We start from the raw sequence: 81,309 nt of genomic DNA, 5'->3' as shown, positions 1-81,309 counted from the left end.
GGCGCTTTCGAAACGGTTGCCGCGACCGCGCTGCGCAAGGGCGATGTGGTCAAGGTGATCGCGGGTGAACTGATCCCGGGTGATGGTGAGGTAATCGAACCGTCCTGGTGGGAGCGGGTTTACCCGCGAAGAGGCCGGCACAGTCAGCACTAAACGAAAAAGGCGACCCGAAGGTCGCCTTTTCCAGAACCGCTACAGCCGAATCAGAACTCGTGATCCGCAGTGTCCGGGTTCAGGTTGGCAATGCCCAGCTTGCCTGCAGCCTGTTCGATCGCGCCGGTCTGCTTGACCAGCGAGGCGATGGCGTCACGCACGACTTGGTTGCCAGCGGCGTTGTCGGCAGCGATCAGTTGGTCGTAGTGCTCGCCTTTCAGGGCGTGGTCGACGATCACCTGGATCTTCGCTTCGGTGGCTTCCAGGTCGGCCTTCAGGGTGGCGTCGGTAGCCGGGTCGACCTTGGCCACCAGCGACGACAGGCTCGGGCCGGTCAGCTTGGTGCCATCCGGGCGGGTGTACTCGCCCAGGTAGACGTTGCGGATACCCTTGGCGTCGTAGAAGTGCGAGTAGTGGGTGTTGTCGCTGAAGCAGTCTTGCTCGTCTTCAGGCGAGTTGGCTTCCAGCGAGACCTTCATGCGCTCGCCCGCCAGTTCGCCCAGCGACAGGCTGCCCATGCCGAACAGCATCTTGCGCAGGCCGTCGTTGACCGGTTCGGCTTCCAGGGTGGCGCGGTAGTTGTCGGCAACGTTCGGTGCCCAGTTGCCAACCATCTCTTCGAGGTCCTTGACCAGCAGGTCGGTGGCCGCCTTCAGGTAGGCACGACGGCGGTCGTTGTGGCCGCCAGTAGCACCGTTGCCTTCCAGGTAGTCGGAAGCAGGGCGGTTGCCAGCGCCTGGGCCGGTGCCGTTCAGGTCCTGGCCCCAGAGCAGGAATTCGATGGCGTGGTAGCCGGTGGCGACGTTGGCTTCGGAGCCGCCCAGCTCGTTCAGGCTGGCCAGCTTCTCTGGGGTGATGTCCTTGACGTCGACCTTCTCTTCGCCGACCTGGATCTCGGTGTTGGCGATGATGTTGGCGCTGGCCGCCGGGTTGCCCAGGGCGTGCTCGTAGCTCTTGTCGACGTAGTCGATCAGGCCTTCGTCCAGGGGCCAGGCGTTAACTTGACCTTCCCAGTCGTCGATGATGGTGTTGCCAAAGCGGAAGGCTTCGCTCTGCAGGTAAGGTACGCGCGAGGCGGCCCAGGCGTCCTTGGCGGCTTTCAGGGTTTCGTCGTTGGGCTTGGCCAGGAACGCGTCGACTGCCGTCTGCAGGGCCTTGGCGGTGCTCAGCGAGTCGCTGTAAACGGCGTAGACCATGTCGGCGTAATGCTGGACCACGGCCTTGCCGGCCGCTTCATCGACAGCCCCAGGCGCGGCGGCGGTGGTGCTGGCGGCAGCAGGCGCTTGCGCTTGCGGAGCAGCGGCCTTGTCATCCTTTTCGCCACATCCGGCGAGCGCGATGGCGATGGCCAGCAGACTGGCGGAGGCCAGAGGCATTCGAATCATTGTTGGTTTCCCTGCGTCGTGTGGTTGGACCGTGCGCCATGGCACGCGAAACCGCAACATCATGCGAAAGATTTGCATTTGCTGTAAAGAGGCGAGCGCGCAATTCATGTAAATGCCCGTCACGGCCTGTAACCGGGGCCGTCAGGGCTACAGCATGGACACCTGATTGCGCTGTGCCTGCTTGAGGTAACTGGTCAGCTCGCGGGCTGACAGTGGCTTGCTGTAGTGGTAGCCCTGACCCTCATGGCAACCCTGGGCGATGATGTAGGTCTCCTGCTCGGCGGTTTCCACGCCTTCAGCGATAACCTGCATGCCCAGGCTTTTGCCCAGCTGGATGATGGCGCGCACGATGGTGGCGTCGTCATCGTCGTCGAGCAGGTCCTGGACGAAGCTCTTGTCGATCTTGATCTTGTCCAGCGGCAACGACTTCAGGTAGCTGAGCGACGAGTAGCCGGTACCGAAGTCATCAATGGCGATCAGTGCCCCGGAGCGGCGCAGGCTGAGCAGGTGCTGGGCGGCGGTGCTGATGTCTTCCATCAGGCCGGTCTCGGTCACTTCCAGCTCCAGGCTGCGCGGCGGCAGGCGGTAGGCCTGCAGCAGGTTGTTGACCACGCGTGGCAGTTCGCTGTGGTGCAACTGCACGGTCGACAGGTTGACCGCCATGCGCAGGTCGCTGAAGCCCAGGTCGTGCCATTCGCGCAGCTGCCGGCAGGCCTGGTCGAGTACCCATTCGCCGATGGTGATGATGTTGCCGTTCTGCTCGGCCAGCGGGATGAACTGATCGGGCGGGACCATGCCCAGCTCCGGGTGTTGCCAGCGCAGCAGGGCCTCGACGCCAACCACGCGGTGGTCGCGGTAGCTGATCTGCGGCTGATACACCAGGTAGAGCTGATTGCGCGGCAGGGCTTCGCGCAGGTCTTTTTCCAGCTCGCGGCGGCGGCGCATCTCACTGTCGACGCTGGCGATGTAGAACTGGTAACGGTTGCGTGAGCGGGCCTTGGCCAGGGTCATGGTCTGTTCGGCTTTTTGCAGCAGCTTCTCGGTGCTGTCGCCGTCTTCGGGGAACAGGGTGATGCCGATGGTGGCACGCAGGCGGATCTGCTGATGGTCGAGGTCGAAGGGCACCTCCAGGTCATCGAGGATGCTCTGGGCCAGCTCGGCAGCCTCATAGGGCTGCTCGATGTTGGCCTGAACCAGGGCGAACTGGTCGCCACCCAAGCGCGCCAGCGCCCCCAGGCGGCCACTGTGGGCGCGCAGGCGGTCGGCCAGGGCCAGCAGCAACTGGTCACCGACCTGGTAGCTGAACTGCTCGTTGATGCCTTTGAAATCGTCCAGGCCCACGCACAGCACTGCGACGCGATGCTGCAGGCGGCCGCCGTCGACAAGGATCTTGTCCAGCTGTTGCTGCAGTTGCTGGCGGTTGGGCAGGCCGGTGAGGAAGTCGTACTGGGCCATGCGTTGCAGGCTGTTCTCGGCCTCGTGGCGCAGGTGCGTATTGCGCTCGATGGAGGCGAGCAGCTGGTTGGCCGTGTTCACCCACAGCCCCAGTTCGTTTTTTTCGTGGCCCTTGAGCAGCGGGATCTGGTGCTGGCTGGGGCGATCGGGGTTGATCTGGGTAAGGTGCTCGATGATTTTCGACAGTGGCTTGGTCAGCAGCCAGTGGTAGACCAAGTACAACACCAGGCCCATGGCCAGGGCGCGTAGCACGCCGGAGATGAAGATGATCACCGCGTTGATCAAAAAATCTTCGCCGTACGACGAGGTGTCGAGGGTGATGCTCAGGTCGCCGTAGTATTCGCTGTAGGGGCCGCGGCCGACCAGTTGGGTGGTGTAGGTGCGTTCCTGGCCGAGGATCAGGTCGGTCAGCCAGCGCATGGACATGTCCTGCAGCGGGCGGGACTTTTCGGCCAGCATGGTTTCATTGGGGTGGCCGATGGACGCCATGCGCACTGATTCGTCCTGGAACAGGCCTTCCATCACCTGCATGCCCATCTCCCGGTCAAGGCTGTACACCGCCTGGGTAGAGGGGTCACGGAACATGTCGAGGATGCGCTGGGCATCGTTGTCGACAGCCTGGCGGGTCTTGTAGGTGTCGTAGACGATTTGCGCACAACTGAGCACGACGCCCACTGCGAGCGCCGACAGCAGCACGACCCTGAGCAACTTGACCGACAAGCTGTTCCGCAATTCCAGCTTCAATGGGGTTTCCTTAATCCATGCGCATGGCATCATTTTGCCATCAATGAAACCAATACACTATCGGCCGGTGTGCCACGGACACAGCGCGAGAAGCGGGGTTGTCCTGGGCAGTATATCGGTCGCCTGGCCCTGCAACTTGAGTGCGCTGTATCAAGTTTCCAGAGGTTTGATGTTAGCGTGCAATCCGTGCTGAGCAAGAGGCTGTTACAGGCCCATAAAAAAACCCGGCACCAAGGCCGGGTTCTTCGTTCAAGGCTGGATATGCATCAGGCCTTGAAGGTCTTGCCTTCGAACTGTTCGGCAACGAAGGCCCAGTTGACCAGGTTCCAGAACGCCTCGACATACTTCGGACGCACGTTGCGGTAGTCGATGTAGTAGGCGTGTTCCCAGACGTCGCAGGTCAGCAGCGGGGTGTCGCCATTGGTCAGCGGGTTGCCGGCGCCGATGGTGCTGGCCAGGGCCAGGGAACCGTCAGCTTTCTTCACCAGCCAGCCCCAGCCGGAGCCGAAGGTGCCGACGGAAGTTTTGGTGAACTCTTCCTTGAACTTGTCGAAGGAACCGAAAGCGGCGTTGATGGCTTCGGCCAGGGCACCGGTCGGTTGACCACCGGCGTTAGGCGCCAGGCAGTTCCAGTAGAAGGTGTGGTTCCAGACTTGAGCGGCGTTGTTGAAGATACCGCCCGAAGAGGTCTTGACGATCTCTTCCAGGGTCTTGCCTTCGAATTCGGTGCCTGGGACCAGGTTGTTCAGGTTCACGACATAGGTGTTGTGGTGCTTGTCGTGGTGATACTCCAGGGTTTCCTTGGAGATGTGCGGCTGCAGGGCATCGTGGGCGTACGGCAGCGGCGGCAATTCAAAAGCCATGGTGGATCTCCTGATTCAGGTCTATTTGCGGTTTGCGCAAGGCCGATCACGGGCGGCCCGATCAACGTCGGCGAGTTTGTACTCTTTGCGACGCGAGGGCTGGATCATAGCACCGGGCCCGGCGCATAACCACGCAACAAAGATAGGGAATAGAGGTTCCAGAGCGGTTGGCCGGTGCCGACCAGTGGTGTTTGCCGCGGCGTTTGTATCGCCTGTGAGATCGAGCGCCGCCCGCGCGGCGCTTCGCAGCACAAGGCTGCTCCCACATTTGTTTCGGTCCAGTGAGGCCTGTGGCATTTGCGCGCGTTAGCCCCAGCAATAATTGGCCCGAAAAAATGTAGGAGCAGCCTTGTGCTGCGAAGCGCCGCGCGGGCGGCGCTCGATCTCCCAGGCGCTGAAACTGCCGTGCCAAGCACTTGCGCATTCAGCTAAAAATCAGCTGCGCCGCCACCGCGAACATCATCACCGCCACCATCAGGTCGAGCATCCGCCAGGTCGCTGGCCGCGCCAGCCACGGTGCCAGCCAGGCCGCACCGATCGCCAAGGTCGAGAACCACAGCAGCGAAGCACTGGCCGCCCCCGCCACATAGGCCCCGGGCACTGTCTGCTGGGCACCGAGCGAGCCGATCAGCAGCACGGTGTCGAGGTACACATGGGGGTTGAGCAGGGTCACCGCCAGCGCACTGAGCAACACCGCGCGGCGCGAACGCATGCCCTGGCCTTGCTGGTGCTGCAGGCTCTGCTTGGAGCAGGCGCTGCGCAGCGCCTTGGCGCCGTACCAGAGCAGGAACACCGCGCCGCCCCAACGGGCGATGGCCAGCAGGGTCGGGTTGTGCGCCAGTACCGTGGCCAGGCCGAACACCCCGGCAGCGACCAGCAGGGCGTCGCAGACGATGCACAGGGCCGCCACCGGCAGGTGGTGCTCGCGGCGCAGGCTTTGCGCGAGGACGAAGGCGTTCTGCGCGCCGATGGCCATGATCAGGCCGAAGGCCACCAGCATGCCGTTCAGATAGCTTTGCCACATGGCGGTGTACTCCAGAAAATGAGCCATAAACGATGCTGGCTATTGTGGTGATTGGCGCTGTATAAGAAAAACAAATAAAGCTGATCAGGCATTAGGAATATCGATGTTCGACTACAAGCTGCTGGCCGCCCTTGCGGCGGTGATCGAGCAAGGCGGCTTCGAGCGTGCGGCGCAGGTGCTGGGGCTGTCGCAATCGGCCATTTCCCAGCGCATCAAGCTGCTCGAAGCACGGGTTGGCCAGCCGGTGTTGGTGCGGGCCACGCCACCGAGCCCCACCGAGGTCGGGCGCCAGCTGCTCAACCATGTGCAGCAGGTGCGTCTGCTAGAGCGCGACCTGCAACGCCAGGTGCCTGCGCTGGACGAGGAGGGCATGCCGGAGCGTTTGCGGATTGCCCTTAACGCCGACAGCCTGGCCACTTGGTGGGCGGGCGCGGTCGGCCGGTTCTGTGCCGAACAGAACGTGCTCACCGACCTGGTGGTGGAGGACCAGGAAGTTGGCCTTAAACGCATGCGTGCCGGTGAAGTGGCGGCCTGCCTGTGTGGCAGCGAGCGGCCAGTGGCTGGCGCGCGCAGCCTGCCGCTGGGCGCGATGCGCTACCGAGCACTGGCCAGCCCGGTGTTCATGGCGCGGCATTTCCCCCGTGGGTTCGAGGTCAAGCGCTTGGCACGCACGCCCGCGATCGTGTACGGCCCGGACGACTTCCTGCAACACCGCTACCTGGCATCGCTGGGCATCGAGGACGGTTTCCTGCACCACTTGTGCCCTTCGTCCGAAGGGTTCCTGCGCATGACCGAGGCGGGGTTGGGCTGGGGGCTGGTGCCTGAATTGCAGGCGCGCGAGCAGCTGTCCAGCGGGCAATTGGTGGAAATATGCGCCGATACTCCCATCGATGTGCCGTTGTACTGGCATCATTGGCGCAATGGCGGGCAACTGCTCGCGCAACTGACCGATCACCTGCGGCACACGGCACGGCAATGGCTGGTGCCCTTGTAGCCACGGCCGGCGTCAGTTGCATCTGAAATCTGGCAAGGCGGAGTCTTACATGCGAATTCTGGTCACCGGCGCGAGCGGCTTCATCGGCGGGCGCTTTGCGCGCGTTGCCCTGGAGCAGGGCCTGGACGTGCGGGTCAGCGGCCGACGTGCCGAAGGTGTCGAGCACCTGGTCAAGCGCGGCGCGCAGTTCATCCCCGGCGACCTGGGCGATGCCGAGCTGGCCCGGCGCCTGTGCCAGGGCGTTGAAGCGGTGGTGCACTGCGCAGGCGCGGTGGGCAACTGGGGGCGCTACCAGGATTTTCACCAGGGCAACGTGGTGGTCACCGAAAACGTGGTCGAGGGTTGCCTGAAGGAGCATGTGCGACGCCTGGTGCATCTGTCGTCGCCGTCGATCTACTTCAATGGTCGTTCGCGCCTGGACATCCGTGAGGACCAGGTGCCGCGCCGCTTTCACGATCACTATGCGCTGACCAAGCACCTGGCCGAGCAGAAGGTGTTCGGTGCCCAGGAGTTCGGCCTGGAAGTGCTGGCGCTGCGCCCGCGCTTCGTCACTGGGGCTGGCGATGCCAGTATTTTCCCGCGGCTGATGCAGATGCAACGCAAGGGCCGCGTGGCGATCATCGGCAACGGCCTGAACAAGGTCGACTTCACCAGCGTGCACAACCTCAACGAGGCGTTGCTCAGTGCCCTGTTCGCCGACGACCGCGCCCTGGGCCAAGCCTACAACATCAGCAATGGCCACCCGTTGCCACTGTGGGATGTGGTCAACTACGTGATGCGCCAGATGCAATTGCCGCAAGTGACCCGGTACCGCTCCTACGGCCTGGCCTACAGCCTGGCGGCGCTCAACGAAGCGGCGTGCATGCTCTGGCCGGGGCGGCCGCAGCCCACCTTGTCGCGCATGGGCATGCAGGTGATGAGCCGCGATTTCACCCTGGACATCAGCCGCGCACGGCAGTACCTGGACTACCAGCCCAAGGTCAGCCTGTGGACGGCCCTGGATGAATTCTGCGGTTGGTGGAAGCATCAGCCACTTGGCCAGTGAACCTGGCGCAGGGATGATGGTCATCAGTGCGCCGCACGAGCGGCTTATACTCATGTCTCTTTGCTACTACCGCGGTTGAATTAATCCATGCGCAACGATGCCCACGACGATTTCGATGATGTGCCAGCCCTGCGTGCCGGTACCCCTGATGATGACGAGCTGTTGCCAGCGCACGTTTCGCGCAGCCGCCAGAAGGCCGCAAGGCCGGCCAGCACAGGCCCGCTGTGGGCGCTGCTGGTGGCCTCGTTCATTGCCTTGGCCGGCCTTGGCTGGTGGAGCTTTCAGCAGATCTCGCTGATGGAGCAGCAACTGGTGGCCACCCAGGAAAGCTTTGCGCGCATCAGCGAAGAAGCGGCGGGGCGCCTGCAGGCCATCAGCGGCAAGGTCGATGCCAGCGAGTCGACGACCAGCACGGGCAGTGAGGCGCTGAAGCTGCAGATCCGCCAACTGCAGGCCAGCCTGGCCGAGCAGGGCAAGCAGCAGCAGGGTGTAGCGGGGCAGGCCGGTGACCTGGGCAAGCGCCTGGAGCAGGTGCTGGCCGATACCCGCGAACAGCAGAAAGCCGTGACCGAACTGCAGACCCAGTTGCAGGCGCAATTGAAGGCCGTGAATGGCGAGCTGGCGGCGCTGAAGTCAGCCCAGGTCGATGGCGGCAAGCTCGACGGGCAGCTCAAGAACCTGAGCGACGAAGTGGCAGCGCTGAAAAAGCAGGGTAACCCGAGCGCGGCGATCCAGAGCCTGGAGCAGGACATGCTGGTGTTGAAGAGCCAGGTCGACAATCGCCCGGCGGCGGCGCCGGGCGGTGCCTCGGTGCAGGAGTTCGATGCGTTCCGCGGGCAGACCACCCGCAGCATCAACACGCTGCAGAGCCAGATCCAGAACCTGCAGCAGCAGATCAAAGCGCGCCCCTGAAGACCCCGCGTGCCCTGTAGGCGCAGCCTTGTGCTGCGAAGAGGCCAGTGTAGGCATGACCGTTACGTGCAAGCCTGCACCGGCCTCTTTAAGCACAAGGCCGCGCCTACCCGATCACATCCGTGGGTAGTCGATATACCCCACCGGCCCCTTGCTATAGAAGGTTTCCGGGTGCGCCTGGTTCAAGGGCGCATCCGCCGCCAGGCGCGCTGGCAGGTCCGGGTTGGCAATGAACGGCACACCGAACGCCACGGCATCCGCCTTGCCAGTGGCCAGCGCGGCATTGGCAGTGGCCTTGGTGAAGCGCTCGTTGACGATGTACGGGCCACCGAAGGCCTCTTTGATCAGCGTGCCGATGCTGTCGTCGGCTTCCTTCTCCCGCGAGCAGATGAAGGCGATGCCGCGCTTGCCCAGTTCGCGTGCCACGTAGGTGAAGGTTTCGGCACGGTCAGCGTCGCCCATGTCGTGTGAATCGGCACGCGGCGCCAGGTGCACGCCTACGCGGTTGGCCCCCCACACTTCAATGGCGGCGTCAGTGACTTCCAGCAGCAAGCGTGCGCGGTTTTCCAGCGAGCCACCGTAACGGTCGGTGCGCTGGTTGGTGCTGCTTTGCAGGAACTGGTCGAGCAGGTAGCCATTGGCACCGTGGATTTCCACACCATCGAAACCTGCGGCCTTGGCGTTTTCCGCGCCGCTGCGGTAGGCCTCGACGATGTCGACGATCTCTTCGGTTTCCAGCGCCCGCGGGGTCGGGTAGTCGCTGAGCGGGCGCACCAGGCTGACGTGGCCCTTGGGCTGGATCGCGCTGGGGGCCACCGGCAGTTCGCCGTTCAGGTAGCTGGGGTGGGAAATGCGGCCCACATGCCACAGTTGCAGGAAGATGCGCCCGCCGGCGCCATGCACGGCCTTGGTGACATTGTTCCAGCCACGCACCTGTTCGTCGTTCCAGATGCCTGGGGTGTCTGGGTAGCCGACCCCCATCGCCGTGACCGACGTCGCCTCGCTGAGGATCAGCCCGGCGCTGGCGCGTTGCACGTAGTACTCGGCCATCAGTGCGTTGGGCACCCGGCCTTCATCGGCGCGGCAGCGGGTCAGCGGGGCCATGATGATGCGGTTGGGCAGTTGCAGGTCGCCCAGCGTGATCGGGTCGAAGAGCGTAGTCATGCGGTTTCCTTTTCAGAGCGCTTGGCTCAACTGTTCGAGGAAGGCCTGAATGGTCTCCTCATTGCGTTTGAAGAAGTGCCATTGGCCGATCTTCTGGCTGCTGATCAGGCCGGCGCGCTGCAAGATGGCCAGGTGAGCAGAAACGGTCGACTGCGACAGGCCGCAGCGTTGGTCGATCTGCCCGGCACAGACACCGTGTTCGGTGCTGTGGTGCTGGTCAGGAAACTGCGTTGCCGGGTCCTTCAGCCAGTCGAGGATTTCTCGCCGGACCGGGTGGGCCAGGGCTTTTATTATGTCGTCTAGATCGAGGGGCATGGGGTGTGGCTCATGGTGAAGCGGTCGATTGCGATAGGGGACTGTAAATCGGTATTTCGCGATATACAAATATGAAGAGGTTCTGAGTTGAGCACCAATCGCTATATCGCGTTATGACGATATAGGCGTTGGCGGTGCTAGACTGACGCCATGAACTACCTCGCACACTTGCACCTCGGCGGCCCCGCGCCGCAGCAACTGCTCGGCAGCCTGTATGGCGATTTCGTCAAGGGCTCGCTGGAAGGGCGCTTTCCTCCGGCGCTGGAAGCCGCTATCCGGCTGCACCGGCATATCGACAGCTACACCGACCGTCATCCGCTGGTGCTGGCCGCGCTGGCGCGGTTCCCTGTGCAGCGGCGGCGGTTTGCCGGCATTGTCCTGGATGTGTTTTTCGATCATTGCCTGGCGCGGCATTGGGCTGACTATGCCCAGCAGCCGTTGGCGCAGTTCACCGGTGATTTCTATCGGGTGCTGCTGGCGGAGCCTGAGTTGCCCGGGCGCCTGGCGCGCATTGCACCGTTCATGGCGGCCGATGACTGGCTGGGGGCGTATGGCGATTTTGCGACGCTGGAGCAGGTGTTCAACGGCATTGCGCGGCGGTTGTCGCGGCCGGAGGGGATGGCTGGCGTGATGCCTGAGTTGGAGCGGTTGTATGAGCCGTTGATGGCGGACTTTCGCGAGTTTTATCCGCAGTTGCAGGCGTTTGCGGCGGCGGGGCGGGTGTCTGGTTAATCTTCTGCTGCCTGCTCTGGCCTCTTCGCGGTCCGACTTGCCCGCGAAGAGGCCAGAGCAGGCAGAATCAAAGTTCAGGCAGCGCGAGCCTGCCGCCGTGGCACCACAGTTGCCTCTTCAACCCCAAACAGCGCCCCATGAATGGCCTGTTGCGCCTGCAATGCCAGCACCGCACGCTCCTTGCCAACACTGGCAATCGGCTGCAACAGATGAATGCGCACCTCGCCACGCGGCTGGGCAAACAGCCGCATCAGGTGCGACACCAAATCATCATCGCCAATGAATGGCGCAATCGGGTCAGCCTCGCCATTGCGCAGATATTGGATGGCCACCGGCTGCACCGGCACCGCCTGGTCGATGGCACCTGCCAGCAAACGACCGTGGAACGTGCGCACGTGGCGCCCATCGGTGGTGGTGCCTTCGGGGAAGATCAACAGCGGCCGGGCGTCGCTCAGTTGCGCGCTGATCTGCTCCCGCAGCCGTTGGCTGTCGCCACCGCCGCGCCGGATGAACAGCGTGCCGGCCTTTTCTGCCAGCCACCCGGCCACAGGCCAGTGGCGCACCTCGGCTTTGGACAGGAACGACAGCGGAAGCAGCATGCCGAGCAGCGGGATGTCGGCCCAGGAGACGTGGTTGCTGACCCACAGCATCGGCTGTTTGGGCAGTTCGCCTAACACCCTGACCTCAAAGGGCAAGGCTGCGACCAGGCGTTTCATGAACCAGCAGCTCCAGCGTTGCCGGCGCTCGATCGAAGCCGTCAAGCCTACGCGTTCGCCAAGGGCGATCACGCTGGCCATCAGCAGACCGAGCAGCAGCACCAGCATCAGCCGTGTCAGGCGGGCGAGTACCCGCAGCTTCGGCATCAGACCGCCGCCTTGAAGTGGCGGGCGTAGCGTGGGCAGAGGTCGTCGCGCTTGAGCAGGATGAACACGTCGGCGACCTGGAAGTCCTCATCCCAGCAGGGTTCGCCGCAAATCTTCGCACCCAGGCGCATGTAGGCCTTGAGCAGCGGTGGCATTTCGGCGATGACATTGTTTGGCAGGGCCAGCTTCGGCAGCGGGTTTTTAGGCTCGGCGCGCAGGTGCTCGTTGCACAGGTAGCGTTCGCGCAGGCGCTGCATGACCGCATGGGCCTGCACGCCACCATCCTGCATGGGGATGCTGGCGCACCCCATCAGGTAGCTGTAGCGCCCTTCGTTGAGCACTTCGGCCAACTCGCCCCAGAGCACGGCGATGGTGCCGCCGTTGCGGTATTCGGCGGCCACGCAGGTGCGGCCCAGTTCAAGAATCGGCCCTTGCAATTGCAACAGGCCGTGCAGGCTGAACTCTTCTTCGCTGTAGAAACGGCCAAGGCTGCTGGCAGCCTGGTGGTCGAGCAGCCGGGTGGTGGCGACCAGTTCGCCGGTGCTCAGGTCGCGCACGCCGATGTGGCGGCAGTGCGGGTCATAGTCATCCATGTCCAGACCGTGTTCGGCACCCTTGAGCTTGGCCTTGAATTCTGCGCTGAACACTTTGTAGCGCAAGGCCTGGGCTTCCTGCAGGGCCGTGGCGCCGACCAGGCGTTCGGCTTGCAGACGGCGTTCAGTGCTGTTGTCGCCGGTGTGAGCGATCCGAGTCATTACGAGTCTCCATAAGCCAGCCATGAAGGGTTGCGGCCGGTCGGCTTTGTTGTGCAAAGTCAGCCTAGGTAGACGGGGTGTCACCCCTGTGAATCTTTGGTGATGCTTGCGTGACACCCGCCCTCAACCCCCGCAAGGAGCTGCGTCCGATGGCCTGGCTACAACGACTCAACGACCCGCTGCGCCAACCTTTGGCCGGCACCCTGGGCGAAACCTACGCCGCGCTGCTTGAGCGCCTTGGCCAGGTTGCCCCGTTCGAACTGGCGGTGCTCGGCGGGCGCGCGATGGCCACGCCGGGCCTGGCCTTTCTCGTCGGTTACCAGGCCGCCTTGCGCGTGCTCTGGCCCAGCGCGCCGGCCAGCCTCGGCGCCCTGTGCGCCACCGAGCGGCGCAGCGTGCGACCGGCGGACATGCGTACGCGTGTCGACGGGTTGCGCCTGACCGGCAGCAAGGATTTCGTCACCGCCGGGCTTGAGGCGGAATGGTTGCTGGTGGCGGCGCGCAGTGAAGCGGCAGGCGAGGCACCACGCTTGAACCTGGCGGTGGTGTACCCGGGCGAACCGGGGGTGACGTTGGAGGCGTTGCCGACCTTGCCGCTGATGCCCGAAGTCGGCCATGGCCGGTTGCACCTGGAGCAGGCGGCGTGCGAATTGCTGGCCGGAGATGGTTGGGATGCCTACGTCAAACCGTTTCGTTCGCTCGAAGACTTGTACGTACTTACTGGTTTGACGGCCTGGCTGTATGGCGTCGGCCAGGAGTGTGCGTGGCCGCAGGCGTTGCGCTTGCGCCTGCTCAGTGTGTTGGCCGGGTGTGCGGAAGGCAGCCGTCAGTGTGCGGACAGTGTGGGTTGCCATTTGTTGCTGGCGGGGTTGTTTGCGCAGTTTCAGGCGCTGCGCGCTGATATTGATGAGGCGTTGCTGGCTGGGCCCAAGCAGTGGGCGCAATTGTGGCAGCGTGATCAAGGGGTGATGGCGCTGGCTGCAGCAGCGCGGGAGAAGCGCCTGGCCAAGGCCTGGGCGGCTGCAGGATTGTCATAAAGGGCCGGCAGACTTGGGTGAACATTTGAATGTTGGGGCCGCTTTGCGGCCCATCGCCGGCAAGCCAGCTCCTACAGGCGGCGCATGCCCGGTAGGCGTTGGCTTGCCGGCGATGGGCTGCAACGCAGCCCCATATTATGTGAGCTCAAGATGGAAAAGGTTCTGCTGGCCCTGCTGTGGCTTGTCATGTCCTCGGCCCGCGCCGAACACTGGCCAGCCCCCGACTGGCAAACCGACCCTGCCCCCCGCGACTGGCAAGCCGTCGACGCCTACGCCTTCCCCGCTGACCGCAGCATCCACACCAACGCCCTGCTGATCATCCGCGACGGCCGCATTCTCTATGAACGCTACACCCACCCCACAACCGCCCATACCGTGCACCTCACCTGGTCCGTGAGCAAGAGCGTGCTGGCCACGGTGCTGGGTGTTGCCCAAGGCGAAGGCCGCTTCCAACTGCAGGACCCGGTCGCCCGCTTCTATCCACCCATGCAAACACACCCGGACGTGCGCCTGGCCGACCTGCTGCACTGGGCCAGCGGCCTGGGCTGGCAGGAAGACTACGAGTACGCCCCGTTAAACTCCTCCGTGGTGGCCATGCTCTACACCCGCGGCCGTGGGGACATGGCGGCCTACACAGCGGCGCGGCCAGCGGCCCGCACACCAGGGCAGCATTTTTTGTATTCCAGCGGTGACAGCAACCTGCTGGCCGCAGCGTTACGCGGCATGCTCGATGCCGGGCAGTACCCCGACTACCCCTGGCAGGCGCTGTTTACGCCGCTGGGCATTCACAGCGCGGTGTGGGAGCGCGATGCTGCCGGTACCTATGTCGGTTCTTCGTACCTCTACCTGACTGCCCGGGACCTGGCGCGCATTGGCCTGCTGATGCAGCGCGAGGGGCGCTGGGGTGATCGGCAGCTGCTGCCTGCAACCTGGGTAGCCTTCAATCGCACACCCTTTGCACCGGCCGAGCCAGTGCCGGGCGAAGCCAACCCGGGTGGGCACTGGTGGCTCAACGATGCGCGGGCGTGGCCGGATGCCCCCGCGGACACCTACGCCGCGCTGGGCCATTGGGGCCAGGCGCTGTACGTGTTGCCTGGGCAAAAACTGGTGATTGTCCGCTATGCCGATGACCGCGACGGCACCTACCAGCATGACCAACTGCTCAAGCGTGTGTTGGCGGCGCTGGCCGGGGAGGGCGCATGAGGCGGGCGCTGCGGGTGCTTGTGGCGCTGCTTGCCGTGTCGCTGGGCTGGAGCGCGTGGCAGGCGCGCCAGGCGCTGGCGGATTTCCCGAGCATTCTCTCGGCCTATTCGGCCAAGGAGTATTGCTCGTGCCGCTTCGTCATGGGGTTCGACCCGGCCTACTGCAACGCCTACGTGAAACAGTGGCTGCCGCTGAGCCTGCTTGAAGAAAGCAGCGAGCAACGGCGCGTTACCGCCGAAGGCCTGGGCCGGCGTAACCAGGCTGCCTGGCAGGGCGTGCGCGAGGGCTGCCGCTTGCTGCCATGATGGCGGGCGGGTAAGGTTGCGGTCTTGTTTCACGAGATCTGTCATGTTCAAGTTGCCCCGTCTCCTGCCCGCATTATTGCTGGCCCTATGCCTTCCTGCCCACGCCAACTGGCACCTCGATGGCGAGTCATCACGCCTGTCGTTCATTACCGGCAAAAACGGTGATACGGCCGAAGTTCATCGCTTTCTGGTGCTGCATGGCACGGTGGACCGCAAGGGTGCGGCTGGCCTGCGTATCGAAATGGATTCGGTCAGCAGTGGCATCCCGCTGCGCGACGAGCGCATGCGTGACGGCCTGTTCGAGGTCGAGCAGTTCGCCGAGGCCACGGTGAAGGCACAGCTGGACCTGCGGCCGATCAACGACCTGGCCAACGGTGCGCAGATCGAACTGCGCCTGCCACTGACGGTGACGCTGCATGGCCAGTCCCACAGCTACAATGCCTTGCTGCTGGCCACACGGCTGGACGAGCGGCGCTTCCAGGTGGTGACCCTGGAGCCCTTGGTACTGCGCGCCGAGGATTTTGGCCTGGTGCCGGGGCTGGAGAGCTTGCGCAAGTTCGCTGGGCTCAAGTCCATCAACCCATCGGTACCGGTTAATGCGGTGCTGATCTTTACCGCCCGCTGACATGCCGGGGCCGGTCTTCCCCTGGCGGGATGGCAACCAGTTCGAACTGCTGATCGACGGCCCCGAGTTCTTTCCACGCATGCTCCAGGCGATCACGCGTGCCGAGTTCCAGGTCGACCTCGAACTGTATCTGGTCGAAGCGGGCGCGTGCGCCGATGCGGTGGTCGACGCGCTGGCACACGCTGCCCGGCGTGGTGTGCGGGTGCGCTGCCTGTTCGATGACTATGGTTCGCTGGCCTTCAACAGCGCCTTGCGCCAGCGGCTGCTTGAGGCCGGCGTGTACCTGCGCTGGTACAACCGCCTGCGCTGGAAGCGTGGCCTGCGTAACCTCTACCGCGATCACCGCAAGCTGCTGCTGGTGGACGAGCGGTGGGCGGCGGTGGGCGGCACGGGTGTCACCGATGAATTCTGGACGCCGGGCACCGCTACCAGCGAATGGCATGAGGTGATGGTGCAAATAGAAGGCCCTGTGGTCACCGACTGGCAACTGCTGTTCGACCGCCAATGGCACGCCAACAACCGCCGCACCGCCTGGCGGCCGGCTGAAGGCTTTGGCCTGCCACGCCTGCCCAAGGTGCCGGCACAAGGGCAGGGTATGGGCCGGGTAGCCTATGCCGACGCCCGTCAGCATCAGGACATCCTGCATGCGTTGGTGCGTGCGCTGAACAGCGGCAAGCAGCGGGTATGGCTGGCCACGCCGTATTTTCTGCCGACCTGGAGCGTGCGCCGCTCGTTGCGCCGTGCAGCCAGCAAGGGCCTTGACGTGCGCTTGTTGCTGACCGGGCCGCGTACCGACCACCCGTCGGTGCGCTATGCCGGGCATCGCTATTACCCACGTCTGTTGCGCGCCGGGGTGAAGATATTCGAGTACCAGCCGTGTTTCCTGCACCTGAAAATGGCCGTGGTGGACGACTGGGTCAGCGTCGGCTCGTGCAACTTTGACCACTGGAACCTGCGCTTCAACCTTGAGGCCAACATCGAGGCCCTTGACCCGCCGCTGACCGCTGCCGTGGTGGCCAGTTTCGAGCGTGATTTCGCCTTGAGCGAAGAAGTCGACCTCGCTCACTGGCATGCCCGGCCACTGTGGCGACGGGTGAAACAGCGGGTGTGGGGGTGGCTCGACCGGCTGGTGGTCAACGTACTCGACCGCCGTGACTAAGAGCGACTATCGTGCAGTGACTGTTCACAGGCAATGGAAGGAGTGGATGTGATGACGGCGAAGAAGATTCTTATGCTGGTGGGTGATTACGTCGAAGATTACGAGGCGATGGTGCCGTTCCAGGCCCTGAGCATGGTGGGCCATACGGTGCATGCCGTGTGCCCCGAGAAGCTCGCGGGCCAGACCGTGCGCACTGCCATCCATGACTTCGAGGGTGAACAGACTTACAGCGAGAAGCCGGGGCATAATTTTGCCCTGAACTACGACTTTGTGCGCGTGCGTGCCGAAAGTTATGACGCCCTGCTGATCCCCGGTGGCCGTGCCCCCGAATACCTGCGCCTGGATGACAAAGTGCTGGACCTGGTCAGGGCGTTCAACGATGCGGGCAAGCCGATTGCCGCAGTGTGCCACGGGGCTCAGTTGCTGGCAGCGGCTGGCGTGTTGGAAGGGCGCGAGTGCAGTGCCTACCCGGCGTGTGCACCGGAGGTGCGCTTGGCGGGCGGCACGTTCATCGATATCGCGGTGGACCAGGCGCACGTGGATGGCAACCTGGTGACTGCGCCGGCGTGGCCTGCGCACCCGGCCTGGCTGGCGGCATTTTTGAAGGTGCTGGGGACTCGCATTTCCTGAACCGGCCCATTCGCGGGCAAGCCCGCTCCCGCAGGGTAGCTGCTGCCCTTCAGTTCAGTAGAGCACCTGTGGGAGCGGGCTTGCCCGCGAAAGGGCCAGTACAGGCAGCACAGCTGGAACAGCCTTAACCAACCTGCTCAACCCAGTCATTGAGGTTGTAGTAGTTGGTCACCCGGGCAATCTTGCCGCAGTGAATATAAAAGAACGCCCCCGCCGACAGCACATACGTCTGCCCATTGGCCGCAGGTAGCCCTTCGTCATTGGCGAGGTATTCGCCATGCACCGTGAACTCCGCCGCTGCCCGGCTGCCGTCGGCATTCTGCATCACCACGATATCGGCCAGGCGCTCGCGGTAGCAGCGGTTCATCTTGTCCATGAACGCGGCAAACCTGGCCTTGCCCATCTGCCGCTCGCCCTGGTTGATGTCGTGGATCACGTCTTCGCTGAGCAGGGCGAGAAAGCCTGGCATGTCACCGGCATTGAAGGCTGCGTAGTATGCATTTACCAGTTCGGTAGCGGTCATGGAACAATACCTGTCGTGTAGGGAAAAGGCGGAGCGTGGGTTCGGATGATAGGGTTTCCCCTCAAGCCCGGCTTAGCCGAGCGCGTCATCCACATCGACAAAACGACCGCCAAGCATGGAAATACGCCTGTTGCACGGCGCCGCTATCGCGCCTTACATCGATGACCTCGCTCGCCTGCGCCTGACCGTGTTCCGCGAGTTTCCCTACCTTTACGACGGCACGCCGGAGTATGAGGCCGACTACCTGTCTACTTACGCCCGCTCCGGGCGCAGCCTGGTGGTGCTGGCGCTGGACGCCGGCCGGGTGGTGGGTGCCGCCACCGGCCTGCCGCTGGTGGACGTTGCCGCCGAGTTCCAGCAACCGTTCCTGGCCCAAGGGCGTGACCCTGCCAGCGTGTACTACTTCGGTGAATCGGTCGTGTTGCCGGAGTACCGGGGCCAAGGCCTGGGCGTGCGCTTCTTTATCGAACGCGAGTCCTATGCCCACAAGCTCGCCGAGTTCGACTATTGCGCCTTCTGTGCCGTCGAGCGCCCAGGCGTGCACCCCCGGCGGCCGGCTGATTACAAGCCCTTGCAAGGGTTTTGGCGCAATCGAGGCTTTCTGCACGACCCCTCTTTGCGCACCACCTATGGCTGGCGCGACCTGGATGAGCAGGAAACGTCCGAAAAGATCATGTCGTTCTGGCTCAAGGAACTGCCGATATGATCCGTCTGGCGGCCTGCCAGTACGCCATCGAGCTGCACAAGACCTGGGATGCTTACGTCGACCACCTGCAGCGCTTGTGCGCCGAAGCCGTGCAAGACGGCGCCCAGTTGCTGCTGTTGCCGGAGTACGCGGGCCTGGTGCTCAGCGGGCTGCTACGCGAGGAGCAGCGGGGTGACCTGAAGGGTTCCATCGCCGGTATCCAGCCGTTGATCGAACCCTGGAAGGCCTTGTGTGAGCGTATCGCCCGGCGCTGGGGTATCTATCTGCAACCTGGCAGCCTGCCGGTGCAGGACGGCGATGGCCGCTATCGCAACCGCGCGTGGCTGTTTGGCCCCGACGGTGTGCTGGGTTATCAGGACAAACTGATCATGACCCGCTTCGAGCGCGAACAATGGGACATCGCGCCGGGCGAGGGGCTGAAGGTATTCGAGACCAAGCTTGGCAAGCTGGGCATTCTGATCTGCTACGACAACGAGTTTCCGATGCTGGCCCGGCACTTGGCTGAAGCGGGCGTCGACCTGATTCTGGCCCCCAGTTGCACCGACACTGAGGCCGGTTACAACCGGGTGCGTATCGGCGCCCAGGCAAGGGCGCTGGAAAACCAGATTGCCGTGCTGCAGAGTCCGACGGTAGGGCTGGCGCCGTGGTCGCCAGCGCTGGATGAGAACATTGGGCGTGCGGGGTTGTTCGTACCGCCGGACCATGGGATGCCCGCGGATGGCGTGGTGGCGCTGAGTGATCAGCTCAACCCGGCCGGCAGCCAGTGGCTGATGTGTGAGGTAGACCTTGAGGCCGTACGGCGGGTGAGGCAGGAGGGGCAGGTATTTACCCGGCGCGACTGGCCAGAGCAGTTCGGGCGGATGCTGTAAATGAAAACGCCCGGCGGATGCCGTAATGCTGTTCACTTAAGAATGCCGGGGCCGCTCTGCGGCCCTAAGTGAACAGCATTACGGCGGATGCCGGGCGTTTTCGATCAGGCCAGAGGTGAATTACTTCACTTCAACAGCCAGGCTTTCGGCAATCTTGCTCTGCCACAGCGCAGGGCCGGTGATGTGCACCGACTCACCGTTGCTGTCCACCGCGACGGTGACTGGCATGTCTTTCACGTCGAACTCGTAGATCGCTTCCATACCCAGCTCGGCGAAGGCCAGGACCTTCGACTTGCGGATCGCCTGGGCTACCAGGTAAGCGGCGCCGCCAACGGCCATCAGGTACACGGCCTTGTTGTCCTTGATCGCTTCGATGGCGGTCGGGCCACGCTCGGACTTGCCGATCATGCCCAGCAGGCCCGTTTGCTCGAGGATCTGGCGGGTGAACTTGTCCATGCGGGTAGCGGTGGTCGGGCCGGCTGGGCCAACCACTTCGTCACCGACCGGGTCGACTGGGCCGACGTAGTAGATGAAGCGGCCTTTGAGGTCCACTGGCAATTCTTCGCCACGGTTGAGCATCTCGACCATGCGCTTGTGCGCGGCGTCACGGCCGGTGAGCATCTTGCCGTTGAGCAGGATGGTCTCGCCTGGCTTCCAGCTGGCGACTTCTTCCGGAGTGATGTCGTCGAGGTTGACGCGGCGGGCGCTTGGGCCGGCTTCCCAGACGATTTCTGGGTAGGCGTCCAGCGACGGCGCTTCCAGCTCGGCTGGGCCGGAGCCATCGAGCACGAAGTGCGCGTGACGGGTGGCAGCGCAGTTCGGGATCATGCACACCGGCAGCGAGGCTGCGTGGGTCGGGTAGTCCATGATCTTGACGTCGAGCACAGTGGTCAGGCCGCCCAGGCCTTGGGCACCGATGCCCAGCTGGTTGACCTTCTCGAACAGCTCCAGGCGGATCTCTTCGATGCGGTTTTGCGGGCCGCGGGCTTTCAGCTCATGGATGTCGATGGACTCCATCAACACTTCCTTGGCCATGACCGCAGCTTTCTCGGCGGTACCGCCGATGCCGATGCCGAGCATGCCAGGTGGGCACCAGCCAGCGCCCATGGTCGGAACGGTCTTCAGCACCCAGTCGACGATCGAGTCGGACGGGTTGAGCATGGCCATCTTCGACTTGTTTTCCGAGCCGCCGCCTTTGGCTGCGACATCGACTTCGACCTTGTCGCCAGGGACGATCGAGTAGTGGATGACGGCCGGGGTGTTGTCCTTGGTGTTCTTGCGGGCACCGGCCGGGTCGGCCAGGATCGAGGCGCGCAGGACGTTCTCAGGCAGGTTGTAGGCGCGACGCACACCTTCGTTGATCATGTCGTCGACGCTCAGGGTGGCGCCGTCCCAGCGCACGTCCATACCGACGCGCACGAACACGGTAACGATACCGGTGTCCTGGCAGATCGGACGGTGGCCGGTGGCGCACATGCGCGAGTTGATCAGGATCTGGGCGATGGAGTCGCGCGCGGCAGGCGACTCTTCACGCAGGTAGGCCTCGTGCATCGCCTGGATGAAATCGACGGGGTGGTAGTACGAGATGAATTGCAGGGCGTCGGCAACGCTCTGAATCAGGTCGTCTTGCTTGATCACGGTCATGCAGCGCGCTCCTCTTAAAGACGGGAACATTCGTAAAGGCCCTTCGACACTGCACACCTGTGTGTCGAAACGCCTGGCAAGGCGTCGGCAGGTCAGGCCGACGTAAAAAGGCGCGGCAGTATAGCGCGCCTCACCGTGCGAAACACCTGCGTGTGGTCTGGACCATGGTCGGCAGGGTGGCGGGCATCCTTTTTGCTGCCAATAGCGGCTTGCCTTAGAGTGACGATGTGTACCCGGAGAATGATGACCATGCCTGAACTCTGTGTGGGCGAGCGCCGCTGGACGGTGCCCACCGGCAGCAACCTGCTCGATGCCTTGAACGCGGCGGGCTTGAATGTGCCCTACAGCTGCCGCGCAGGCAGTTGCCACGCCTGCCTGGTGCATTGCCTGGACGGGCAACCGGCGGATGCCTTGCCCGAGGCCTTGGCGCTGGACAAGCACGCACAGGGCTGGCGCCTGGCGTGCCAGTGCCGGGTGGTGGATGACCTGCGCGTGGCGGTGTTCGACCCGCTGCTCGAAGGCATGCCCGCGACGGTATGTGCACTGGACTGGTTTGGCGATGTGTTGCGCTTGCGCCTGCGGCCCGAGCGGGCGCTGCGCTACCAGGCCGGCCAGCATCTGGTGCTGTGGAACGGTGCGGTCGCGCGGCCATATTCGTTGGCAAGCCTGCCGGGTGAGGATGATTTTCTCGAGTTTCATATCGACTGCCGGCGGCCAGGGGCGTTTTGTGACAGCGCTCGGAGCTTGCGGGTTGGTGATGAGCTGCGCCTGGGCGAGCTCAGGGGCGGGGCGTTGCACTACGACCCGGACTGGCAGGAGCGGCCGCTGTGGATGTTGGCGGCGGGTACCGGGCTTGCGCCATTGTGGGGCATCTTGCGTGAGGCTATGCGGCAGGGGCATCGCGGCGAGATTCGGGTGCTGCATGTGGCGCGGGACAGTACCGGGCATTACCTGGCTGAAGCGTTGCAGGGCAGGGTAGGTGTCACCGTCGAGCTGGTGCTGGCGGAGCAGATGGAGGAAGCGCTGGCGGGGTTGCGGATGGTGTCCCGACAGACGGTGGCCCTCGTATGCGGGGCGCCCGCGAGTGTCGAGCGTTTCGCCCGGCGCCTGTTCATTGCTGGGGTGCCGAGAGGCCAGGTGTATGCGGATGCCTTTGTTGAACACGTTTGAACCCTTGGACGATGCACCTTGGTCAATCGCGGGCAGTTCGCGATTGACCAGTTGCCATGTGCCGGTGCTGATTGTCAGGGCGCTGTGAGGCAACGTAGCAGGAAACCTTTGCGGGTCCAGCCTTGCTCCTCTTCCTCTTCCTCATCGTCCTCGCCGGTAACCAATGTGCTGCCGTCTGGCTGCAGTTCGCTGCTTGAGACCCTATCCATGCTCTTGCCTAGAGAAAACGACAGCCAGCCATTCTCCTGAAAACCACTGTCCGGTAGGCCGTCGGGCGAGAACCTGCCGACCAAAAGATCAGCTTGACTCCCGCTGGTGTCGCCTACGGTGATGATGGCCTGGTCGTGGAAGACGGCGACCGTTTTCCAGTAACCACGGGTACCCAGTGAGGTAGTGATGAAGCCCGCCAACGGTTGGCCCTGATGATCGAAAGCGGCGATCACACTTTTTTGAGGTACTTCGCCGCCGGCACAGACAATGGCGTTAGACGCGAGTTTGGCAATCGAGAAAAAGTTGGCATGAGAAGTCAGCTCGGCGAAGGCAAAGCCTTCGTGACCGAATGTCGAGTCATAGTCACCGCTACTGTGCAGGCGGATGACACAGGCTAAGTCGCGATCAGCAGTCATGACTGACCCGCCCAGCAGAATGAATTCACCGTCCAGAAGCATCGCGGTCGTGTAAGTAAGGTATCCCCTGGGCGGTGTAAGCTGCTTGTAACCGGTGCCGTTGAAGCTCGTATCCAAAGCGCCGTCGGCGTTGAACCGCATGATCGTGGAGTGGCTATTGTTGAACTGAAATGTGAGGTAAACCTTGTCGTTCGCCGCGAGTGTCTGCACCTGCGGTGGTCCCTCAGCGACTTCAATAACGCGGGGTGTGGATGACACGTTTTTTTGCTCGTGCACCTCAAGGTCTGTGGGCGTTTTGATCAAAACATGGCCATCCTTGCCGAATGACGTGTCTAGCAAGCCGCTGCTGCTGAATCGAGCCAGAGCGGGTTGTAGCCCATTATGCATTCCGATCATGAGGATTTTGCCGTCTGAGAGCAGGTGAACGCTGCTGCCAACGGCGGATAACGGAGGGGCGAACTTGCCTTCGGTCAGCCCGTTGTTCTGACCAAATTGTTGATCGAGTTTGCCTGTGTTATCCACACGGAAAATGACGTAATTGCCGCCCACACCCGTGCCAACGCAAATTCTGCCGTCCCCGTCTGGGATTGAAGACGCGATTCGCTGAATCGACCGGTGTGGGCGAGCGACGCCGTAGGTGCCGTAGTCAGGGTCCAGCACGTTCTGTTTGCGGGTTGTGCTCATCGCTTTTCACCTTTCGTGTTGAACAGTGTGAAGCCGTTGCGTCACTCAACGATCGCAGGCTGGGCGCCAAGACGAAACTGGCAAAAATGCTAGGTAGCGGACATGAAAAAGCCCCGTGAGTAGGGCTCACGGGGCTTCTTGACTACGGGCGTGTAAGGCAATCAGACCAGCGGATCACCGACATGCAGGATCTTCATGCCGTTGGTGCCACCGATGGTGTGGTAGCTGTCGCCCTTGGTCAGGATCACCCAGTCACCTTGTTGCACCAAACCACGCTTGAGCAGTTCGTCGACCGCCGCCTGGCTCACCTTGTCGGCCGGCAGCGAAGCCGGGTCGAAGGCGATCGGGTAGACACCGCGGAACATCGAGACGCGAGCCTGGGTAGCGCGGTGCGGCGACAGGGCGAAGATCGGCACGTGCGAACGCAGGCGCGACATGATCAGCGGGGTGTAGCCACTCTCGGTGAGGGCGATGATCGCCTTGACACCCGGGAAGTGGTTGGCGGTGTACATGGCCGCCAGGGCGATGCTTTCGTCGCAACGCTCGAAGGTGGTGTGCAGGCGGTGGCTGGACTTCTGGTTGGTCGGGTGCTTCTCGGCACCCTGGCAGATGCGCGCCATGGCCTGGACGGCTTCGATCGGGTAAGCGCCGGCGGCACTTTCGGCCGACAGCATCACCGCATCGGTGTTGTCCAGCACGGCGTTGGCCACGTCGGACACTTCGGCGCGGGTCGGCATCGGGTTCTGGATCATCGACTCCATCATCTGGGTCGCCACGATCACCGCTTTGTTGTTGCGGCGGGCGTGCTGGATGATCTTCTTCTGGATGCCGATCAGCTCGGCGTCGCCGATTTCCACGCCCAGGTCGCCACGGGCAACCATGACGGCGTCGGAGGCGGCGATCAGCTTGTCGAGGGTTTCGTCGTCGGCAACGGCTTCGGCACGCTCGATCTTGGCCACCAGCCAGGCGCTGCCGCCGGCCTCGTCACGCAGCTTGCGGGCGTATTCCATGTCGCTGGCGTCACGTGGGAACGATACGGCCAGGTAGTCCAGGTCCATTTCCGCGGCCAGCTTGATGTCGGCCTTGTCTTTTTCGGTCAGGGCCGGTGCGGTCAGGCCGCCACCTTTGCGGTTGATGCCTTTGTGGTCCGACAGCGGGCCACCGATGATCACTACGCAGTGCAGTGCATCAGCAGTGGCGGTCTCGACGCGCATGACCACACGGCCGTCGTCGAGCAGCAGTTCGTCACCGACGCCGCAGTCCTTGACCAGGTCGGGATAGTCGATACCGACGATGTCCTGGTTGCCTTCGGTCAGCGGGTGGGCGGTGGAGAAGGTGAACTTGTCACCGATCTTCAGTTCGATGCGCTTGTTGCTGAACTTGGCGATGCGGATCTTCGGACCTTGCAGGTCGCCCAGCAATGCGACGTGGCGGCCGTTCTTGGCCGCGATTTCACGGATCAGGCGAGCGCGCGCCTTGTGCTCGTCCGGCGTGCCGTGGGAGAAGTTCAGACGTGCCACGTCCAGGCCGGCAAGGATCAGTTGTTCGATCACTTCCGGCGAGTTGCTGGCGGGGCCAAGGGTGGCGACGATTTTGGTACGGCGGATGGTCATGCACAGACTCCTATAGTGAAGCGCAGCGAAAGGCTACTCCTGAATCTCGCTGTAGTCATTGTTCCGTTGCACTACCTGCGACCAAGGCAGGGTAGCGTTTGAACGGTCAGGGCATCCTTGCAAAAGGGTGTGAAGATTTATGGGCAAAGGCCGATACACTGGCATCAAAGGAGACCCCTCATGCGAGCCCTGATCGTTTTAGCCTTGGCGGCCAGCGCCGTCGGCTGCACCCGCTGGTCCATGGACCACCACTTGAACAATGCCTACCGTGCCTACGACCGCGGTGATTGCCAGCGGGTGATGCTGGAGCTTTCGCAGGTCGACCGCACCAGCCGCGCGCGACCGTTCGTCCACCCCGAGGTGTCGCTGCTGCGTGGCCAGTGCCTGGAACGCCAGAAACTGTTCGTGGACGCTGCACAGACCTACGAGTACATGATCCATGCCTACCCGGGCAACGAATACGCGTACCGCGCCCAGGCCCGGCTGCAGACCCTCGAGAAGCTTGGCCATTACCGTGGCGCCGAGGCTGCCGTGGCCAACCCGGTGCAGACCACCCCTTGGCGTTAACACCAAGGTGTGATTTATTTCACGGGATTAACCGCGCGCGCTGCGCTAATCTGTAACTCAGTTGTTACAACAACCGCCAGTACCGCGCATTCCTGGCACCGGGTACGGACTGCACTTGTGATCATCTTCAACAAGCGGCATATCGAACGCCATCAGTTGCCCTGCGTTCTCAAGGTCTTCAACCGTTTTACCGATCAGCCGATCGGCCAGCTGGGTAATGCCTCAGAAGACGGGTTGATGCTCATCAGCCAACTGCCGGTGCTGGTCGGGCCGGATTACGAGCTGCAACTGCGTTTGCCGCTGGCCGGTGGCGGGTATCAGTTCATCAACCTCACCGCCAGTTGCCTGTGGTGCCGCGAAGACCAGACGCCCGGCCATTACGACTCTGGCTTCATGTTGCTGCAGGCGCCCCGCGAGTACGACGAGTTCGTTCGCTCTCTGCACGACTATTTCAGTTTCCGCCCCGCCAACGCTTCCGCTAGAGCCGAGTAGGCTAGAATCGGGTCGACCTCGATACAGGACGACCCCGTGAGCTCCAGCATTTTCTGGCACGACTACGAAACCACTGGCATCAACCCGCGCTGCGACCGGCCGCTGCAGGTGGCCGGTGTGCGCACCGACTTCGACCTCAACGAAATCGAAGAACCGATCAGCCTCTATTGCCGCCCCTCGGACGATATCCTGCCGCACCCGGCTGCTTGCCTGGTCACCGGCATCACCCCGCAACAGTTGGAAACCCAAGGGCTGTGCGAAGCCGAATTCATGACCCGGGTGCACGCGCAACTGGCGCGCCCAGGCACCTGTGGCGCCGGCTACAACACCCTGCGCTTTGACGATGAAGTGACGCGCTACAGCCTTTACCGCAACTTTTTCGACCCTTATGCCCGTGAGTGGCAGGGCGGCAACAGCCGCTGGGACCTGATCGACATCGTGCGCACGGCCTACGCCTTGCGCCCTGAAGGCATCGAGTGGCCGCAGCAGGATGGCCGTACCAGCCTGCGTCTGGAGCTGCTTAGCAAAGCCAATGGCATCGACCATGGCCACGCCCACGAGGCACTTTCCGACGTGCGGGCCACGATTGCCCTGGCGCGCTTGATCCGGCAGAAACAGCCGAAATTGTATGAGTGGCTGTTTCAGCTACGCAGTAAACAAAAAGTGATGGAACAGGTCCGTTTGTTGCAGCCGCTGGTACATATTTCGGGGCGTTTTTCGGCGGCCCGTAATTACCTGGGTGTGGTCCTGCCGCTGGCGTGGCACCCGCGCAATCGCAATGCCCTGATTGTCTGCGACCTGCATCAGGAAACCCTACCGTTATTGCGGGAAAGTCCTGAAGTTCTTCGTCAGCGCTTGTATACCCGCCACGAAGAATTGGCCGAGGGCGAATTACCCGTTCCGCTTAAATTGGTGCAGATCAATCGTTGCCCAGTGCTGGCGCCACTCTCGGTATTGCGCCCGGCCGATCAACAACGGTTGGGCATCGACTTGACGTTGTTACAATCGCGTGGCGAACAGCTGGCCAATCAACAAGCACACTGGCAAGACAAGCTGGAACACATCTACGGCAAGGATGATTTCACGCCAAGTGAAGATCCTGAACAACAGTTGTATGACGGTTTTCTGGGCGACCGTGATCGGCGTTTGTGTGAGCAAGTTCGCACGCTGGAACCCGCGCAATTGGGCCAGGGGCACTGGATGTTCGATGACCCGCGCATGCCTGAACTGTTGTTCCGTTATCGGGCTCGCAACTTCCCTGAGACCTTGAACAGTGAAGAGCGTCAGCGTTGGTATGGCTTCTGCCAGCAACGCCTGAGCGACCCGCAGTGGGGCGCGCCGAATACCCTGGGTGATTTCGAGCAGGCGCGGCAGCGTGCCTGGGAAGGCGCCGACGAGGCGGGCCGGCGGGTTCTGGATGCGTGGCAGGAACACGCGCGAAAACTGCAGGCACAATTTGCAATTGCGCAGTGAATGGAAAAACAAAAACGCCGGCATTGAGCCGGCGTTTTTTTGTTGCGCTAAGCAACGTTGAGCGTGCGGACAATCAGTCCAGCAGGGTCGCCCAGCTTTCAACCACGTCACCACCCCACTTGGCTTTCCATTCTTTCAGGGTTTTGTGGTTGCCGCCTTTGGTTTCGATCACTTCACCATTGTGCGGGTTCTTGTATTGCTTGACCTTGCGCGCACGCTTAGTGGCGGTAGGCTTGACCGCGCCGCGAGGCGCTTTGCTCAGTTTCGACTCTGGGTCGAGCAGGGCAATCACATCACGCAGCGACTTGGAGTACTCGCCCATCAGCGTGCGCAGTTTGCCTTCGAACTCCAGCTCTTGCTTCAGCTTGTCGTCTTGCGACAGGTTGGCCAGGCGGGCTTGAAGTTCCTTGATGGCTTCTTCGGTGGCGCGGTACTCGTTAATCAGGGACATGGAGAGTTCCTTTAATGCGTGTTCAGAAATGTGTGGGCCAATAATAGACAGGCGATACTCGCAAGTAAACATACAAATGGGCCATTAACTGTTAATTAAGCTGTGACAACATTTCTCTGCGTGAACAAAAATTTACATTAGCCCTGCGTTTTGTCATGCCGCTGAACAGGGCCACGTCTTGTGTGCCTGGCGGTGTGCACAACGCACGCGGTGCGATCCATACTGCGTTTTTCCTGGCGGGCCGCTAGAATGAGCGCCTTTGCGAAGTTCTGGAGTCTCATTCATGCGCACCTATCGTCTGGTGATCGCCTGCCCCGACCGTGTTGGCATCGTGGCGAAAGTCAGTAATTTCCTGGCCTTGTACAATGGCTGGATCAACGAAGCCAGCCACCACTCCGATGAACAGAGTGGTTGGTTCTTCATGCGTCATGAAATCCGTGCCGAATCCCTGCCATTCGGTATCGAGGCATTCCGCGAGGCGTTCGCGCCCATCGCCGAAGAGTTCTCCATGACCTGGCGTGTGACCGACTCGGCGCAAAAGAAGCGCGTGGTGTTGATGGCCAGCCGCGAATCCCACTGCCTGGCCGACCTGCTGCACCGCTGGCACACCGATGAGCTGGATTGCGATATCCCCTGCGTTATCTCCAACCACAACGACCTGCGCAGCATGGTCGAGTGGCACGGCATTCCGTTCTTCCATGTACCGGTCGACCCCAAGGACAAAGCGCCAGCCTTCGCCGAAGTGTCGCGCCTGGTCCAGGAGCACGCGGCCGACGTGGTAGTGCTGGCTCGCTACATGCAAATCCTGCCGCCGCAGCTGTGCCAGGACTACGCTGAAAAAGTGATCAACATCCACCACAGCTTCCTGCCGTCGTTCGTCGGCGCCAAGCCTTACCATCAAGCGGCCCTGCGCGGCGTGAAGCTGATCGGTGCGACGTGCCACTACGTGACCGAAGAGCTGGATGCCGGCCCGATCATCGAGCAGGACGTGGTACGTGTCAGCCATGCCGACAGTATCGAAGACATGGTCCGCTTCGGCCGTGATGTCGAGAAGATGGTGCTGGCCCGCGGCCTGCGTTATCACCTCGAGGACCGCGTGCTGGTGCACGGCAACAAGACTGTAGTGTTCGACTGATACAGACACGGGGCTGCGATGCAGCCCCCAGACTGGGGATGTTGTATGGCAAACTCGCGCAATAAACCCACCGCCTCACTACCGCCAACCCTCGGCGAGGGCTGCCTGGCCCGCTATGACCCCGAGGCCCTGAGCGACGCCGACGGCACCGACTTCCCCGGTGCAGCCGAACTCTGGCAGCAACTCAACCCGCCTGACGCCGCCAACGCTCCAGCAGCGGGCGTGCCAGCAAACAAGCGAACACCGGCCCACCTGCCAGCAGATAAAAGTAGTAAGTGACCGCGCGCCAGATAACGATCGCTGCCGCCGCTGTCGAACTGCCTACCAAGGGTGTGAGCAGGCTTGCCGAGGTCAATTCGGCGGCACCTGCGCCCCCCGGCAACAGGCTGAACTGGCCGGCGCTGAGCGAGAGCATCTGCACCAGGAAGCTGGGGATCCACGACAGCTCCACGCCCAACCCCTTCAGCACCAGGTACAGCACGCTGTAGCGCAGGCCCCAATGCGCGCAGGTCAGGGTGAACACCAGTGCCAGCGTGCGCTTGGGCAGGCGCCAGGTTTGTGCCAGGGCGTCGATGAAGTGCAGCAGCTTGCGCGCCCAGCGGCGTTTACGCCCCGCAGATACCCCCAGGCGCTGTAATAGGCGACCGTTCAAGCGCATCAGCCCACGCCGGTAGCGCAGCAACCCCAGCACTACGACCAATGCCGCACACAGCAACAGTGCGCTGCCCAGCAACATGCTTTGCTGGCTGTGCCCCAGGCGGTGGAACAACGCATAGCCGGCGATCGCCAGCATCGCGCAGAAGAAAAACAGCAAGTCGTTCAACTGGTCCATGGCGAATACCGCGCCGCTGCGCGCCGGGCCAATGCGGTCGCGCGCCAGCAGGGCCATGAGGGTCAGCGGGCCGCCGCTGCCGCCAGGGGTGGTACAGATGGCGAACTCGGTGGCCATGACCACGCCGAGGCTGCGCAGGTAACGCAGTTGTGCGCCTTGCTGGCCGAGCAGCAGGCGCAGGCGAATGGCGTTGATCACCCAGCACAGCACGATCATGCCCAGTAGCATCAGTAACAGGCCGGGGTCGAAGCGTTGCAGCCTGGGCAGCAGTTCGCTGCCGCCCAGCAGCGTTGGTACCAACACCGCGCCCAGCAGGGCCAGGCCTAGCCAGCCCAGGCGATTCATGCGCTGGCCTGGCGGTCCAGCCAGGCGGACTTGGTCAACGGCTCGCGGCCCTCTGCCAGCAGCGCCTGCAGGGTGTGTAGCCAGTAGTCGCGTGATACGCGGTGGCGCATGTCCACCGGGTGCAGGCCGAGGCGCAGGGTCTGCGCGCCACGCCAGCGTTGGCATTGCCAGTCGCAAAGCACCTTCGACACCCTTCGGCGCCAGGCGCTGCGTGCGCTCCACACCAGGCCGGGGGCCTCGATGGCGGTAAACTCAGGCAGGCGGTACAGGTGCTGCGGTGTGCTGGTGTAGCGCAGCGGCAATTGGCGCAGGGCTTGGCGCGTGCCTTCGCTCATCAGCCAGGCGGGGGCGACGAAGCCGGCAACCGGCCAGGCTTGCCGCTCGAACACCGCCAGGCCTTGTTCCAGGCGAGCTAGCGCCTGACGTTGATCCAGCCCATAGAATTCGCCTTCATGGGTATAGATGCGGCGCATGAAGAATGCGCCGGGGCTGCGCGGTGGCGCGCCGTCGTCAGCATGGTAGTAGCCATGCAGCGCCAGCTCATCACCCAGTGCCAGGCGCCGGTCGAGCAGGCGGCAGAACGTGGGCGAGCGGTGCAGGGGGTTGCGGTGGTGAAAGTCTGGCACCACCAGCCAGGTCATGGGTACACCGCCAAGCTTGTCGACGGCTTCGACGAAGGGTTGGTAGTCGGGCCAGGTCTCGGGCGCGATGTCGTGCAGCACCAGCATCAGGCTGCGTGCTGCGCTGCCGGTTTCAGCCATGGGCCCGCGCCCGCGGTTGGTGGCCGAGCACGGCCTGGTAATGCTGCAGCAGGCCGGCGACCACGTTGTCCCATGAGTAGTGTTGCTCGACATGGCGGCGGGCTTGGGTGCCGAGGGTACGCACACCCTCTTCGAACACCTGGCGCACCGCCTGCGCCATCGCCGCCCCGTCATTGGCCTGGCACAGCCGCCCGCACTGTTCGTTGACGATCTCGCCAAAGGCACCGGCACGCACCGCCACCACTGGCGTCGCGCTGGCCATGGCTTCGAGAATGACCAGGCCGAAGGTTTCCTGGTCCCCGGCATGCACCAGCAGGTCGGCACTGGCCATCAGCCTGGCGACCTCCTGCGGCGGGCAGAAGTGGTCGATTACGCTGACGTTCTGCGGCACATTCACAGGCATGTTTGAGCCCACCAGCAACAGGTGGTAGGGCCGCCCCAGGCGCTGCATGCAGTCGAGCAGAACCGGCAGGTTCTTTTCCCGTGAGCCACGGCCGGCGTAGATCAGCAGGCGGCTGGTGTCGGCAATCCCAAGTTCCGCGCGCAGGTGCGGGTCGCGGTGGTCGGGGTTGAAGGTGGCCAGGTCTACACCCAGGCGCTGCACATGCACATCGCGTATGCCCAGCCGGCGCAGTTTGTCGGCCATCACCTGGCTGGGGGCCAGCACCCGGTCGAAGTTGCCGTACAGCTTGCTGACGTAGGCTTCGACATTGGGCGTGAACCAATTGCCCATGCGGTTGCTGACCAGCAGCGGCAGGTCGGAATGGTAGAAGCCAATCACCGGCACATCGAGCTGGCGGCGTGCCTCCAGGGCAGCCCAAGCGGTCAGGTACGGGTCGCCGACTTCGATCAGGTCGGGTTTGAGGCTGCGCAGTACATTGCACCAAGGCGCCAGGCGCACCGGGAAGCGGTAGCCATTGCCAAAGGGCAGGGGAGGGGCCGGCACCTGGTAGATGCCATCGGTGTGTTGCGCGCTGGCGCCGGGGATCAACAAGCTGTGGCGCACGCCTTGGATGGCATCGAGGCGGCGGTGTTTGGCATCAAGATAGGTACGTACGCCACCACTGGCGGGGGCGTAGAACATGGTGATGTCGGCAATGTGCACGATCAGCATCCCTCCGGGATCGTCTTCGGGTCTGTCATCCGGCCGTAATGGGCCGGCGATGACGCGCCTAAAGGTTGACCTACCAGAAGGATAGTTTGTTCGATCGAGGTTGGGCTGGTTGCTGCGGGCTTGTAGGCGCAGCCTTTTGCTGCGAAGAGGTCGGCACGGACGCTACAGCTTTGTGGGCTGAGCTGGCCTCTTCGCAGCGCAAGTCTGCGCCTACAGGGGGCTATTGAACCGTCATTAGATGCGGAAGCTGCCCACCAGGTGTTTCAGGCGCGAAGCCTGTTGCTCCAGGTCCGAACACGCGCGCAGGGTGGCCTGCAGGTTTTCGACACCTTCCTGGTTGAGCATGTTGATCTCGTTGATGTCCATGTTGATCGCCTCGACCACGGCTGTCTGCTCTTCGGTGGCGGTGGCCACCGACTGGTTCATGCCGTCGATCTCGCCGATACGCACCGTCACGCTGTCCAGCCGCTCGCCGGCCTGGTTGGCGATCTGCACGCTGTCCTGGCTGTGGCGCTGGCTCTGGCCCATGGTGTCGACCGACTCGCGGGCACCGACCTGCAGTTCTTCGATCATGGTCTGCACCTGTTGTGCCGACTCTTGGGTGCGGTGTGCCAGGTTGCGCACCTCGTCGGCGACCACGGCAAAGCCACGCCCGGCTTCACCGGCGCGGGCGGCTTCGATCGCCGCGTTCAAGGCCAGCAGGTTGGTCTGCTGGGAGATGCTGGTGATGACTTCGAGAATCTGGCCGATGTTGACGGTCTTGCTGTTGAGCGTCTCGATGTGCGCACTGGAGGTGACGATCAGGTCGGACAGGCGGTTCATCGCGGCGATGTTGCGCTCGACCACCTGCTGGCCTTCTTCGGCCAGCAGCCGTGCGGAGCTGGCGTGTTGCGAAGCCTGGGCAGCATTGCCGGCGATTTCCTGTGCGGCGGCGCCCAGTTCGTTGATGGCGGCGGCGACGCTGTTGGTGCGGTTGGATTGCTCGTCCGAGTTGGTCATCGACGAGTTCGAGGCGCTGATCACGCGCAGGGCCACTTCATTGACCTGCTCGGTGGCCGAAGACACTTCGCGGATGGAGCCGTGGATACGCTCGACGAAGCGGTTGAAGGCGCTGCCGAGCAGGCCGAATTCGTCGTGGTTGTGAATGCGCAGACGCTTGGTCAGGTCGCCTTCGCCTTCGGCGATGTCTTCCATGGCGCGGGTCATGGTCAGCAACGGTTGCATCAGTACGCGAATCAGCAGGCCGAGCAGGCCGATGATGATGACCACCGCGACCAGCGTAGCGATCACCGCCGAGGTGCGGAAGGTGCTGAGCATGGAGAAGGCTTTGTCCTTGTCCACCGACAGGCCGATGTACCAGTTGGCTGAAGGCAGGCCTTTGATCGGGGTGAAGGTGAGCAGGCGGGTCTCGCCCTGGGCCTGGACTTCTGTCAGCTCACCGGACAGTTTCGGCGTGTGCTGAGGGAACAGGTCTGACAGCGATTTCATCACCAGGCTCTGGTCCGGGTGTACTAGGATTTTACCTTGGTCGTTGACCAGGAAGGCGTAGCCCATGCCGCCGAAGTTCAGCGAGTTGATGATCTGCACCAAGCCGTCGAGGGCCAGGTCGCCGCCGACCACGCCCACGCTGTTGGAGACCTTGCTGAGGATGCCGATGACCATCTTGTTGGTGGTCATGTCGATGTACGGCTCGGTCAACGTTGCGCCAGAGGCGTTCATGCCGTCCTTGTACCAGGGGCGGGTACGCGGGTCATAACCCTCAGGCATCTTGGCGTCCGGGCGCACGCTGAAACCGCCATCGACCTTGCCCAGGTACACCGTGAGGAAGCTTGTGATCAGCGCATTCTGCCCCATCAGGGTTTCAGCGTCGTTGGGGGCCTGGGCAATGTTCTGTGCCAGGTTCTCCACCAGCTTTATACGGCCTTCGAACAGGTTGCGGATATTGGTCGAAGTCGACTCGCCCATTTCAGTCAGATAATTCTCCAGATCCTCTCTGATGGCATTACGCTGGAGATAATCGTTATAGAGGGTGAACAGGCTGAAGGCGAGTATCACGATCAGTGAGGCCGCCAAGAGAATCTTGTGGCTGAAACGAAGGCTTTTGCTCATGGAGTAATCGGTTCCGCTAAGGTTTTATCGGGCGTTCGCACGAATACATCTGCAAGACAGTGCAACATCCCGGGAAGTCCTAGTTGGGTTGTTACTGTGTTCTAGGCGAATATCACCCCGAGGTATCGGCCGATACGCGGCAAAGCTTGAGAAGAGGATGAAAGAAGATGTCGGATTCTTCGCAAATAGTTGTAGGGGCCGGCCTTGATGGTCAGCCTGTCAATCAAGCCATGCGCCTCGCCAACCGTCACGGCCTGGTGGCCGGCGCCACGGGCACCGGCAAGACGGTCACCTTGCAGCACCTGGCCGAGGTGTTCAGTGATGCGGGCGTGGCAGTGTTCGCGGCCGATGTAAAAGGCGACCTGTGCGGCCTGGGTGCGGCGGGCGCACCGCAGGGCAAGGTGGCCGAACGCATTGCCGGCATGCCGTGGTTGGGGCATACGCCGCAGGCTTATCCGGTAAGCCTGTGGGATATCGCCGGGCAGTCCGGCCACCCCTTGCGCACGACCCTCAGCGAAATGGGGCCGCTGCTGCTGGGTAACCTGCTGGAACTGACCGACAGCCAGCAGGCAGCCTTGTATGCGGCATTCAAGGTGGCCGACCGTGAAGGCCTGCTGTTGCTCGACCTCAAGGACCTCAAGGCGCTGCTGGCGCACCTGAAGGACAACCCGCAGATGCTGGGTGAAGACAGCGCGCTGATGACCAGTGCCTCCACCCAGGCCTTGCTGCGTCGCCTGGCGACACTGGAGCAGCAAGGTGCCGAGGCGCTGTTCGGTGAGCCCGCGTTGCAACTCGAAGACTTGCTGCGGCCTGGCAGTGACGGCCGTGGGCGCATCCACCTGCTCGATGCCAGCCGGCTGGTGCATGAAGCGCCGAAGGTGTATGCAACCTTCCTGCTGTGGCTGTTGGCGGAGTTGTTCGAACAGTTGCCTGAGCGCGGCGATGCCGACAAGCCAGTACTGGCGCTGTTCTTCGATGAAGCGCACTTGCTGTTCAATGGCACGCCCAAGGCGTTGCAGGACCGCCTGGAGCAGGTGGTTCGGCTGATTCGCTCCAAGGGCGTGGGGGTCTACTTCGTGACCCAGTCGCCAGGTGATCTACCCGATGCGGTGCTGGCCCAATTGGGTTTGCGCATCCAGCATGGTTTGCGTGCGTTCACCGCAAAAGAGCAGAAGTCGCTCCGGGCCGTGGCCGATGGTTTCCGCCCCAACCCCGCATTCGACAGCCTGGCGGTGCTGACCGAGCTGGGTATTGGTGAAGCGTTGGTCGGTACGCTGGAAGAGAAGGGCACCCCCGCCATGGTGCAGCGGGTGCTGATCGCGCCGCCGCAGTCGCGTATCGGGCCATTGAGTGCGGCTGAGCGCACTGCGTTGATTACCTCGTCACCGCTGGCCGGGCGTTATGACAAGCCGGTGGACCGTGAATCGGCTTATGAAATGCTCACTCAGCGCAAAGGTGAGCCTGTCGAGCCAGCGCCAGTGCCGAAGGCCGATGAAGAGAGCTTTGCCGACAAGGCTGGCGATTTTTTGCAGAGTGCTGCGGGGCAGGCGATCAAGTCCGCCGTGCGGCAGGCGGCCAATCAGTTGGGGCGGCAATTGGTGCGCGGGCTGATGGGGTCGTTATTGGGGGGCAAGAAGCGCTAGCAGCGCCACGCACTGCAGGAGCAGCCTTGCGCTGCGAAGAGGCCGGTACAGCCCATGAAGCTGTAGTGCCTTTGCCGATGTATTCGCAGCGCAAGGCTGCTCCTACAGGGGCGCGCTAATATGAAAAAGGCGCCCGAAGGCGCCTTTTTCTACAGCGGTGTCGCTCAGCCGATTGCCTTGGACGCCAGCCAGAACAGGCCAGCTGCCAAGCCCATCGAGGCAGGCAGGGTCAGGATCCACGCCAGCAGGATGGTCTTCACGGTGCCGCCTTGCAGGCCGCTCTTGTTGGCGACCATGGTACCGGCCACGCCGGACGACAACACGTGGGTGGTCGATACCGGCAGGCTGAACACGTTGGCCATGCCGATGGCACAGGCCGCGGTGATCTGCGCCGACATGCCCTGGGCGTAGGTCATGCCCTGCTTGCCGATCTTCTCGCCAACGGTCAGAACCACGCGCTTCCAGCCGACCATGGTACCCAGGCCCAAGGCCAGGGCAACGGCCACGATCACCCAGAACGGTGCGTATTCGGTGGTGGCGGTGAGGTCTTTGCGCAGCTTCTCCAGGTCTGCCTTTTCACGGGCATCCAGGCCTGGCAGCTTGCCGACCTTTTTCGCCGTGTCATCCAGGCAGAGCAGGTAGCGGCGAACTTCCACGCGCTTCTCGGCATCCAGGGTGTGGTAGTCGGTCACGCCCTTGAGCGAGGCCTGCAGAGCGGCGATGGTCGGCTCGGTCTGCTGCGGGTTGCAGCTGAACTGCTCCGGCAGGTCGCTGGCCTTGGCCTTGCCCAATGCCAGGAACTCACCCAGGGTGGCGGCATTGCGCTCGTAGAACTGGCTCATGTGCAAGGTGGCGTCGCGGGTGCGTTCGATCTGATAGGTGGTGCTGTTCAGGTCGAGCACGAACTTGGCCGGTACGATACCGATCAGCACCAGCATGATCAGGCCAATGCCTTTCTGGCCATCGTTGGAGCCGTGCACGAAGCTCACGCCCATGGCCGAAATCACCAGTACCAGGCGGTTCCAGAACGGCGGGTGCTTCTTGTCGTCGAGCTTGCGGCGCTGTTCAGGCGTCTTGTGCATCTTCGACAGCGGGCGCCACCATTTAAGGCCGATCAGCACCAGCGCAGCGACCGCGAAGCCGGCCATGGGCGAGACCACCAGCGACATGGCGATGTCGATCGCCTTCTGCCAGTTGACGCCATCGCCCAGCGGGATGTCGTTGATCAGGGCGTTGGCCAGGCCAACACCGAGGATCGAGCCGATCAGCGTGTGCGAGCTGGAAGCCGGGATACCGAAGTACCAGGTGCCCAGGTTCCAGGTGATGGCCGCAGCCAACAGCGAGAAGACCATGGCCAGGCCGTGTCCGGTGTTCACATTGATCAGCAGCTCTACCGGCAGCAGGTGAACGATGGCATAGGCCACCCCGACACCACCGAGCAGAACGCCGAGGAAGTTGAACACGCCGGAGAAGAACACGGCGAGGTGCGGCGGCATGGCTTTGGTATAGATGACGGTAGCTACCGCGTTGGCGGTGTCATGAAAGCCATTGATGAACTCGAAGGCGAGTACGAAGGTCAAGGCGAGCAGGAGGCTCACCAACACCCAGGCATCCAGTCCGCTGAATAAATCGATCATGAAGGTTGTCTGGCGGTCTTAGGGGGGCGGGATTATGCCAGAAAATATTGGCAATCGATGCACCTGCTACAGACCAATAGCACGCACTGTGACGCAGCCTTCACGCGCTTGCCAACGCTTGCATGAATAGTAGCGTCCGCAAAAAAGCGTGAAATATTCAAAAAATCGGCAAATGTCTGGGAAATAATCGACGCTTGATTGATTCAAACGGCCGTATGAAATTTGTGTAATTCCATTTCATCATCGACCTCTGAGTAAAGATCGACCGCGCCCGGGCAGGCCGGGCGACGACGCGGAAGGCGGAACGTTGCGCTTACGGCTTGTCGCTGCGCAGTTCCTTTTCCATTTTTTCCAGTTCCTGGTTGAACGCCTGGTCACGCACGCTGGCGCGCTTGCGCCACGGTTTGCGTTCGGGGTCCGGTTGAGCGGCGTAAGTGGTCACTTCACCACCGTAAACATCCTTGTAACGTTCAGCCTGGCGCTCGAGTTCTGCGCGCAGTTCATCTTTCGTCACAGTAGTACCTGAGTAAGTTGAATTAAGACTGTTGTTTTAGCTGTACAGCATGCCCCTGCGCATACAAAGGATGCCACAGGGAAAGCAGAGGGGGTGCCATACAGAACCTGCACATGCGTGGGTTGCCCGTAAGTGCTGGAGACAGCGGTGTGTTCCATTACCACAGCAACAAGGCGTACAACCCAATCGATTATAGCAACCGATAATTCTTCGAACAGGGATATTTACCAAAGCCTGACATGCCCGTCGAAGTAGTTGGGCTCAATGGGTAACGCGTCACACCGTGCGTATAACTTTGAAAGGTGCAAGCGGCAAAAGTTCGTCGGCCAGCCGTGGCGAACGCAGAAAGTAAAACGGCCTCGCACAAGGCGAGGCCGTTGCCTGGGACTTCTACGGTGGGTACCTGACCAGTCTCTCCAAAGAAGCCACAAAGTGGCATGAGAAAGGTATAAGCAAAAGTGTCAGCGGTCAATTGCGATTATCGGCCGTTCGTTCGATAATCGCACGAACCAGCGTTTTTTTTGAGGTGAGCGATGAGCGACGAAACAGCGGCCAACGAATCTGCCAACCCAGAGTCGGCACGCCCTGCCGCACCCGCCCTGGCGCCGCCGATCGTGGCGTCGCCGGCCAAGCGTATTCAGGCGTTTACTGGCGACCCGGATTTCATGACCTCCCTCGCGCGTGGGCTGGCAGTCATCCAGGCGTTTCAGGAGCGCAAGCGCCACCTGACCATCGCCCAGATCAGCCACCGCACCGAGATCCCTCGCGCAGCCGTGCGCCGTTGCCTGCATACCTTGATCAAGCTGGGCTATGCGACGACTGACGGGCGCACGTATTCACTGCTGCCCAAGGTGCTGACCCTGGGCCATGCCTACCTGTCGTCGACGCCATTGGCGATTTCTGCGCAGCCGTACCTGGACCGCATCAGTGACCAACTGCACGAGGCGGCCAACATGGCCACCCTCGAAGGTGACGACATCCTTTATATAGCTCGATCGGCGACTGTGGAGCGGTTGATCTCGGTCGACCTGTCGGTCGGCGGGCGCTTGCCGGCCTACTGCACGTCGATGGGGCGCATTCTGCTGGCGGCGATGGACGACACCAGCCTGCGCGAGTACCTCGACCGGGCTGACCTCAAGCCGCGCACCAGCCGCACCTTGCACGATGCCGAATCGTTGTTTGCCTGCATTCAGCAAGTACGAGCCCAGGGCTGGTGCGTGGTGGACCAGGAGCTGGAGCAAGGGCTGCGTTCCATCGCCGTGCCGATCTATGACGCTTCGGGGCAGGTGCTGGCTGCATTGAACGTCAGCACCCACGTCGGGCGTGTGACGCGCAGCGAACTGGAGCAGCGCTTCTTGCCGATCCTGCTGGCAGCCAGTCGAGACCTTTGCCATCAATTGTTTGGTTGATGCCGCGCAAGGGAGGGCCGCTGAGCGCCCTTCCTGCCCCATTATCGAGCACGGAAGCCTTTCCTGTTCGATAAACGCACAATGTCGTGCTCAGTGAATTGCGTCGTCCCGGTAGGCTGATTAATGTCTCTCGCAACGGTCGGCTTTGCCGACCGAACAAGAAAAACATGTGAGGCACATACCATGACTACTGTCCCATCGCTGCCGCGGCCGCACCCGCTCGCAGCACTGTTGTATCCAGGCTGACGCAGGCCGCCATCCTCCTATTATCGAACCCTGTACTTGCGCGCTGAGTGCAGTGGCATGGCCGTGCCCTAATTCTGGATAACAACAATGAACCAACCGCAAACCAACGTCGGCAAATGCCTCGACGTCCAGTCGTTCATCAACGACCAGCCGCTGTCCCGCTATCAATGGCGTGTCGTGCTGCTGTGTTTTCTGATCGTTTTCCTCGATGGCCTGGACACTGCCGCCATGGGCTTCATCGCCCCGGCCTTGTCGCAGGAGTGGGGCATCGACCGCGCCAGCCTCGGCCCGGTCATGAGTGCCGCGTTGATCGGCATGGTGTTCGGCGCACTGGGCTCAGGCCCGCTGGCCGACCGTTTCGGGCGTAAAGGCGTACTGGTGGCTGCCGTGCTGGTGTTCGGCGGCTTCAGCCTGGCCTCGGCCTACGCGACCAACGTCGACCAGTTGTTGGTCCTGCGCTTCCTCACCGGGCTTGGCCTGGGTGCAGGTATGCCCAATGCGACGACGCTGCTGTCCGAATACACCCCTGAGCGGCTCAAATCGCTGCTGGTGACCAGCATGTTCTGCGGCTTCAACCTGGGCATGGCGGGCGGTGGGTTTATCTCCGCGAAGATGATCCCGGCGTATGGCTGGCATAGCCTGCTGGTGATCGGTGGCGTGCTGCCGCTGTTGCTGGCGGTGGTGCTGCTGGTCTGGTTGCCGGAGTCGGCACGCTTCCTGGTAGTGCGTAATCGCGGTACGGATAAAGTCCGCAAAACCCTGGCGCCGATTGCGCCGCAGGTAGTGGCCCAGGCGGCCAGCTTCAGCGTGCCGGAGCAAAAGGCGGTGGCGGCGCGCAACGTATTCGCGGTCATCTTCTCGGGCACCTACGGCCTGGGCACGATGTTGCTGTGGCTGACTTACTTCATGGGCTTGGTGATTGTCTATCTGTTGACCAGCTGGCTGCCGACCCTGATGCGTGACAGCGGGGCCAGCATGGAGCAGGCGGCGTTCATTGGCGCACTGTTCCAGTTTGGCGGCGTGCTGAGCGCAGTCGGGGTGGGCTGGGCCATGGATCGCTTCAACCCGCACAAGGTCATCGGCATTTTCTACCTGCTGGCCGGGGTGTTTGCCTACGCAGTTGGGCAGAGCCTGGGCAACATCACCCTGCTCGCCACTCTGGTACTGGTCGCTGGTATGTGCGTCAACGGGGCGCAGTCGGCCATGCCGTCGCTGGCTGCCCGCTTCTACCCAACCCAAGGGCGCGCCACGGGCGTTTCGTGGATGCTGGGCATCGGCCGCTTTGGCGCGATCCTCGGCGCCTGGAGTGGTGCGACGCTGCTGGGCCTGGGCTGGAATTTCGAACAGGTGCTGACAGCGCTGCTGGTGCCGGCGGCATTGGCGACGGTGGGTGTGGTCGTGAAAGGGCTGGTCAGCCACGCGGACGCGACCTGAGTGCCGAAGGGGGCCGCTTTGCGGCCCATTCGCAGCACAAGGCTGCTCCTACAGTAGAAATACATAAATGGTTCGATAATCGCACATAAGGTCGATTATCGGATTGTAAGGGACCTACCAGTCTCCTTAATCTGAACGCACTGATGAACCCTGACCGGGAGTCTCCAAAGCGAGCCGGCACCCCATGAATTCGCTGTCGCTGCGGTTCATTCGGGGGCCAATCCGCGAGCAGATCGTTGCGGCCATCCGCTGGGCGATCCGCTTTGCCGGCGACGTGCAGACCACCACCGAATCCACCCGAATCGAGATGTCCGCCTTACGCGACCTCGAAGCCCATACCGCCGCGGCCCATGGCCAGATGGCAGGAGAAGCCAAATGCGCGACGTATTCATCTGTGACGCCATCCGCACCCCGATCGGCCGCTTCGGCGGCGCCCTGGCCGGCGTGCGCGCCGATGACCTGGCGGCAGTGCCGCTGAAGGCGCTGATCGAGCGTAACCCTTCGGTGCAGTGGGATCAGGTCGACGAAGTGTTCTTCGGCTGTGCCAACCAGGCCGGTGAAGACAACCGCAACGTGGCGCGCATGGCGCTGCTGCTGGCGGGCCTGCCTGAGAGCATTCCTGGCGTGACCCTGAACCGCCTGTGCGCATCGGGCATGGATGCCATCGGCACGGCGTTCCGCGCGATCGCCAGTGGCGAAATGGAATTGGCCATCGCCGGTGGCGTTGAGTCGATGTCGCGTGCACCCTTCGTGATGGGCAAGGCCGAAAGCGGCTACTCGCGCAACATGAAGCTTGAAGACACTACCATCGGCTGGCGTTTCATCAACCCGCTGATGAAGAGCCAGTACGGCGTCGATTCGATGCCGGAAACCGCTGATAACGTCGCTGACGATTACCAGGTTTCCCGCGCCGACCAGGATGCATTCGCCCTGCGCAGCCAGCAAAAGGCCGCCGCGGCCCATGCAGCCGGCTTCTTCGCCGAAGAGATCGTGCCAGTGCGCATTGCCCACAAGAAGGGCGAAACTATCGTCGAGCGTGATGAACACCTGCGCCCGGAAACCACCCTGGAAGCATTGACCAAGCTCAAGCCGGTCAATGGCCCGGACAAGACCGTCACCGCAGGCAACGCATCGGGTGTCAACGACGGTGCTGCGGCACTGATCCTGGCCTCGGCGGAAGCGGTGAAGAAACACGGCCTGACCCCACGTGCCCGGGTACTGGGCATGGCCAGCGGCGGCGTGGCTCCTCGGGTAATGGGCATTGGCCCGGTGCCTGCGGTGCGCAAGCTGGCCGAGCGCCTGGGTGTGGCGATGAGCGACTTCGACGTGATCGAGCTGAACGAAGCGTTCGCCAGCCAAGGCCTGGCCGTGCTGCGTGAGCTGGGTGTGGCCGATGATGCGCCGCAGGTGAACCCCAATGGTGGCGCGATTGCCCTGGGCCACCCGCTGGGCATGAGTGGCGCGCGCCTGGTGCTGACGGCGTTGCATCAGTTGGAGAAGAGTGGCGGGCGTAAAGGCCTGGCGACCATGTGTGTGGGGGTAGGCCAAGGTTTGGCGTTGGCCATCGAGCGGGTTTGATCAGGCTCGGCCTCTTCGCGGGTAAACCCGCTCCCACAGGGATCCACGCAATCCTCTGTGGGAGCGGGTTTACCCGCGAAGAGGCCGGATCTATGAGACACAAGGCTAATGGCCAGCCGCGCAGCGGAACGAGTGTGTTACTAGGTATGTCTAGACTTACCTAGGACCCTCCAGGAGTAAAACCTCATGACCTCAACCTATTACACCGGCGAAGAACGCAGCAAGCGTATCTTCGCGATCGTCGGTGCCTCTTCAGGCAACCTGGTGGAATGGTTCGACTTCTACGTCTACGCCTTCTGCGCGATCTACTTCGCCCCGGCCTTCTTCCCCTCCGACGACCCCACTGTGCAGTTGCTCAACACCGCCGGTGTGTTCGCAGCGGGCTTCCTGATGCGCCCCATTGGTGGCTGGATCTTTGGCCGCCTGGCCGACCGCCATGGCCGCAAGAATTCCCTGATGATCTCGGTGCTGATGATGTGCGCCGGGTCCTTGATGATTGCCTGCCTGCCGACCTACGGCAGCATTGGTACCTGGGCGCCGGCGCTGCTATTGCTCGCCCGCTTGATCCAAGGCCTGTCGGTAGGTGGCGAGTACGGCACCACGGCGACCTACATGAGTGAAGTGGCATTGCGCGGCCAGCGCGGTTTCTTCGCCTCGTTCCAATACGTGACCCTGATCGGCGGCCAGTTACTGGCGGTGCTGGTGGTGGTCATCCTGCAGCAGTTGCTGACCGAGGACGAACTGCGCGCCTGGGGCTGGCGTATTCCGTTCGTGGTCGGTGCCGTGGCCGCGCTGATCTCGCTGATGCTGCGTCGCTCGCTGCACGAAACCAGCAACGCCGAAACACGCAATGACAAAGACGCCGGCTCGATCAGCGGCTTGTTCCGCAATCACGCCGCGGCGTTCATCACCGTGCTGGGGTACACCGCCGGCGGTTCGCTGATTTTCTACACCTTCACCACCTACATGCAGAAGTACCTGGTCAACACGGCCGGGATGAACGCCAAGAGCGCCAGCTATGTGATGACGGGGGCGCTGTTCCTGTTCATGATCCTGCAGCCGTTCTTCGGCATGCTGTCCGACCGTATCGGCCGGCGTAACTCGATGCTGCTGTTCGGCGCCTTGGGCACGCTGTTCACCGTGCCCCTGTTGATGGCGCTGAAGACCGTGACCAGCCCGTTCCTGGCGTTCGTGCTGATCAGCCTGGCCTTGTGTATCGTCAGTTTCTACACCTCGATCAGCGGCCTGGTAAAAGCGGAGATGTTCCCGCCGCAGGTGCGCGCACTGGGTGTGGGCCTTGCGTATGCGGTGGCCAACGCCATGTTCGGCGGGTCGGCTGAATACGTGGCCTTGGGCCTGAAGACCCTGGGCATGGAAAACACCTTCTACTGGTACGTGACGGCCATGATGGCGGTGGCCTTCTTGTTCAGCCTGCGCCTGCCGAAGCAGGCGGCGTACCTGCACCATGACGATTAAGGACCTGCAATGACGTACCGTGCGGACAACCAGCTGTTCGATGCCTACTTCACCGCGCCGGCCATGCGCGAGATTTTCTCCGACCGTGGCCGCCTGCAGGGCATGCTCGATTTCGAAGCCGCCCTGGCCCGCGCCGAAGCGGCCGCCGGGCTGGTGCCGCACAGTGCGGTGGCGGCCATCGAGGCGGCCTGTAAGGCAGAGCGTTACGACGCTGGCGCCCTGGCCGATGCCATTGCCAGTGCCGGCAACTCGGCGATCCCGTTGGTGAAGGCGCTGGGCAAAGTGATCGCCAGCGGCGTGCCCGAGGCCGAGCGCTACGTGCACCTGGGCGCCACCAGCCAGGACGCCATGGACACCGGGCTGGTACTGCAACTGCGCGATGCCCTCGACCTGATCGAGGCAGACCTTGCTCAACTGGCCGATACCCTGGCGCGCCAGGCCTTGCACCATGCCGACACCCCGATGGTGGGGCGTACCTGGCTGCAACACGCCACGCCGGTCACCTTGGGCATGAAGCTGGCCGGTGTGCTGGGCGCGCTGACCCGTCATCGCCAGCGGCTTCAGGAGCTGCGCCCGCGCCTGCTGTGCCTGCAGTTCGGTGGTGCGTCTGGCAGCCTGGCAGCGTTGGGCAGCAAAGCCATGCCGGTGGCCGAGGGCCTGGCCGAGCAGCTCAAGCTGCACTTGCCCGAGCAACCCTGGCACACCCAGCGCGACCGGCTGGTGGAGTTTGCCTCGGTGCTGGGCCTGATCGCCGGCAGCCTGGGCAAGTTTGGCCGCGATGTCAGCCTGCTGATGCAGACCGAGGCGGGGGAGGTGTTCGAGCCTTCCGCGCCAGGCAAGGGTGGTTCGTCGACCATGCCGCACAAACGCAACCCGGTGGGTGCCGCGGTGCTGATCGGTGCCGCTACCCGCGTGCCAGGCCTGTTGTCGACCTTGTTCGCCGCCATGCCTCAAGAACATGAACGCAGCCTTGGCCTGTGGCATGCCGAGTGGGAAACCCTGCCGGATATCTGCTGCCTGGTTTCCGGCGCCCTGCGCCAGGCCCAGGTGATTGCCGAAGGCATGCAGGTCGATGCCGAACGTATGCGCCGCAACCTCGACCTGACCCAGGGGCTGGTGCTGGCTGAGGCGGTCAGCATTGTCCTGGCCCAGCGCCTGGGCCGTGATCGCGCCCACCATTTGCTCGAACAGTGCTGCCAGCGCGCCGTCGCCGAACAGCGACACCTGCGTGCCGTGCTGGGTGACGAGCCGCAGGTCAGTGCCGAATTGTCGGCAGAAGAACTCGATCGCTTGCTCGACCCTGCCCATTACCTTGGCCAGGCCCGCGTCTGGGTGGCGCGCGCCGTGGCCGAACATCAACGTTTCACTGCCTGAAGGAGACTGCTGTGGCGCATTTGCAACTGGCCGATGGCGTACTGAACTATCAAATCGATGGCCCGGCGGATGCTCCGGTGCTGGTCTTGTCCAACTCCCTCGGCACCGACCTGGGCATGTGGGACACGCAGATCCCCGTGTGGAGCGAGCGCTTCCGTGTGCTGCGCTATGACACCCGCGGCCACGGCGATTCGCTGGTGACCGCCGGCCCGTACAGCATCGAGCAACTGGGCCGCGACGTCGTGGCCTTGCTCGACGCCCTGGACATCAACAAGGCGCACTTCGTCGGCCTGTCGATGGGCGGCCTGATCGGCCAATGGCTGGGCATCAACGCCGGCGAGCGCCTGGCCAGCCTGACCCTGTGCAACACCGCCGCCAAAATTGGCAGCGATGAGGTCTGGAACCCGCGTATCGACACCGTGCTCAAAGGCGGCCAACAGGCCATGGTCGCGCTGCGCGACGCGTCCATCGCCCGCTGGTTCACCCCGGCCTTCGCCCAGGCGCAGCCCGAGCAGGCCCAGCGTATCTGCCAGATGCTCGCGCAGACCCAGCCTGAGGGCTATGCGGCCAACTGCGCTGCGGTACGCGACGCCGACTACCGCGAGCAGGTGCAGCGTATCCAAGTGCCGACGCTGATCGTTGCTGGTACTGAAGACGTGGTGACCACGCCGGAACATGGCCGCTTCATGCAGGCGGCTATCAAGGGTGCCGAGTATGTCGATTTCCCGGCGGCGCACCTGTCCAACGTCGAAATTGGCGAGCGCTTCAGCCGCCGTGTACTCGACTTCCTGCTGGCCCACTGAGGACAACGCCATGGATGAGAAACAACGCTACGACGCGGGCATGCAAGTGCGCCGCGCGGTGCTGGGCGATGCCCACGTGGACCGCAGCCTGGAGAAGCTCAACGACTTCAATGGCGAGTTCCAGGAAATGATCACTCGCCATGCCTGGGGTGATATCTGGACCCGCCCCGGCCTGCCGCGCCATACCCGCAGCCTGATCACCATCGCCATGTTGATTGGCATGAACCGCAACGACGAGCTCAAGCTGCACCTGCGCGCCGCTGCCAACAATGGCGTGACCCGTGACGAGATCAAGGAAGTGCTGATGCAGAGCGCGATCTATTGCGGTATTCCGGCAGCCAATGCCACCTTCCACCTGGCGGAGTCGGTGTGGGATGAGCTGGGGGTTGAGTCGCGCCAGCCGTGACCTTAGCTGTTTTCACTGGCCCTATCGCCGGCTTGCCGTCGATGGGGCCAGTGGCGGCAACTGTTGTCACACCGCCGCGTTTTTCTGCCTGATGGCGACCGGCCCGGCGTTGGCTTCCACGGCCCGCTTCAGCGCCGGGCACAACCCCAGCATGAATGCAGCTTCGGCCACCACGAACAGCGGCCCGATGATCAGCCCGCTGATGTCGTCGACGAACGCCGGCTTGCGGCCCTCGTAGTAGTGGCCGACGAACTGGATGATCCAGCCCAGCACAAATGCCCCCAGCCCACCCCCCAGCCACAGCCCGGTGCTTTGCACCGCCAGTACCTGGCCAACCCACAGGCACAGCCCCAGCAGCAGGCCCATGACCAGCCCGAAGCGCAGGTCCAGGCGCAGGTAGAACCACACCGAGGCGGCGGCCGCCAGCAGGGCAGGTGAGAGCCAGATGCCTGCAATGTCCCAGCCTGGGCGCGACAGCAGGATGGTCACGGCCAGCACGATCAGTGGAATGCCGACGAAATGGGTGGCGATGTTGCGCGGGTCGCGGTGGTAATGGGCGTACTGGCTCAGGTGCTCTTCAAGGTTTTTCATTGTTGTGCCTCCCTGGTTTGCCTGATCGGGTTTACTGCCTGTGCCGGCCTCTTCGCGGGCAACCTATATTGCTCAGGATAGCCTGCAGCCCACCAGCATCATCACTTCAGCGAATGGCAGCACTCCGCAGGGGCGCATCCAGCCCCACCAGCGTCTCGATCATCGCCCGCGCCGCCGGCGACAATCGGTAGCCGCTGCGGCTGACCACGCCGCAGCGCACGCTGAGCACCTCCAGTGCGGGCGGCAGGTTGCGCCAGTGCAGGCGCACCAGGCGGCCGGCCGCCAGGTCTTCGGCAACGGCTTCTTCGCTGGCAGTACCGATTGCATTACTGGCCTGCACGACACTGCGCAGCACCGCCAGGTGCTCGGTCTGCAGGTGCGGGGTGAAGTCGCTGCGCCCGCTCAGGTTGGCCAGGCGCTTGCGCACACCGGGCGCGAGCAGGGCGCTGGCCAGCGGGTAGGTGAACAGGTCGTTGGTCGACAAGCTGTCCTTGGCCAGCAACGGGTGGCCGGGGCGGCAGAAGAACAGGCCGGGGCGTGGCGAAAGCGGCTCGGTATGGAAGTTGGGGTCGGCCTCGAACGGGCGGATGTCGTCGACGAAGAATTCAATCTGCTCACGGCGCAGTGCCTGGCCGAGGCGCTCGGCATTGTCCACCAGCAGCGAGGTACGAATACCCGGGTGGCTGTCGATGAAGTGGCGCAGGGCATCGGGGACCAGGCGAACAGCCAGGGCTGGGCCGCTGCCGAAGTGCAACTCGCCAGCGTCGAGCTTGGTCATCTGCAGCACTTCGTTGCTCAACTGCGCGGCACCTTGCACGAGGCGGCGTGCGTGCTGCAGCACCACCAAGCCTTCGGGGGTGGGTGGCAGTGCCTTGCTGGCGCGGTCTACCAAGGCGCAGCCGAATGTCTGCTCCAGGCCCTGGATGGCACGGCTGAATGCAGGCTGGGTGATGCCCATGGCTTCAGCGGCGCGGACAAAACTGCGGTATTCGTTGAGGGCGATGAAGTAGCGCAGTTGACGGAGGTCCATGTCGCGGCTCTGGGGCGGGGATCAGGGCTCGATTTAAGCTGTTACAGCTTATGTCGTCAACGAAGGTTTGTTTAGGTTGTTATGCGATAAAGTTATTTGTGCGTCAAGTCATCCGGCCTCTTCGCGGGTAAACCCGCTCCCACAGGGACCGCGTGGTTCTTCAAACCGGCGCGGACCTGTGGGAGCGGGTTTACCCGCGAAGAGGCCTGTGAAATTACAGCAGGTTCAACGGGTAGCTCACGATCAAGCGGTTCTCATCGAACGCGTTGGTGCTGAAGTCCCGGCGCATGGTCGAGTTGCGCCACTTCAACGAAAGGTCCTTGAAGCTGCCCGACTGCACCACATAAGCCAGCTCCGTTTCCCGCGCCCACTCCTTGCCGTCGTCAACGCCACCTGCAGTCACGTTGTCACCCTTGATATAGCGGTTCATCAGGGTCAGCCCCGGTACCCCGACAGTGGCGAAGTTGAAGTCATGGCGCACCTGCCAGGAGCGTTCCTTGGCGTTGTCGAAGCTTGAGTTGTAGCTGTCGTTGGCCAAGGTGCCGCCGCTGGTACCGTTGACGCGCATCCAGGCGTCATCGCCGCTGACCTTCTGCAGGCCGACGTAGAAGGTATGGCCCTGGTAGCGAGCCGAGAGCAGCGCCGAGGCGGTGCGGTTGTCCAGGTCGCCGGCGCGCTCGGCACCGTCTTCCTTGCCGGTGAAGTAACCGAGGTTGGCGCCCAGGGTCCAGTCGCCCAGTGGCTGGCTGTGGACCAGGTTGAGGTACTGCTGGCGGTAGATGTCCTTGAGCTGGGCATCCCACAGGGCAATCGTCGTGCGCTTGTCGTTGAAGGTGTACTCACCGCCGCCGAAATTGAAGCGGTCGGATGTGAAAGCACCGCGGCCATTGAGCGACATGTCTTCCATGCTGGCGTCGTTGCGCGGGCTGTTGGCGCGGAACTGGCCGGCGTACAGGGTCAGGCCGTCGATTTCCTTGGAGGTCAGCTGGCCGCCGCGGAAGGTTTGTGGCAGCGAGCGACCATCGTCGGAGCGCAGGATCGGCAGCACCGGCATCCATTCGCCGACCTTCAATTCGGTCTGCGAGAGCTTGGCTTTCAAGGCCACGCCCAGGCGGCCGAAATCATCGGCGGGGCGGCCATCGTCGTGCACCGGCAGCAGGTGCGTGTTGGTGGTGCCTTTACCGCCATCGAGCTTGACCGAGTACAGGCCCAGTACGTCCATGCCGAAACCGACGGTGCCTTGGGTAAAACCGGAGCGGGCGTCGAGGATGAAGCTTTGGGTCCACTCTTCGGCCTTGGCCTGCGGGTGAGCCGGGTCGACGAAATTGCGGTTGATGTAGAAGTTGCGCAGGTTGAGGGTGGCCTTGCCGTCCTCGATGAAACCACCGTCGGCGGCGAACACGGGGAGGGTGCAGGACATGGCCAACAGGCCTGGCAGCAGCTGGCGTGCGGGGTACGAAATGCTCATCTGTCGTGGATCTCTTGTTTTTATTGGCGAGCCGTTGCACTGCAGGATGCGGCCTGCAAGCACGGGTCTTTTGATGAACGTGGGCAACGTTGCGTGAGCGGATGGTGCGGGGTAGGGAAGGGGCGAGGCAATTCGTCGCAGACGGTATGGGGCGATAATCGAACGGAATGTTCCAGTTGGTTAATTGTTTTTATGCACCGGCCTCTTTGCGGGCAAGCCCGCTCCCACAGGACTGTGTCGAGCCAAAGGGCAGTTAAGTACCTGTAGGAGCGGGCTTGCCCGCGAAGAGGCCGGCGCCGACAACCGAAAACAAAAAGCCCACCGCGAAGGTGGGCTTGATGCTGCTACCGGATCATTCAGCCTTTCGGTGTTTCCACCGAAGCTTGCTGATTGGCCTGACCGGTTTTCTCGTACCAGCCACCGCCGAGCGCCTTGTACAGGTTGACCTCGCTGGTCAGCTGCGACAGGCGATCACCGATCAATGCCTGCTGGGCGCTGAACAGGTTGCGTTGGGCGTCGAGGAAGGTCAGGTTGCTGTCGATACCGATACGGTAGCGACGCTCCGCCAGGCGGTAGTAATCCTGGTTGGCCTGCACCAGGTCACGTTGTGCCTGCAACTGCTCTTCGAAGGTCTTGCGCGCCGCCAGGCCATCGGAGACTTCCTGGAAGGCGGTCTGGATGGTCTTTTCGTACTTGGCGACGTTGATGTCCTTCTGGATCTTCGAGTAGTCCAGGCTCGCCTTCAGGCTGCCGGCGTTGAAGATCGGCAGGTTGATCTGCGGCTGGAACAGCCAGGCGCCCGACCCCCCCTTGAACAGGCCGCCCATGTCCGGGCTCAGGGTACCGGCATTGGCGGTCAGGCTGATGCTCGGGAAGAACGCTGCGCGGGCCGCGCCGATGTTGGCGTTGGCGGCCTTGAGCAGGTGCTCGGCTTCCTGGATGTCCGGGCGACGCTGGAGGATGTCCGACGGCAGGCCGGCCGGTACTTCGGCCAACTGGTCGGCATTGAGCTCCAGTGGCGCAGGCAGGTCGGCCGGTACGCCGGTACCCAGCAGCACGGTCAGGCTGTTGAGGTCCTGTGCAACCAGGCGCTGGTACTGCGAGTACTTGACCCGCGCGCCTTCCACGGCGGTGCGTGCCTGGCTGAGGTCGAGGGCAGAGGCCACCCCGACTTCATTGCTGCGACGGGTCAGGTTGTAGCTTTCCTGGTAGGTCTTCAGCGTTTCTTCGGTCAGCTTGAACAGCGCCTGATCCGCCTGCCAGGTGTAGTAGGCGTTGGCCACGCTGGCCACCAGGGCGATCTGCGTGGAGCGCCGCGCCTGCTCGCTGGACAGGTAGGTTTCCAGGGCCTGCTCGCTCAGGCTGCGCACCCGGCCGAACAGGTCCAGCTCATAGGCGCTGACGCCGAGCGTGGCCGAGTACTGGCTGGTGATGTCGGCTTGGCCAGTTTGCGACATGTCTGCCGGTACCCGCTGGCGGCTGCCGCTGCCGGTGGCCGAAACCGCCGGGAACAGGTCGGCCCGCTGGATGCGGTACTGCGCACGGTAGGCGTCGATGTTCAACGCCGCGACACGCAGGTCGCGGTTGTTGACCAGCGAGGTCTGGATCAGCTGCTGCAGGGCCGGGTCGTGGAAGAACTGGCGCCAGCCCTGTTCGGCGGCGGCAACGTCTGCCGCTTCGGTCGGCGAGTACGCAGGGCCTTGCGGCCACTGCGCTGCCACCGGCGCTTCCGGGGTCTGGTAGTCAGGGATCAGCGAGCAGCCGCCAAGAATCAAAGCGGTTACCGCCAGGGACAACAAAGACTTGGTCATTGCCCAGCCTCATAACGTGGAGTTTCAGGGGTGACGTCTTTTTCCGGCTGTTTGCTGCCGAACAGCGACGACACTGCGACGAAGAATAGCGGTACCCAGAAGATTGCCAGTACGGTGGCGCTGATCATGCCGCCGATCACGCCGGTGCCGATGGCGTGCTGGCTGCCGGCGCCCGCGCCGCTGGCGATGGTCAACGGTACCACGCCAAGGATGAACGCCAGCGAGGTCATGATGATCGGGCGCAGACGCATGCGGCACGCCTCGATCGCGGCGTCGTACAGGCTGCGGCCCTGCTCGTGCAGTTCTTTGGCGAACTCGACGATCAGGATCGCGTTCTTCGCCGCCAGGCCGATGGTGGTCAACAGGCCGACCAGGAAGTACACGTCGTTGGACAACCCGCGCAGGCTAGTGGCGATCAGTGCACCGATGATCCCCAGCGGTACGACCAGCACGACGGCGATCGGGATCGACCAGCTTTCGTACAGCGCTGCCAGGCACAGGAACACGAACAGGACCGAGAGGGCGAACAGTGCCGGCATCTGCGAGCCGGAGAGTTTTTCCTCGTAGGACATGCCGGTCCAGGAGAAGCCGATACCGCTTGGCAGTTCGCCAGCGATACGCTCAACCTCGGCCATGGCCTCACCGGTACTGTAGCCAGGCGCTGGCGCACCGAGAATTTCCATCGCCTCGACGCCGTTGTAGCGGGACAGCTTCGGCGAACCGTAGGTCCATTCACCTTTGGCGAAGGAGGAGAACGGCACCATCTCGCCCTTGCCGTTGCGCACGTACCACTTCTGCAGGTCTTCCGGGCTCATCCGGGCGTTCGGTTCGCCTTGGATGTACACCTTCTTGACCCGGCCACGGTCGATGAAGTCGTTGACGTAGCTGGCACCCAGGGCAATCGACAGAGTGTTGTTGATGTCGGCAATGGTCACGCCCAAGGCGCTGGCACGTTCGTCATCGATGGTCAGCTGGTACTGCGGCTCATCGTTCAGGCCGTTCGGGCGCACGGCGCTGAGCACCTTGCTCTGCGCGGCTTTTGCCAGGAACTGGTTGCGTGCTTCCATGAGTTTGGCATGGCCGACACCGCCGCGGTCCTGAAGGAACACGTCGAAGCCGGTGGCGTTACCCAGCTCGAGTACGGCAGGCGGGGCGAAGGCGAATACCATCGCATCGCGGAAGGTGAAGAAGTGCTGCTGGGCACGCTGGGCCAGGGCGAACACGCTGTTCTCCGCTGAGCGCTCGCCCCATGGTTTGAGCATGATGAATGCCATACCGGAGCTCTGGCCGCGACCGGCGAAGTTGAAGCCGTTGACGGTGAACACCGACGACACGGTATCGGCTTCGTCCTTGAGCAGGTACTCACGCATCTGGTCGACCACCGCCTGGGTGCGCTCGGCACTGGAGCCTGCCGGGGTCTGCACCTGGGCAAACAGTACGCCTTGGTCTTCTTCAGGCAGGAACGCCGTCGGGATGCGGGCGAACAGCCAGATCATGCCAACCACGATCAGCGCGTAGGCCAGCAGGAACGGCACCTTGTTGCGCAGGATGGTACCGACGCTGCGCTCGTAGCCGTTTACGCTGCGGTCGAAGTTACGGTTGAACCAGCCGAAGAACCCACCTTTGGCCACATGGTGCTCGCCCTTTTTCAGCGGCTTGAGCATGGTGGCGCACAGTGCCGGGGTGAAGATCAGCGCCACCAGCACCGAAAGGCCCATGGCCGAGACGATGGTGATGGAGAACTGCCGATAGATCACACCGGTGGAGCCACCGAAGAAGGCCATTGGCAGCAGTACCGCCGACAGCACCAGGGCGATACCCACCAGGGCACCCTGGATCTGCTCCATGGAGCGCTTGGTCGCCTCCTTGGGTGGCAACCCCTCTTCGGACATCACCCGCTCGACGTTTTCCACCACGACGATGGCGTCGTCCACCAGCAAGCCGATGGCCAGGACCATGGCGAACATGGTCAGGGTGTTGATGCTGAAGCCCGCGGCGGCAAGGATGCCGAAGGTACCCAGCAACACCACCGGTACGGTCATGGTGGTGATGATGGTGGCGCGGAAGTTCTGCAGGAACAGGTACATCACCAGGAACACCAGGACCACGGCTTCGATCAGGGTGTGGATTACCCCGCTGATCGATTCGGTGACCACCGGTGTGGTGTCATACGGGAACACGGCCTTCACGCCAGGCGGGAAGAACGGCTCGAGGTCGCTGATGGTCTGGCGCAGGGCCTTGGCGGTGTCCAGGGCGTTGGCACCGGTGGCCAGTTTGACCGCCAGGCCCGACGCCGGCTTGCCGTTGAACTGGGCGCTGACGGCGTAGTTCTCGCCACCCAGGCCTACTTCGGCGACATCGCCCAGGCGTACTTGGGAACCGTCGCTGTTGACCTTGAGCAGAATCTTCTCGAACTGCTCGGCGGTTTGCAGGCGGGTCTTGCCGATGATGGTGGCGTTAAGCTGGGTACCCGGCAAGGCCGGCAGGCCGCCGAGTTGGCCGGAGGACACCTGCACGTTCTGCGCGGCGACTGCGGTCTTGACGTCGACTGGGGTCAGCTGGAACTTGTTCAGCTTGGCCGGATCGAGCCAGATACGCATGGCGTACTGCGCACCGAACACCTGGAAGTCACCCACACCGGCCGTCCGCGAGACCGGGTCCTGCATGTTCGAGACGATGTAGTTGGCCAAGTCGTCCTTGGTCATGCTGCCATCTTCGGACACCAGGCCGATCACCAGCAGGAAGTTTTTAACTGCCTTGGTGACGCGGATACCTTGTTGCTGCACTTCTTGCGGCAACAGCGGCGTGGCCAGGTTCAGCTTGTTCTGAACCTGAACCTGCGCGGTGTCGGCGTTGGTGCCTTGCTCGAAGGTGGCGGTGATGGTCATGCTGCCGTCGGAGTTACTTTCCGAAGACACATAACGCAGGTTGTCGATACCGTTGAGCTGCTGCTCGATGACCTGCACCACGGTGTCCTGCACCGTCTGCGCCGAGGCGCCCGGGTAGGTCACGGCGATGGCGATGGCCGGTGGCGCGATGCTCGGGTACTGGTTGATCGGCAACTTCAGGATCGACAGTGCCCCGACCAGCATGATCACCAAGGCGATCACCCAGGCGAAGATCGGGCGATCGATAAAGAACTTCGACATGGTTTACTCCGCTTTGGCGTCTGCTTTCGCCGCGTTGGCCTGATCAGGGCTGGCCGGCTTGTTGACGTTGGTGGCTTCGCTGACCTTGACCTCGACGCCTGGGCGCACGTATTGCAGGCCTTCGGTGATCAGGCGGTCGCCTGGGTTCAAGCCTTCCTCGATCAGCCAGTCGCTGCCCAGGGTGCGGCTGGCCTTGAGCTGGCGCAGTTCGACCTTGTTTTCCTGGTTGACCACCAGTGCGGTCGGCGCGCCTTTGAGGTCGCGGGTCACGCCCTGCTGTGGGGCCAGGATGGCGTTGGCGTTGACCCCGGCGCGCAGGCGGGCATGCACGAACATGCCAGGCAGCAGGGTGTGGTCGGGGTTCGGGAAGATCGCGCGCAGGGTCACCGAGCCGGTGGTCTCGTCGACCGCGACTTCGGAGAATTCCAGGCGGCCCTGCTGCTTGAACAGGCTGCCGTCTTCGAGCACCAGTTGCACCGAGGCGGCGTTGTCACCGGCCTTTTGCAGCTGGCCGCTTTCCAGGTCACGGCGCAGCTTGAGCAGCTCGGCGGTGGACTGGGTGACGTCGACGTAGACCGGGTCGAGTTGCTGGATGGTCGCCATGGCGTTGGTCTGGCCATTGCTCACCAGTGCACCTTCGGTGAACGTGGAACGGCCGATGCGGCCGCTGATCGGTGCCAGGACCTTGGTGTAGCGCAGGTCGATCTGGGCGCTCTTCAGTGCTGCCTCGGCCTGCAATCGTTTGGCATTGGCGTCGTCGTATTCCTGTTTGGAGACGGCTTGTTCATCGATCAGCTGCTTGTAACGCTCGGCCAGCGAGCGGGTCGCCTGCAGGTTGGCCTGGGCATTGGCCAGGTTGGCTTCATAGACGGCAGGGTCGATCTGGTAGAGCTGCTGGCCTTCCTTGACGTCGCTGCCTTCTTTGAAGAGGCGCTTGAGGATGATGCCATTGACCTGTGGGCGCACTTCGGCGACGCGATAGGACGTGGTACGCCCCGGCAATTCCGAGGTCAGGGTGAAGGCTTGTGGTTGGAGGGTCACGACGCCGACCTGAGGAGCCTGCGCGGCAGGCGCTGCTTCTTCTTTCTTGCAGCCACTGAGCAGTGTTGCCAGGGCGACGGCGGAAACCAGAGCGGTAACGGCTGGCTTGAATTGCATGAGGATCCTCGGGGCGCTGGAGCAGGAGACGCTCAAGAGTAATGGAAGAGTCTGGTCAGAAAAATGCTATCGGGTGGATAAATAGCTTGCTAAGGAATATACTTACATTCATGGTTGTTTGTAAATACCGCTGGGTAGTACTTGGCTACTGCCGCAGCCCTTGATTAGCCCATCCGGGAGACGCCCTGCAGAGGCGACCCCGGCGGTTTCCCCGTGTGCGCCGCGCGCTCGGGCCCAGATGAGGTTGTACTGCCATGGTCCGTAGAACCAAAGAAGAAGCCCAGGAAACCCGCGCCCAGATTATCGAGGCGGCGGAAAAGGCCTTCTACAAGCGCGGGGTTGCGCGAACCACCTTGGCTGACATCGCCGAATTGGCGGGCGTGACCCGAGGTGCGATCTACTGGCACTTCAATAACAAAGCTGAACTGGTGCAGGCGTTGCTCGACAGCCTGCACGAAACCCATGACCACCTTGCGCGTGCGAGCGAAAGCGAGGATGAACTGGACCCGCTTGGTTGCATGCGCAAGCTGCTGTTGCAGGTGTTCAACGAGCTGGTGCTCGATGCCCGAACCCGGCGTATCAATGAGATTCTGCATCACAAGTGCGAGTTCACCGATGACATGTGTGAAATTCGCCAGCAGCGCCAGAGCACGGTGCTGGATTGCCATAAGGGCATTGCCCTGGCGCTTGCCAATGCAGTGCGCCGGGGCCAGTTGCCTACCGAGCTGGATGCCGAGCGCGCGGCGGTGGCCATGTTTGCCTATGTCGATGGCCTGATCGGGCGCTGGTTATTGCTGCCAGACAGTTTCGATCTGCTGCGTGACGTCGAAAAATGGGTCGACACTGGGCTGGATATGCTGCGCTTGAGCCCGGCTCTGCGCAAATGACTCTTTGTTAAGGATTGTGAGGGAGTGTTTCCTCATTGTATTAACGGGGCATTAAGGTGCTTCACGTAATGGTGGGAGTGCGTGGCTGCCAGGCGCTTGTCTCGGATTTTGAGGGGGGGCGCAAATCGAGCGCCGCCCGCGCGGCGCTTCGCAGCACAAGGCTGCTCCTACATCTGTTTCGGGCCAGTATCGCCTGTGCCAGCGCGCGCGACCGCCTTGTTTGTTCCGCACGATATCGAGGTGGACGCCAAAAGGCCGCGCGCCTCTGTTTCAGGATTGATTGGCCCGAAACAGATGTAGGAGCAGCCTTGTGCTGCGAAGCGCCGCGCGGGCGGCGCTCGATCTCAAGTGCGCAGAAGATCCAGCGACAAGCGGCCCCAGCAGGCTCAACGCCCACGCAATTGCCGGTCCGGCAACGCCAACGCCACCACCAGCCCCAGCAGGGCGATCACGCCACTGCCCATCAGCAAATGCCTGAACGTCTCCAGCAATCGCGCTTGGGTCTGCGGGTCTGCCTCGCCAGCCTTCAGGCTCCCCAGCAATGGATTGCCCAGCAACTCGTACCCACCTTGGTGCAGCAACGCCAGCAGCAGGCTGGACATGCACGCCACACCCATGGCGCCGCCGAGTGAGCGGAACAGGTTGGTGGTACTGGTAGCCACGCCGATGTCCTTGATGTCCACGGCGCTCTGCGTGCCCACCAGCGAAGTCGGAAACTGCAGCCCGCAGGCAATGCCGGTCAGCAGCATGAATACGGCACTGAGCAGGGCCGACTGCGGCGGTGTGATCGCCATGGCGAAGATGGCCACCGGCATCAACAGTGCACCGGCGAGAATTTGCGGCTTGTAGCGCCCAGTGAGGCTGGTCATGCGGCCCCCGGTAAAGGCGCCCATCGGCAGGCCCATTGCCAGTGGCAGCAGGTGCAATGCCGCGCTGTCGGCGCCCGCCCCGGTGATGCCTTGGTAGCGCAAGGGCATCAGCATGGTCAGGGAAATCGACTGGAAACTGGCGAAAAAGATCACGCCCCAGCACAGCACCGCGACGCGGTTGCCGAACAGGCCGAGGGGCAGCAGGGGCTCCTGGCAGCGCCGCTCGTGGGCAATGAACAGCATCAGGCCAAGCACCGCGCAGGCGAACAGCGCCAGCACCGGCGGCGCTGTCCAGGCGTGCCCTTGGCCGACCAGGGTAATGCCCAGCAGCAGGCTGCCCAGGCCAAGAATCAGTAGCACCGCGCCCAGGTAGTCCACCTGGGCCTCGCGCCGCTTCACCGGCATGTCGCCGAGCGCCCGGTGGATCGCCCACAACGCGACCAGCCCCAGCGGCAGGTTGATCCAGAACACCCAGCGCCACGACAGGTACTCGGTCAGCCAGCCACCGAGCACCGGCCCGGCGACGCTGGCCACGGCGTACATACTGCTGAAGTAGCCCTGGTAACGCCCGCGTTCGCGGGGCGGCACGAAGTCACCGATGATCGCCTGGCTGACCGACACCATGCCGCCCGCGCCAACCCCTTGCAGCACGCGCGCCAGCACCAGTTGCTGCATGTCCTGGGCCAGGGCGCAGGCAATCGACGCCAGGGTGAACAGCGAGATGCCGGTCAGGATCATCCGCCGCCGGCCGTACAGGTCGCCCAGCTTGCCGTAGATCGGCACCGCCACGGTCATCGCCACCATGTAGCCAGAGATCACCCAGGCGAGCAGGCCGACATCGTTGAACTGGGCCGAGATGGCCGGCAACGAGACGGCGACGATGGTCTGGTCCAGCGCACCGAGGAAGATGGCCAGCATCAGGGCGGTGAGCACGTTGCGCAGCACGGTCGGGGGCAGGGCGGCAGTCACGGGGTTACCTTGGCAATGGGCTTGAGGCCGATGAATTGTAACCTGACTTAGGTAGCTTCCTATGTACTATCTGCATCCCCTATGCAAGATCGGCATTGGCGCATTCATCCAGTGAGGCATGGCTGCGTGATATCGTGGCTAGACCGCAGGGGCTGTAATCCGTGGCCTGCACCAGCTTGGTGCAGCTATTTGCCGCAGGGTTTTCGTGCCGCTGTATCCCACACCTTTTATTCCTCTGCCTGCATGTCGAGCATGACCGCCCAGATGGCGACGGTTGGAACAGGTCAGGTAGACCCGATTCAGGGGTCGGTAGCAACCGTTCAATTTCACGTTATTGCGGAGTGATCATGCCCAGGGCTTCCCACCAAGATTTGCGTTTTGCCTTCCGCGAGCTGCTCGCTTCAGGTTCCTGCTACCACACAGCGTCGGTGTTCGACCCGATGTCGGCGCGCATTGCCGCCGACCTGGGCTTTGAAGTCGGCATTCTTGGCGGTTCGGTGGCTTCGCTGCAGGTACTGGCTGCGCCGGATTTTGCCCTGATCACCTTGAGCGAGTTCGTCGAGCAGGCCACGCGCATTGGCCGTGTGGCGCAACTGCCGGTGCTCGCCGATGCCGACCACGGCTACGGTAACGCGCTGAATGTCATGCGCACGGTCATCGAACTGGAGCGTGCCGGTGTGGCGGCGCTGACCATCGAAGATACCCTGCTGCCGGCCCAGTTTGGGCGCAAGTCCACCGACTTGATTCCGGTTGAGGAAGGCGTCGGCAAGATTCGCGCTGCCCTTGAAGCACGGGTCGATTCGTCGCTGTCGATCATCGCCCGCACCAACGCCGGTGTACTGACCACCGAAGAAATCATCGTGCGTACCCAGAGCTACCAGAAGGCCGGGGCCGACGGTATCTGCATGGTGGGGGTGAAGGATTTCGAGCAGCTCGAGCAGATCGCCGAGCACTTGACTGTGCCCTTGATGCTGGTGACCTACGCCAACCCCAACCTGCGCGATGACGAGCGCCTGGCGCGCCTGGGCGTACGCATCGTGGTCGATGGCCACGCCGCGTACTTCGCCGCCATAAAGGCCACTTACGACTGCCTGCGCCTGCAGCGCGGCCAGCAGAACAAGTCTGAGAACCTCAGCGCCACCGAACTCTCGCACACCTACACCCAACCCGAGGATTACATCCGCTGGGCCAAGGAGTACATGAGCGTCGAGGAGTGACCGGCAGGGCGCCGTCAGCTCAACGCACGGCGCTCAAAGTGGCGCTTTGTGGCACGCAGTGTTCGTGCTGACAATGGGCGGCCGAGCTGGGTTGGTTGCGCAGCAGCTCAACCCGCCAGCAGGCCGACCCGTACAGCCCGGCGATGGCAAACAGCGCCATGACCAGCGCGAACCTTCTTGTTTTGATGCCCATGGTGCTCACCTCCTGTTACAACGCCAGGTGATACCTCTAAGCGTAGGCCAATCCCCGGCGCTGTGGGGTTACACCAGGTCCTGATCCCATTCCGGCTCGTCCTTGAACCGCTGCGCGAGAAAATCCAGCATGCTGCGCAAGGTCGCCGGCATGTGCTTGCGCGAGGTATAGACCGCATTCAGGTTGAGTTCGCGTGGCCGTGCTTCGGGCAGCAGGCGCACCAGTTCGCCCGTGCGCAGGGCGGCGGCAGCCTGGTAGGTCGGCAACATGGCGATGCCGGCACCGGCCAGTGCCGCCTTTTGCAGGGTCATCGCCTCATTCGCACTGATGTTGCCCTCGACCGGGACGGCAACGGCTTGGCCCTGCACCTCGAAATGCCAGAGGTGATGGCCGAAGTAGGCATGGGTCAGGCAGTTGTGCCCGCTCAATTCCTCGAACCGCTGCGGCGTGCCGTGCTCACGCAGGTAGGCCGGTGCCGCGCACACCACCGAACGGCACACGGTCAGACGCCGGGCGATCAGGTTCGGGTCCAGGTCGTTGCTGGTGCGGATGGCCAGGTCGATGCGCTCGTCCACCAGGTTGACCGTGCGATCGAGCATCTGCAGCTCGACCTTCACCCCGGGGTAGCGCCGTACATACGCGGCCACGGCATCCACCAGTTGAGCCTGCCCGAATGACGTACTGACGCTGATGCGCAGCGCGCCGCGAGGGGCGTCGTCCGGTTGGCGCACGGCCACTTGCAGGTCACCGGCGAGTTCCAGCAGTTGGCGGCAGCGTGGCAGTGTTTCCTGGCCGGCGGCGGTCAGGCTCAACTTGCGCGTGGTGCGCTGCATCAGCCGCGCACCGACCCAATCCTCCAGTTCCGCCAGGTAGCGTGAAACCACCGGCCTGGACAGTTGCAGGTGGTCCGCTGCCGCCGATTGGCTGCCCAGGTCGATGACGGTGACAAAAACGCGCATCGCGTTGAGACGGTCCATGATTTGCCCGATTTTAGAAACAAACTATGTTGGAGCATCGCATTTTTTGGCATGGATCGGGCAACTAAGCTGTTGATCATTCTTCTTCAAGACGGACCATTGCGATGTCGTTATTCACTCCCTTGCGTGGCCTGATGCTGGCCTGTGTTGCGCTGACCGGCCAGGCGCTGGCGGCCGAACCTTTGCAGCTGGACGTCTACAACCCCGGCCACGAGGCGATTTTTCCGGTCAGCTCGGTGATTGTCAGTGGCGAAAAGGACGCCGTGCTGGTCGATGCCCAGTTCGGCAAGGCCCAGGCCGAACAGGTGGTCGAGCGCCTGCGTGCCGGAGGCAAGCGGCTTACAACCATCTACATCAGCCATGGCGACCCGGACTACTACTTCGGCCTCGACACACTGACCCAAGCTTTCCCACAGGCCAAGGTCGTCGCCTCTGCGGCTACCGTCGCGCATATTCGCCAGACCATGGACGCGAAGCTGGCCTACTGGGGCCCGCAAATGGGCGCGGACAAACCGGCCCGCCTGGTCGTGCCTGCGGTGCTCGAAGGCCATCGCCTGACCCTGGAGGGCCAGGCGCTCGACGTGGTCGGCCTGGACGGCCCGCAGCCCGATCGCAGCTTTGTCTGGATTCCGTCGATCAAGGCGGTAGTCGGTGGGGTGGTGGTATCGGAACACATCCATGTGTGGATGGCCGATACCCAGTCGGCCAAGTCGCATACCGACTGGCTGGGCACGCTCGAGCGGATCGAGCAGCTGGCACCGCGCACCGTGGTCCCCGGCCATTACCTCGGCCAAAGCAGCCGTTCGCTCGCCGCCGTGCGCTTCACGGCGGGCTACATTCAGGCATTCGATGCCGAAACCGCCAAGGCAAAAGACGCCGCTGCGTTGGTGGCTGCGATGAAAAAACGCTACCCGGACCTGGCCGACGAGAGCTCGCTGGAGCTCGGCGCCAAGGTCGCCAAGGGTGAGATGAAGTGGTAATTCCGTTCAACTGATGGAGTGTTTCCCATGAGCAAGATCGCAATCATTGGCGCCACCGGCCGTGCCGGCAGCCAGTTGCTGGAAGAAGCCCTGCGCCGTGGCCACAGTGTGGTGGCCATTGCCCGCGACCCGTCGCAGCTGCAGGGACGTGAGGGGGTGACCGTCAAGGCACTCGATGCCAAGGACAGCGCAGCGCTGCAAGCGGCTGTCGCCGGTGTGGACGCGGTGTTGAGCGCTGCGCATTTCTCGACGATCGAAGCGCACGCCATCATCGAGCCGGTCAAGCGTGCCGGGGTCAAGCGCCTGCTGGTGGTGGGCGGGGCGGGTAGCCTGCTGTTGCCTTCGGGGCACCGGGTGATCGACAGCCCGGACTTCCCCGAGGCCTACAAGGCCGAAGCGAGCGCGGGTGTGCGTTTTCTTGAGGTACTGCGCCAAGAGCCGAACCTGGACTGGACCTTCCTGTCGCCGTCGGCGGAGTTTGTCGAAGGCGAGCGCAGCGGGCACTACACGCTAGGCAAGGATCATCTGCTGATCGGTGCCGATGGCAAGAGCTGGATCACCTTTGCCGACTACGCGATTGCCATGCTTGATGAGCTGGAGAAACCCACGCATTCGCGGGCGCGGTTCACCGTCGGTTATTGAGCCACTGCCTGCAGCCAGTCCAGCAACTCGACCAGCCCGGCTGGCTGTTGCCTGGCCTGGCTGACCAGGTAATAGCCTTTTCCGGTCGTCACCTTCAGGGCAAACGGCATGCACAGCCGCTTGCTGCGCAGGTCATCGCCGATCAGCGACCAATCGCCGATGGCCACTCCGGTGCCCTGGGATGCCATGGCCATCGCCATGTCCAGTGTTTCGAAGTGCTGCTTTGGCCCCTGTACATCGAACGTGGCACCGGCCGCCTGCAGCCATAAACGCCAGTCATGCTCGTCACGCGAGGGGTGCAGGAGCATGTGGCGCATCAAGTCGTCGATGTTGGCCAACGGCAACGGGCCTTGCAGCAGCGAAGGCGCGCACACTGGCGTCAGTTGCTCGTCGAACAGCTTGCGCACCTGCAAGCCCTGGTTCGGCGCGCTGCCATACACCACCGCCGCATCAAAGCCTTCGCGGGCAAAATCCACCCCATGCTGCACGGTGGTGGTCAGCTCTACTGGCACATCCGGGCGCAGCGCCTGCCATTCCATCAGGCGCGGCAGCAGCCAGCGCATCACGCAGGTTGGCGCCTTGAGTTGCAATGTGGCGCTATGCCCGCCGACTTCCCGCACGCCTTGTTCGATCAGGGCAAATACCTGTTGCACCCTGGGCAGCCAGTCCTGGCCTTCACGGGTCAGGCTCAGGCCACGGGCCTGGCGCTGGAACAGGGCGTAACCGAGGTGCGCTTCAAGCGCGGCGATCTGCCGGCTCACGGCACCTTGGGTGATGTGCAACTGCTGCCCCGCTCGGGTGAAATTGCAGTGCTGGGCAGTCACCAGAAAGGTGTGCAGGGCGGGCAGGGGAGGAAGGCGTTTCATTGCACTGAGCCATGATTTGAAGACATGGCTAGTATGTGTTTTTTTGCATTGTGGCGATAGCGCTGCCTTGGGTCCAATAAGCGCAGATTTCAACAAGACTCAAGGTAAACACACATGGCAACCTGCGGCGAAGTACTGGTCAAACTCCTTGAAGGCTATGGTGTGGACCATGTCTTCGGCATTCCAGGCGTGCATACCGTTGAGCTCTATCGCGGCTTGGCAACGTCCTCCATTCGTCATATCACCCCGCGCCACGAGCAAGGTGCCGGCTTCATGGCCGACGGCTACGCACGCACGCGCGGCAAACCCGGTGTGTGCTTCATCATCACCGGCCCAGGGATGACCAATATCACCACCGCCATGGGCCAGGCCTATGCCGATTCGATCCCGATGCTGGTGATTTCCAGCGTGCAATCGCGCGATCAGCTGGGCGGCGGCCGCGGCAAGCTGCACGAACTGCCCAACCAATCTGCCCTGGTGTCGGGTGTGGCAGCCTTCTCCCAAACCCTGATGAGCGCAGACGACCTGCCCCAGGTACTGGCCCGGGCTTTCGCCGTGTTCGACGGTGCTCGACCGCGCCCGGTGCATATCGAGATTCCGCTGGATGTACTGGTCGAGCCGGCCGATCACCTGTTGCCGGCCCGCCCGGTCCGCAGCAGCCGGGCAGGTGCCGCGCCGCAGGCCGTGGCGCAGATGGCCGAGCGCCTGGCCCAGGCGAAGCGCCCGTTGATCCTGGCCGGCGGCGGTGCATTGAACGCTGGCGCTTCGCTGGCACGCTTGGCAGAGCAGCTTCAGGCACCGGTGGCATTGACCATCAACGCCAAGGGCTTGCTGGCTTCCAATCATCCTTTGCAAATCGGTTCGACTCAATCGCTGCCGGCTACCCGTGCGCTGGTGGCCGAAGCGGATGTGGTATTGGCAATCGGTACCGAGCTGGCCGAAACCGACTATGACGTGACCTTCAAGGGCGGCTTCGAGATCCCGGGCAGCTTGCTGCGGATCGACATCGACCCGGACCAGACGGTGCGCAACTATCTGCCTGAGCTGGCGCTGGTCGCCGACGCCGACCTGGCCGCCGAAGCACTGTGCGTTGCCTTGCAACAGCAGCCGCTGCCGGCGCGTGAAAGTACCTGGGGGCCAGCACGCGTCACGCAGCTGCGCCAATCGCTGGCGGACGGCTGGGACCAGCCGACCCTGAGCCAGACCCGCCTGCTGACCAGTATCCTCCAGACACTGCCCAACGCCATTCTGGTCGGAGATTCGACCCAGCCGGTGTACTCCGGCAACCTCACGCTGGACATGGATGAGCCTCGCCGCTGGTTCAATGCCTCGACCGGCTACGGCACCTTGGGCTATGCACTGCCGGCGGCGATGGGCGCCTGGCTGGGCAGCGCCGCGCAGATCGCCGAGCGCGCGCCGTCGGTTTGCCTGATTGGCGATGGTGGCATGCAGTTCACCCTGCCGGAGCTGGCCAGTGCAGTCGAGGCGCAGGTGCCGCTGATCGTGCTGCTGTGGAACAACCAGGGTTACGAAGAAATCAAGAAGTACATGGTCAACCGCGCCATCGAGCCGGTCGGGGTGGATATCCATACCCCTGACTTCATCGGCGTGGCCCGGGCGTTGGGCGCTGACGCGGAGCATGTGAGTGATGTCGCGCAGTTGCAGGCGGCACTGGGGCGTGCGGTGGAGCGCAAAGGGCCGACGTTGATTCAGGTTGATCAGAATCAGTGGCAGGCGGCCGTTGCAGGTTAACTGAAACGGCCGGTAACCCTTACCCCGCTGTGGCGCGCAACCGCGCCACATCGCGGATCGGTGGTGCGCCATACAGCCGGCTGTACTCGCGGCTGAATTGCGAAGGGCTTTCATACCCCACGCGATAGCCCGCCACCGCTGCCTCAAGCCCGTCATTGAGCATCAGCCGCCGGGCCTCCTGCAGGCGCAATTGCTTCTGGTACTGCAGCGGGCTCATCGACGTCACGGCCTTGAACCGATGGTGCAAGGTCGAGGTGCTGAGGTTGACCTCACGGGCCAGGTCCTCGATGCGCAACGGCTGCTGGAAGTTCTGGTTGAGCCAGGTGATGGCCTGGCATACCCGATGGGTCTGGCTGTTGGCCAAGGCGATTTCATACAGCCGATAACCCTGCGGCCCACGCAGCAGGCGGTAAAGGATTTCGCGGCGGATCAGCGGCGCCAGCATGGCAATGTCCCGCGGAGAATCCAGCAGGCGGATCAGGCGCAGCAGCGCATCCAGCAATGCGGCATCGGTCTTCTCCACATACAATCCACGGCCGGAAGGCAGGCTGGGCACCAACATCGGCCCGCTTTCGGCAATCAGCTGGCTGATCTCCGCCGGGTCCAGGTCCAGCCGCAGGCCCAGGCTTGGGTTTTCCGGGCTGGCATCAAGCTTCACGCCGCTCAGTGGCAAGGTCACCGACACCACCATGTAGTGCAGTGGGTCGTAGACGTACTGTTCGTCACCCAGGAACAGGCTCTTGCTGCCATGGGCAAGGACGCACAAGGCCGGCTGCGCCAAGGTGGGCACCGAGCGGACACTCTCCCGATAGCTGACCAGGTACAGGTCGTCGATGGCCGACGCGCTGCCGGGTGGGTCGCCGGCATGCCGGCGGATCAGCTCGGCCAGCTCCTGGCGTTGCACTTCCAGGGTCGGTTCGATGGACGTGGGGGTGGTCATGGTGGCTTCCTCTACTGACTGACGCAGCATAGGTTTGGGCAATGGCGGGCGCTAGTCGAAAGCTGCACGGCGATTGCCTGATCCTGCCGCGGTGCAGGATCAGGCAATCGCCCGGCAGTAATAGCCTAACGCGTCGCGCGGGCCAGCCTCTAACCTTGGCAGCCTGGTTTTTCGTCCGCCTGCTCAAGGAGATCGTGCAATGACCCTACGACAACCGGTCACCCACTTGGCTTTCATCCGTGCCAGCAGCGGTCGTTCGGCGGAGCTGGGCGCGCGCCTGCGCGATCTGCTCGAACCCTCGTTGCGCACACCGGGGTGCCTGAGCTTCACGGTCCAGCGCTCGCAGGCCGACGCCGACCTTTGGCTGCTCAGCGGCAGTTGGCGTGATCAGCAGGCGATGAGCGGCTACTTCGCTTCGCCGACCCTGGAGGTATTCGGTGAGCTGGTGCAGGCGCAAGTGGTCAGCAGCCTGGACCTGCATACCTTCGATTGATTGCTGATGGGCACAGGTTAAAATGTCGCCCTTCGATCAACTACCCAGAGCGCAGCATGGCACGTAGAGAATTCCCGCAGTTCGAAGCCGTTTCGGCGATGGTCCCGGTGGAAGGTGGTGGCTACAACGCCGCCATCGCGGTGAAGGGGCTGGGCATGGGCGGGGCGCCGCGCTTTCACAAGGTACTGGACGGCCAGGTGTTCATGGGCGCCGTGGCGGCCGATGAGGCCGCCTGCGCCGAGCTGGAACGCCTGCAGGGCGTCACTGAAGAGGGCGAGCTGATCTGGTGATCAGTTGCCCACTTGCGGCCTGGCCATCTTGAACAGATTGCCCAGTTCGAAATAGTCCGCCGGGCCGCCGCCACGCAGGATCGGTTCGGCGGCGGCGGTGTCGTAGATACCGTTTTTCAGCAGGTGCTCGGCAATGTGCACCGCCACCACTTCGCCGAGGATCAGCCAGCTGGGCACCGACTCCTGGTCTGCCCGTTTCAGCTGGACGATCTGGCTCACCTTGCACTCGAACGCCACCGGGGTTTCGCCCACCCGTGGCACCTTGACGACGCGCGACGGCGCTGCTGTCAAACCGCTGAGTTCGAACTCATTGACGTCTGCCGCTACCGCCGCGCAGCTCTGGTTCATCGCCTCGGCCAACGGCCGGGTCGCCAGGTTCCAGACGAACTCGCCGGTCTGCTCGATGTTGTTCAGGCTGTCTTTGCGCCCGACGCTGCAGAAACCGATGATCGGTGGGATGTAGTTGAAGGCGTTGAAGAAGCTGTAGGGCGCCAGGTTCAGGCGGCCTTCGCGGTCGTGGGACGAGATCCAGCCGATTGGGCGGGGGCCGACGATGGCGTTGAAGGGGTCGTGGGGCAGGCCGTGGCCTTTGGCGGGTTCGTAGTAATACATCGGTGCTGGGCTTGCTGGCCCTACCTCTTGGGGGACGAGGCGCTAGTGTGCCAAGCCTTTGCCCGGCTGGAAATGATCAAGCCCGGCCGAAGCCGGGCTGGTTGCACGCATCAGGGGTTAGCTGATGCGGTGGGCGTTGGTGCGGTCGAAGCCGTCTTCGGCAAAACGTTGGCCGCCGGTGCGGTCGAAGCCATCTTCTGCAAAACGTTGAGCGCCAGTGCGGTCGTAGCCGTCTTCGGCGAAGCGCTGTGCACCGGTGCGGTCGTAACCATCTTCAGCGAAGCGTTGGCCGCCTGTGCGGTCGAAACCGTCTTCAGCGTACGCGGCGGATTGGCTCTGTACCGCTGCGAAGGTGTGGGCGCTGGTGCGGTCGAAGCCATCTTCAGCGAAGGCGCCAGTGGCGATTACCGAGAGGGCCAGGGTGAGGATCAGTTTGTTTTTCATGGTCGTTGCTCCAGGGGTGCGAGAGGTTGTTTGTTTCTATGGGTTTAATCCTAAGCCGATAAAATTGATAAAAAAGCGCAAAAAATAGCGTCTAGTTATCGATTATATCGATGTGTATGCCCGCGTCAGCGATGAGCCCTCCAGTGGGCTGAGGGGAACGTTGCAGGGTATGGATCAGCGTTTCGCCAGCCATTGCAGGATGACGACGTCGAATTAATGCGGCGTTAAGGACGAAAATAAGCCTGCAGGCGGTAATGAACGCTTTTTTCATACGCCATAAACCGATTTTTCAGGCTTTGCTCAGCACCATCGCCGCACTTAAAACCGGAGCGGCAAACAATGAATAAACTCCCGCAAATCACCTTGGCCTTCTGGGTCATGAAGATCTGCGCAACGACCCTGGGCGAGACGGCGGGCGATTTGCTGTCGATGACCCTGAATATCGGCTACGCGCTGAGCTCGCTGATGTTGATCAGCGTGTTTCTGCTGACCCTGCTCGGCCAGCTCTACTCACGGCGCTACCACCCGCTGCTCTATTGGCTGGTGATTCTTTCCACCAGTACGGCCGGCACCACCATGTCCGACTTCATGGACCGCACGCTTGGCTTGGGCTACGCCGCAGGCTCGTCGATTCTGATCGGCATCTTGCTGCTGACCTTCCTGGTGTGGCGCCTGAGTGGTAACCCCTTGGACGTCACCCGTATCAAGAACCGCGCGGGCGAGTTGTTTTATTGGGTGGCGATTCTGTTCTCGAACACCTTGGGCACCGCCTTGGGCGATTACCTGGCGGATGATTCGGGGCTTGGCTTTGCCGGTGGTGCCTTGCTGGTGGGCAGTGCCATCGCGCTGGTGGTTGTGGCGCGTTACTGGACACGCATCCCGGGCGTGGTGCTGTTCTGGGTCGCGTTCGTCCTGACCCGCCCGTTCGGCGCCACCCTGGGCGACGTCCTGACCAAGCCACACGAGAAGGGTGGGCTGGACTTCGGTACGGTCGGCTCATCGGCAGTGCTGGCCGGTGTGCTGCTGGTACTGGTGCTGATGGCGACCTATTACCAGCGGCGGGAGCCGCGTCAGGTGCTGGAGATGTCCTGAGTATTGATGCGATAACGGGTACTGCGGCCCCCGCCCGGCAGACGGGCCAGGCACGCCTTGTCGAGCAGGTCGGTGAGGTGGCGGGTTGCAGTGGCCTTGGAGACTTTCGCAACGGCCTGGTATTGCGCAGCATTGATACCTTCTTCGAAGCCGCGTGGGCCCCCGTCGAGCAGCCGGTTGAGCACCTTGACCTGTTCGGGTAAAAGGCCGTCCGCCCGATGCACATGCCAGAACCTGGCTTTAGTGAGTATCCGGTCGATGTTCAGCAACGCCTGCTCAAGGCTGCGCAGCAGGGTTTCAAGGAACCAGGTCAGCCACCGGGTAATGTCGAGGCCGTCCATCTGGCTGCTCTCCAGTATCTGGTAGTAGCCAGCCCGGTCTTCCAGGATGCTGGCAGACAGGGCGTAGAAGCGGATGGCCTGCTGCTCGGCCTGGGCCAGCGCCAAGTCGGTGATGGCGCGGGTCAGGCGGCCATTGCCATCGTCGAACGGGTGCAAGGTGACGAACCAGAAATGGGCGACACCTGCGCGTAGCAGGGGGTCCAGGTGAGTGGCATGGCGGCTGCTGGCAAACCAATCGAGAAAAGCTGCAACCTGCTCTTCAAGGCCATCACGGGGCGGTGCCTGAAAGTGCACCGTGGGCTTGTCGAGGCGACCGGAGATCACCTGCAGGGTTGTCTCGTCACGCAGTTGGCCCACCAGAACTGCTTTGCTCAGGCCATCTTCCGCCGCTGGGAACAACCAGTGATGCCAGGTGAACAGGCGCTGCAAGGTCAGCGGTTGGTCGTACCCGCGTGTCGCATCCAGCATCAATTCAGCCAGCCCTTCGCTCCGCGCAGTAGTCGCGCCTTGCTCATGGATGCCCAGCCGTCGAGCGAGGGACGAGCGCACCGAACCCACGTTCAGCTGTTCACCCTCGATCGCCGACGACGTGACAATGTTCTGCAGCAGTGTGTCGAGGATGTTCTCGCACTCGCTGATCGCATCGATGGAGCCGATCTTGCCCAGCAGGCGTCCTTGCATCTCGACGCAACTGCGTAGCAATGGGGCAAGGGCGTCGCTTTGCCACTGGAAATGGGGCCAGTCGGATTGCTGCCATATCCATAGTGGGCTGTTCATGATCGCTCCAACTTATCGGTGAGCCGAATAATACTGCTATTCGGCTCATTATGTGAGCCGAATAGGGCCGTTAATCGGCTCACGCCATAAAAAGGTTCTTCACGTAATGTTGGGGAAGTGTGGCTGCGATTTGCTTGCTGAGAGATAGGGTGAAAGCTGCCAAGTGCTTGTCTTGGGTTTTGAGGTGGTGCGCAAATCGAGCGCCGCCCGCGCGGCGCTTCGCAGCACAAGGCTGCTCCTACATCTGTTTCGGGCCAGTTACGCCTGTACCTGCGCGCGCGACCGCCTTGTTTGTTCCGCACGATATCGAGGTGGCCGCCAAAGGGCCGCGCGCCTTTGTCTCAGGGCTCATTGGCCCGAACCGATGTAGGAGCAGCCTTGTGCTGCGAAGCGCCGCGCGGGCGGCGCTCGATCTCAAAGGCGCATAAGATCCAGCGACAAGCACCCCCAAAAAAAAGGGCGCCCCGTGCAACGGAGCGCCCCTTTTTCATATCTGCCGGATCAGTATCAGTCGGTGGTGATGCGCGAATGATGCTTGGTGTCTTTCATGGTCGCGTACACCAGCAGCGAGCAGGCGATGCAGCCGGTGACGTACCAGTAGAAGCCGGTTTCCATGCCATTGCTCTTGAACCACAGGGCGACGTATTCGGCGGTGCCGCCAAAGATCGACACGGTCAGGGCGTATGGCAGGCCAACGCCCAGGGCGCGGATTTCAGTCGGGAACAGTTCGGCTTTGACCACCGCGTTGATCGAGGTGTAGCCACTGACGATGATCAGCGCCGCCATGATCAGGAAGAACGCGCCCCACCAGGTTTGCACGGTGTGCAAGGTGCTGAGGATCGGCACAGTGAACAGCGTGCCGAGTACACCGAAGGCGATCAGAATCGGGCGCCGGCCGATCTTGTCGGACAGGCCGCCGATCACCGGCTGCAGGCACATGAACAGGAACAGCGTGGCGGCCGAGATGGTGGTCGAGTCGCTGATGCTCATGCCTACGGTGTTGACCAGGTACTTTTGCATGTAGGTGGTGTAGGTGTAGAAGGCCAGGGTGCCGCCCATGGTCAAGCCGACCACGGTCATCAGCTCTTTGGGATGACGCATCAGGGTGCGCATCAGGCTTTCTTTGGACTTTTCCTTCTTGGTGAAGGAGGCGGTCTCTTCCATGCCGCGACGCAGGTACAGCGCAACCACCGCGCACAGCGCGCCGATCACGAAGGGAACACGCCAGCCCCAGGCATAAAGCTGCTCGGTGGTGAGCGTCTGTTGCAGGATGATCAGCACCGCCAGGGCAATGAGCTGGCCAGAAATCAGGGTCACGTACTGGAAGCTAGAGAAGAACCCACGGCGCTCCTTGCTGGCCATCTCGCTGAGGTAGGTGGCCGAGGTGCCGTATTCACCGCCCACCGACAGGCCCTGCAGCAAGCGTGCGAAGACCAGCAAGATCGGCGCGGCGACGCCGATGGTTTCATAGCCGGGCGTCAGGGCGATGAGCAGCGAGCCCCCGCACATCAGCAGGACCGAGGCCATCAGCGCGGCCTTGCGGCCTTTGCGGTCGGCATACAGGCCCATCAGCCAGCCACCGATCGGGCGCATGAGGAAGCCCACGGCGAAGATCGCGGCGGTGTTGAGCAGTTGTGCGGTGGTGTCGCCAGCGGGGAAGAAGGCTTTGGCGAAGTACAGCGAGAATGCGGCGTAGACGTACCAGTCGTACCATTCGACCATGTTGCCGATGGACCCGCTGAAGATCGACTTCAAACGGCTGGCGGTGGTTTTTTCTGCGGCCGGCGCGATGGCCGCCCCGGTTGGCAGGGAGGTGGCGTTATCCATCAGGGATACCTTCTCGTTGTTTTTGTGGAGCGCGCCGGAGCGCTGCTTACCACGGTGATTGCAGAAGGTGTGCCAAATGGGTGCGAGGTGATTCATTTGAGGGCGCTGCACCCCGCTCGCAGGCAAGCCCGCCTGCACCAAGCCCACTGCGCATGCGGGCTTGGTAGGCGCGGGCTTGCCCGCGAAAGGCTGCAAGGCAGCCCCTTGCAGGTAAAGCGTTGGCATCACGGATGAGCGGATTTCCGCTCATCCAGCGCGGATGGTAAGCAGAAATTCGCCTATTACAGGAAGTCTTCGCGCACCAACCCGTGCCGCTGCATTTTCTCGTTCAGCGTACGCCGCGGCAGTTGCAAAGCCTCCATCACCCCCTTTATCTCCCCTTTGCTCTGACGCAACGCCGCTCGCAAGCACTGCGCTTCAAACGCCTCCATCTGCTCGCCCAGCGACTGCCCGGCCGGTGCCACTTCTATGTTCGGCGAACCCAGCCCCAGCGCATGCCGCTCCGCCGCGTTGGCCAACTCGCGCACGTTGCCCGGCCAGTCGTGGGAAAGCAGCTGCGCCAACTGGCTACCGCTGAGCGGCGGCGCTGTTCTGCCCAGTTTTTCAGCGCCAGCACGGGCAAAGTGTTCGAACAGCAAGGGGATGTCCTCACGTCGCTCTCGCAAGGGGGCCAAGCGCAGCTCGGCGACGTTCAAGCGATAGGCGAGGTCTTCGCGAAAGCGCCCGGCGCGGGCTTCTTCCAGCAGGTCCGGTTTGGTCGCGGCGATGATGCGCAAGTCGACGCTGATGCTCTGGTTGGCGCCCAGGCGTTCGAGCTTCTGTTCCTGGATCACCCGCAGCAGTTTTGCCTGCTGGGCGAGGGGCATGCTCTCGATCTCGTCAAGAAACACCGTGCCCCCGTTGGCATACTCAAGCTTGCCGATCCGCTTGCCCTGGGCGCCGGTGAAGGCGCCGCTCTCATGGCCAAACAGCTCGGCTTCGAACAGTGATTCAGGGATTGCCGCGCAGTTGAGGGCCACGAAGGGTTTGCCCGCACGCGGGCCGAAGTCGTGCAGGCAGCGGGCCACGCGCTCCTTGCCACTGCCGGTTTCGCCGCGGATCAGCACATTGACCGGCAGGCCGGCCAGCTCCAGCACCTGCCGGCGCAGCTGTTGCAGGCCCTGGGACATGCCCAGCAGGGTGTTTTCGAGGCGTGACTTGAGGTCGGCCTGCTCGTGCAGCCGGCGGTTCTCCAGCACCAGTTGGCGCTTTTCCAGGGCGCGACGCAGGCTGCCCAGCAGGTGCTGCGGGGTGAAGGGTTTTTCGAGGAAGTCGTAGGCCCCCTTGCGCATGGCATCCACCGCCATCGGCACATCGCCATGGCCAGTCAGCAGGATTACCGGCAGGTCGGGGTCCTCTGCCTGCAAGCGCTCGAGCAGTTGCAGGCCATCCATGCCCGGCATGCGTACATCGCTGATGATCACGCCGGCAAAATGCTGTGGCAATTGCGCCAGGCAATCCTCCGCGCGGGCGAACAGTTGCACGCTGAAGCCGGACAGGCTCAGCCATTGCTCGACCGCCGTGCGGATACTGGCTTCATCATCGACGACGATCACTGAATTCAACATACAGGCTCCAGGTCGCGGGGCAGGGTGAGGCTCAGGCGGGCGCCGCCCGGCAGGTTCTCGGCCTGCAGTTGGCCGCCGGCTTCGTGGACGATGCCATAGGAAATGGCCAGGCCAAGGCCCAGCCCTTCGCCCACGGGTTTGGTGGTGAAGAAGGGGTCGAAGACCTTGGCCAGGTGTTCTTCGGCAATACCGCCCCCCGAATCGAGCACGCTCAGGCGCCACTGGTCGTGATCCAGCTCGATGCGGATCTCCAGGCGTTTGTAGCGTTTGTCGGCCATGGCGTCGAGGGCATTGCGCAACAGGTTGATCAGCACTTGCTCCAGGCGGATGGCGTCCCCGCGCACCCAGGCTGGGCGTGCCAGGTACAGCGCGACCTCGACGCCCTCGCTGCGAATACGGGTATCCAGCAGGTGCAGGGCCTGGTCGACCACGCCGGCCAGGTCCAGGCGCTCGCGCAGCCCGACCGGGCTGTTGCGGGCAAAGGTCTTCAGGTGGCTGGTGAGCGCGGCCATGCGCGTGAGCATCTGTTCCAGGGGTTCAAGGGCCTTGCGCGCTTCGTCGTAGCGGCCATGGTCGAGCAGCAGGCGCAGGGTTTCCAACTGCATGCGCTGGGTGGTCAGCGGCTGGTTGATCTCGTGGGCCATGGCTGCCGACATCTGCCCGAGGGCGGCCAGCTTGGCCGATTGCACCAGGCCTTCTTGCGCGGTGCGCAGTTCACGGGTGCGCTCTTCGACCTGGCGCTTGAGTGCTTCGCGGCTGCGCTGGCGCAAGCGTGCCAGGCGCAGGCGCTGGCTGACGAACAGCGCCGCGAAGACCAGGCTCAGCCACACGGCCGCAGCGCCAAGGGCGGCGTTGCGACCGTCGGCGGCGACCTGCGGTTTGCGCAACAGGTGCAAGGTCCAGTCTTCACCTTGCAGCGGCAGGCGTTCCCACAGGTATTCGGCGACGCCCTCCGGCCCTTGCACGCGGGCCAGGTGGCTATTGTCGGCAAAACGGGTCAGAACCTGATGCTGCAGGGGCACCAGGGGTTGTTTGTCGTACTGGCGGGTTTCAGCCAGTTCTGCACGGTCAGCGCCACTCAGCGGCTGCAGCTCGCGGTAGCGCCAGCCGTCCTGGTTGGCGATGAAGGTAATGCCACGGGCATCGCTGACCAGCAGGATATCGTTGCCCTGGCGCCATTCACGTTCCAGCTCGGGGAATTCGAGCTTGACCACCATGGCACCGAGGAAGCGGCCATGCTCATCATTCACCGCGCTGGCCAGGAAGTAGCCTGGCACGCCACTGGTCACACCCACCGCGTAGAAGCGGCCGCTGCCTTGGCTGCGGGTCTGTTTGAAATAGGGGCGAAAGCCGTAGTTGGAGCCCACGTAGCTGCTCGGCAGCCGCCAGTTACTGGCCGCGATGGCCAGCCCGGTGCGGTCGAGCAGTTCGAGGGTAGACGAGTTGGCGGCACCGTTGATGCGTTCGAGCTTGCGGTTCAGGGCGTCTTGTACCGGCTCGCTGACCGGGCCGCGCAGGGCTGCGATCAGTTCCGGGTCGAGTGCCAGCACGGCGGGCAGGGCGCGGTAGCGTTCGATCAGGGTATGCAGGGCGTTGGCGTACAGGCCCAGTTGCTGGCTGGCGCGTTGGGCGTCGTCTGCCATGGCCTGGCGCTTGGCCTGGTGCATGGCCCAGCCGGCGCTGAGCGCGGTGCCGAGCAGGATGAACAGGACGATCAGCCCCAGACGCAGGGCGCGAAAGGAAAACGGCATGGGGCGGATCCGAAAGATAAGGGGGATCAGGGCCGGCCCATTCGCGGGTAAACCCGCTCCCACAGCGATCGCATGTAGCCTGGGGAGCGGGTTTATCCAGCAAAAGGCGGGTACTGCTTACAACAACTCGAAACTTTTCTGCTGCACCGCCTCGGAATCCAGCCCTACCTGGACATTGAACTCCCCAGGCTCTGCAACCCGCTGCAGTTGGCCATTGTAGAACTTCAGGTCTTCCTCGTTGATGCTGAAGGTCAAGGTTCGCGACTCGCCAGCCTTGAGCATCAGTTTCTGGAAGTTCTTCAGCTCTTTGACCGGGCGGCTCATGGAGGCCGAGACATCCTGCAGATACAGCTGCACCACGGTCTCGCCATCACGCTTGCCGGTGTTCTTCACCGTGACCTTGGCCTCCAACGTAGCGCCACGCTTGAGGTCCTTGCTCGACAGGGCCAGACCTGACAATTCGAAGCTGCTATAGCTCAAGCCATAACCAAACGGATACAGCGGCCCGTTGGGCTCTTCGAAGTACTGCGAGGTGTAGTTGCCTGGCTTGCCGGGTGTGAACGGCCGGCCAATGCGCGTGTGGTTGTAGTACATCGGAATCTGCCCGACTGAACGCGGGAAGGTGATGGCCAGCTTGCCGGACGGGTTGTAGTCGCCGAACAGCACGTCAGCGATGGCATTGCCGCCTTCGGTGCCGCTGAACCAGGTTTCCAGCAGGGCGTCGGCCTGCTCGCGTTCCCACGCGATCGACAGCGGGCGGCCATTCATCAGCACCAGTACCAGCGGCTTGCCGGTGGCTTTCAGGGCCTTGATCAGTTCGCGCTGGCTGGCCGGAATTTCCAGGGTGGTACGGCTCGACGACTCGTGAGACATGCCACGCGACTCGCCGACCACCGCGACCACCACGTCGGACTGCTGCGCGGCCTTGACCGCTTCATCGATCAATACCGCGGCAGGGCGCAGGTCGTTGACGATTTCCGGGGCGTCGAAGTTGAGGAAGTTCAGGTAGTCGAACATCGCCTTGTCGCCGGTGACGTTGGAACCCTTGGCGTAGACCAGCTTGGCCTTGCCTTCCACGGCGCGGCGCAGGCCTTCGCGAACGGTCACCGAATGCACCGGTTTGCCGTCGGCCGCCCAGCTGCCCATCATGTCGATCGGCGCATCGGCCAATGGGCCGACCAGGGCAATGGTGCCGGCCTTCTTCAGTGGCAGGGTCTGGTTGCGGTTTTCCAGCAGGACCAGGCTGCGGCGGGCCACGTCACGCGCGGCGTCGCGGTGCAGGCGGTCGTTACCGTAATAGTCCTTGAGGTCGGTTTCGGCTTTGCCGATCCGCACGTACGGGTCTTTGAACAGACCCATGTCGTACTTGGCGCCAAGCACTTCGCGCACCGCCTGGTCCAGTTCGCCCTGGGTCACTTCACCGTCCTTGAGCAGCCCTGGCAGCTCTTCGCCGTACAGCGTGTCGTTCATGCTCATGTCGATACCGGCCTTGATCGCCAGTTTGGCCGCTTCACGGCCATCACGGGCAACCCCGTGGCGGATCAGTTCCTGGATGGCGCCGTGGTCACTGATGGTCACACCTTTGAAGCCCCACTCCTTGCGCAGCAGGTCGTTCATCAACCAGGTGTTGGAGGTGGCCGGCACGCCGTTGATCGAGTTCAACGCCACCATGACCCCGCCAGCACCGGCATCGAGCGCGGCGCGGTAGGGCGGCAGGTAGTCGTTGTACATTTTCGTCAGGCTCATATCGACCGTGTTGTAGTCGCGGCCGCCTTCCACCGCGCCATACAGGGCAAAGTGCTTGACGATGGCCATGATGCTGTCGGGGTTGGCCGGGCTGCTGCCCTGGAACGAGCGGACCATCACCTGGCCGATTCGCGAGGTCAGGTAGGTGTCTTCACCAAAGCCTTCACTGGTGCGGCCCCAGCGCGGGTCGCGGGCGATGTCGACCATCGGCGCGAAGGTCATGTCCAGGGCGTCGGCAGCGGCCTCGATGGCGGCAGTGCGGCCGACCTTGGCAATCGCGTCCATGTCCCAGGTCGCGGCCATGCCCAGGCCGATCGGGAAAATGGTGCGCTCGCCGTGAATGGTGTCGTAGGCGAAGAACATCGGAATCTTCAGGCGGCTGCGCATGGCGGCGTCCTGCATCGGCCGGTTCTCGGGCGCGGTGCGCGAGTTGAAGGTGCCACCGATGCGGCCTGCGGCGATTTCTTCGCGGATTTGCTCGTGGGTCATCTCCGGGCCGATGCTGATCAGGCGCAGCTGGCCGATTTTTTCGGCCTCGGTCATCTGGCTGATCAGGTGATCGATGAACGCCTGCTTGTCCTGCAGGGGCGGAGCGGTAGGGGCGGCGAGGGCCGCCTGACTGACAAGGCCCATGGCCAGGCCCAGCAAAGACAGTTTCATCATCAATTCCGTTGTGGGGCCTCTGCCGTATCCACCGTGATACGCGCGCGGCCGAAGTTTTCAGGCGGCTATTGTTGTACAGTTCGGGGGCGATTCTTCCAGCGGCGGATTATGCCTGAATATGTCGGCGGCCGATGGCACCCTGAATGCCTGGACAACAACAATAAGAACGATCGAGAGACCGCTGGCATGACCCCCCTCAATGAATACGATCAACGTCAGATCGCCGAAGCCATTGCCCGTGCCGAACGGCGTACCGATGCCGAACTGGTAACGGTGCTGGCCCGCCGTGCCGACGATTACGCCTACCTGCCACTGTTCTGGGCCGCGGTGCTGGCGCTGGCCGTGCCGGGCTTGCTGCAGATGCTGCTGGGCTGGCCCGGTATCCGTGGCTTGCTGGTGGCCAACGTCGTGCTGTTCATCGGCTTGTGCCTGCTGCTGCGCCACCCGCGCCTGGCCGGCTGGCTGATCCCGCGTGCCTGGCGCCGCTGGCGGGCGTCGAGCCTGGCCCGCCAGCAGTTTCGCGAGCAGAACCTGCAGCGCACCCGCGGTGCCACGGGGGTGCTGATTTTCGTCAGCGAAGCGGAGCGGCATGTGGAAATCCTGGTCGACCAAGGGGTGGAGCAATACCTCGATGCCAGCGCCCGCGCGGCCATCGTAGGGCGCTTTGCCGAACAGGTGCGTCAGGGCCGGACCTTGCAAGGCTTTGTCGATTGCATCGACGCCTGCGGTGAGTTGCTCAGTGAGCACGTGCCGCGCACCCATGCCCGCAACGAACTGCCCAACCGTTTGGTGATTCTGGACTGACAAAAGCGGGCGTATGGATTGGGGGGCCAGCCTCACACCTGTAGAATGCGTGGCATTGCGCAACGCGCTCCCCGCAACTCGAGGCACCGTTTTTCATGTCCGCCAGTCCTTCCGCTTCCACCGCGCCAGAGGCGCGCGCCCAGTTCCTAGAGCTGCTGAGCGCTGCCCTGCACGGCAATACCTTGGTCAAACTGGTGCTGGCGCGCCATGTGGGTGCCGATCAGACCCTGCAGCGGATCATCGCCAAGCCACTGCAGGTCAAGGGCCAGCCCTGCCTGTCACTGGTGTATCGCCACCAGACCCGTGACATCACCCGCAACCTGCCACTGGAGCAGGCCGAAGCGCTGGTTGCCGAGCTGCTGCCTGACAGCTTTCGCAATGCGCACCTGTTCGATGCGGACGGCGAAGTGCAACTGACCTTCAGCAAGAAAGGCAAGCCCATGCTCCAGCGCCACGGCGCCCAGGCGCCGCGTGATGCGGCTGCGAGCAGTGGCCATGACCGGGAGAAAAAGCGTTACCTGCAGCTGTCGCGGCCCTTTTTGCGTGACCTGGGCGTGACCGATGCGCAAGGTGCGCTGATCCCGTCGATGTCGCGCAAGTGGAAGCAGATCAACAAGTTCATCGAGGTGTTCGAGCACGCCCTGGCCAGCGCGCCGCTGCCTTCCGAACAGGCCCTGCGCGTAGCCGACTTTGGCTCGGGCAAGGGTTACCTGACCTTCGCCATGCACGACTACCTGCGCAACACGCTGGGCCGCGACGCCCAGGTGACCGGCGTGGAGCTGCGCCAGGAAATGGTCGACCTGTGCAACGCCGCGGCCTCGCGCCTGGACCACCCGGGCCTAGAATTCCAGTGCGGCGATGTACGCAGCGTGGTGCCCGAAGCCATCGAGGTGATGATCGCCCTGCACGCGTGCGACATCGCCACCGACTACGCCATCCACACCGGCATCCGCTGCAACGCCGCGATCATCATGTGCTCGCCGTGCTGCCACAAACAGATCCGCCCGCAACTGCACAGCCCAGGCTTGCTACAGCCGATGCTGCAGTATGGGTTGCACCTGGGGCAGCAGGCCGAGATGCTCACCGACAGCCTGCGAGCGCTGTACCTGGAAGCCTGTGGTTATGAAACCAAGGTGTTCGAGTTCATTTCGTTGGAACACACCAACAAGAACAAGATGATTCTCGCGGTGAAGCGCAAACAGCCGGTGGATAACGCGGCGCTGCTGGAGAAGATTGCGCAACTCAAGGGGTTTTATGGGGTGCAGGAGCATTGCCTGGAGACGTTGTTGCGGGGGGACGGGTTGATCTGAATGCTCGCTGAGCGCTGATCCTGAATGTGGGTAGGAAATTTCTCCAGAGCACCTCGAGACGGTGTTTGACGTGAAGAAGTCTGTAGTGTGGCGTGCACCTGCAAGGTATTGCTGGTTGTCGTTTGACAACCTTGTCATTGCGAGCCCACACTGGAGACAAGCTGATGTCACGCCCCAGTCATGCCAAGAAGGAGGTCGAACAGGCCTTGAGGCACGCGGAGTTACAGGGATGGAGAGTCGAGGTGGGCGGTGGGCATTGCTGGGGGAAGCTGTATTGCCCCCTCAACGACGCAGATTGCCGTTGTGGGGAATTTTGCATTACCAGCGTCTGGAGTACCCCAAAGAGCCCAGGCAACTTTGCACGCCAGCTACGGCGTGTGGTGGATAACTGTTCTGGCGGCAGGATGACGAAAGGCGCAGCACATGCTGCCGAGGAGCAGTAGCGATGGAATATGAGTTCACCCTGAAGTATCAACTGAACGAAAACGAAGATACCGATGCGCTGCTGGAGCGTCTGGCCAAGGCCGGTTGTGACGACGCCTTGGTTGGGGTAGGGCAGCCCGGTCGTTTGGCGCTGGCGTTTGTGCGCGAGGCTTCAACGGCCAGAGAAGCCCTACATAGCGCCCTTGACGGTGTTCGTGAAGCAGTGCCTGCCGCGCGCCTGATCGAGGCAACCCCAGACCTCGTCGGGCTTACCGATGTAGCCGAAATGGTGGGCGTATCGCGCCAGAACATGCGTAAATTGATGCTCGCGCACAGCCATAGTTTTCCGGCACCTATTCACGAGGGCAGTACTTCGCTTTGGCACCTGGCTGAGGTTCTGGTCTGGTTACAGGCACGCGGAAGCTATGCTATCGGCCAGCAAACACTTGATCTGGCTCGCGTAGCGATGACGGTCAATGTATCGAGTGCCTATGAGCGGGTTTTTGGCCATTCAACGAACCCGGCCTGTTGAACCTAAGCCTGAGCTCACCTCAACGCCGAGCAGCCGGCACCTCGATCGCCAAGTCAGCCAACCCCAACGGGTGCGTACTCGCATCGAAAAAGTGCAGTGCA

75 protein-coding genes and 1 pseudogene (1 of these 76 cut by a window edge) are annotated in these 81,309 nt (G+C 62.9%); 38 read left to right on the top strand and 38 right to left on the bottom strand.

The annotated features are described in order from the left end of the window. Window positions 1-203: 203 nt before the first annotated feature. From OO306_RS09345 to OO306_RS09330, 4 genes are all read right to left on the bottom strand, one after another. Window positions 204-1,538, bottom strand: a complete 1,335-nt coding sequence (locus tag OO306_RS09345) for an imelysin family protein (RefSeq protein WP_265968460.1) — start codon at window positions 1,536-1,538, stop codon at window positions 204-206. Between the two features lie 147 nt (window positions 1,539-1,685). Beyond that, complete coding sequence (locus OO306_RS09340) at window positions 1,686-3,737, bottom strand: bifunctional diguanylate cyclase/phosphodiesterase (RefSeq protein WP_027594050.1); 2,052 nt, start codon at window positions 3,735-3,737, stop codon at window positions 1,686-1,688. A gap of 266 nt (window positions 3,738-4,003) precedes the next feature. Beyond that, window positions 4,004-4,600 (bottom strand): superoxide dismutase, encoded by a 597-nt coding sequence (locus tag OO306_RS09335; RefSeq protein WP_027594051.1) that lies wholly within the window; start codon window positions 4,598-4,600, stop codon window positions 4,004-4,006. Window positions 4,601-5,024: 424 nt separating this feature from the next. Beyond that, window positions 5,025-5,624, bottom strand: coding sequence for a LysE/ArgO family amino acid transporter (locus OO306_RS09330; RefSeq protein ID WP_027594052.1), 600 nt, complete (start codon window positions 5,622-5,624; stop codon window positions 5,025-5,027). 97 nt (window positions 5,625-5,721) lie between these two features. On the opposite strand from OO306_RS09330, the gene OO306_RS09325 reads away from it, so the two are divergent. The 3 genes from OO306_RS09325 (at window position 5,722) to OO306_RS09315 (ending at window position 8,575) form a co-directional block, all read left to right on the top strand. Further along, window positions 5,722-6,618: a LysR family transcriptional regulator ArgP gene (locus OO306_RS09325; protein WP_172960427.1), complete on the top strand. Its 897-nt coding sequence runs from the start codon at window positions 5,722-5,724 to the stop codon at window positions 6,616-6,618. A gap of 49 nt (window positions 6,619-6,667) precedes the next feature. Beyond that, a complete protein-coding gene (locus tag OO306_RS09320) occupies window positions 6,668-7,663 on the top strand; it encodes an NAD(P)-dependent oxidoreductase (protein WP_085273625.1) in 996 nt (331 codons plus the stop codon). An 87-nt stretch (window positions 7,664-7,750) separates the two neighbouring features. Beyond that, window positions 7,751-8,575: an ATPase gene (locus tag OO306_RS09315; RefSeq protein ID WP_265968458.1), complete on the top strand. Its 825-nt coding sequence runs from the start codon at window positions 7,751-7,753 to the stop codon at window positions 8,573-8,575. A 114-nt stretch (window positions 8,576-8,689) separates the two neighbouring features. Here the strand turns inward: OO306_RS09315 and OO306_RS09310 are convergent, their stop codons facing one another. Together OO306_RS09310 and OO306_RS09305 are read right to left on the bottom strand one after the other, a co-directional pair. Next, the gene (locus OO306_RS09310) at window positions 8,690-9,739 is read right to left on the bottom strand and encodes an alkene reductase (protein WP_099430349.1); all 1,050 of its coding nucleotides are present in this window, start codon (window positions 9,737-9,739) and stop codon (window positions 8,690-8,692) included. A gap of 12 nt (window positions 9,740-9,751) precedes the next feature. Continuing rightward, window positions 9,752-10,054, bottom strand: a complete 303-nt coding sequence (locus OO306_RS09305; protein ID WP_099430348.1) for a helix-turn-helix transcriptional regulator — start codon at window positions 10,052-10,054, stop codon at window positions 9,752-9,754. 150 nt (window positions 10,055-10,204) lie between these two features. On the opposite strand from OO306_RS09305, the gene OO306_RS09300 reads away from it, so the two are divergent. After that, window positions 10,205-10,786, top strand: coding sequence for an ACP phosphodiesterase (locus OO306_RS09300; protein WP_186677676.1), 582 nt, complete (start codon window positions 10,205-10,207; stop codon window positions 10,784-10,786). A 74-nt stretch (window positions 10,787-10,860) separates the two neighbouring features. On the opposite strand, the gene OO306_RS09295 is transcribed toward OO306_RS09300, so the two are convergent. Next, a complete protein-coding gene (locus OO306_RS09295) occupies window positions 10,861-11,649 on the bottom strand; it encodes a 1-acyl-sn-glycerol-3-phosphate acyltransferase (protein WP_265968456.1) in 789 nt (262 codons plus the stop codon). Continuing rightward, entirely contained in the window at window positions 11,649-12,404 is a 756-nt protein-coding gene (gene olsB, locus OO306_RS09290) for an L-ornithine N(alpha)-acyltransferase (RefSeq protein WP_027594060.1), read from the bottom strand. The genes OO306_RS09295 and olsB overlap by 1 nt, the downstream gene beginning before the upstream one ends. 149 nt (window positions 12,405-12,553) lie before the next feature. On the opposite strand from olsB, the gene OO306_RS09285 reads away from it, so the two are divergent. The 6 genes from OO306_RS09285 (at window position 12,554) to OO306_RS09260 (ending at window position 17,363) form a co-directional block, all read left to right on the top strand. Then, window positions 12,554-13,441, top strand: coding sequence for an acyl-CoA dehydrogenase (locus tag OO306_RS09285; RefSeq protein WP_265968455.1), 888 nt, complete (start codon window positions 12,554-12,556; stop codon window positions 13,439-13,441). Window positions 13,442-13,591: 150 nt separating this feature from the next. Continuing rightward, on the top strand, window positions 13,592-14,644 hold the full coding sequence (locus OO306_RS09280; RefSeq protein ID WP_265968454.1) for a serine hydrolase: 1,053 nt from the start codon (window positions 13,592-13,594) through the stop codon (window positions 14,642-14,644). Then, entirely contained in the window at window positions 14,641-14,949 is a 309-nt protein-coding gene (locus OO306_RS09275; RefSeq protein WP_265968453.1) for an amidase, read from the top strand. Before OO306_RS09280 ends, OO306_RS09275 begins: the two co-directional genes overlap by 4 nt. A gap of 43 nt (window positions 14,950-14,992) precedes the next feature. Continuing rightward, window positions 14,993-15,574, top strand: a complete 582-nt coding sequence (locus OO306_RS09270; protein ID WP_099430342.1) for a YceI family protein — start codon at window positions 14,993-14,995, stop codon at window positions 15,572-15,574. A gap of 1 nt (window position 15,575) precedes the next feature. Beyond that, the gene (locus tag OO306_RS09265) at window positions 15,576-16,733 is read left to right on the top strand and encodes a phosphatidylserine/phosphatidylglycerophosphate/cardiolipin synthase family protein (protein ID WP_027594065.1); all 1,158 of its coding nucleotides are present in this window, start codon (window positions 15,576-15,578) and stop codon (window positions 16,731-16,733) included. 48 nt (window positions 16,734-16,781) lie between these two features. Beyond that, window positions 16,782-17,363: a DJ-1/PfpI family protein gene (locus OO306_RS09260; RefSeq protein ID WP_177408603.1), complete on the top strand. Its 582-nt coding sequence runs from the start codon at window positions 16,782-16,784 to the stop codon at window positions 17,361-17,363. Window positions 17,364-17,487: 124 nt separating this feature from the next. Here the strand turns inward: OO306_RS09260 and OO306_RS09255 are convergent, their stop codons facing one another. Beyond that, complete coding sequence (locus tag OO306_RS09255; RefSeq protein ID WP_085273615.1) at window positions 17,488-17,886, bottom strand: nuclear transport factor 2 family protein; 399 nt, start codon at window positions 17,884-17,886, stop codon at window positions 17,488-17,490. 115 nt (window positions 17,887-18,001) lie between these two features. Between OO306_RS09255 and OO306_RS09250 the strand changes: the two genes are divergently transcribed. Both OO306_RS09250 and OO306_RS09245 read left to right on the top strand, forming a co-directional pair. Then, window positions 18,002-18,592, top strand: coding sequence for a GNAT family N-acetyltransferase (locus OO306_RS09250; protein ID WP_027594068.1), 591 nt, complete (start codon window positions 18,002-18,004; stop codon window positions 18,590-18,592). After that, complete coding sequence (locus tag OO306_RS09245; RefSeq protein ID WP_265968448.1) at window positions 18,589-19,461, top strand: carbon-nitrogen hydrolase family protein; 873 nt, start codon at window positions 18,589-18,591, stop codon at window positions 19,459-19,461. Before OO306_RS09250 ends, OO306_RS09245 begins: the two co-directional genes overlap by 4 nt. 120 nt (window positions 19,462-19,581) lie before the next feature. Here the strand turns inward: OO306_RS09245 and OO306_RS09240 are convergent, their stop codons facing one another. After that, entirely contained in the window at window positions 19,582-21,105 is a 1,524-nt protein-coding gene (locus OO306_RS09240) for a fumarate hydratase (protein ID WP_027594070.1), read from the bottom strand. A gap of 249 nt (window positions 21,106-21,354) precedes the next feature. Between OO306_RS09240 and OO306_RS09235 the strand changes: the two genes are divergently transcribed. Continuing rightward, the gene (locus tag OO306_RS09235) at window positions 21,355-22,275 is read left to right on the top strand and encodes an iron-sulfur-binding ferredoxin reductase (RefSeq protein ID WP_265968446.1); all 921 of its coding nucleotides are present in this window, start codon (window positions 21,355-21,357) and stop codon (window positions 22,273-22,275) included. Between the two features lie 74 nt (window positions 22,276-22,349). Here the strand turns inward: OO306_RS09235 and OO306_RS09230 are convergent, their stop codons facing one another. Both OO306_RS09230 and pyk read right to left on the bottom strand, forming a co-directional pair. After that, the gene (locus tag OO306_RS09230) at window positions 22,350-23,585 is read right to left on the bottom strand and encodes a delta-60 repeat domain-containing protein (protein ID WP_265968444.1); all 1,236 of its coding nucleotides are present in this window, start codon (window positions 23,583-23,585) and stop codon (window positions 22,350-22,352) included. Between the two features lie 161 nt (window positions 23,586-23,746). Next, window positions 23,747-25,198 carry a pyruvate kinase gene (pyk, locus tag OO306_RS09225; RefSeq protein WP_027594073.1) on the bottom strand — a complete coding sequence of 484 codons (1,452 nt, stop codon included), beginning with the start codon at window positions 25,196-25,198 and terminating at the stop codon, window positions 23,747-23,749. A gap of 180 nt (window positions 25,199-25,378) precedes the next feature. Here pyk and OO306_RS09220 point away from each other — a divergent pair, with 180 nt between their 5' ends. The 3 genes from OO306_RS09220 (at window position 25,379) to sbcB (ending at window position 27,730) form a co-directional block, all read left to right on the top strand. Beyond that, complete coding sequence (locus tag OO306_RS09220) at window positions 25,379-25,765, top strand: tol-pal system YbgF family protein (protein ID WP_099430337.1); 387 nt, start codon at window positions 25,379-25,381, stop codon at window positions 25,763-25,765. Window positions 25,766-25,888: 123 nt separating this feature from the next. Further along, on the top strand, window positions 25,889-26,257 hold the full coding sequence (locus OO306_RS09215) for a PilZ domain-containing protein (protein ID WP_265968461.1): 369 nt from the start codon (window positions 25,889-25,891) through the stop codon (window positions 26,255-26,257). Window positions 26,258-26,293: 36 nt separating this feature from the next. Beyond that, window positions 26,294-27,730 (top strand): exodeoxyribonuclease I, encoded by a 1,437-nt coding sequence (gene sbcB, locus OO306_RS09210; RefSeq protein WP_027594076.1) that lies wholly within the window; start codon window positions 26,294-26,296, stop codon window positions 27,728-27,730. Window positions 27,731-27,803: 73 nt separating this feature from the next. Here the strand turns inward: sbcB and mvaT are convergent, their stop codons facing one another. Further along, entirely contained in the window at window positions 27,804-28,181 is a 378-nt protein-coding gene (mvaT, locus tag OO306_RS09205; RefSeq protein WP_027594077.1) for a histone-like nucleoid-structuring protein MvaT, read from the bottom strand. Between the two features lie 283 nt (window positions 28,182-28,464). On the opposite strand from mvaT, the gene purU reads away from it, so the two are divergent. Next, window positions 28,465-29,316, top strand: a complete 852-nt coding sequence (gene purU, locus OO306_RS09200) for a formyltetrahydrofolate deformylase (protein WP_027594078.1) — start codon at window positions 28,465-28,467, stop codon at window positions 29,314-29,316. Between the two features lie 184 nt (window positions 29,317-29,500). Here the strand turns inward: purU and OO306_RS09195 are convergent, their stop codons facing one another. From OO306_RS09195 to OO306_RS09180, 4 genes are all read right to left on the bottom strand, one after another. Beyond that, window positions 29,501-30,493, bottom strand: a complete 993-nt coding sequence (locus OO306_RS09195; protein ID WP_265968441.1) for a lysylphosphatidylglycerol synthase transmembrane domain-containing protein — start codon at window positions 30,491-30,493, stop codon at window positions 29,501-29,503. Next, window positions 30,490-31,254 (bottom strand): DUF2334 domain-containing protein, encoded by a 765-nt coding sequence (locus OO306_RS09190; protein ID WP_265968439.1) that lies wholly within the window; start codon window positions 31,252-31,254, stop codon window positions 30,490-30,492. The genes OO306_RS09195 and OO306_RS09190 overlap by 4 nt, the downstream gene beginning before the upstream one ends. Next, entirely contained in the window at window positions 31,247-32,368 is a 1,122-nt protein-coding gene (locus tag OO306_RS09185; RefSeq protein ID WP_099455203.1) for a glycosyltransferase family 1 protein, read from the bottom strand. Before OO306_RS09185 ends, OO306_RS09190 begins: the two co-directional genes overlap by 8 nt. 234 nt (window positions 32,369-32,602) lie before the next feature. After that, complete coding sequence (locus OO306_RS09180) at window positions 32,603-34,477, bottom strand: methyl-accepting chemotaxis protein (protein ID WP_027594082.1); 1,875 nt, start codon at window positions 34,475-34,477, stop codon at window positions 32,603-32,605. Between the two features lie 167 nt (window positions 34,478-34,644). Between OO306_RS09180 and OO306_RS09175 the strand changes: the two genes are divergently transcribed. Next, window positions 34,645-36,120 carry a helicase HerA-like domain-containing protein gene (locus tag OO306_RS09175; protein WP_027594083.1) on the top strand — a complete coding sequence of 492 codons (1,476 nt, stop codon included), beginning with the start codon at window positions 34,645-34,647 and terminating at the stop codon, window positions 36,118-36,120. A 164-nt stretch (window positions 36,121-36,284) separates the two neighbouring features. Here OO306_RS09175 and OO306_RS09170 read toward each other — a convergent pair whose 3' ends face one another. Then, the gene (locus OO306_RS09170; protein ID WP_027594084.1) at window positions 36,285-37,757 is read right to left on the bottom strand and encodes an inorganic phosphate transporter; all 1,473 of its coding nucleotides are present in this window, start codon (window positions 37,755-37,757) and stop codon (window positions 36,285-36,287) included. A gap of 313 nt (window positions 37,758-38,070) precedes the next feature. Then, window positions 38,071-38,271: a hypothetical protein gene (locus OO306_RS09165; protein ID WP_027594085.1), complete on the bottom strand. Its 201-nt coding sequence runs from the start codon at window positions 38,269-38,271 to the stop codon at window positions 38,071-38,073. Window positions 38,272-38,804: 533 nt separating this feature from the next. Between OO306_RS09165 and pcaR the strand changes: the two genes are divergently transcribed. The 8 genes and pseudogenes from pcaR (at window position 38,805) to pcaC (ending at window position 46,997) form a co-directional block, all read left to right on the top strand. Then, complete coding sequence (pcaR, locus tag OO306_RS09160) at window positions 38,805-39,680, top strand: pca regulon transcriptional regulator PcaR (RefSeq protein WP_050580745.1); 876 nt, start codon at window positions 38,805-38,807, stop codon at window positions 39,678-39,680. 333 nt (window positions 39,681-40,013) lie between these two features. Further along, complete coding sequence (locus OO306_RS09155; RefSeq protein WP_099430330.1) at window positions 40,014-41,360, top strand: MFS transporter; 1,347 nt, start codon at window positions 40,014-40,016, stop codon at window positions 41,358-41,360. A 183-nt stretch (window positions 41,361-41,543) separates the two neighbouring features. After that, window positions 41,544-41,733 (top strand): annotated as a pseudogene (locus tag OO306_RS09150) (CoA-transferase subunit beta); the annotation flags it as partial. A 2-nt stretch (window positions 41,734-41,735) separates the two neighbouring features. Further along, complete coding sequence (pcaF, locus tag OO306_RS09145) at window positions 41,736-42,938, top strand: 3-oxoadipyl-CoA thiolase (protein ID WP_265968436.1); 1,203 nt, start codon at window positions 41,736-41,738, stop codon at window positions 42,936-42,938. A gap of 186 nt (window positions 42,939-43,124) precedes the next feature. After that, window positions 43,125-44,414, top strand: a complete 1,290-nt coding sequence (locus OO306_RS09140) for an MFS family transporter (RefSeq protein WP_027594089.1) — start codon at window positions 43,125-43,127, stop codon at window positions 44,412-44,414. Between the two features lie 9 nt (window positions 44,415-44,423). Next, window positions 44,424-45,788 (top strand): 3-carboxy-cis,cis-muconate cycloisomerase, encoded by a 1,365-nt coding sequence (locus OO306_RS09135; RefSeq protein WP_027594090.1) that lies wholly within the window; start codon window positions 44,424-44,426, stop codon window positions 45,786-45,788. Between the two features lie 11 nt (window positions 45,789-45,799). Then, complete coding sequence (gene pcaD / locus OO306_RS09130; protein ID WP_265968434.1) at window positions 45,800-46,591, top strand: 3-oxoadipate enol-lactonase; 792 nt, start codon at window positions 45,800-45,802, stop codon at window positions 46,589-46,591. Between the two features lie 10 nt (window positions 46,592-46,601). Then, a complete protein-coding gene (gene pcaC, locus OO306_RS09125) occupies window positions 46,602-46,997 on the top strand; it encodes a 4-carboxymuconolactone decarboxylase (RefSeq protein WP_008097270.1) in 396 nt (131 codons plus the stop codon). Window positions 46,998-47,063: 66 nt separating this feature from the next. On the opposite strand, the gene OO306_RS09120 is transcribed toward pcaC, so the two are convergent. The 6 genes from OO306_RS09120 to ttgA form a co-directional block, all read right to left on the bottom strand. After that, entirely contained in the window at window positions 47,064-47,588 is a 525-nt protein-coding gene (locus OO306_RS09120) for a DUF962 domain-containing protein (RefSeq protein WP_265968432.1), read from the bottom strand. A 106-nt stretch (window positions 47,589-47,694) separates the two neighbouring features. After that, entirely contained in the window at window positions 47,695-48,618 is a 924-nt protein-coding gene (locus tag OO306_RS09115) for a LysR family transcriptional regulator (RefSeq protein ID WP_099455199.1), read from the bottom strand. A gap of 214 nt (window positions 48,619-48,832) precedes the next feature. Next, a complete protein-coding gene (locus tag OO306_RS09110) occupies window positions 48,833-50,086 on the bottom strand; it encodes an OprD family porin (RefSeq protein ID WP_027594095.1) in 1,254 nt (417 codons plus the stop codon). Window positions 50,087-50,442: 356 nt separating this feature from the next. Continuing rightward, window positions 50,443-51,897, bottom strand: a complete 1,455-nt coding sequence (locus tag OO306_RS09105; protein WP_265968431.1) for an AdeC/AdeK/OprM family multidrug efflux complex outer membrane factor — start codon at window positions 51,895-51,897, stop codon at window positions 50,443-50,445. Next, on the bottom strand, window positions 51,894-55,046 hold the full coding sequence (gene ttgB, locus OO306_RS09100) for a multidrug efflux RND transporter permease subunit TtgB (RefSeq protein ID WP_265968430.1): 3,153 nt from the start codon (window positions 55,044-55,046) through the stop codon (window positions 51,894-51,896). Before ttgB ends, OO306_RS09105 begins: the two co-directional genes overlap by 4 nt. Before the next feature lie 3 nt (window positions 55,047-55,049). Further along, complete coding sequence (gene ttgA / locus OO306_RS09095) at window positions 55,050-56,204, bottom strand: toluene efflux RND transporter periplasmic adaptor subunit TtgA (RefSeq protein WP_027594098.1); 1,155 nt, start codon at window positions 56,202-56,204, stop codon at window positions 55,050-55,052. A 254-nt stretch (window positions 56,205-56,458) separates the two neighbouring features. On the opposite strand from ttgA, the gene ttgR reads away from it, so the two are divergent. Continuing rightward, the gene (gene ttgR / locus OO306_RS09090) at window positions 56,459-57,091 is read left to right on the top strand and encodes an efflux transport transcriptional regulator TtgR (RefSeq protein WP_265968428.1); all 633 of its coding nucleotides are present in this window, start codon (window positions 56,459-56,461) and stop codon (window positions 57,089-57,091) included. 386 nt (window positions 57,092-57,477) lie between these two features. Here ttgR and OO306_RS09085 read toward each other — a convergent pair whose 3' ends face one another. Next, window positions 57,478-58,929 (bottom strand): MDR family MFS transporter, encoded by a 1,452-nt coding sequence (locus OO306_RS09085; protein WP_265968426.1) that lies wholly within the window; start codon window positions 58,927-58,929, stop codon window positions 57,478-57,480. A 347-nt stretch (window positions 58,930-59,276) separates the two neighbouring features. Here OO306_RS09085 and OO306_RS09080 point away from each other — a divergent pair, with 347 nt between their 5' ends. Next, the gene (locus OO306_RS09080; RefSeq protein WP_027594101.1) at window positions 59,277-60,146 is read left to right on the top strand and encodes an oxaloacetate decarboxylase; all 870 of its coding nucleotides are present in this window, start codon (window positions 59,277-59,279) and stop codon (window positions 60,144-60,146) included. 19 nt (window positions 60,147-60,165) lie between these two features. Here the strand turns inward: OO306_RS09080 and OO306_RS09075 are convergent, their stop codons facing one another. Together OO306_RS09075 and OO306_RS09070 are read right to left on the bottom strand one after the other, a co-directional pair. Then, window positions 60,166-60,339 carry a hypothetical protein gene (locus OO306_RS09075; protein ID WP_172960383.1) on the bottom strand — a complete coding sequence of 58 codons (174 nt, stop codon included), beginning with the start codon at window positions 60,337-60,339 and terminating at the stop codon, window positions 60,166-60,168. Window positions 60,340-60,407: 68 nt separating this feature from the next. Then, window positions 60,408-61,316, bottom strand: a complete 909-nt coding sequence (locus OO306_RS09070; RefSeq protein ID WP_265968424.1) for a LysR family transcriptional regulator — start codon at window positions 61,314-61,316, stop codon at window positions 60,408-60,410. Between the two features lie 104 nt (window positions 61,317-61,420). Here OO306_RS09070 and OO306_RS09065 point away from each other — a divergent pair, with 104 nt between their 5' ends. Together OO306_RS09065 and OO306_RS09060 are read left to right on the top strand one after the other, a co-directional pair. Next, window positions 61,421-62,296 (top strand): MBL fold metallo-hydrolase, encoded by an 876-nt coding sequence (locus OO306_RS09065; protein ID WP_265968422.1) that lies wholly within the window; start codon window positions 61,421-61,423, stop codon window positions 62,294-62,296. Window positions 62,297-62,323: 27 nt separating this feature from the next. Next, window positions 62,324-62,938, top strand: a complete 615-nt coding sequence (locus tag OO306_RS09060) for an NAD(P)-dependent oxidoreductase (RefSeq protein WP_265968420.1) — start codon at window positions 62,324-62,326, stop codon at window positions 62,936-62,938. Here OO306_RS09060 and OO306_RS09055 read toward each other — a convergent pair. After that, window positions 62,932-63,804, bottom strand: coding sequence for a LysR substrate-binding domain-containing protein (locus OO306_RS09055; RefSeq protein WP_099430317.1), 873 nt, complete (start codon window positions 63,802-63,804; stop codon window positions 62,932-62,934). The genes OO306_RS09060 and OO306_RS09055 overlap by 7 nt on opposite strands. A gap of 114 nt (window positions 63,805-63,918) precedes the next feature. Between OO306_RS09055 and OO306_RS09050 the strand changes: the two genes are divergently transcribed. Further along, on the top strand, window positions 63,919-65,556 hold the full coding sequence (locus OO306_RS09050) for a 5-guanidino-2-oxopentanoate decarboxylase (RefSeq protein WP_099430316.1): 1,638 nt from the start codon (window positions 63,919-63,921) through the stop codon (window positions 65,554-65,556). Window positions 65,557-65,575: 19 nt separating this feature from the next. On the opposite strand, the gene OO306_RS09045 is transcribed toward OO306_RS09050, so the two are convergent. After that, window positions 65,576-66,496, bottom strand: coding sequence for an AraC family transcriptional regulator (locus OO306_RS09045; RefSeq protein ID WP_027594107.1), 921 nt, complete (start codon window positions 66,494-66,496; stop codon window positions 65,576-65,578). 199 nt (window positions 66,497-66,695) lie between these two features. Between OO306_RS09045 and OO306_RS09040 the strand changes: the two genes are divergently transcribed. After that, complete coding sequence (locus OO306_RS09040) at window positions 66,696-66,989, top strand: putative quinol monooxygenase (protein ID WP_027594108.1); 294 nt, start codon at window positions 66,696-66,698, stop codon at window positions 66,987-66,989. A 56-nt stretch (window positions 66,990-67,045) separates the two neighbouring features. Then, on the top strand, window positions 67,046-67,279 hold the full coding sequence (locus OO306_RS09035; RefSeq protein ID WP_265968419.1) for a hypothetical protein: 234 nt from the start codon (window positions 67,046-67,048) through the stop codon (window positions 67,277-67,279). Here OO306_RS09035 and OO306_RS09030 read toward each other — a convergent pair whose 3' ends face one another. Together OO306_RS09030 and OO306_RS09025 are read right to left on the bottom strand one after the other, a co-directional pair. Beyond that, window positions 67,280-67,891: a flavin reductase family protein gene (locus tag OO306_RS09030; protein WP_027594110.1), complete on the bottom strand. Its 612-nt coding sequence runs from the start codon at window positions 67,889-67,891 to the stop codon at window positions 67,280-67,282. It abuts the gene before it with no gap. Window positions 67,892-68,008: 117 nt separating this feature from the next. Beyond that, window positions 68,009-68,335, bottom strand: coding sequence for a hypothetical protein (locus tag OO306_RS09025; protein ID WP_099455190.1), 327 nt, complete (start codon window positions 68,333-68,335; stop codon window positions 68,009-68,011). A 339-nt stretch (window positions 68,336-68,674) separates the two neighbouring features. Here OO306_RS09025 and OO306_RS09020 point away from each other — a divergent pair, with 339 nt between their 5' ends. Further along, window positions 68,675-69,427, top strand: a complete 753-nt coding sequence (locus OO306_RS09020) for a hypothetical protein (protein ID WP_265968416.1) — start codon at window positions 68,675-68,677, stop codon at window positions 69,425-69,427. Here the strand turns inward: OO306_RS09020 and OO306_RS09015 are convergent. The 5 genes from OO306_RS09015 to bglX form a co-directional block, all read right to left on the bottom strand. After that, complete coding sequence (locus OO306_RS09015) at window positions 69,406-70,545, bottom strand: Fic family protein (protein WP_265968415.1); 1,140 nt, start codon at window positions 70,543-70,545, stop codon at window positions 69,406-69,408. The genes OO306_RS09020 and OO306_RS09015 overlap by 22 nt on opposite strands. A gap of 507 nt (window positions 70,546-71,052) precedes the next feature. Further along, window positions 71,053-72,372, bottom strand: coding sequence for an MFS transporter (locus tag OO306_RS09010; protein WP_027594113.1), 1,320 nt, complete (start codon window positions 72,370-72,372; stop codon window positions 71,053-71,055). Between the two features lie 281 nt (window positions 72,373-72,653). After that, window positions 72,654-73,979, bottom strand: coding sequence for a sigma-54 dependent transcriptional regulator (locus OO306_RS09005; RefSeq protein WP_085273592.1), 1,326 nt, complete (start codon window positions 73,977-73,979; stop codon window positions 72,654-72,656). After that, entirely contained in the window at window positions 73,973-75,730 is a 1,758-nt protein-coding gene (locus tag OO306_RS09000) for an ATP-binding protein (protein ID WP_085273591.1), read from the bottom strand. Before OO306_RS09000 ends, OO306_RS09005 begins: the two co-directional genes overlap by 7 nt. A gap of 117 nt (window positions 75,731-75,847) precedes the next feature. After that, on the bottom strand, window positions 75,848-78,139 hold the full coding sequence (gene bglX, locus OO306_RS08995; protein ID WP_099430310.1) for a beta-glucosidase BglX: 2,292 nt from the start codon (window positions 78,137-78,139) through the stop codon (window positions 75,848-75,850). Window positions 78,140-78,325: 186 nt separating this feature from the next. On the opposite strand from bglX, the gene OO306_RS08990 reads away from it, so the two are divergent. The 4 genes from OO306_RS08990 to OO306_RS08975 all read left to right on the top strand — a co-directional run bounded on the left by OO306_RS08990 (window position 78,326) and on the right by OO306_RS08975 (window position 81,208). Beyond that, a complete protein-coding gene (locus OO306_RS08990) occupies window positions 78,326-78,943 on the top strand; it encodes a TPM domain-containing protein (RefSeq protein ID WP_085273589.1) in 618 nt (205 codons plus the stop codon). 95 nt (window positions 78,944-79,038) lie between these two features. Next, the gene (locus OO306_RS08985; protein WP_265968413.1) at window positions 79,039-80,253 is read left to right on the top strand and encodes an SAM-dependent methyltransferase; all 1,215 of its coding nucleotides are present in this window, start codon (window positions 79,039-79,041) and stop codon (window positions 80,251-80,253) included. Between the two features lie 164 nt (window positions 80,254-80,417). Then, window positions 80,418-80,696: a hypothetical protein gene (locus OO306_RS08980; protein ID WP_265968412.1), complete on the top strand. Its 279-nt coding sequence runs from the start codon at window positions 80,418-80,420 to the stop codon at window positions 80,694-80,696. Window positions 80,697-80,698: 2 nt separating this feature from the next. Continuing rightward, window positions 80,699-81,208, top strand: coding sequence for an AlpA family transcriptional regulator (locus tag OO306_RS08975; RefSeq protein ID WP_265968410.1), 510 nt, complete (start codon window positions 80,699-80,701; stop codon window positions 81,206-81,208). A 19-nt stretch (window positions 81,209-81,227) separates the two neighbouring features. Here OO306_RS08975 and OO306_RS08970 read toward each other — a convergent pair whose 3' ends face one another. Then, window positions 81,228-81,309, bottom strand: partial view of a DUF4917 family protein gene (locus tag OO306_RS08970; protein ID WP_085273586.1) — the 3' portion only. 929 nt of this gene lie beyond the right edge of the window; only the last 82 of its 1,011 coding nucleotides appear in the window; its start codon lies beyond the right edge, outside the window — the gene reads right to left on this strand; its stop codon occupies window positions 81,228-81,230.

The organism is Pseudomonas sp. DCB_AW, assembly GCF_026240895.1.
Taxonomy (GTDB): domain Bacteria; phylum Pseudomonadota; class Gammaproteobacteria; order Pseudomonadales; family Pseudomonadaceae; genus Aquipseudomonas; species Aquipseudomonas kermanshahensis.
This window is presented reverse-complemented; position numbering and strand designations above follow the sequence as displayed.

Bases quoted from the DNA above. Each gene is read 5' to 3' on its own strand.
- OO306_RS09250 (WP_027594068.1), top strand. From the start codon at position 18,002: ATGGAAATACGCCTGTTGCACGGCGCCGCTATCGCGCCTTACATCGAT.
- OO306_RS08975 (WP_265968410.1), top strand. From the start codon at position 80,699: ATGGAATATGAGTTCACCCTGAAGTATCAACTGAACGAAAACGAAGAT.
- OO306_RS09000 (WP_085273591.1), bottom strand. From the start codon at position 75,730: ATGCCGTTTTCCTTTCGCGCCCTGCGTCTGGGGCTGATCGTCCTGTTC.
- pcaR (WP_050580745.1), top strand. From the start codon at position 38,805: ATGAGCGACGAAACAGCGGCCAACGAATCTGCCAACCCAGAGTCGGCA.
- OO306_RS09175 (WP_027594083.1), top strand. From the start codon at position 34,645: ATGTCGGATTCTTCGCAAATAGTTGTAGGGGCCGGCCTTGATGGTCAG.
- pcaF (WP_265968436.1), top strand. From the start codon at position 41,736: ATGCGCGACGTATTCATCTGTGACGCCATCCGCACCCCGATCGGCCGC.
- OO306_RS09065 (WP_265968422.1), top strand. From the start codon at position 61,421: ATGTCGTTATTCACTCCCTTGCGTGGCCTGATGCTGGCCTGTGTTGCG.
- OO306_RS09170 (WP_027594084.1), bottom strand. From the start codon at position 37,757: ATGATCGATTTATTCAGCGGACTGGATGCCTGGGTGTTGGTGAGCCTC.
- bglX (WP_099430310.1), bottom strand. From the start codon at position 78,139: ATGATGAAACTGTCTTTGCTGGGCCTGGCCATGGGCCTTGTCAGTCAG.
- OO306_RS09270 (WP_099430342.1), top strand. From the start codon at position 14,993: ATGTTCAAGTTGCCCCGTCTCCTGCCCGCATTATTGCTGGCCCTATGC.
- OO306_RS09045 (WP_027594107.1), bottom strand. From the start codon at position 66,496: ATGACCACCCCCACGTCCATCGAACCGACCCTGGAAGTGCAACGCCAG.
- OO306_RS09105 (WP_265968431.1), bottom strand. From the start codon at position 51,897: ATGACCAAGTCTTTGTTGTCCCTGGCGGTAACCGCTTTGATTCTTGGC.
- OO306_RS09040 (WP_027594108.1), top strand. From the start codon at position 66,696: ATGACCCTACGACAACCGGTCACCCACTTGGCTTTCATCCGTGCCAGC.
- OO306_RS08980 (WP_265968412.1), top strand. From the start codon at position 80,418: ATGTCACGCCCCAGTCATGCCAAGAAGGAGGTCGAACAGGCCTTGAGG.
- OO306_RS09255 (WP_085273615.1), bottom strand. From the start codon at position 17,886: ATGACCGCTACCGAACTGGTAAATGCATACTACGCAGCCTTCAATGCC.
- OO306_RS09140 (WP_027594089.1), top strand. From the start codon at position 43,125: ATGACCTCAACCTATTACACCGGCGAAGAACGCAGCAAGCGTATCTTC.
- OO306_RS09010 (WP_027594113.1), bottom strand. From the start codon at position 72,372: ATGGATAACGCCACCTCCCTGCCAACCGGGGCGGCCATCGCGCCGGCC.
- mvaT (WP_027594077.1), bottom strand. From the start codon at position 28,181: ATGTCCCTGATTAACGAGTACCGCGCCACCGAAGAAGCCATCAAGGAA.
- OO306_RS09190 (WP_265968439.1), bottom strand. From the start codon at position 31,254: ATGGCTGAAACCGGCAGCGCAGCACGCAGCCTGATGCTGGTGCTGCAC.
- OO306_RS08990 (WP_085273589.1), top strand. From the start codon at position 78,326: ATGACCCCCCTCAATGAATACGATCAACGTCAGATCGCCGAAGCCATT.
- OO306_RS09345 (WP_265968460.1), bottom strand. From the start codon at position 1,538: ATGATTCGAATGCCTCTGGCCTCCGCCAGTCTGCTGGCCATCGCCATC.
- OO306_RS09335 (WP_027594051.1), bottom strand. From the start codon at position 4,600: ATGGCTTTTGAATTGCCGCCGCTGCCGTACGCCCACGATGCCCTGCAG.
- OO306_RS09310 (WP_099430349.1), bottom strand. From the start codon at position 9,739: ATGACTACGCTCTTCGACCCGATCACGCTGGGCGACCTGCAACTGCCC.
- OO306_RS09280 (WP_265968454.1), top strand. From the start codon at position 13,592: ATGGAAAAGGTTCTGCTGGCCCTGCTGTGGCTTGTCATGTCCTCGGCC.
- OO306_RS09110 (WP_027594095.1), bottom strand. From the start codon at position 50,086: ATGAGCATTTCGTACCCCGCACGCCAGCTGCTGCCAGGCCTGTTGGCC.
- OO306_RS09020 (WP_265968416.1), top strand. From the start codon at position 68,675: ATGAATAAACTCCCGCAAATCACCTTGGCCTTCTGGGTCATGAAGATC.
- OO306_RS09330 (WP_027594052.1), bottom strand. From the start codon at position 5,624: ATGTGGCAAAGCTATCTGAACGGCATGCTGGTGGCCTTCGGCCTGATC.
- ttgA (WP_027594098.1), bottom strand. From the start codon at position 56,204: ATGCAATTCAAGCCAGCCGTTACCGCTCTGGTTTCCGCCGTCGCCCTG.
- OO306_RS09305 (WP_099430348.1), bottom strand. From the start codon at position 10,054: ATGCCCCTCGATCTAGACGACATAATAAAAGCCCTGGCCCACCCGGTC.
- OO306_RS09295 (WP_265968456.1), bottom strand. From the start codon at position 11,649: ATGCCGAAGCTGCGGGTACTCGCCCGCCTGACACGGCTGATGCTGGTG.
- OO306_RS09265 (WP_027594065.1), top strand. From the start codon at position 15,576: ATGCCGGGGCCGGTCTTCCCCTGGCGGGATGGCAACCAGTTCGAACTG.
- OO306_RS09245 (WP_265968448.1), top strand. From the start codon at position 18,589: ATGATCCGTCTGGCGGCCTGCCAGTACGCCATCGAGCTGCACAAGACC.
- OO306_RS09155 (WP_099430330.1), top strand. From the start codon at position 40,014: ATGAACCAACCGCAAACCAACGTCGGCAAATGCCTCGACGTCCAGTCG.
- purU (WP_027594078.1), top strand. From the start codon at position 28,465: ATGCGCACCTATCGTCTGGTGATCGCCTGCCCCGACCGTGTTGGCATC.
- OO306_RS09230 (WP_265968444.1), bottom strand. From the start codon at position 23,585: ATGAGCACAACCCGCAAACAGAACGTGCTGGACCCTGACTACGGCACC.
- OO306_RS09030 (WP_027594110.1), bottom strand. From the start codon at position 67,891: ATGTATTACTACGAACCCGCCAAAGGCCACGGCCTGCCCCACGACCCC.
- pyk (WP_027594073.1), bottom strand. From the start codon at position 25,198: ATGACCATCCGCCGTACCAAAATCGTCGCCACCCTTGGCCCCGCCAGC.
- OO306_RS09050 (WP_099430316.1), top strand. From the start codon at position 63,919: ATGGCAACCTGCGGCGAAGTACTGGTCAAACTCCTTGAAGGCTATGGT.
- OO306_RS09240 (WP_027594070.1), bottom strand. From the start codon at position 21,105: ATGACCGTGATCAAGCAAGACGACCTGATTCAGAGCGTTGCCGACGCC.
- ttgR (WP_265968428.1), top strand. From the start codon at position 56,459: ATGGTCCGTAGAACCAAAGAAGAAGCCCAGGAAACCCGCGCCCAGATT.
- olsB (WP_027594060.1), bottom strand. From the start codon at position 12,404: ATGACTCGGATCGCTCACACCGGCGACAACAGCACTGAACGCCGTCTG.
- OO306_RS09015 (WP_265968415.1), bottom strand. From the start codon at position 70,545: ATGAACAGCCCACTATGGATATGGCAGCAATCCGACTGGCCCCATTTC.
- OO306_RS09070 (WP_265968424.1), bottom strand. From the start codon at position 61,316: ATGGACCGTCTCAACGCGATGCGCGTTTTTGTCACCGTCATCGACCTG.
- OO306_RS09060 (WP_265968420.1), top strand. From the start codon at position 62,324: ATGAGCAAGATCGCAATCATTGGCGCCACCGGCCGTGCCGGCAGCCAG.
- OO306_RS09220 (WP_099430337.1), top strand. From the start codon at position 25,379: ATGCGAGCCCTGATCGTTTTAGCCTTGGCGGCCAGCGCCGTCGGCTGC.
- OO306_RS09075 (WP_172960383.1), bottom strand. From the start codon at position 60,339: ATGGGCATCAAAACAAGAAGGTTCGCGCTGGTCATGGCGCTGTTTGCC.
- OO306_RS09035 (WP_265968419.1), top strand. From the start codon at position 67,046: ATGGCACGTAGAGAATTCCCGCAGTTCGAAGCCGTTTCGGCGATGGTC.
- OO306_RS09300 (WP_186677676.1), top strand. From the start codon at position 10,205: ATGAACTACCTCGCACACTTGCACCTCGGCGGCCCCGCGCCGCAGCAA.
- OO306_RS09005 (WP_085273592.1), bottom strand. From the start codon at position 73,979: ATGTTGAATTCAGTGATCGTCGTCGATGATGAAGCCAGTATCCGCACG.
- pcaC (WP_008097270.1), top strand. From the start codon at position 46,602: ATGGATGAGAAACAACGCTACGACGCGGGCATGCAAGTGCGCCGCGCG.
- ttgB (WP_265968430.1), bottom strand. From the start codon at position 55,046: ATGTCGAAGTTCTTTATCGATCGCCCGATCTTCGCCTGGGTGATCGCC.
- OO306_RS09025 (WP_099455190.1), bottom strand. From the start codon at position 68,335: ATGAAAAACAAACTGATCCTCACCCTGGCCCTCTCGGTAATCGCCACT.
- OO306_RS09115 (WP_099455199.1), bottom strand. From the start codon at position 48,618: ATGGACCTCCGTCAACTGCGCTACTTCATCGCCCTCAACGAATACCGC.
- OO306_RS09055 (WP_099430317.1), bottom strand. From the start codon at position 63,804: ATGAAACGCCTTCCTCCCCTGCCCGCCCTGCACACCTTTCTGGTGACT.
- OO306_RS09275 (WP_265968453.1), top strand. From the start codon at position 14,641: ATGAGGCGGGCGCTGCGGGTGCTTGTGGCGCTGCTTGCCGTGTCGCTG.
- OO306_RS09080 (WP_027594101.1), top strand. From the start codon at position 59,277: ATGCCCAGGGCTTCCCACCAAGATTTGCGTTTTGCCTTCCGCGAGCTG.
- OO306_RS09195 (WP_265968441.1), bottom strand. From the start codon at position 30,493: ATGAATCGCCTGGGCTGGCTAGGCCTGGCCCTGCTGGGCGCGGTGTTG.
- OO306_RS09135 (WP_027594090.1), top strand. From the start codon at position 44,424: ATGACGTACCGTGCGGACAACCAGCTGTTCGATGCCTACTTCACCGCG.
- OO306_RS09320 (WP_085273625.1), top strand. From the start codon at position 6,668: ATGCGAATTCTGGTCACCGGCGCGAGCGGCTTCATCGGCGGGCGCTTT.
- OO306_RS09120 (WP_265968432.1), bottom strand. From the start codon at position 47,588: ATGAAAAACCTTGAAGAGCACCTGAGCCAGTACGCCCATTACCACCGC.
- OO306_RS09185 (WP_099455203.1), bottom strand. From the start codon at position 32,368: ATGCTGATCGTGCACATTGCCGACATCACCATGTTCTACGCCCCCGCC.
- OO306_RS09180 (WP_027594082.1), bottom strand. From the start codon at position 34,477: ATGAGCAAAAGCCTTCGTTTCAGCCACAAGATTCTCTTGGCGGCCTCA.
- OO306_RS09315 (WP_265968458.1), top strand. From the start codon at position 7,751: ATGCGCAACGATGCCCACGACGATTTCGATGATGTGCCAGCCCTGCGT.
- OO306_RS09235 (WP_265968446.1), top strand. From the start codon at position 21,355: ATGCCTGAACTCTGTGTGGGCGAGCGCCGCTGGACGGTGCCCACCGGC.
- OO306_RS08985 (WP_265968413.1), top strand. From the start codon at position 79,039: ATGTCCGCCAGTCCTTCCGCTTCCACCGCGCCAGAGGCGCGCGCCCAG.
- OO306_RS09285 (WP_265968455.1), top strand. From the start codon at position 12,554: ATGGCCTGGCTACAACGACTCAACGACCCGCTGCGCCAACCTTTGGCC.